Consider the following 104,462-nt stretch of genomic DNA (forward strand, 5'->3'; position numbering starts at 1 on the left):
TCGAAGCCTCGTGATGAAAATCACGAGGCTTTTTTGTGTTTCTAACATACTGAATTTTATCGATAATAGCCTATTGTAGGTTAAACAATATTAATATCAAAAATACGCTTTAAAGCTTTTTTACCGTTGGAAGTAAAAGTAATTTCTCTATAGCCTTTTGCTTTATCTATCCATCTATTTTCCTCAAAGAATTGTAGTAGCAAGGCTCCTGCAAGTCCTCCTAGGTGCATGCGCCTTTCACTCCAATCCAAGCAAGCGCATGCTATTTTTCGTTTTGTATGAGGAATAATATCTATCCCAAATTTTTTAAATTGCGCCATACCAATATCTGATAACTTGTTTTCTTTAGCGGTAAACCAACCATTTTTATCCATAAATTCGTAGATCTGAACAGCAACTTCCCCTGCTAAGTGATCATAGCAAGTACGTGCTTTTCGCAGATGAATAGGTGTTGCTATTGGTGGGGTATACTCTAATTTCATGGATACCCCCATTAATGTTTCTAATAATTCGGCAATATCTGAGCCTGCAAGTCGATAATAACGATGCCTTCCTTGAGATAGACAGCTAATTAAGTGGCTATTTAATAGCTTAGTGAGGTGTGCACTTGTTGTTGATGGTGCTATATCTGCAACTGCACTTAATTCTGTTGCTGTCCATGCTCTACCATCCATTAATGCACACAAAATGCTGACTCTTGAAGGGTCAGCAATCGCAAATGCAACTTTTGCGATAGATTTCTCTAATGGCTCTTTCTCTTCAATGAGAATACTATTTTTGCTTGGTATCATATGGTAGGCTTTCCCACTTCTTTGTGACTTCAGCAGTTAATATATTATTGTCTGTTATTAATATTAGCCTGTTATTATGGTCGCTATATTGGACTAAGATATTAATTTGGTGGCGTGAAAGCAGAGAAACGATTTCTCCAAGTTCGCCTGGGCGTTCTTGTTTTAATTTGCGGATCACAGGTTTTGAAATACTTTCAACCTTCAGCCCTACGGTAGCCAGAGCATTGCTTGCTTTTTCTGGCTGGGTGACGAGAAAATGAGCATGGCTTTTTCCTTCGATAGAAAAAACACCACCACCTTCAAGGCCAATACCATGTTTCCCTAATGTTGTCGCCAATAGTGCTAAAGCACCTACTTGGTTTTCAAGAATCACATGAATATCATACATTAAAATTATCTTCTTTATGGAATGAGTAATCCTTTAGGGTATGGGCAACTCGAATTCGATAATGAGAAAAAATGGTTTGTTGTCCTTCAACTTGCGCTTCAATATGCATGAAATGTTTTTTCCAATTTTTCACTGCTTCCTCTGTTTCCCACCACGAAAGAGAGAGAATTTTTCCTTCAGTGGTTATACTTTGAAAACGTTCAACCGAAATAAATCCCTCTATGCGCATAAGTTCAGATTTTAGTTGACCGGCTAGTTCAAAATAACGATTTTTTTGTTCTGGTACTGGGATGGCTTCGAAAATCACTGCGATCATAAGTCTCTCCTTAATATTGAGAGCTCAACTATAGAGTATTAATTAAGAGATACTTCGATAGTGAACGAAATATTGAAAATAACAGGGGGGATTTAAATGAATGGGAAGTAAGGAGAGGGTTACTTTAAGGACTGATATAAACTATAACCCGCGATAGAACCCGCAATATCATAAGCAAAATCATGCCAGCTCCAACCGGTGCCTTCAGGCCGGCTATCATATAATTCTTTTGCGGCACCTAATGAAACTGAAAACAAGACCCCGAACTGCGCCGCTTCTCTGTGCCCCATATTTTGTCTATCTGCATAAGCGTTACCCGCTGCAGCCATAGCGGCTGAGAATGCAAAATGTTGTGCTTTATCTTTACCTTTCCAATTGTCATTGGACCAATGAAAACCACTGCATCCTGAGATGGAAAATATAAGTAAGCTAAAAATTAATGGCTTAAACATATTAGGTATCATTATCCAGATGATGAATGTAAAAAGCGCCACTTAAGTGACGCTAAATTGAGATGTATTATAAAATCCGACTAATTAACCGATCCACTCGTATTCGACGTAGCCTACGAATAAGTTTTTTCACTTTCACTGGATAAGTTTGGATGCTATCTAGTTCACGAAAATGGCTAACAACCTTAGTATGAGTTCGAATACACTCTAGTTCGTGATTTCGTTGCTCTTGCAATTGCTGTTTCGGGTCGTGAATTAGTACTGCGTTTTCAAGATCTAGCCCCCAAGCGCGTGGGTTTAAGTTGTTGCCTGTGATCAATTGCCAGTGATTATCAACCCACATCCCCTTTAGATGATAGGTATTGTCTGCGTCTTTCCAGAGCCTAACTGTTAACTGCTGGCTATCAATAAAGCGTTGCAAGCGACTAACAAAACGGCGGAGGTTGATTTCATAAAGGTATGGTAATGCACCAATTATTTTAAAGGGTTCTTCTGGTGGAATGTAGAAGTCATTGGCAGTTTTGTCACCAATGATAATTTCTACTTGTTTGCCATCACGGAGTAACCGGCTAATAACCCTGACTAATACCGCAGGTAAATTAAAATAAGGCGTGCAGATTGTTAGCTTATTATTTGTTGAACCCATTAAATGAGTGATAACACGGTTTAAATCGTTTTTCTTGCCGAGGCCAACAAAGGGAGTAACAGACAGTTCATCATTTGATGCATTCCCTGAAAACTGATAGGACGTATCTCGTAAGCTCAGACGGAATTGTTTAATTAGGTGCTTAAATTCAGCTGTTTTTGGCCGAGTCGGTGTATTTAATAGATGAATGGCGTCAGACTGTAACAATGCGTCATCAATAAATTTTTTCATTGATGCGGTAAGTTGGCTGTTTTTGATAAGGTGATAACGGTCATAACGGTATTTATTATGACGCTGTAAATAGACGTCATTAATACTTGCACCGCTATAGAGCAGAGTATCATCAAATAAAAAGCCTTTTAGGTGCAGAACACCCAGTGCTTCCCGTGTATTTACAGGAATACCGTAGATAGGGATTTCAATTTCAGGGTAATGTTTTGCAACATCATAATACCAATCGGCATTTGTGGCATTTGCAGCAGCCCCTATCCGGCCTCGTTGAGCACGGTGCCAGTCTACGAGAATTTTGATATCCAATGATGTATTAGCTTGTTTTGCAGAATATAGAGCATGAAGTACGTCTTTACCTGCATCGTCTTTCTCTAAATACAATGCCGTTATGTAGATAGTATTTTGAGCTTGAGAGATTTGTTTAAGCAGTTCATCACGAAAATCTTCTGTCTTATATAGCGTTTTTACATCAGCAATTTCTTGAGATAGTTTTGGCAAACTGACCAAATATTGTTGATGTTTTGCTTGTTTTAATTTTGACAACATCACAGTGTGAATTTTCTCTTATTAGTCTAATAGCAACTCGCTTTGCGCACATTTTTAAGCGAATGATCTATGGATGATAGCATATTTAGCCAAACCATTTAGTATAAATTGATGACTTGTTTAATTACTATACAAGTTGAGTCGTGTTCTTGGATATTTCTATAAGTGCAGTGTCAGATTAACTACTCCATCTTCAAACTGAACGTCAATTTCAAAGCCGAGTTTTTTCGCTAGGCTAATCATATTACGGTTTTCAGGCATAGTTATTGCCGTCAGTTTTTTAATGCCGTGGCTCCGAGTATAGTTAAGTAACTTTTGCATCAGTTGATAACCGAGCGTTTGCCCTTTCATGTCGGAACGAACCAGTACTGCAAATTCAGCCTCTTGGTTATCAGGATCAGCCATCGCCCGTGTGACACCAATAATTTCAGGAGCTGTATTAGGGTTTTTTACTGCAACAAAAGCCATTTCCCGGTCATAATCAATCTGAGTCATATTGGCGAGGTCATCATGGGTAAACTCACTAATTTCGCTAAAGTAGCGATAATAAAGATCTTCCTTAGTGACTTGTTCTATAAAGGATTTTAGCAAAGGCTCATCTTCAGGGAGGATCGGACGTAGTAAGCAAGTAAGGTCTTCTTTTAAATGAATCGTTTCTTCAAGTTCACTAGGGTAAGGGCGAATTGCCAACCTTGATGTTGTTGCATCATCTGTTGGGCTTAGAGTCATGGAGACATCAAGTAACGTAAATTCATCCCCTGAGGCAAGCAATGGGTGAATGTCTAACCTTGTAATATTCGGGCAATCAATAATTAAATTTGAAACACGTACTAATAGAGCTGACAACCCTATGATATTTAAGGGTTCTAAAGCACTTCGAGATTTAATTTTGTAACTTTTGATGGCATTAATAACTTGGTAGCGAGCTAAAGCCATATTTAGCGGGGGAAGAGCGACAGCAGCTTGGCTTTCTTGTTGCCACTCAATACCGCCTTCTCCTAACATGATGAGAGGGCCAAAAACAGGGTCTAGCTCAACAGCGATTCTGAGTTCTTGAGCGCCAGCTCGATTGGCCATGCTTTGTACCAATAGTCCCTCAATTCGTGCGTTAGGGAAATTTGTTGAAACACGCTCCATAATTGCTTTGGCGGCATCTTCTACCTCTTTAGCATTACGCAAGTAGAGCATGACCCCTTGTACTTCTGACTTATGAACAATATCAGGAGAACGCAATTTCAAGGCAACGGGATACCCAATTTTTTCTGCAATTTCAATGGCTTCATTACTAGAGTGCGCTATCCATGTGGGTAAGCTATTTAACCCGTAGGCTTTTAAAATAGGTTGAACTTCATGTGTATCCAAGTGTAGCTGATTATTTTCCAGTGCTTGTTGAATATATTCATGAGCTTGTTGAGTATTTGCTGTAATACCAACAGGTAGAGCCGGAGTTTCTTTGAGTTGTTTTTGGTTACGGCGATATTCCACCATATGCATGTATGCTGTGATTGCCCCTTCTGGCGTACGGTAGGTTGGGATCCCAGCTTCACTAAATAGCCGACGAGATTCTTGAGATGAATATTCTCCACACCAGTTGGTTAAGATGGTTAGCCATTTCCCTCGTGGGTGCTGCTTAATCGTTTTAATCATTTTTTCTGCCATGGTTTTACTTTCCGTTATCGCACTGGGGGTGTGGATAAGCAATAAAGCGTCATGGTCGTGGCTGTCGAGCATTTTGTTCAGTACATTGATATAGCGTTCAACGGTGGAATCATCCCCCAAGTCAATCGGGTTTTGCGTCGATAAATCAAGAGGTAACAGTGAGCTTAATTCATTTTCTGTTTCAACACTTAGCTTTGCAAGTTTGCCACTACGTAAGAGAAGCTCGTCTAGTGCCATCGCGGCAGGGGCTGAGCCATTGCTCATGATTGACAGACGCTCACCGCGTAATGGTGTCATATAGCTTAATGTCTCAACCGCAGAAAACATTTCGTGAGTATCTTGCACGCGAAGGAGCCCAGCACGCTGGATTGCGGCGTCATAAGCGGCATCTAGGCTAGGTTTATCACCTAGAAGTTCTTGTGCTTTGCGGGTTCGACCGCTTTTTATCACTAATATAGGTTTATTACGTGAAGCACTGCGAGATGAAGATAAGAAACGTCGCGCATCACTAATGCTTTCGAGATACAGCAAAATAGCACTGGTTTTACTATCACGGGCTAAATAATCGAGTAAATCGTCAATATCAATATCGATGCTATCACCAAGGGCAATAAAATAAGAAAAACCGATGTCTCGGTGTCTTGCCCAATCCAGAACGGTATTTGATACAGCGGCAGATTGTGAGATAAAAGCGAGTTTTCCTTTTAAGATTGGAATCGGGGAAAAACTGGCATTCAGACCTTGCCATGGGGCGAGAAAACCGAGGCTATTCGGGCCTAATAAGCGAATTTGATATTGCTGGGCGACTTTTTTTAATTCATTAAACTGAATGGAAGGGGATGATAAAATAATAACTACTTTACAGCCAGCTTCCCCTAATTGCTGTAAACAGGCGACATTACGTGAGTAATGAGTGCAGATAACGGCAAGGTCGGGTTTGAGTGGTAATTTATCTATGGAAGGATAAGCAAGTACGCCAAGGACAGAGTTTCGGTTTGGGTTAACAGGTAAAATAGGGCCTTTAAAGCCGCTGGTAAGTAGGTTCTTCATCATCACCGAACCTGCACGGCTCGGGTTTTCAGATGCTCCAACGACAACAATAGACTTTGGCCGGAATAAAGATTCTAACTGACTGACTAAACCCATGGTTGATAACCCTTTGCTTTGCTGAACGAGATAAATGTTCAATAGATAAAAAGTGGCTGAGTGATACTTATGAATACTATGCCTTATCTTTGCGATTGCGCTAGTTTATCTGGTGAGTTTAATTAATTTATACAAGCACGTTCACGTTTTATCAGTACGATGATCTAAAAATTGTCATTTAATGGTACTGGCCTCGAAAAGAAAGAGAAAAACAGTACCAATAAATAGTTAGAGGTGGGGGGCGGTAAGTAGCATCTGTGCAATAGGGTGATGCGGCTTTCCTTGAAGGTATTTTTGACGGAAAAGATTGAAGTGGCTAAATAGTTGTTGTGAAGCGTTTAAATCTCCCGCTAATTCTAAAACGGTAGCTGCAACTTCAGCGGTACAATGTTGTTCTTCCTTTGATGGTGTACGTAGTAAATAGTCAGTCCTTGCTTTGGTATTAATGGAAAGCATTGGAATATTATTAAGATAAGGACTTTTACGAAACATTTTACGTGCTTCTGGCCAGGTTCCATCGAGTAAAATAAATAAAGCGGGTTTATCCGACAAAGTAGGCTCATTGACCACAACGCGTTCATTTTGAGCGTAGCTTTCTGGAAAGATGAGATAAGGTTGCCTTGAGGTGTCTTGTAATGCCGCCAGTAGCTGGGCATCAGGCTCTGTCCTTGACCACTGAAAGGCCAAAGTGTTGGGTAAAATATCCGCAATCAATTTACCCGTATTACTTGGCTTAAATACTTCACCATCAAACATAATCAAGCAGAATTGACTTTTTGCTTGTGACGATACAGTGTCTTGGCACAGGCATTGTGGGATAGGTAATAAGCAATATTGACAACGTTTTACTCGGCAGCCTCGCGCTTTAAACGGTTTAGTCGATAATGCGAGGCGCTGTTGACGCAGGTGATAAACGGCATTCGAAGTCATGTTGAGTGATATTTTTTAGGTCTAAAAGGAAGGCGCATATTGTACGCAAAACGATTTCTATGCGATAGAAGTATATTCAATAACTTTTAGATGAGATAATAGTGTGAATCGGTAGCGTAGCCATGCAACATCATGTAATCTTCGCGCCATAGCTTAGTAGGGGATAGTGATGAACGACTCAAATGATTTTAGTGGTAAAAACGGCAAAGTAAAAGTGATGTATGTCCGCAGTGAAGAGCAGGACAGTAATAAAGGCAATGATAAACGCCGAGGCGGTGGCCGTGACGATAGGCGTGGTAATGACAAGCGTGGTGGCGATAGACGAGATGGTGCCCGTCAAGATCGTGGTGGCCGCTCAAATCGCCCTGAAGGTAGTCGTGAAGGGCGTCGCTCCGATAACCGTAATGAGGAACCTCGTGAACGTTCACCATGGCGTACTGTTTCTAAGCCAGATAGCGAAGAATTAGCGAATGACCACGGTGGAATCGTTGGCAAGAGTCAAATTGATCCTGAACAACTGCGTAAGCAGCGCCAGGAAGAAACTCGTATCTATGGTGAGAATGCCTGCCAAGCCATGTTTAAAAACCGCCCTGATGCGATTGTTCGTGCATGGTTCTTGCAATCCGTCACACCGCGTTTTCGAGATGCGCTAAAATGGATGGCGGCAAATCGCAAGGCTTACCACGTGGTAGATGATGAGGAATTATCGAAAGCATCAGGAACTGAACATCATGGTGGTGTCTGTTTTATCATCAAAAAACGTGGTGGAATGAGTGCAGATGCATATTTGCAGCAAGCGACAGGTAATGACTGCGTATTAGCACTGGAAGATGTGGGGAATCCACATAATCTGGGCGGTATTATGCGTAGCTGTGCGCATTTCGGTATCAAGGGTGTGATTTTGCAGGATGCAGGTATGCTGGAGTCTGGTGCAGCAATTCGTACTGCAGAAGGCGGTGCTGAGCACATTAAAGCGATTGATGCAGATGGATTAACAGATACTTTGGATAAATTCCGCAAAGCGGGTTATACCATTGTGACGACTTCCAGCCATAAAGGCAGTCAAGATCTCGCAAAAGCGAAGTTACCTGCCAAAATGGTATTAGTTTTAGGCCAAGAGAGTGATGGTTTAAGTGATAGTACGTGGGATCAAGGCGATATGAGTCTGTATATTGGTGGAACAGGTAAAGTGGAAAGCTTGAATGTATCTGTTGCAACGGGAATTATGTTGGCCCAGTGGTGGCAACAAAACCAAGTTAAATAACCCTCACGTTTTATAAAAAAATAAGGCCATACATAAAGGATGCATATCCCACTCTGTATGGCTTTTTTATTTCTGCCACAAAGGCAACTTACTGAATCAGTATGAAAATTTTGCCAAGAGCCTCAGAGAACCCCATAAAATTATATGGGGTTGGGCTGATTAATGAGCACCGCCGCCGTCTTTCGAACCTGCCCCAAATGGTGGCTTAGCGAACCAGACAATGACCATTAGTAGAATGAAAATTCCAGCTGAAAGCCAAAATATCTCATTTGCTGACATAATCAAGCCTTGGTCAGTAATCGTTTTAGCGAGGTATGCCGCACTTTGTTGCTCGTTCATACCAATTTTTGCCAGCTCACTGTACATCTGTTGAGCATTTGGGTTGTATGGGTTTACAAATTCAGCGAGATTTTCATGATGCATTGACTCTCTTTGGGTCCACATCGTTGTGGTAATTGATGTCCCGATGGCTCCAGCTAAGGTACGAGTGAAGTTGGATAAACTGGATGCAGAGGCCATTTTCTCTGGTGGTAGACCAGATAATGTAATGGTTGTCAAAGGCATAAAGAAACAAGCGATAGCTAAACCTTGTACAAATTGCGGCCAAGCGGCTTCAGCGAAACTCATTCCGGGTTCGAATGTATAAGCACGCCAATAGTAACAAACTGCATAGATAATAAAGCTGAATGTCACTAAATAACGCATATCAATTCGGTTACCAAAACGCCCTATAATTGGCGTAATCAGTAGCGGTAATAACCCGACAGGAGCAGAGGCTAGCCCAGCCCAGGTCGCAGTATAGCCATAAACCTCTTGTAGCAATTGCGGCAGTAGTACAATCGTCCCGAAATAGAGCATGTAAGCCAAACTTAGGGATAAACAGCCGATCGTAAAATTGCGTTCTTTAAATAGGGATAAGTCGATGACAGGATGGTCATCGGTGAGTTCCCAGACAATTAAGAAGGCGATAGCGACAACGGCAATAACGGTTAGGACGATAATTTCAGTCGAATTAAACCAATCCAGCTCTTTGCCTTGGTCAAGCATGATTTGTAAAGCACCAATACCGACAACTAATAGTACCAAACCAATAGTATCAATACGCTGAATAGATATTTTAGTTTCACGACCTTTTAAGGTACGCATGATGGCAAAAATGATTGCAATACTAAATGGCACATTGATAAAGAATATCCAGCCCCAATGGTAGTTATCACTAATATAACCACCAAGAATCGGTCCGCAAATAGGAGCAATAACGATAGTCATTGACCAAAGGGCGAGGGCCATGTTGCGCTTGGCTGGAGGATAATTATTAAGCAGCAGGCTTTGAGACAAAGGAATGAGCGGTCCTGCAACTAACCCTTGTAAAACACGAAATAAGATCAACATCTCTAAGCTGCCAGAAATACCGCACAGCCATGAAGTTAAAGCGAATAAGCCTGTGGACCATAAAAATAGCCTGACTTCACCGATTCTACGCGCTAACCAACCAGTAATAGGGATGGAAATTGCATTGGCAACACCAAAAGAGGTTATTACCCATGTTCCTTGTGAGTTGGATGCCCCTAAATTTCCAGCAATGGTCGGAATAGCTACATTAGCAATGGTGGAATCAAGAACTTGCATAAATGTTGCCAACGAAAGGGCAATCGTCATCCATGCGAGTTTTGATCCCGTTAAAGGTGCTGTCGCCACGATTGCACCTCCACCTATTGATTTCCTAGGTTATTATTAATTATCTCAGTAACTATTTTATCTGCAGGAGACATATCGACAGCTAATGCAGCAGTATGGTAAGCAGGGGTATCGCGCATCCCTTTCGAAAGTACTTTGCCGTTTTTATCCAATGTATCAACCGTAACTTCAGTGGATAAACCGATACGTAGTGGATGTTCTTCAAGCTGGGTTGCATCTAAGGCAATACGCACGGGGAGGCGTTGGACTACCTTGATCCAGTTACCACTGGCATTTTGTGCAGGTAATAAAGAGAATGCGCTACCTGTTCCCATATCAAGCCCAACTACAGTACCGTTAAACACGATATCTTTACCGTAAAAATCAGTCGTGACCTTCGCAGGTTGACCGATACGCATGTCCGCAAGTTGTGTTTCTTTAAAGTTCGCATCAATCCACATACCATTGGACGGAATAATAGCCATCAATGGTGTTGAAGGGGTAATTTGTGAACCCACTTGCACACTTCGACGTGAAACATAGCCATCAACAGGGCTGACGATCTTCGTCCGTTGTAGGGTGAGCCAAGCGTTTCTAACTTGTGTCGCGGCCTGTTCTACTGCGGGTTGTTTTTCAATTGCGGTATTCAAAACAATGGCTTGATTAGCATTATATTGTTCTATTGCCATGTCTAATGCAGCTTTTGCACTGACAACGGCTTCTCTCGCGTGTTGTAGTTCTTCTTTACCAATGACATGGCTACTGCCTAAAACTTCGCGACGTTTTAAATCATTCTGTAAGCGGTTTAATTCAGACCGTTTTACGTCAATGTTGGCTTGTAGCTGGCGGCTATTAACCATGTGCTGGCGAGTCTGGCGTACACTGTTCGCTAATTCTGTTTTTGCTTTATCGAGTGTTAATTCTGCATCACGTGGGTCTAGTTCAACCAAAACAGTTCCACTTGTCACGAAGTCGGTATTATCCACATTGACTGTCATAACGCTCCCAGAAACTTGGGATTGTATTTGTACTTGGTTACCCGCGACATAAGCGTTGTCAGTTGATTCATAGTGGCGAAGAACGAGATACCAGTAGACCGCCCAGCCAACGCCTATAATAATAAATAATAGAGTCAAAAAGATAAGCGCATTTTTGCGTTGTCTTTTTTTATTTCGTTGGGGAGTTTGCGTTTGTTGCATTTCCTCAGGGGAACTCATACTCGTATTTCTCCACTTCTATGGATAAGGGTCACGGTTGTTTCCAGTAGTTAGGTATTAACCACTACTGGAAACTGAGACTACAAATGATTTTGCTGCTTGATGGGATATCGTAAAGCACAATGGTGAAAGGATAATGAAATATTATTGGCTGAAAAGTATTTTTTCAGCTTTGAGCTAAAGAATGGCTCAAATACATTAACCTTACAATTTATGTGGTCAATCTTTTATAGTATCTAGTTTTGTCAGTAATTTACGCATCAGCGTGTCAAGCTGTTGTTTTTCATCAGCATCTAAAACAGACCAAATATCAATTAATGCGCTGTGTTGAGGTGGCAATAGACCATTTAAAAATTCAGTCCCTTTTTCTGTGAGGTGTAGATGAAGGCAACGTCTATCGTTGTGACTTTCTTTGCGTTCAATCCAACCATTTTTTTCCAGTTCATCTGCAATTCGTGTCGCGTTGGTTCTTGACGAACCAAGAGCTGCACTGAGCTCAGATGGCTGAATACTGCGGGAGTCTTTTGTATCAAGGATCATGAGCGCCATAAACAGTGTTTCATTAATACCTTGAGACCTTAACATATTATTCCGAGTTTCAAGTAATTTCCCATGAACATGCATACATAGGCGTGTTAGCAGAATTTCTTGATATGGAATAGGACTTTCATGTGAATCTTGTTGTTCTACACGAGCATTGAGTAGCTCTTCAGTCGGTGTAAATGAACTTTCCATTATTGGGATACCTTATTAGTTTCAGTTGGTAAGATTACAACTGTCATCAACCATCTAAATGGTATATTAAAAGATAGAATTAGCAATTATACTTAATTAATATCGCCGATTTTATTTTGATAATGATACATGATTCATAAATTTTATGAATGTAATTTGCCAGTTTTAGTATAGCCCATTGACTATTTCACTCAGAGTGCGTCAGTTTTGGCTATAAAACAACCAACCTAATGCTAAATTAAAGGCTAATTCCAATCATACAAAACAATATATAATCACATGACATTAACTCAATACCATTTTTTTTGTTACCCAATAATTACAAGTTAGATAGATATTTTTAATTTGTAGGTGTAATTACTTATTTTTGTATAATTAAAACATTATTTGATGAAACAGTAATTTGATTTATTAACAGGGATACTACCTTTTTATCGAGTCATTGTATTTGTTTAACTGTGTCATTCACTAATATTTACTTTGTTTACTATTACACCTGATAACTATCAGTTCTGTGATGGTTTGTTTATTTGTTCAATATTCAACATATTGGGTGGATAAAATTGAACCGTATAATTTTTAATACATTATAACTTTTTATATGTTGATGTGTGGACTCGTCAATTTTTATCTAAAAACGTATTGATATCGGTATGAGTCATATTTAGTCATCAGTTGTGGTGATAACGGGATCAAAGCGAATCCCTATAGCCCAAATAATTAAACTTATGGTGGTTAAGATTGCACCTGCAACGGCAATGCCCTCCCAACCTGCATGTTCATAGGCATAACCTGAAAGTAGAGATCCTAGTGCGCCTCCAATAAAATAACTGGTCATATAGCCAGCAGTTAGGCGGTTACGAGCTTCTGGTAATATACGATATAACGTACTCTGACTAGTGACATGAACGGCTTGCACTGCAAGGTCTAACACTAATACACCAATGATAAATGCGACGAGGGAATATTTAGCTAAGCCGATAGGTATCCAGGACAATAGTAACAATACCAATCCGATAGTTGTAATGCGCTTTCCTTTTCCTTTATCGACCAGATGCCCTGCTTGGGAAGCCATAAGTGCACCTGCGGCACCGACTAAGCCAAATAAACCAATAGTCCCTTCGGAATAATTGAATGGCGGGCTGGCTAACAAGAAAGCCATTGCGGTCCACAGTAAACCAAAATTAGCAAATGATAGTGCACCGAGAGAAGCGCGTACCGCGAGCACTGGAGTGCCGAAAAATAGCCGGCCAATAGAGCAAATGAGCTGAAAGTAGTTTAAGTTAGTTTTTTGATGATAACGTGGAAGTTTAATGGCTAGAACAATCATTAAGAGCATCAATAGCGCAAAGGCCAACCAATAGATAGCACGCCAGCCACCGACCATAGCAACAGCACCTGAAACCGTTCTCGCAAGTAAAATACCCAGCAATAAGCCACTCATAATCATTCCCACTGCTTTACCTCGTTTGTGTGGCTTAGCAATAGATGCCGCGAGAGGGATCAGAACTTGTGCAACAACAGAAAATAGCCCTGTAAGGGCGGTACCTAAAAGGATTTGCCAAATATTATTTGAAAGCGCTGTAATTAATAACCCTAATGCGGAAAGAAAGGTCATGGTTAAAATTAAGCGTTTACGCTCAAATAAGTCTCCCAAAGGAACTAAAAACAGTAAACCTGCGGCATAACCGAGTTGCGCGGCGGTGACAATAAACCCAGCCATATTGGTTGTTAAATTAAACTGCCCCGCAATGGTCTCTAAAAGCGGTTGAGCATAGTAATTACTGGCAACGACAAGGCCTGTGGCAATGGCCATTAAAATAGTGAGGCCCGTTGTCAACTCTGCAGTTTGGGTCTGTTTCATGAGGATTACCTATTATTAGCTAGGTGACTACTATAAACAAAATTTATTACCTTGGTTTATTTCTTTTTGTCATTGATGTAAAAAAGCCACCGACTAGGGTGGCTGAGGTTATTAATCGGGTTGTTTATTTTTACTTAGCGGCTGCTTGTGCTTCCTTTACCCAGCCATCAAAAGTGGATTGATGGGCTTTGATCCAAGCATTTGTGTGGCGTTGAATATCCGATTGTGATGCTTCACCGTTATGCATTCTTAAGTTCTGTGCATTGATATCGGCAATAGGTAGCTTCATCACTTCAAATAATTTTGCCGCTGCTGGGTTATCCGCAGCCCATTTTTTATTGGCGACGATATGCATGGTATTTGGTGGGAAACCATAGTTTTTTCCGTTAGGTAGAGCTGTATCTGTTTTTTCACCATTTGGCATTGAAGAGAATGGCACTTCTAACCAAACCACATCACGACCGGGCTTGAGAACATCACTTATCCAATAAGGTGTCCATGTATAATATAAAATAGGCTTACCTTCTTTATATCGGGTAATGGTATCTGCCATCATTGCCGCATAGTTACCTTGGTTATGGTCGACCGTTTTTTCTAGGTCATAGGCTTTTAAATGGTTATTGATGGCCGCTTCACAGCCCCAACCTGGGTTACATCCCGTTAAATCCGCTTTACCATTACCATTTGAATCAAAGAGCTTGGCAATTTTAGGATCTTTGAGTTGTTCAACATTGGTAATATTGTATTTTTCTGCTGTTTTTTTGTCGATGAGGTAGCCTTGGGCTGCATTAACAACATAATTGCCTTGACGATAGAACACATTATCGCCACCCGCAGCGTCATATTGTGCGTTATGTAAAGGAACCCAGCTGGTGGCTAAGTAAGTCGCATCGCCGTTCGCAATGGATGCGTAAGCCACGTTATAGTCGACTTCTTTGATGGGTTGAACATCATAGCCAAGTTCTTCAAGGGCTTTCGCCACAATCAGTGTTTGGAATGTTTCCTCACTGATCGTGCTTTGCACTGGGTTAATTTTGATTCCTTTACCTGGCAGGTCGTTAGCACCGGCAAATGGGACGGCAAACATGGCTGTTAGTGCAGATGCAAGAATGATTTTATGTTTCATTATATTGTTCCCTCTGTTTTTTCGCAGCGAGCTTGGCTTTCATGCTAAGTGCCAAGTTAGGTGCCATATGAATGGCACTCAGGTGAATGGAGGATGTTTTGATTAATGGTTTTTTTTACAAAATGGGCGCATAACCAACCCAATAGGCCCTTTTTGGTACCAACGGCATGATGTTTTGCCACGAGTATCTTGTCCTAAAGATTGGGTAAAGCGGTCTAAGATGATAGCTAGAATAACAATACCGACCCCCCCGACAGATGCGAGACCCATATCAAGCCGACCAATACCCCGTAAGACCATTTGACCTAAGCCCCCAACAGCAATCATTGAGGCGATAACGACCATTGACAGCGCTAACATCAAGGTTTGGTTGACCCCAGCCATAATGGTTGGCATCGCCAATGGCAATTGTACTTTAAACAGCATTTGGCGAGGACTTGCACCGAATGATTCAGCGGCTTCAATTAAATCAGCTGGGACTTGTTTGATCCCTAAAATGGTCAAACGAATGATTGGTGGTAAAGCAAATATAATAGTGACGACAACACCGGGCACATTACCGATACCAAATAACATAACAATCGGGACTAAATAGACGAATGCCGGTGTGGTTTGCATCGCATCAAGTAATGGGCGAATAACTTTAGCGGCTTTATCACTACGTGCCAGCCAAATCCCCAGTGGCAGTCCTATGACAATACAAAACAGTAAAGAGGTGAGGACCAGAGACAGTGTCACCATGGCTTCTGACCAAGCACCAATTGCTCCGATGGCTATCATCGAAACAAATGTGGCCACCCCCATCGCGCGTCCTGCTAATTGCCAAGCGAGTAATGCGAAAATGATAATGGCAACAGGGGGCGGTAGTGAGGTGAGAAATTGTTCAAACCCACTCAAAATAAAATCAATGGGGGCACGAATCCCTTGGAATACAGGACGAAAGTTGAGGACTACCCAATCGATAGCATGCGCAACCCATGAATCAAGAGGGATCAGTGTGTGCTGGAAGGGATCCATAATATTAAACTGATCGGGTATGATGCTATCTGTTGGGGCGGCATCAAGCCAATCACTCGAACTGGTGTCAGCAGGTGTGGTTGTGTCTGATGCATTTCCCCAAGGATCATCCGCAGAGGTGTTTGTTTCGCTAGAGCTTGTCGCTGCCCATGGGTCGTCCGCCGGTATATTCTCAGTACCTTGTGTTGGCGTATTCGTGGCTTCAGTATCCACCCATGGGTCTTGTTGGCTATTCGTTGCTTCTTGATTCTGCTTACTCATTTGGTGTCTCCTTATCCAGCGCCTGTAACAGCATTCCTTTTGAAATTACGCCCAAATAGCGGTTTTTTTCGTTAATAACCGGAACAGCGCAAGGGGCTTGTGCCACGGTAGAAATAACTTCATTTAAGGATGTATCACCTTGAATTGGCTCGATATCAGTTAATATTGCAGCTTCAATACCTGCTTTTTCATGGAGTGCTTTTTCTAAGGATTCAACAGAAACCACACCGGCAAAGGTATGCCCCCGAGAAATTAAATAACCGTGATAGCGGTCTTCATCGTTGAGGACTTTTAGCGCTGAACGAGGGCCAAAACCCGGTGCGATATGCAATAGTGCATTAGGCCGTCTGCGTGCAATGTCCTTAGCACTGAATACTTGGCTGATATCTACACCACGGAAGAAGGTCTTAACATAGTCATTTGCTGGATTATTGAGAATTTCATCAGGTGTGCCAACTTGAACGACAACGCCTCCTTGCATAATGGCAATACGGTCGCCAATTCTCATAGCTTCATCAAGGTCATGAGAAATAAAGACAATCGTGCGTTGCTTATCCCCTTGTAAGGAGAGCAGTTCATCTTGCATTTCAGTACGAATTAGTGGGTCAAGGGCTGAGAACGCTTCGTCCATTAGCAGAATATCAGGGTCATTGGCTAGCGCTCTGGCTAACCCGATACGTTGACGCATCCCACCAGAGAGCTCATCAGGGTATGAATTAGCCCATTTTTCAAGATTAACTTGTTCAAGCGCACTCATGGCTTTCTTATGGCGTTCTTCTTTTGGAATGCCAGAAAGTTCCATACCAAAAGCGGTGTTATCGATGACATTCATATGTGGCATCAGCGCAAAGGATTGAAACACCATACTAATTTTTGTTCGCCTAACTTCGCGCAGCGCTTTGTCAGAAATATTGGAAATATCCTCTCCATCTATCATGACTTGCCCGCTGGTCGGTTCGATCAGGCGATTGAGGAGGCGCACCAAGGTTGATTTTCCTGAGCCAGAAAGCCCCATGACAACAAAGATTTCGCCTTCTTCAATCGTCAGATTAACATCTTGAACACCTACAGTAAGGCCTGTTTTTTCAAAGATATCATCTTTATTCATACCTGATTCTAATAGCTTAAATGCTTGGTCAGGATTGTCCCCAAATATTTTATATAAATTTTTAACTTGTAATTTTATTGCCATATATTATTTACCCAATTTTCAATCAACAAGGAAGACAAATTACCTATATTGAAAGTGATGAATTCTATCGTGATAGTTAACATTATGTTTCCTATCTATGATTATCCTTTGAAAATTATTAGGGCAGAAATTCCTATATTCGTTTTAATGGGTTAGTTAATTATGGATTAAATTCAAATTTCTCCGTTTGAGTTATTAGTAAAATTTGCAAGCAATAAACCCTAGCATAATAAAATCAGCTGACAACCCTAGGTTAAGTATAATTAATCAAAAAAATAGGGATGAAATTTGATGCTATTAATGTAAATAAAAACGATATTAAGTTATATAATGATGAATTTTATGGTTTCTATATTAAAGTTAACTTACTGGTGAGATTGAATTTAATTGAAAATAATTCACACTAATCTAATCAATATGCGAGTTGCCGATTTTATTCGATTTTTATGTGGAATAAATGCTTAATTGATAGATAAAAAAATAGAAATTAATATCAAACTCATTAAATAAATTTATGTAAAATGGAGTGGAAATTGATTGGATTAAAAATAATTGCCAGATTGACTCATTAAAAATGAGTAATTAAACAGATATACATATAAAAAACGAATTAATTTGACTACTTTTTGAGCTAAAAAATACCATGACAAATAAACTCATTATAATTCATCATGGTATGGATTTGGTTGTGAGTGATTCTTATTGATAAGTTAAATTAACAGTTTAATTAGAAGTTCCAGTCATCATCTTCGGTACTGACTGCTTTACCAATAATATAAGATGAACCGGAGCCCGAAAAGAAATCATGATTTTCATTTGCATCAGGAGATAAAGCCGATAATATCGCTGCACTTACATCAGTGACGGTATCAGGAAATAAGGCTTCATAACCTAAATTCATTAATGCTTTATTGGCATTGTAATGAAGGAATTTTTTGACATCTTCCGACCAACCTACTGTGTCATAAAGTTCTTGTGTATATTTCACTTCATTTTCATATAAATCGAATAATAATGAAAAAGCAAAATCCTTAATTTCTTTCTGAGTATTATCATCATATTGTGATAATGATTTTTGAAACTTATAGCCAATATAATAGCCATGTATGGCTTCATCTCGAATAATTAAACGTATAAGATCTGCGGTATTTGTTAACTTTCCTCTGCTTGACCAATACATTGGTAAATAGAAACCAGAATAAAATAGAAATGATTCTAAAAAGACACTTGCGATCTTTTTCTTTAAAGGGTGTGAATCACAATAGTAAGATAGGATGATCTTAGCTTTATTCTGTAATGCAATATTTTCTTCACTCCAGCGGTATGCATCATCAACATCAATTGTTGAACAAAGAGTTGAAAATATTGAGCTATAAGAGCGCGCATGTACTGCTTCCATAAAGCTAATGTTCGATAAAACGGCTTCTTCGTGAGGTGTTTGTGCATCTGGCATTAAACAAGGTGCACCCACTGTATTTTGAATCGTATCTAGCAGGGTGAGGCCAGTGAATACACGTATTGTTAGCTGTTTTTCTGCAGCAGTTAAAGTATTCCAAGAAGGAATATCATTAGATAATGGTACTTTTTCGGGAAGCCAAAAATTACTCGTTAATCGGTTCCATACTTCTAAGTCTTTATCATCCTGAAGACGGTTCCAGTTAATGGCTTTTACTGGTGCGCTAGATATGCTGGTGGTCATAATATTTTCCTATTACAAAGTGCAAGATACGCAGCCTTCGACTTCAGTTCCTTCGAGGGCAGTTTGGCGTAATCGGATGTAATACAATGTCTTGATTCCTTTTCGCCAAGCATATATTTGCGCTCGGTTAATATCTCGCGTGGTGGCATCATCTTTAAAAAATAGAGTCAAAGATAAACCTTGGTCAACGTGCTGAGTTGCCATGGCATAAGTATCAATAATTTTTTCTGGACCGATTTGGTAAGCATCTTGGTAATATTCTAAGTTCTCATTCGTCATGAAAGGAGCGGGGTAGTAGACACGACCAATCTTACCTTCTTTACGAATTTCAATTCGTGAAACAATGGGGTGAATGCTTGATGTTGAATTATTGATATAAGAGATAGACCCTGTCGGAGGTATCGCTTGCAAGTTTTGGTTATAAATTCCATAGGTAATAACAGACTGTTTTAAGCCTTGCCAGTCTTCACGAGTTGGAATTTCGATACCCGAACGTCGGAATAATTCCTGAACGATTTGTGTTTTTGGTAGCCAAATATTGTTGATATATTTATCAAAATAATCACCAGAGGCATAAGTTGAATGTTCAAAACCAACAAATGCAGTTTTCCTTTCAATAGCTAATTGATTGGACGTTTTTAATGCGTAATAGGTGACGGCATAAAAATAGATATTGGTGAAATCGAGTGCTTCTTCTGAGCCATAATAGATATGCTCCCTTGCCAAGTAGCCGTGTAAATTCATTTGTCCTAACCCAATCGCATGTGATTGTCGGTTACCTTCGGCAATGGAAGGGACAGAACGAATGTTACTCATATCTGAAACCGCACTCAGTGCTCTAACGGCAGCCGCTATTGATTGAGCGAAATTTGGTGAATCCATCGTTTTAGCGATATTCATGGAGCCTAAATTACAGCTAATATCTTTACCGATTTGTTGATAGCTTAAATCGTCTTCATAAACACTAGGGCGATTAACTTGCAGTATTTCTGAGCACAGATTGCTCATATTAATGCGTCCTGCAATAGGATTGGCTCGATTGGCGGTATCTTCAAATAAAATATACGGATATCCAGACTCAAACTGGATTTCAGCTAAAGTTTGGAAAAATTCCCGAGCATTGATTTTGTATTTTTTTATCGCTTTGTTATTGACCATTTCATGGTATTTGTCTGTCACACTGATTTCAGACATAGGGACACCATAGGTGCGTTCAACATCATATGGTGAAAACAAATACATGTCCTGGTTATCTTTCGCTAGCTGGAAAGTGATATCAGGAATAACTACCCCTAAAGACAGCGTTTTAATCCGTATTTTTTCATCTGCATTTTCACGCTTCGTATCAAGAAAACGCATGATATCAGGGTGGTGAGCGTGCAAATAAACGGCACCGGCACCTTGCCTTGCGCCTAATTGGTTGGCATAAGAAAAAGCATCTTCTAACATTTTCATGACAGGAACAACGCCAGAAGATTGATTTTCAATTAGTTTTATTGGGGCGCCTTGCTCCCGTAAATTGGTCATTAGAAAGGCAACGCCGCCACCGCGTTTGGATAACTGCAAAGCAGAATTGACTGAGCGGCCAATGGACTCCATGTTGTCTTCAATTCTTAAAAGAAAACAAGAGATTAGCTCGCCACGTTGTTTTTTACCGCAGTTAAGGAAGGTGGGAGTTGCAGGTTGAAAACGACCTGTAATAATTTCATCGACATACAACTTAGCAAGGGATTCATCCCCTTGAGCAAGGGTTAAAGCAACCATACAGACGCGGTCTTCATAGCGTTCGAGGTAGCGTTTGCCATCAAAGGTTTTCAGTGTATAGCTAGTATAATATTTAAAGGCACCGAGAAACGTTTGAAAACGAAATTTGTGTGCGTATGCCTGTTTAAACAGTGCTTTAATAAATTCAAAGTTATATTGTTCTAATACACTGTTTTCGTAATAGTTTTCTTGTACTAAAAAGTCTAACTTTTCTTTTAAATCATGGAAAAATACGGTGTTTTGGTTCACATGCTGTCGAAAATAGTGATGAGCCGCTTCTTTGTCTTTATCAAATTGAATACGGCCTTCGTTATCATATAAATTCAACATCGCATTGAGCGCATGATAATCCACATCTGATATATTTTGCATTTTATCCATTTGGAATAACTCTAGTTGTTTGTACGTTGCCAAAACGTTTTTAGGCCTCGTTGAACGGATTGAACATCTTTATCAGTACCAAGAAGTTCAAACCGGTATAGGTAGGGAATATGGCATTTTTGCGCGATGATATTTCCAGCTATCGCATAGGCATCACCAAAATTGGTATTACCCGCAGCAATAACACCACGGATAAATGCGCGATTGGCTTCAATATTAAGAAATTGAATCACTTCTTTTGGAACAGCCCCTTTTGTACCGCCACCACCATAGGTTGGTAGTAATAAAACATAAGGTTTTGTCGCAATTAGGCTATTTTCGTGGTTGCCAATAGGTAACCGTGTTGCAGGAATACCGAGCTTTTCAATAAAGCGATGGCAATTTTCAGAGCGACTTGAAAAATAGATGAGTGATTCCGTTTCCATGACATCACCTAAGCGGCTAATAGACTAATCATGTCAGGTCGAAAACCGGCCCAATGTTTGTCACCTGCAATAACAACAGGGACTTGTTGATAACCCAATTTTTTTACGAGTTCAAGGGCTTGGCTATCTTCAGTAAGGTCAATAATTTGGTAGGAAATAGATTTGCGATCTAAGGCTTGATAAGTAGCATTACACTGAACGCAGTTAGGTTTACTATAAATGGTAATCTCAGTCATGTTATTTACCTTTTGAATGTTTATTCGCATTAAAAATAAGGCATGTGGCATATAAATACTATATATGGATTTTAAATTTATCAACCATACAATATGTAGTGAATATGAAATGTTGAATGATAATTATTCTAATTGTTAGCTAGGTGGTTATTAACATTGAAAATAAAAAAATATCGTATTAGATGATTCAGATAGAGACTCTAAGAAAAAAGATCATTGCAAAGTGGAAATAATTTACACTATAACTGTATATACAATCAGGTAATTGAGTCCTTTTGAGGAGATACTATGTACCATCAATATTTAGCAACACCGGATAAATTTCCTAAACCGTGGGTCCATATTACGGCTGATGACAACGGGATAACGAGCCTTTATTTTGTTGATGAAAAAACAGAAAAAGAAACGAAGAATGAGCATTCAAAGCTTTGTGTGAAAGAACTAAAGGAATATTTTAATCACAAAAGAACCGTTTTTACGGTGGCATTAAATCCACAAGGCACAGAATTTCAGAAAAAAGTCTGGCAACATCTTTGTGGGATACCTTATGGGGAACGCTGGAGCTATAAAGATTTGGCTTTAAAGTTAGGCTCAGCTAATTATTGTCGTGCTGTCGGCATGGCAAACTCACGTAACCCAATCTCATTAATTGTTCCTTGTCATCGTGTACTTGGGCATGATGGGAAATTAGTGGGGTATACTGGGGGCTTGGATATCAAAGACTGGCTACTTTTACATGAGAAGTAAAATCTAAATAATTAGCTATAGATAATACTATTGGTTGTGATAATTGCTATTGGTAAGAATTATTGTCGAAATCAGAACCTATTCTATCGATAAATAATATTTTTTTATCTTTTTAGTCCATTTTCGTGATCTAGGTTGTAGACAAGTAACTGAGAAATCTGATGTACTGAGCTTGATACAGATGGTGTGTCTATTTTATTTTAAAGGTAATATTTGATGTCTAAAGTTAAAGGTAACGTTAAGTGGTTCAACGAATCTAAAGGTTTTGGTTTTATCACTCCAGAAGATGGTAGCAAAGATGTATTTGTTCACTTTTCTGCGATTATGGGCGATGGTTTCAAAACCTTAGCTGAAGGCCAAAAAGTGGAATTTGAAATTACTGAAGGTGCTAAAGGCCCATCTGCTGCTAACGTTATTCCTCTGTAATTTTTATAATTAAGATTAAAACGAACAGCTGAAAACTCGCGCTAGTTATCTAGGGCGAGTTTTTTTATTGCAATAGATAAAAAAATGCCTGATGTAAATCAGGCATTTTTTGTTTATACGTTAAATAATGGAGGCTATTTAACTTCCTCACCTTTAGCTTGTAAATCAGCATGGTAAGAAGAGCGAACGAATGGGCCGCAAGCAGCGTGAGTGAAGCCCATTGCCATGGCTTCTTCTTTCATCTCATCGAACTCAGCAGGACTAACATAGCGTTTAACCGGTAAGTGATGGCGGCTTGGTTGTAGGTATTGGCCTAGTGTAAGCATCGTTACGCCATGGCGACGTAAGTCGTGCATAACCTCGATAATTTCTTTATTGGTTTCACCAAGACCAACCATTAACCCTGATTTAGTTGGGATATCGGGATGGGCTTCTTTAAATTTTTCGAGTAATTTTAAAGACCATTCATAATTAGCACCAGGGCGAACTTGACGGTAAACACGTGGTACGTTTTCAAGGTTATGGTTAAACACATCAGGTGGTGTCGCGGTTAAAATTTCTAATGCGCGATCCATACGGCCACGGAAATCAGGAACAAGCGTTTCAATTTTAATCGATGGGCTTTTTTCACGAATAGCGCTAATGCAATCAGCAAAGTGCTGTGCTCCGCCATCACGTAGATCATCTCGGTCAACTGACGTAATGACGACATAGCGTAATGCCATATCTTTAATAGTCTGTGCTAATTTCTCAGGCTCATTGGCATCTGGTGCATTTGGACGGCCATGAGCAACATCACAGAATGGGCAGCGGCGGGTACAGATAGCCCCTAAAATCATAAAGGTCGCAGTACCATGGTTAAAGCACTCCGAGAGATTAGGGCATGACGCTTCTTCACAAACAGAATGCAGCCCATTTTTGCGCATGGCTGCTTTAATGCCTTGAATACGAGTGGAGTCAGCAGGAAGCCTAATTTTCATCCAGTCAGGTTTACGTAGAATTTCTTCTCGTTCAGTCACAACGTTTTTGACAGGGATCAGCGCCATTTTGTCGGCGTCACGATATTTAATTCCGCGTTCTATCTGAATTGGTTTACTCATAATATGACGGTTCCAGTTATCTTTTATGCTGATGGATAAGTGATAATTCTAAATAAAACCAAATGAAGGCTGTTATCCATTCATTAAAATATTTTTTAAAAATGTTAAAAAATTATAGCATTATTATTGAACAATATGAAATCCCAGTGTGTCACAGAATTGACGAATTAGCACAGGCTGAACATCAGATAATGATACTTTGGGAGCAAGATCACTAACCTGAGTCATCTTTAATTCACTGTAACCACAAGGGTTTATGCGATTAAAGGGTTCAAGATCCATATCAATATTCAAAGCGAGACCATGAAAAGAACAACCTTGCCTTATGCGTAATCCAAGAGAACAAATTTTGTCGCCATTCACATAGACACCAGGGGCATCAGGGCGAGGATACGCTGCAATATTAAAGTGGGCAAGGGTATTCACGACGGTATTTTCCAGTGCGGTGACGAGTTCTCTAACACCAATTTTATTGCGCTTTAAGTCGAGCATCACGTACATCACTTGCTGGCCTGGCCCATGGTAGGTGACTTGGCCACCACGATCGCTTTGAATAACAGGGATATCACCGGGGGCCAGTACATGCTCAGCTTTTCCGGCTTGGCCTTGAGTAAACACGCGAGGGTGTTCAACCAACCAAATTTCATCACAGGTTTCGGGGGTACGACACCCTGTAAATTGGTGCATCGCATCAGATACCTGTTGATACGGCGTTATCCCTAATTGACGTATGATTATCGTTCTTTCTGACAATGTTTTAACATCCACCTGAAAAATTGAGTACTTAGTATAACGCTGGTAGGAGGTGAGTGCTAGTTTTGTCATGTTATAGATATGTTAGCGCGACTCTTTTGAGTGGAGTATGAAAAAGGTAAGAATTTGGATAAGTTTGTATTTTTAGGTTTGGGAATTGATATGAAAAGTTATTTCTCATTAGGCATTTTGATGAAAAACTTATTTTATTTGTACTATCAGCAAGAAAAAATAATTATAAGGCTCTGTAGTGCAGAATAAATAAAAAACTACACCTTAATCGGTTATGGTTAACCTTTGGGATGTAGTTTATTTTTACAGAAATTAAAGTACAACTTTAACTAATTCTAATGCACCTAATTCACTATACAAAGTTTCCACTTGTTCTATATGGGTGGCATTGATAGTAATAGAAACGGAGTGATAATTCCCCTTGCTGCTCGGTTTTACGTCTGGAGAGTAATCCCCCGGAGCATGACGTTGTATCACTTCAATCACTTGATCAACCAGTTCAGGCTGTGCCAAGCCCATCACTTTGTAGGTTAATGGGCATGGGAACTCAAGCAGTTCACCTAATTTCGTTTTCATGGGCACTCCTAATTTTTAAATTGGGCTGCTGGCTGAAAAAGATTGGCTGGTATTAAACCAGCCAATGAGAGGTATTCATCCAACAAACATTTCGATACTTACTATATGGGGATGACTTATTTTAGTTTCAAGTCTTAACCAAACCAACGGTGGAAGAGTAATTTAATATAGTCAATTAACCGACTGAAAAAGCCACCTTCTTCAACATCTTTTAATACTGCTAAAGGGTGCTGCTCGATAATTTTACCATCAAGTTGGAAGCTAATGGTACCGACTTGCTGACCTTTGGTTAAGGGAGCTTCTAGCTCAGTTGTAGATAGCTCATAACTGGCTTTTAAATCTTTTAAGCGACCTCGTGGGATGGTGAGGTATAAATCTTCAGTGACACCTAATTTTACTTCATTTTCATCACCAAACCAGACTGGCACACTGGCAAAATCCACATTGGCTTGTAATGGTTTAACAGTTTCATAAAAGCGGAAACCGTAAGTGAGTAACTTTTTACTTTCGGCATCACGGCCTTTGCTGCTTTTACCTCCCATAACAACAGAGATCAGGCGCATATCACCTTCGGTTGCTGAGGCAACAAGGTTATAGCCCGCGGCATTAGTATGACCGGTTTTTATGCCATCAACAGCAAGGCTCTTATCCCACAATAGGCCATTACGGTTTGTTTGGCGGATATTGTTAAAGGTAAACTCTTTTTCTTTATAGATTGCGTACTCTTCAGGCACATCACGTACGAGTGCTTGCCCAATAAGCGCCATATCACGGGCTGAGCTATATTGGCCTTCGGCATCTAAACCATGAACGGTTTGAAAATAGGTATTTTTCAGCCCTAATTTGTTTACATAGCCATTCATTAATTGAACAAAGTTGGCTTGGTCACCCGCAATATAGTCGGCCATAGCAACACAAGCGTCGTTACCTGATTGCAAGTTAATACCACGAGTTAATTGAGACACGCTAACACGGTCGCCAGGTTTTAAGAACATCAATGATGAGCCTTTAAACACTGGATTACCGGTAGCCCACGCATCATTTCCGACCGTGACGATATCATTTTCACCAATTTTACCTGACTTAATTGCTTGACCAATAACATAGCTGGTCATCATTTTTGTCAAACTCGCAGGATCGCGGCGTTGGTCGGCATTACTTTCAGCGAGAACTTTCCCTGAATTATAATCAATTAAGATATAAGCTTCTGCATCAATAGCGGGTGCCGCAGGAATTGATGTATTCGGGAAGGTTTCATTAGCATTCGCAATATTCGCAGTCATAAGAAGGAGTGCGGAGCCCAGCACTGTATGACGCACGATGCGTGATGGAGCGACATTATTCATGGTTTTACCATTACATCCGAAATTCGGTTAACACAAGGAGGCGCAGTTTAGCAAAAGAATAGGATAAGAAAAAAGCCACTTTTGCACTGTACCAATGATTTTTTTGTCAGTTTAACATTGCCTAACTTTAGGTTGCATCAAATGTAACGGAGCAACCTAAAGTTACGTTGTACTAAGGCGCAACGACCATTGACGATTGATTTTTTTCAGACTGTAAACGGCCTTGAACCTCAACGGCTTGTTGCCTTGTACTAAATGGTCCTAACTGTACTCGGTAAATACCATTATAAGGTTGTAGCCGCCCAGGAACATTAAACTGTGTTTTCAATTCATTCAGCATATTTTGTGCATTGGTTTGGCTACTAATGGCGCCTGCTTGAACGAGAAAACCACGCTCAGGAACCACTTCTTTCGTTGTTGTTGGTGGTGGCGTTGGTGTTTGTAAGCTCATATCAGGCATCGTAGGCTGCATCGGCTCTTTTGGCTGCTGAACGGGCAATGTATTTTCTGGCGTTGGCAAGTTCTCCATCACAGGGGTACCCATTGGGCCAGAACCTAATTGTGGGCGCCCCGGCAATGCATAGCTTTGTTTCACAAAATTAGAGCCAACGGTTCCAGTTCCTGACAAAGTGCCATCTTGAGCGACTTGAATGGCATCAATTTTAATTTTTGTCGTCGGCATTAAATTCAGGCGGTCAGCGGTTGCGCGTGACACGGCAATACTTTTTCCTGGCGTATAAGGCCCACGGTCATTAACACGCACGACCATCATCCGGCCATTCATCATGTTGGTGATACGGACATAGCTAGGGATCGGTAACGTTGGGTGAGCAGCAGTTAATTCCACTGGATTAACTCGTTCACCAATCGCAGTCATATTTCCTGCAGACTCGGCACCATAAATAGACGCATAACCCACTTGGCTAAATTGTGATGGGTCGCGTACGATTTGGTACTGTTGACCATTGCGTGAGTAATCATTATTTGCAGTTGGATGATACGGCTCATAATGAGGCTCTGCACCTAATACATCTTGAGTGGGTACATTGGTTGGCACTTGGGCTGGTTGTTTAACATCTTCTGTCACACAGCCACTAAGTAGCGCGGCAGTGACGCCAAGCATTATCCATTGTAAACGCATACTAAGCCTCATTTTATAAACTTTTGGAAAGGAATTTTCGGTGTGTATGTATCGACATGATAATACCGAATCCAGCCATTAAAACAATCAAAGCGGAGCCCCCGTAGCTCACTAAAGGAAGGGGAACACCAACCACCGGTAATATACCACTGACCATACCGATATTCACAAATACATAGACAAAAAGGATTAAAATCAAACCACCAACCATAACCCGACCAAAAGTATTTTGTGCACTAGCAGCAATATAAAGCCCACGAATAATCAATAAAAGGTATAGGCCAAGTAAAATAAGCACGCCGACTAAGCCAAGTTCTTCTGCTAACACAGCAAAAATAAAGTCAGTATGCCTTTCTGGTAAAAATTCAAGCTGTGATTGCGTGCCATGCAACCAACCTTTGCCCATTAATCCACCAGAACCAATCGCAATTTTTGATTGGATAATATGGTAACCGGCTCCTAGTGGATCAGTTTCTGGGTCTAATAACATCATGACACGGGCTCTTTGATAGCCATGCATTAAAAAGAACCACAGTAGTGGAATAAAGGCGGCGAGCGCAATGGCGGCAACTGCAATAAGCCGCCAACTCATTCCAGCAAGGAACAAAACGAATAAGCCAGAAGCTGCAACTAAAATCGAGGTACCAAGGTCTGGTTGTGCAGCCACTAGTAATGTTGGTACAAAAATCAATACGAGCGCAATTAATGTATTTTTGAATGAAGGAGGGCAGAGGTCTCGGTTCATGAAACGAGCGACCATTAAAGGGACGGCAATTTTTGCAATTTCAGAGGGTTGGAATCGAATAAAACCCAAGTCTAACCAGCGCTGAGCTCCTTTACTTATTTGCCCAAAGACATCAACAAAAACCAGTAAAATAACGCAGAAGATAAACAGGTGGGGCGCCCAACTTTCATACATTCTAGGGGGGATCTGCGCCATCACTATCATGACGATGAAACCTGTCGCTATCTGCCCTAATTTACGCTCCATCATTTCAGGATCTTGGCCACTCGCACTCCACATAATAAATGCGCTGTATGCAAGTAATGCGACAATAATTAGCAGCATAGGCACATCTATATGCAGACGTGAGGATAACGAAATTTTTTTCTTATCGTCTGTCATATTCTTTATAGCTCATTGTTATTCTTAGGATTATGCATCAGCGATCTTCTCCTGCATTGGTTGCTGACACCGCAACTTCAGTACGGTTATCACCAAGAAGAACGTGGTCAAATATTTGCCGCACAATATCACCAACTGCTGGGCCCGCGCCCCCGTTTTCCAGAATAATTGCAACGGCAATCGTGGGTTTATCATACGGAGCATAAGCAATCATCAATTTGTGGTCACGGAGGTGTTCAGCAAGTTTACTGGCATTATAGGTTTCATAGCTGAAGACCTGCGCAGTACCCGATTTTGCTGCCGCTTTATAAGGGGTACCAATGAAACTACGGCGCCCAGTACCATTCGGTGCATTGGCGACACCGTACATTCCATGCTTCGCTAGCTCCCAAAAACCGGAATTAATATCACCAATTTGTTTGGTTTCTTTGTCTTCATAAGGCACCATGGCATTACCCAATTTTGTGCCGTAAAGCAAATGTGGGGTTTTAACTTGGCCATCATTGATTAATGTCATTAATGCTTTTGACATTTGAATTGGCGTTGCTGTCCAATAGCCTTGCCCGATCCCAACTGGAATAGTATCACCTTGATACCAAGGCTTTTTATAGCGTTTTTGTTTCCATTCACGGGTTGGCATGATACCAGAACGCTCTTCTGCAAGGTCAATTCCAGTATAATCACCAAAACCAAAACGGCTCATCCATTCAGAAATACGGTCAATCCCCATATCATAAGCGACTTGGTAGAAGAAGGTATCCGCAGATTCAATAATGGATTTTGATACATTGAGTTTGCCGTGTCCCCAACGTTTCCAGTCACGGTAACGCTTTTCCGAACCGGGTAATTGCCACCAACCAGGGTCAAAAATGGTTGTATTGGGGGTAATTACTTTTTCACTTAATGCCGCAACAGAAATAAAGGGTTTTACTGTCGATGCAGGGGGATATAGCCCTTGAGTTGTTCGGTTAATCAGCGGTCTGTCAGGGTTATTTAATAATGCTTGATAATCTTTATTTGAGATACCGTTTACAAACAAGTTAGAGTCATAACTTGGATTAGACACCAGAGCCAAAATTTCGCCATTACGTGGGTCAGTGACCACAACGGCTGCACGGCTAGTGGTTAACAGTTTTTCGATATAAATTTGTAATTCGAGGTCAATAGTGAGGTAGATATCTCGACCTGCTTGCGGTGGTTGCTCATGAAGTTGGCGGATCACGCGACCGCGGCTATTCACTTCAACTTCTTCATAACCAGTTTTACCGTGTAAGATATCTTCATAATAACGCTCAATACCTAATTTACCGATATCATGGCTAGCAGCATAATTAGGTAATAAACCTTCTTTATCAAGACGTTCAACATCTTTGTCATTGATTTTCGCCACATAACCAATCACATGAGTTAATGCAGAACCATATGGGTAAGAGCGTCGTTGGTAACTTTTGACTTCTAAGCCGGGAAAACGGTACTGATTAACGGCAAAACGAGCAACTTGAACTTCGTTGAGCTGAGTTTTCAATGCAATAGAGGTAAACCGACGTGAGCGCTTACGCTCTTTTTCAAAATTAGTAATGTCTTCGTCAGTTAAATCTACCACATTACGAAGGTTATCTAAGGTTTCTTGCAGATTACTGACTTTTTCGGGCACGATTTCTAGCTGGTAAAACGTGCTATTAAGGGCGAGTTGAGTCCCTCGGCGGTCATAAATAATCCCACGGCTTGGTGCGATAGGCACCAATTTGATTCGGTTATCATTTGACCGTGTTTGATAATCTTCATGACGAACAATTTGCAAGTGATACAAATTGGTCACAAGAATAGATGTTAAAATGACAATCACACCGAAGGCGATAAGCGCTCGGCGGATAAATAAAACTGATTCAGCGGTATGGTCGCGAAAAGGGGTGCGTTGTGTTTTCATCCCATTGCCATTTTGAACATATTTAAACCTGACTATTCCCTGTGATAAGGGTGGTTAGTCGTAATACTCCATGCGCGATAAAGACTCTCGGCAACAAGGACACGAACCAGTGGATGAGGTAGCGTAAGTGGTGATAGTGACCAACTTTGCTCTGCCGCTGCCTTACAAGCGGGTGAAAGACCCTCGGGACCACCGATTAATAAGCTGACATTACGGCCATCTTGTTTCCATTTATCGAGTTGTACGGCAAGTTTTGGGGTGTCCCAACGATCGCCTGGAATATCCAAGGTGACGATGCGATTTCCTTTACCTACGGCTGCGAGCATTAATTCGCCTTCTTTTTCTAGAATGCGTTTTATATCTGCATTTTTCCCACGTTTTCCTGCAGGAATTTCCGTTAATTCAAATGGCATATCTTTAGGAAAACGATGGAGGTAATCCATAAAGCCGGTCTGGACCCAGTCCGGCATTTTTGTTCCAACGGCAATGAGCTGTAATTTCAAACTCAGCTCCAGAGCTTTTCTAATTCATACATACGACGACTTTCATCTTGCATAATATGAACAATGGCATCGCCAAGGTCGACGACTATCCAATCAGAAATACCTTGTCCTTCAACACCTAATGGCATTAAACCATTTTTACGGCAAGCTTCGATTAACCTGTCAGCGACTGACATCAAATGGCGACTTGATGTCCCTGTACAGATGATCATCTGATCGGTAATACTTGATTTCCCTTGAACATCGATAGTAATGATATCTTCTGCTTTAGCATCATCAAGCTGATCGATAATAAATTGTTGGAGTTCAGTTCCTTGCAAAAGGTTCACCTTTTATTCAAATAAACAGAATATCACGTTAAACACTGTTTGTAGTTTGTAGATAAAATAATCGCTGATAACAAAGTAAACATATTAACAGCCCTGCTATTTTACCCTAGATTTTAAGAAAAATCGGCTAAATTATTTTTTATTCATCGTGGAGTGAAATTTATAGGGATATCCGTACATTTGAGCAAGAAGTTTGTGCTAACTTTACAAAATAACGCTAAAAACTGTACTCCTGACAAATATTTTATAATGAGATGTGTATTGTGCAAATAACTAAACCAAAAGTTTTTATATTTGAAGGAATTAATCATCTACCCGCTAATATTCATCGACAGGTGAATTCTATGGTTGAATTTGTAACGAGCCTCACCCATGAGGGGATGCAAAATAAAGTTAATGGTATTATTTGCTCTAGACAGCAACTAGCTAAATTACAAGGGTTATTCCCAGCGAATATTCCGACATTAACGGATGATAAGCTACAAGATATAGCGTCTTGGGATTGCTTTCTGACGAAATTGTATACGATACAAAGATTAGACGGTTTATATAACGAGCTAACACATCACAATATGATTCAATTTCATAGTTGTCATAAATATCTCATCATGGCGTATTCCCCTATTGGCTATCAGTATACGGGACGCTTAGTGGCGAATATTAGTAGTACTACTGACCTTATGTGCTTTTTAAATCAATATAAAGCCTGTTTAATGGAAATATTGGCGGCAGTGCCAGCAAAAAATATTGAAGTTAATGCGCTGAACCATATGCAAGGCTATTTCAAACATAAAGCCACGAAAGATGAGAAAAAACGCTTATCATGGCTGATTAATGACTATTTAGCGGGTAATTTACCACTAAACAGGCCATTAGAGATGATGAAGCAATTGCTTGTTCAATACCCAGACAACTATTTAATGCAGCAAGTTATTTTTGAGCCATATCCTAATAGTTGTTCAATAAGAGAGATCCCTTATTGTTGGTAAAGGTGCTGTTGATGAATATATTGCAAAACCGCATCTGGAATTAATTCGTGACAAGAGTCGCCTGAGCTTAATTTTTCGCGGATCTCTGTTGCAGAGATATTTACCAATGGGGTATCCCCAATAAAAATGTACCCATTGGCCGCTTGGTTTAAAGCAATTGGGTCTGTTGTTTGATGTTCTAATAACCAGTTTTGCATTATAGGGTCGGAAAATTGAGTGGCATATCCTGGACGCGAACAGACTAATAGATGGCAGTTATCTAGAATTCGATCCCACCCGTACCATTTATTAATCGACAATAAAGAATCTTGACCAATAATAAACGCAAGCGGCTTTTCCGCCCCCATTTCTTGGCGTAATTCGGCCAGTGTTTCGATTGTATAAGAAGGGCTATTTTTCGCTAATTCACGCGTATCGATAGCAAATAAAGGGGTATCTTGTGTTGCTAACTTCACCATTTCTAAACGTTGTGCTGGTGTTGCTTCTGGCTGTGGGCGATGGGGAGGAACGTGGTTAGGTAGCAAGATCACTTTTTCGAGGCCAACTTGTTGGGCAAGGGCTTGTACAGGGCGTAAATGGCCAAAGTGAATGGGGTCGAATGTCCCGCCGAATAATGCTAGCAAGTTATGTTGTTTTGAAAATGAATTACTCATGAATAAAATTCTCTGCAAATGCTTTACCGCATAATAGCATAGACAGTGTTTGCAGGTCAGGCCATGGCGAATGGCTAAAATCTTGTTTAATATTGATTTCTGCTTGCGTTAATAACATTAATGCAGATTGCAATTGATGCAATGTTAAGCGTTGTAAGGCTTCCGTGAGCACACCTCGGCGGTTTTGCCATACTTTGTGTTGATCAAATAATGTTTTTAATGGGGTTGTTGCAGATTGGCGTTTCAATGTAATTAGCAGCATCAGATCGCGTTGGATTGAGCGCAATAAAATAACGGGCTCAACATCCTCTTGTTGCAGTTGCTCTAAAATATGCCAAGAACGGCGCGACTTACCAGCCAATAGGGCATCAACCCAATGATAGGGCGTAAAATGCGCTGAATCATTCACGGCACTTTCGACGCGAGGGTAGGTAAGTTTACCATCTGGATAAAGCAGGGATAGCCGTTCAAGCGCTTGCGCTAAACCAAGTAAATTCCCTTCATAACAGTAGCAAAGTAGTTGGTTAGCTTCGGCTTCTAAAGAAAGCCGCATACTGTAGGCGCGTTTAGAAACCCATTGTGGTAACCGTTGATATTCAGGGGTCAGGCAACTGATATAAATGGCATCTTGGCTAATTGCTTTAAACCAAGCACTGTTTTCTTGTGCTTTCGTGAGTTTATGGCCGCGTAACACAAGAAGCAGGTCTGAATGGAGTAGCTGCGCCAGTTGATTCAACTTTTCTGCCATGGCGGCGTTAGGGCCATTTTCAGGTAACAGCAGAGTGAGTGTTTGGCGGCTAGCAAACAGGCTTAAAGCTTGACAGAGACTAAAAATTTCATCCCAGTCAGTATTTTGCTCAAGAGAAAACGAAAAATGCTCTTCAAAGCCTTGTTCTTGTGCAGCTTTGCGGACGGCATCTTGGCTTTCTTGAAGAAGAAGGGGCTCATTGCCCCAAATTAAATAGCGGCCTCTTAGAGACTCTTGTAACGAAGAGGCCAGCTGCTCAGGGTAGATACGCGTCATTATAGTTGAGTATTCGCATCAGCCGCTTGGTTTTTTGCCTTCTCAAGTTCTGCTGAATGAACAAGCAATAATTTACGCACAATATTACGTGCAGCTTGTTCTTGCATTTCTTGACTTACAATTTCTTTTTCAGCATCTTTCGCAAGCGCTTCTAAAGGGTTGTCGGAGAAAGTACGTTCAACACGGCTTTGTAAAGGATAGATAGCTCCATCAGGCATCAACACTTGCACATTCATTACCAGTGTTAATTGTTTCTCTGCCGCTTTACCATCTTGATAAACGGACACAGTTTCAGTATTTTCATTAGAGCTCAGAACTTTCAAAATGGGAACATCGGCTCTTCCCGTTTCAAGAATGGTCACGTTATTGAGCCGCAGTTGTTCCCTAAGCGCCCTTGTAAGGTAGCTATATGGGTCACTTGAACTTAGCTGCAATGTTCTCAGTTCTTCAGGAATTTGAGTTGTTCCTTGAAGACGAAAACCGCAACCTGCGGTGACCAGCACCGCTAGGCTCAAAAATAATGTTATCAGATAATGCACCTGGCCTCCTTATCAGCCAATAACCTAATATTAACCTACAACAAGGTTAAGCAATTTGCCTGGGACATAGATTACTTTGCGGATGCTAACACCTTCAAGGTATTTCGCTACGCTCGGTTCATTTTTTGCCATATCTAGGACAAACTCTTGGTTTGCATCAGCCGGAACGGTAATGCGACCACGAACCTTGCCATTAACTTGAACGACGACCAGTTTGGTATCGTCAATCATGGCTTTTTCATCAGCAACAGGCCATTGTGCGAAATCGATGTCTGTTTGGTGACCGAGCGCTTTCCACATTTCAAAGCAAGCGTGTGGAATGATTGGAGATAGCATCAGTGTGATTGCTTCGAGAGACTCTTGCACTAATGCACGGTCTTGCTCAGTTTCTTGTGGTGCACGAACTAATTTGTTCAAGAACTCCATGATAGCGGCAATCGCAGTGTTAAATGCATAACGACGACTGAAATCATCGGAGACTTTCGCGATTGTTTTGTGCAGGTCACGACGTAAGTCTTTTTGTTCAGGTGTTAATGCGCTGATATCTAAAGGCGAAGTTGCACCTTTTTGTGAATGCTCATGCACTAAACGCCAAACGCGACGCACGAAGCGGTTAGCACCTTCAACGCTGGATTCTTGCCACTCAAGGGTTAACTCTGGTGGAGCAGCGAACATCATAAACAGACGAACGGTATCCGCACCGTATTTTTCGACCATTAATTGAGGGTCAATACCGTTGTTTTTCGACTTAGACATTTTGCTCATACCGGTATACACCAGTTCATGGCCTTCATTGTCTACCGCTTTAGTTATACGGTTTTTGTCGTCACGTTCAACAATGGCATCGGCTGGGGAAACCCAAACACGTTGGCCATCGCTACCTGTGTAGTAGAATGCATCAGCCAGCACCATGCCTTGGCACAGTAAGCGTTTTGCTGGTTCATCAGAGTTGACCAGCCCTGCATCACGCATCAACTTATGGAAAAAGCGGAAATACATTAAGTGCATGATGGCGTGTTCGATACCACCAATATATTGGTCAACCGGTAACCAGTAGTTTGCTGCCTCAGGGTCTAACATGCCGTCGTCATATTGCGGGCAGGTATAACGTGCATAGTACCAAGAAGATTCCATAAAGGTATCGAAGGTATCGGTTTCACGTAACGCAGGTTGACCATTAATAGTCATTTTGGCCCATTCAGGATCTGCTTTAATCGGGCTTGTAATACCGTTCATTACGACATCTTCTGGCAAAATGACAGGTAACTGATCTTCAGGAACCGGAACCACAGTGCCATCTTCCAATGTTGCCATTGGGATTGGGGCACCCCAGTAACGTTGACGTGAAACACCCCAGTCACGTAAGCGGTAGTTTACCTTGCGTTGACCAGCACCCAGAGCAACGAGTTTATCTGAAATAGCATTGAACCCCGCTTGGTGGCCTAATCCACTGAATTCACCTGAGTTAATCAGTGCATTTTTCTCAGTCATCGCTTCTTGGGATAAATCAGGCTCGTTGCCATCAGCATCGGCAATAACCGCTTTGATGGGTAAGTTGTATTTGTGGGCGAATTCCCAGTCACGTTGGTCGTGAGCAGGAACGGCCATAACTGCGCCAGTACCGTATTCCATTAAAACAAAGTTAGCGACCCAAATTGGCAGTTTTTCTTGGGTTAATGGATGAATAACGAATAAGCCGGTTGCCATGCCTTTTTTATCCATGGTGGCCATATCCGCTTCCGCAGTTTTGGTGTTACGGCACTCATCGATAAATTGGGCTAATTCAGGGTTATTTGTCGCGGCTTCTTTAGCCAGAGGGTGACCTGCTGCAACAGCCACATAAGTTGCCCCCATAAAGGTATCAGGGCGAGTGGTATAGACTGTTAAGGTTTCATCACGGTCTGCAACATTGAATGTGATCTCAGTCCCTTCGGAGCGGCCGATCCAGTTGCGCTGCATGGTTTTGACTTGCTCTGGCCAGTCATCTAATTTGTCGAGGTCGTTGAGCAGCTCTTCTGCGTAGTCGGTAATTTTAATAAACCACTGAGGGATTTCTTTGCGCTCAACAGGGGTATCACAACGCCAGCAGCAACCATCAACCACTTGTTCATTCGCCAAAACAGTTAAGTCGTGAGGGCACCAGTTTACCGCAGAAGTTTTTTTGTACACTAAACCTTTTTCATACAGTTTAGTAAAGAACCATTGTTCCCAACGGTAATATTCAGGAGTACAAGTGGTAACTTCACGATCCCAATCGTAACCGAAGCCGAGCATTTTCAGCTGGTTTTTCATGTAATCGATATTAGCGTAAGTCCATGGCGCAGGCGCAGTATTATTTTTAACCGCAGCACCTTCAGCTGGCAGGCCAAACGCATCCCAACCAATTGGTTGAAGAACGTTTTTCCCCAACAAACGTTGGTAACGAGAGATAACGTCACCCATGGTGTAGTTACGTACGTGGCCCATGTGTAGTCGACCAGAAGGGTAAGGTAGCATGGACAGGCAATAGTATTTTTCTTTGCTGTTGTCTTCTGTCACTTTGAAAGTTGCTTTTTCATCCCAGTGACGCTGTACTTTAGGCTCTATATCTTCTGGACGATATTGTTCTTGCATGGCACCGATAATCCTATGGTGAATAAAGGCTACATCTGTAGCGTGAATGTCTTTCTTAATTGAGATCCGCATAGCATAGCGGATCTAGACCGAAAACAACAATAGTTGATTAGCTGAACCTAATAGGGGGAAGCTGGATATTGTTTTTCGGGGAACGGATCAGGATATTTAACGCTGATAGCCAAACAACTTAACTAAAAAACCAGTGAAATGGTAGTGGTTTCGTGAACTATTTCAAATTCAGCAAGTTGTTGTTGATTTATTCGCTTAGGCAATACTTATAGTGCAACAATATTGACCTGCATGAATGTGTGTTAAGGCTAGGGAGCCTAGTGGCTCCCTGAGAAAGATTAATGGAGAATTTTTGCGAGGAAATCTTTTGCACGATCAGATTGCGGGTTAGCAAAAAAGTCTTCTTTTTTACTGTCTTCAACAATCTTGCCTTCATCCATAAAAATAACGCGATTAGCCACTTTTTTGGCGAAGCCCATTTCATGGGTCACCACCATCATGGTCATGCCTTCATTGGCTAATTCAACCATAACATCAAGGACTTCATTGATCATTTCTGGGTCTAGTGCTGAAGTGGGTTCATCAAATAACATTGCTATTGGGTCCATACACAGCGCTCGAGCGATAGCGACACGTTGCTGCTGCCCCCCTGAAAGCTGAGCTGGGAATTTATTGGCATGGCTGGATAAACCCACGCGTTCCAATAATTTCAAACCTTTTGCTTCAGCTTCTTTTTTATCGCGGTTTAATACTTTAACTTGCGCCAATGTCAGATTTTCAATAATCGACAAATGAGGAAATAGCTCGAAGTGTTGGAATACCATCCCAACTTTAGAGCGAAGTTTTGCAAGGTCAGTTTTTTTGTTATTAACTTGAATATCATTCACAAAAATCTCACCCTGTTGAATTGGTTCTAAACCATTCACTGTTTTTATTAATGTGGATTTACCAGAACCAGATGGCCCGCACACAACCACAACTTCACCTTTTTTAACTTCAGTTGTGCAGTCTGTAAGCACCTGAAATTGGCCATACCATTTGGATACATTTTTCAGGGTTATCATGAAACAGTCCTTTTCTTAAGATAATTCACTAACATAGAAGCGCCAAAACTGACAATAAAGTACACCAGACCCGCAAACAGTACCATCTCTACTTGTGTCCCATCACGCTCACCAATATTGGTGGCAGTACGGAAAAAGTCTGTCAAACTGAGTACATACACGAGGGATGAGTCCTGGAACAGAACAATTCCTTGAGTTAACAACAGTGGCACCATGGCTTTAAAGGCTTGCGGTAATACTACGAGCCGCATGGTTTGCATATTTGTCATTCCCAAAGCTAACGCTGCAGAGGCTTGCCCTCGTGAAATACTTTGAATACCAGCACGAATAATTTCAGAATAATAAGCGGCTTCAAAAAGAGAGAAGGCTATCATTGCAGAAATTAAACGAATATCATTTTTTGGTGATAAGCCTAGAACATTTTGTAATAAGCTAGGAACGATTAAGTAGAACCACAGCAAAACCATAACCAACGGAATAGAACGGAATGTATTCACATACAAAGCCGCAAACCAGCTGATTGGCTTGAATGTGGATAACCGCATCACGGCCAAAACCGTTCCCCACAAAATTCCTACCACTATCGCGGTCAGTGTAATTTTCGCAGTGACAATGAAGCCATCGATTAAAAAGGGCATACTCGGAGCAATTGAGCTCCAATCAAATTCATACATCATTTTATCGCCCTCCAATGGTGCCTGGTAAGCGAACTTTGCGCTCTAATAACGTCATCAGAATCATGATAATGACGTTAATACCGACATAAGCTAATGTAATTGCGGTAAAGGATTCCCATGCGTGAGCAGAATAGTCCAATAGCTTTCCTGCTTGTGCCGCCATATCGACTAAGCCAATGGTTGACGCAATGGCTGAGTTTTTAACCAAGTTCAACATTTCTGAGGTCATTGGTGGCAAAATGACCCGATAGGCATTGGGTAATAGAACGTAGCGATAGGTTTGTGGCAAAGTGAGCCCCATTGCGAGTGCGGCACTTTTTTGCCCTCTAGGCAGTGACTGAATGGCTGCACGTACTTGCTCAGTCATTCGTGCTGCGGTAAATAACCCAAGGCAAAGCATTGAGGAAATAAAGAATTGGTAGTTAGGATCCAATTCCATTTTAAACCAATCCCCGATTGAACGAGGAAGAAGTTCTGGAATAACTAAATACCAAGTAAAAAATTGTACGATAAGCGGTACGTTACGGAATAACTCTACGTAAGCGGTGCCTAAAAAAGCTAAAAAACGGTTAGGTACAGTACGTAAAATACCGAAAAATGAACCAACTAGGAATGCGATGATCCAGGCGCAAATAGAAAGTGTTACGGTGACTTCGAGGCCAGATATTAACCACCCTAAGTAGGTGGTATTCCCAAATGGGGCTTCCTGAAGGAAAATCCCCCAATTCCAATTAATAGACATAATATTGACTTCCTGTGGGCAATGAAATTCCCGAATACTGTCGTAAAAGAGGATGCAAGGCGGGGAACGACCGCCTTGCAATTCTTACTTCAGTAATACCCTGTTTGTCTTTTTATTAGTTTAATGCTTTATCATTTGGTTCTTTAAATAAGGCTTTCATTTCATCGGACAACGTAAATTTCAGGTTCAGATTTTTCGGAGGAATAGGTTGGTTGAACCAGCGATCAAAGGATTTTTCAGCGACACCTGATGTTTGTGCATTCGCAATGGTTTCATCGATAAGCGCTTTAAATTGAGGGTCATCTTTACGTAACATACAGCCATAAGCTTCTTCGGTTTGCGGCTTGCCAACGATTTCCCAGATATCCGGTTTCTTCGCTTTTGCACGCTCACCTGCTAGCAACGCATCGTCCATCATAAAGGCAACAGCACGACCTGATTCTAAGGTACGGAACGAATCACCATGGTCTTTCGCGCTGATAATGCGCATTTTCATATTTTTTTCATCATTTAACTGATTCAATAGAATTTCAGACGTTGTACCTGAGGTCACGACGACATTTTTACCGGCTAAGTCAGCAAAGTCTTTCACACCAGAGTCACCTTTGGTGAGTAAGCGCGTCCCAACCACAAAGATTGTGTTAGAGAAAGCGGCTTGTTTTTGTCTTTCTACGTTATTAGTTGTTGAACCACATTCAAAATCAAATGTGCCATTTTGCAGGAGTGGAATACGGTTTTGTGATGTGATTGGAATGAGTTTGACTTGCAGATCAGGCATGTTTAATTTTTTCTTCACTGCATCAACAATGGCATTTGAATAATCCTGTGAGTAACCAACCACTTTCTGGCTATTATCATAGTAAGAGAAAGGTACGGAAGATTCACGATGACCAACAACTATTACACCGTTGTCTTTGATTTTTTTCAGAGTGCCGTTTAACTCTTCTGCTTGAACTGCGCAGGTTGCACCTAAAATCATCATCGATAATACAAGTTTACTTATACGCATAGTTACAACTCCTTTAGAACATCGGTGTAAACCCGTTGTAATTTTAAGGTGCTATCGCCAGATAACGCCTGAATTACTGTGGTTTCGTAGTGTTGTGTTTGCAAATATTTCGCAGATTTAGACAATCCCGCGATTATCCGCTATATGTTTTATTGTTGTTAAAAAGTAATTAAATTTGTTAATTAATGAAAACGAATTGTTTCAATTTCGGGAGCTGTCTCGCATATTATTTGGGTAATTTTTGAATTACCGCACTAACATGGTGATTTGCCATCTAAAATTGTCTTAAACTGATAATCACGCACTATTAAGGTGCAAGCTATCTTCGTTTCATGCCATATATTAGATAAAGCAATTTGCGTGCCTAGTTTTGGTAGAACTGCATTTTTGTTTACTGAAAAAGAGAGTGATATTTGTAAAGTTAGCTGATGGCACTTGTACGGAATGTTTTGCTGTGTAAGATGTAACCTCTATTTAACTTATAGATGGGGTAACGGTATTAGTCAAAGATTGGTTTTTATCGTTATGGTTATCAAAGTCGCATAATTAGTGTTATTTCAGGAAGTTATACCAAGATGCGCATGAACAGGCATTTAAAATTAGGTAAAGGATTAGTGATATTCGCCTGTCTGATGGTATTGGTTTGTATGAATCAACGTGCCGTCGGAGAGCGTCTGTTCGCCAATTTTTTTGTGCCAGATGTATTAGCGCAAGCACAAATTAATACAGGTACTCACGTTTCTTATATCGATCAATCACAGGTAAAACAAAGTGATAGCAGCGGTACACATCTTTCCAGCTGTGAACTGAGTGCTAAGTCATTAATGACTTTGCTACCTGCTGTTCTTGAACCATTCTTCTTCATGTTTCTTTCTTTGGCTGCGCTAACTTTATTTTGTACTAATCTATTTATATCTAGAGCAAATAATGAAGAGAAGCATGCCCCTCCAAGAGTCAGACGACACTTACAATTTTGTAATCTTCGGAATTAGCACACAACGGATAGGGACTCGTTTGTGTAATTTATTCTGGAGGAAACAATGCGTTTTTTAATTAATTCATTTTTTATATTTTTTGCACTATTTTCGAGCAGTTTACACGCTGCGGATACGGGGTGGTTGCAACCTGCGAATACGGGGTGGATGAACGATAACACTCCACGGCATGCGCAGGTCAGGTTATTAAGTTCGGCACAGGAAAATGGCAAAATTGACATTTTGCTCGACGTAAAACTTGATGACGGGTGGAAAACCTATTGGCGTTCGCCGGGTGAAGGCGGAGTCGCACCTGAAATTGTATGGTCATCTCCTGTTGAATCAACCGATTGGCAATGGCCAACACCTGGTCGCTTTGATGTCGCGGGTGTTTCAACTCAAGGCTATATGGGAGATATTGTTTTCCCCATTACAGTCACAAGTAATGAAAAGCTCGATCAACTAGCAGGAATACTCACGTTATCAACCTGCAGTAATGTTTGTATTTTAACCGATTACCCGTTTGAGCTCGATTTAACAGAACCCGCTCCCGCCGACTTTACTTGGGCATTTAACCAAGCCAAAGGGGCGGTTCCTCCATCAAGTGGTTTAGTGGAGCAAACCAAAGTTGGCTTTGCCAATGATAAGCTAATCATTGAGTTACAAAAAAGCACAGGAAGCTCTTGGGAACAACCGAACATTTTCACTGATGTGGTTGAAGGCGCTGCATTAGGCGTACCTGTAATAGAGATAACGGGCAATCATTTAACAGCAACAATAGATGTTGGTGATGATTGGGGAGGCGAGTCTCCTGATTTAACTGGTAAAACAGTTTCTTTTGTGGTTGCAGATGGCGACATTTCCCAGCAAATTAGCCATCAAGTGAGTACATTTACTGGCACAATAGCATCAAAGGTGAGTGGTGCTTCGTTATGGCAGGTGATGCTATTTGCCCTTTTGGGAGGCTTGATCCTTAATCTAATGCCATGCGTTTTACCTGTGTTAGCGATGAAACTTGGCTCTGTATTGATGGTGCCTCATGGTGAGCAAAATACTATTCGTCGTCAGTTTTTATTGTCATCTCTCGGTATTTTAGTTTCCTTTTGGTTACTGGCGCTATTGATGACGTTATTACGAGTCGGTCAACAAGCTGTCGGTTGGGGTATTCAGTTCCAAAACCCGTGGTTTATCGGTTTTATGGTATTGGTAACAGCGCTATTTACTGCAAATTTATTTGGCTTATTTGAAATTAACTTAGGTAGCAAGGCCAATACACGCTTGGCAACAGCTGGGGGGCATGGTAGCAGCGGTCATTTTTGGCAAGGGGTATTCGCGACATTATTGGCAACACCTTGCTCTGCACCATTTTTGGGCACAGCCGTAGCATTTGCACTGGCTGCACCAATGGAAGAGTTGTGGTTGATCTTCACCGCATTAGGTATCGGTATGAGTTTACCGTGGTTACTGATCGCTGCTTTTCCGGCTATCTCTCGCTTACTACCAAAACCAGGTATGTGGATGCTGAAATTACGCGCCATACTAGGGTTAATGATGCTGGTATCTAGCTTATGGTTAATTAGCTTATTAATACCACATTTTGGTGTGCCTACTTCGACGGCGATTGCTGTCATTTTCTTAGTATTATTAGTTGTTTTTATCGCGATAAAACGAGGTGTAAGGGCGGCCATCTTACCATTCATATTATTTGCCGCTTTTGCTGGTGGGTTTGCTTGGATGACGCAAGAACAGCATTCCGGTAGTCGCTCTCTTGTTAAAGATACTGTGAATTGGCAACCATTAACTGAACAAGCTATTACGACTGCACTGGCGGATAACAAGCGCGTCTTCATTGATGTTACCGCGGAATGGTGCGTGACGTGTAAGGCAAATAAATACAATGTACTACTAAGAGATGATATCCAACAGCTACTTAGTGAACCTGATGTTGTTGCTTTACGTGGTGATTGGACCAAACCTTCACCTGAAATTACGGCATTTTTACAAAAACGTGGGCAGGTCGCTGTTCCATTTAATCAAATTTATGGCCCTAACTTGGCCGAAGGCGAAGTACTGTCAACAATACTTGACCGTGAATCGCTAATATCCGTTATGAATCAGGCCAAAGGAGCCACAAAATGAAAAAAACAATCTTAGCCGTTTTATTTTCGTCGCTAATGATGGGGTCAGTAGCACAAGCGGCACCTTTAAGTGCAGACCAAGAAGCGCAAGTGCGTAAATTAGTGCGTGATACTTTGATTGAAAACCCAGAAATTTTGGAAGAAGCGATTGTTGCCCTGCAAGCTAAGCAAGGGGAAAGACAACAAGCCCAAATGAAAGAAATGTTAAAAGCGGAGCACGATGCTTTGTTTAATGACCCAACCAGCCCGCGTATCGGTAAAAAAGATGCCAAGTTAGTTTTGGTTAATTTTACTGATTTTAACTGCCCATTCTGTAAGCGTTTCGACCCACAACTGATGGATCTTGTGAAAAAATACCCTGATGATGTGGCTGTGGTAATTAAATACTTACCATTTAAAGGCCAGACTTCAATGGATTCAGCTCAGTTAACCATGACGCTGTGGCAAGAAGACCCGAAAGCATTTGAAGCTCTACACCACAAATTTATGCAAAAACAAGGCATGCTATCAGATGCCAATATCAAAGATGCGCTTAAAGCGACAGGAAACGATAAACTGAAAGCCAGTGATAAGAGCCGTGATGGCATTCGCACCAATATGATGTTGGCAGAGAAATTGGGTGTGAATGGTACGCCAGCAACATTGGTAGGTGATGAGTTGATCCCAGGTGCTATTGATGCACAGCAGTTTGAGGCAGTAGTGAAGGAGCAGTTGGCTAAGCTCAAATAATCCTCGTTATCCTCGTCATATTTCGCGCTGTGGCGTTGTTGGCTGCTCTCGACTACGTGAGTCACATACTTGTGTATGCTCCCCACGATAGTCTCGTTTGCCGCCTAGCCACAACGCGAATTATTTAGAGGATAAAGATTAAATAATCCAAACTCTAAAATTAGAGGATAAAGATTAAATAATCCAAACTCTAGAATTAGAGGATAAAGATTAAACAATCCAAACTCTAAAATTAGTGGATAGGAAAACAAATATTTAATTAAATGCTAAAGCATTCATTTTAAGTGGATGTTTTGGTTTCTTACATCTTTGATTTGTACTATTTGATAACAAATAGGTAAGTAACTATATGAATAAAATAAAAAAATGGTCTAAAGAAATCATTGTTTTGGTAATTATTTTATTTATTGCCTTTACAGTGATGGATTTATGGCGCAAGCCACAAACCCTTGCGCCTGTATTATTGGAACAACACACTCTAGCCAACGGTGAGACGGTTTCATTGGCAGAGTTAAGTAAAGATAAGCCGATATTGGTTTATTTCTGGGCGACGTGGTGTGGGGTCTGTAATTTGACTTCGCCAATGGTATCAGAATTAAGCCAATCAGGTATGCCAATTATTTCAGTAGCGATACGTTCAGGTGAAACATCTCGCTTAATCAAAGGGATGGAAAACAAAGAGCTAACCTTTCCTGTGATCAACGATATAAGTGGGCAACTTTCCAATTCGGTTGGAGTCAGTGCAACACCCACATTTATGGTGATTGATAACGGTGAATTAGTCAGCTTTACTTCAGGTTGGACTAGTTCTTACGGTCTAAAAATGCGGATGTGGTTGGCATCTTTTTAGTTTTTTATCATCCCCTTTAGGCTAAAAAAGGGGATTTTTCTGCCTATAAGTTTAATTTATCATTATGGTAAACTCATTCAGCTATATAAATAATAAAATAGGTGAATGGGATGGCTATGTTTAAAAAAGTGGTTGGATTATTTTTAGGTGCGGTATTAATCGCGGGATGTTCCCCTGAGGTGGAAGAGAAAACAGCACCGGAACAACCGTCAGGAACGATCGGAAATTCACAAATAGAACAGCGTTATGATGAAATAAAAGCTAATTCAACAGAAGACAAAATTAATGCCTTTAATGCAAAAGGCGATGATGACCCAACGATGTTACGGGGCATTTTTCTGTCTGACATGGCTAAATCACTACCTATGCTGATTGATGATGTGACGCTATTGACTGAAGTCACCGCGAAAAATGGCATGTTATTTTACCAATACACCATCAAAGGGATCCCTGATAACGTATTGGAAGGCGATAGCTGGCAGCAAAATATGCGTGAAATTTTGAATCGCAACTACTGCGGTAAAAATGCAGGTATGGATATTTTACATGAAATGTTCCCTGAAGGGATTACGCATAATTACCATAAGTCTAACAAACTCATTTTTACTTATATTGTAACCCCTGCGATTTGCCAATAGCATTCATTGCAATGCCTGATAATACTGATTTATCAGGCAGTTCAACAATTAAAATTCCAAATTACGAATAAAACGGTAATCCGCTGATTGTGGTTTTAAACGATATAAATTAGCCGGGCGACCGCGCTCATGGCGTTTTTCTCCAGTATCAACCAACAAATCCGCTTGTTCAAGTCGGCGCCTAAACGATTTATTTTGCAGGGGCTTACCAATCAGAACTTCATGGACATGTTGAAGTTCAGCTAAGGTAAAAACTTCAGGTAATGCAAAGCCTGGAACTATCGAATAAAGTGATTTTTGCTTGAGACGTTCTCTCGCTTGTTGATAGAGTTTGAAATGGTCGAATGCAAGAGAAAGCTGATCTATCTCATCAATAGAGACCCACCTGACAGAATCTACTGTATCAATATGGGCTTCACAGGCTTGGTAAGCAATGAGAGCCGTATAACAAACAGTGACAGACCAACCGCGTGGATCGCGTTGGTGGTTTCCAACTGTACAAAGTTGCTCAATATAAGGGGGGATCACGCCTGTTTTTTCTTTTAGTTTACGTAAAATAGCTTCTTCTAAGGTTTGATTATGTTGTTCATCAATAAATCCCCCCGGTAAGCCCCATTTCCCTTTTTCGGGGAAACTTGCTCGTTCAACCAGTAATACCTTTAACGTGTTTTCATGGTAAGCAAACAGAACGGCGTCGACAGTCAGTAAAGGCGATAAATAATCTTTTCTGTCATAACTAGCAAGAAATTCTTTTTCATTCATATTGTTACCATTCAAATCAAAGATGAAGTTTAGGAGTAAATCATACAGATAAAAGCAGTTATTGTCATTAGGACATTTAACTCTTGACTTATTTATGTCTATAAGACAATAATTATTTAAAGTCTAAAAGACATTAATAAGGAATGCGCTATGTTTAACTTTAAATATTTCAAAGCAGACTCATCAACTTTTGTTATTCAATCAGTGAATGGAAAAGTGCGTAAACAAGGCAAGGGGCTCAGTTTTTGGTATAACTCGGACAAAACCTCTATTGCGGCGCTTCCATTGAATGCACAAGAAGCTCCCTTTATTTTTAATTTACAAACTTCTGATTTCCAAAGTTTACGTATTCAGGGACAAATTTCTTTTCAGGTAGTCGCTGCCGAAAAAACGGCGGATGTTTTAAACTTTAACTTAACTAAAGATGGAAAAAGCTATGCATCTGAAGATCCACTTAAACTGAGCGACAGAGTAGTGCGTGCGGCTCAAACAATTATCCAAGCTAAGATACAAACTACTTCATTACGAGATGCATTATTGATTAGCCAATCATTGGTAACGTTAGTCAGCAAGCAACTTGCAGAACAAGCCGCAATAGAGTCATTAGGCATCGCTATTTTAGATGTTTCCATTGCAGCAATTGCACCTTCACCTGAAACCCTCAAAGCATTAGAAGCACAAGCGAGAGAATCCATTTTGAAAGAAGCGGATGACGCCATTTATGCAAGACGAAAATTTTCAGTCGAACAAGAAAGGACGATTAAAGAAGCTGAGCTAGAAACGGACTTATCTGTGCAGGCCAAAGAGCAACAAATTGAAGAAGCTCGTCTTGATAATGAACGTAAGTTATTACGTGAACGTGCAGAGATTAAGCAAGAAGAATTAACAGCACAGGTGAGTGCGGAAGCAAAACGTAATGAGCTGGTGGCACTTAGCGTGGAAAACCAACGGATCCAATCTGATGCAGATGCCTATGCGATTGAATCTAAAATGAAAGCTTATAGCCAATTACCAGTGGAGAACTTAAAAGCGCTTGCGTTAGCGAAAATGGGACCAGAGCAATTGATGGCAATGGCATTTGAATCATTAGCACAAAATGCAGGAAAAATTGGCGAGTTAAATATTTCCCCTGACTTATTTGGCCAGTTAATGAAAAAAGGGGTGAAATAATGAATAAGATTGATGATGCTCGATTCATTCTCGTGATACGTAAAACTCGCTTACAGGAGCTCATTGAACGCTTCAATACATGGCCTCAGGCAAAATTTTATTTGGAACATAATCATGTGGAAGTCGATGATTACCTGAATGAACATGATTTATATCAGCGGCAATTAGTCCAAGCTGAATCAATTTTGAAGTCTTTAGGCCGATTTCAATTATTGGAAAGAAAATTATTACCAAGCTACCAATTTTCTAAGCAGGACATTATCGTTGTGATTGGGCAGGATGGCTTAGTGGCTAATACGTTAAAGTATTTAAAAGGTCAGCCCGTTATTGCGATTAACCCCGATCCTGCAAGGTGGGATGGAAAATTACTGCCATTTGAAATTAGTCAATTACAGGAGGTGGTAACGAAAACATTGAAAGGTCAGGTTGAGCAAAAATCAGTGACCTTTGCACATGCAACAACCAATGACGGCCAGTCACTACTGGCGGTGAACGATTTATTTATTGGCCCGAAAAGCCACACATCGGCACGTTATTTACTGAACTGGAATGGAGAACAAGAGTTTCAATTATCCTCTGGAATTATTATATCGACCGGACTTGGGTCAACGGGATGGTTTCAATCTATTTTAGCGGGGGCACAGGCAATTATGGGAGGGAATAATCATCCGTTAGCACAAGGATTTAGCTGGGAGGAAAGTAAATTACAGTTTAGTGTTAGGGAGCCATTTTTGAGTAAAACGACAGGAACCAGATGGGTATTTGGCACGATAGAGCCGAGTAGCCCGTTAGCGGTTGAGTCATTAATGCCTGATAACGGAGTTATTTTTTCCGATGGTATTGAAGATGATTTCTTACAATTCAATGCAGGTTGTATTGTGACAGTGAAAATTGCAGATGTACGAGGGTTATTAGTTGCTTAGTCAATTTCCCCACCTCATTTATAGCTCTCGAGGTGGGGTTAACATCGTTACTTTTGACGTCTATTCATAGCAAAACCGAGAATACCAAATATCACAACCATTCCCCACATCGGATAATTACTCCAACGTGCGTAAGGAGTAAGTCCTGTTGTTGGGGTGACTTCAGTGGCAAGCGTCGCTGTTTTAAATTGTGGCAGCATATCTTGAATAGAGCCATCTGCACTGATCACTGCGGTGATACCATTATTGGTTGAGCGCAACAGTGGGCGACCTAACTCCAAGGAACGCATCCGTGCCATTTGGAAGTGTTGCCAAGGGCCTATAGATTTTCCAAACCACGCATCATTTGAAACAGTAAGTAAGTAGTCGCTATCAGGTTTAAAGTTATCTCTGACCTGTGTACCTAAAATAATTTCATAGCAAATAGCGGCAGTGAGATGAATATTACCAACGGCTAATTGCGCTTGCTCATAATCGCCACGGCTAAAACCTGACATCGGCAAATTAAAGAACGGTGCAATAGGGCGCAGTAAATTTTCTAAAGGTACATATTCACCAAATGGCACTAAATGGTGTTTGTTATAGCGGTTTTTAGATGGATATAAATACGGTTTTTTATCGCCTAATACAATGATTGTATTATAAAAAGTATATTCACCATCCATCGGGCGCGCATCCACAATACCCGTAATTAACTGAGTGTTCGACTCTGCCAGTAATTGGTCGAGAGATTTAAGCCATGTTTGGTTGTCGAGCTCAACGGAAGGTACTGCCGATTCAGGCCAAATAATCAAAGACGCTTTACCGATATAAGGGCGAGAGAGCTCCATATAGGTGTCTTTAGTTTGTTGTAAAAAGCTGGCCTCCCACTTCATTGATTGGGGAATGTTGCCTTGAACCAGTGCGACTTCCATTTTCTTGCCTTCAAGGGAGGTAAACCATTGTACATTTTTGGCGAGTAATGGCGCAAAAATTAAGGCAGCCGCAACAGCGAGCGCGATAAAGCTGCGGCGTAGGATAGCGAGTACTAGCAGACCACTGATGCTAAATAATAGCAACGTAATCATTTCCACTCCAAATATAGGAGCGAATGCTTTCATCGGCCCATCAATTTGGCTATAACCAAATTGCAGCCATGGGAAACCAGTGAGAACCCAACCACGTAAAAACTCAGTAACCTGCCACAGCGCTGGGGCAAAAAAGACTAAACGCCAAATATTGGCATATGGAGCAAATTTAGCCATCAATGCGCCAAAAAGCCCGGTATAAAGAGAAAGGTATGCCGCTAAAAGAATAACAATAAATACGTTAACAGGGCCTGGCATGCCGCCAAAATCTGCAATGCTGACGTAAACCCAGTTAACGCCACTACCGAATAAGCCAAATCCCCAAGCAAAGCCGATAGCAAAAGATTGCTTGACCGTGCGCTGCAAGGTCAGTAATTGGAGGAAAAGGATAGAAAGTAGTGCGGCAGGCCAGATGTCAAAAGGCGAAAAAGCCAGCGTTCCACTGGCTCCGAAAATTAAAGCCAGCAGTAACCGCAACCGCTGACTTTGATAAATAGACGTTGAGTTCATTAAGTCTTTTCTTCTTCCAAAGTTGGAACTGGCGCGTCGTCTGGGATTTTTACGTGAAGCAGAAGGATCCGACGACTATCTGCCATCGCAACTTTAAACTGATAGTTGTCTATGGTTATAGTTTCACCACGAGAAGGCAGATGACCAAAGGCTTGCATAACGAGGCCACCGACCGTATCAACTTCTTCGTCACTAAAATGAGTCCCAAAGGCTTCATTGAAATCTTCAATCTGCGTAAGGGCGCGGACAGAATAAGAATGGCGGCTAAGCTGGCGAACATCAACATCGTCTTGGTCGTCATACTCGTCTTCGATTTCGCCTACGATGAGCTCTAAAATATCTTCAATGGTCACTAGACCAGAAACACCACCAAACTCATCAATAACGATAGCCATATGATAGCGTTGAGAGCGGAATTCTTTGAGTAGTCTGTCTACTCGCTTACTTTCAGGCACAACAACCGCTTGGCGTAATACCTTATCGATACTAAAAGGCTCTGCGTCGGTACGCATAAATGGCAGTAAATCTTTTGCCATCAATAACCCTTCGATATGGTCTTTGTCTTCACTAATAACAGGGAAGCGTGAGTGAGCAGAGTCAATAATGACATCAAGGCACTCATCAAGCGTTTGATTACGTTTTAAGGTAACAATTTGGGAGCGCGGGATCATAATGTCGCGCACGCGTTGATCCGCGATATCCATTACCCCTTCAAGCATTTCGCGAGTATCAGGGTCGATCAAATCGTTTTGTTCAGAGTCGCGGATTAATTCGACCAAATCATCACGATTTTTAGGTTCACCATGGAATAGGTGATTTAACAGTGCAAAGAACCCTTTCTTAGGACCAGGGTTATCGCTACTCGAAGAGTTATCGTCGCTCATGGCGGTTAATTTTTTTTTCCTCAAAAAATACTCGTCATACTTCGAACCGCAGCGTTGTTGGCTGCGCTTACTTAACCTAGTCACATACTTATGTATGCTCTTTGGGATAAGCTGCGCTGACTGCCTAGCTGCACTTGGTACCAAAAGTAGCCCAAGTCAAAGTATTTGGAGATTAGGTTAGTTAATAAAAACAGTTTACTACATTCTTTTTTAGCACAAAACTGACGGTTTATCTGCAAAATAACCGTCAGTTTTTTGTAAAATAATGCTTTCTTTGAGAAAGATATCTCAAAAAATTATAGTAAGGTCACTCTTTTTCTGCAAGATATGGGTCTTCGTAGCCTAATTCAGCCAGAATTTCGGTTTCTAAACTTTCCATTTCTTCTGCTTCATCATCTTCAATATGGTCATAGCCTAAAAGATGAAGGCAACCATGAACAACCATATGAGCCCAGTGTTCTTCTGCTGTTTTTTGTTGCTCGATAGCTTCTTGTTCAACGACTTGGCGACAGATAATTAAATCACCAAGCAAAGGCAGCTCAATTTCTGGTGGAGCCTCAAAGGGGAATGACAACACGTTAGTCGGTTTGTCTTTGCCACGATAGGTTAAGTTTAAGTGATGGCTTTCTGGCTCATCAACCACTCGAATAGTGACTTCACTTTGCGCTTGAAATTTAGGTAAAACAGCGGTTAACCAACGCTGAAATTCGGCTTCAGAAGGTAAGCCTTCAGGGTTTTCGCACGCAATTTGTAAGTCGAGAATAATGTCACTCATTTATAGATTTTCCTGCTTTTCAAATTGCTTTTGCTGTTCTTTTTCTTCACGTAACTGTTGGCGACGTTTATTATCTTGTTCTTCCCATGCTTCATAAGCCATGACGACTTTTGCAACAACAGGATGGCGAACCACATCTTCACTGTGGAAGAAATTGAAGCTTAAATCATCGACTTCGGAAAGCACTTCAATGGCATGACGTAGGCCTGATTTACTACCGCGAGGCAAGTCAACCTGAGTAATATCTCCCGTCACAACCGCTTTAGAGTTAAAGCCAATACGTGTTAAAAACATCTTCATCTGTTCGATGGTGGTGTTTTGGCTCTCATCTAAAATAATAAAAGCATCATTCAACGTACGACCTCGCATATAGGCCAGCGGTGCGACTTCGATAACATTACGCTCAATCAGTTTTTCAACTTTTTCAAAGCCTAACATTTCGAATAGCGCATCATAAAGTGGGCGCAGGTAAGGGTCGACTTTTTGGCTGAGATCTCCTGGTAAAAAACCAAGTTTCTCACCGGCTTCAACAGCAGGGCGTGTAAGCAGAATGCGGCGAACTTCTTGGCGTTCTAAGGCATCAACTGCCGCGGCTACCGCTAAATAGGTTTTCCCAGTTCCTGCTGGGCCAATGCCAAACGTAATATCATGGTCTAAAATATTGGCGATATATTGCGCTTGGTTTGGGGTACGTGGTTTGATCACACCACGTTTAGTCTTAATATTCACCGCTTTACCGTAGTCAGGAACGCTATCGGCAGATTGCTCTAAAACACGGCTATCCAGAATGGCTAAGTGAATATTTTCAGGGTCGATATCAGGGATAACACCGCGCACAGGTGCGGTATCAACATACAGTTGACGCAAAATTTTGCTGGCCGCTTGAACATTCAGCGGCTTACCCGATAACTTAAAACGGTTATCACGGCGATTAATTTCGATAGCAAGGCGGCGTTCTAGCTGCTTGATATTATCGTCAAATGGCCCGCAGAGGCTCATTAAACGTTGGTTATCTGCGGGTTCTAGAAAGATTTCTTGTGTTGCGATTTGCAAATTTTTTGTCTCGGTCACTGAATATCCTATGGTTGTGGCTTAGGGCTGAAAACTACCAACACCTAGCTCATCTTCTTTACGGGTGCGTGCAATAACAGACTCTGGTGATTCATGAACGCGAAGACCCATTTGGTCTTCTGTACGAATGACTTTACCGCGTAATGAGTTGGTATAGACATCTACAATTTCGACATCCACAAATTTACCAATCATATCCGGTGTGCCTTCAAAGTTCACGACACGGTTATTTTCAGTACGTCCAGACAGCTCCATAACGTTTTTACGTGATGTTCCTTCAACTAAGATACGTTGAATGGTTCCCACCATTTGGCGGCTGAAGCTTAATGCCTGCTGATTAATACGCTGTTGCAGTAAGTATAGACGCTGTTTTTTTTCATCTTCCGTTACGTCGTCAGGTAAATCTGCAGCTGGCGTACCAGGACGCGCGGAATAAACAAAGCTGTAGCTCATGTCAAAATTCACGTCAGCAATCAGTTTCATGGTTTTTTCGAAGTCTTCGGTTGTTTCACCGGGGAAGCCCACGATAAAGTCTGAACTAATAAGAATACCAGGGCGTGCTTCGCGTAGTTTACGAATAATGGCTTTGTATTCAAGTGCCGTATGAGCACGTTTCATCATCGTTAGAACGCGGTCTGAGCCACTTTGCACAGGTAGATGCAAGAAGCTGACTAATTCTGGAGTATCGCGGTAAACTTCGATGATATCGTCAGTAAATTCAATTGGGTGGCTAGTGGTAAAGCGAACACGGTCTATACCATCAATAGCGGCGACTAAACGCAGTAATTCTGCAAATGAGCAAATTTCACCATCAAAAGTTGCGCCACGGTAGGCATTCACATTTTGACCCAGTAAGTTAACTTCACGTACACCTTGTGCAGCTAACTGTGCGATTTCAAATAGAATATCATCACAAGGGCGGCTAACTTCTTCACCACGGGTATAAGGCACTACGCAGAAGGTGCAATACTTGTTACAGCCTTCCATAATCGAAACGAAAGCCGTTGGCCCTTCGGCACGAGGTTCAGGTAAACGGTCAAACTTTTCAATTTCAGGGAAGCTGATATCAATAACTGGGCTGCGGGTACCTTGAACTTGGTTAATCATCTCAGGCAAACGGTGCAAAGTTTGCGGGCCGAAAACGATGTCAACGCTTGGCGCACGTTGGCGAATAAAATCCCCTTCTTGTGAAGCGACACAGCCGCCTACACCAATAATAATGTCAGGGTTTTTGTCTTTAAAAAACTTCCAACGACCAAGTTGATGGAAGACTTTTTCTTGTGCTTTTTCACGAATTGAACAGGTATTAAGCAGTAATAAATCGGCTTCTTCTGCAATTTCAGTGAGTTGATAACCATGGGTATTTTCTAATAAAGAAACCATTTTGGATGAGTCATACTCATTCATCTGGCAACCCCAAGTTTTAATGTATAGCTTTTTATTCGTCGACATGTCGTATATCCGGTGTTTTCGAAGCGGCTAGTGTAATGGACTCCGAAACGCGTTGTAAATCCAAAGTCCTACCCCTTATATTTGGGAACTCGCATGCATTTTGATTAAGGACATCATTGTATGATGGGATAAATGCAAAGATATTTAAAATAATATCACCACACGAAATCTAAGGGCAGGCAATTTGCCTATTGTTTTAAAATTAGCACGTATTGTATTCATTTGCGGCATCAGTGACCAGAGGATGTTGCAAAATTGTGGTTATTTTTTGTGCGAATTAAAGTATTTTCAGCAAAATACACTGTTTGTAAGGTTATAAAGATGAAGGACGCGAATAACCTCTAAGTCTTCAATGCTTATATTTCCTGTGAGGAATATCATTTTTCGGTACAATACCTTTATCAACGTGGGCACTGTTATCAAACAACAGCCTTTATTAAACAATAAATAGTAGCGAACGTATGAATAAATTAATCGAATCTTATGATGTTGTCGTCGTTGGCGCAGGTATGACTGGCGCGGCAGCAGCATTGGGCTTTGCTCAAGAAGGCATGAGAGTCGCTTTGCTTGAAAAAGCACAACCTGCGGCCTTTGACCCACAAAGTGCTCCAGATGTTCGTATTTCTGCGATTAGCCGTGCTTCTGTTGAATTGTTGGAGCAATTAGGGGCTTGGCAACATGTTAAGGCAATGCGAAGTGCTCCATATCGCCAGTTAGAAACATGGGAAGAGCCAGAGAGCAATGTAGTTTTTGATGCTCAGAGTCTTGGGTTGCCTGAACTTGGGTTTATGGTAGAAAACCGTGTGTTACAACTTGCAGTATGGCAGGAATGTGAAAAATACAGCAATCTAGACCTTGTCTGCCCTGTGAGACTTATCAATTTATACCAACCTAAGTCGCAAGAAGAGTGGATATTAGCATTAGATGATGGCCGAACTCTGCAAGCTAAGCTTGTTATTGGAGCTGATGGCGCGAATTCGCAGGTCCGCAAAATGGCAGGAATTGGTAGCCGTGGCTGGCAGTATCGCCAATCATGTATGTTGATTAGCATTCAAACACAGCAGTCTCAGCAAGATAAAACATGGCAGCAGTTTTTTCCATCAGGGCCTAGGGCATTTTTACCGTTGTATGATAATTGGGCTTCATTAGTCTGGTATGACAGCCCTGCAAAGATTAGGCGTTTACAAGGCATGTCAATGGAACAGTTGATGGGAGCGATTTCTGAAGCTTTTCCTGAACGTTTAGGGCCTGTTACCGCAATTGCAGCAGGGGCATTTCCACTGACTCGTCATCATGCACGTCGCTATGTGATAGATGGATTAGCATTGATTGGTGATGCTGCTCATACCATTAACCCATTAGCGGGGCAGGGAGTGAATTTAGGCTACCGAGATGTTGATGCATTGTTGAAAGAAGTGATTTACGCTCGTGAATATATACAGCCTTGGCATTCTCTTGATGTATTGAAACGTTATCAACGCCGTCGTTTGCCTGATAATTTAATTATGCAAGCTGGAATGGACGTATTTTATATGGCATTTAGTGAAAAGTTACCGGGATTGAAAATAGTTAGGAATCTCGGGTTGATGGCGGCACAACGCGCCGGAGAAGCGAAAAAACTGGCGTTGAAGTATGCTTTAGGGTTATAGAACTTATCTTAGATATATAAATAGGCCGCTAATTAGCGGCCTATTTATTATTAAGTGAAGAAGTTATTGTTATTTATTATTGGCTAAATCAATCGGTTGAATGTGATTTGTATCCGTATTGCTGTTGTCATCTTCAGTAATCACTGAATCTAATGTTTCATTTTTTGCTGAAAATGCATGAGCCAGTTTTTCTGTGTCGAGTTCTTTTTCCCAACGCGCAACAACGATACACGCACATGCGTTACCAACTAAGTTAGTTAATGCACGGCACTCAGACATAAAACGGTCGATACCTAAAATAAGCGCCATACCTGCTACAGGAACGCTTGGCACCACCATCAGTGTGGCTGCTAAGGTAATAAACCCTGCACCCGTCACACCCGCTGCACCTTTTGAGCTTATCATCGCAACCAACAGCAACGAAATTTGTTGCCAAATAGTGAGCTCAATATTAGTGGCTTGGGCAATAAATAATGCGGCCATCGTCATATAGATGTTAGTACCGTCAAGGTTGAAAGAATAGCCTGTAGGGATCACTAACCCGACAACCGATTTTTCACACCCAGCATGCTCCATTTTGCGCATTAAGCTTGGCAGTGCCGCTTCGGAAGAAGAGGTACCTAAAACTAACCATAGCTCGTCTTTGATATATTTAATTAGCGCAATGATTGAGAAGCCGTTGTATTTAGCAACTGCACCCAGAACAAGTAAGACGAACAACAGTGAGGTAATATAGAACGTCATTATCAGCATCATTAAGTTGCCAATAGATGAAATTCCATATTTACCAATGGTAAATGCCATTGCCCCAAATGCCCCAATAGGTGCGAGTTTCATGAGCATCGCAACCATTTTGAACACAGGTTCAGAAAAATTTTGCAGTAGCTTAACAATAGGCTCGCCGTGTTTACCTGTTGCCGCCAATGCTAATCCGAAAATGACAGCAATAAATAGAACTTGCAGAATGTTGCCGTTTACTAATGGACTAATGACGGTATCAGGGATGATATTCATCAAGAAGCCAACTATCGAAGATTCATGTGCTTTTTCAACGTAGGTGGCAACTTTAGTGCTATCAAGGGTTGCCGGATCAATGTTAAGGCCTGATCCTGGGCGAATGATATTTGCGACGATAAGACCGATGATGAGAGCGATGGTCGAGAAAGTGATGAAGTAGAGCATCGCTTTACCTGCGACGCTACCAACGGCCTTCATGTTTGACATGCCTGATATACCAGTGACTACAGTTAAGAAGATAACTGGCGCGATAATCATTTTAACGATTTTGATGAATGCATCACCAAGCGGTTTTAATGACTCTCCAATGTCTGGAAAAAAGTGGCCAAGTGCGATACCCAGAACGATGGCTACGATTACCTGAACATATAAGATCTTATATATTGGTTGCTTTATCATGTTTCGCATAAATTTTCTCTGTAAAAATGTTGCGTTTGGCAATTTATAATTATTAGGTTTAAAACTTTTATTAGAGTTTCTGAGAACTAATTTAGTTGGAATGGAAGAAGGGGCTGAATTTATTAGTACCAGAGGTTGATAATAATTTAACTGGTAATAATCATACCTAACTACAATTCGAGCGCAGGTTAACACTTTCAGCGGTTATAGAGAAATGATTGAAGTCACATATTTGATAGAAAAGTTATGCAAACGTAAATTTTATGAGCTAAATGTTGCTTTAACATCACTTTAAACGATTAAGCTATTGGTTAATCGGTAATATTGGGGTTAAATAAATAAGTAAATCACTAAAAAGTCATCATTTAAGCTAAAAATAGGGATGGAAATATAGAAAACAGTAGAGATGAAGCCTCAACTTATTAAAAAATAGAGTTATCTGCTATTTTTTTATTTTTCATTTAATTTATCAATAAAATCGATAAGCAAAATTAAGATAGTTTAGGCAGAGAAAGAGAGAATAGGAGTTAATTTAAGTGATATTGAAAAGAGAATGGCTGGGGTACCAGGATTCGAACCTGGGGATGCCAGGATCAAAACCTGGTGCCTTACCGCTTGGCGATACCCCAACAAAAGAAATGGTAGCTACGACGGGATTCGAACCTGTGACCCCAACATTATGAGTGTTGTGCTCTAACCAACTGAGCTACATAGCCATATATAATTTCTTTGAAATGAATTGTGCAACTCTAGGTAGGATAGTAGATGGCTGGGGTACCAGGATTCGAACCTGGGAATGCCAGGATCAAAACCTGGTGCCTTACCGCTTGGCGATACCCCATCCGGGAATTCTACTATTGATTGTTTTAAGATGGCTGGGGTACCAGGATTCGAACCTGGGAATGCCAGGATCAAAACCTGGTGCCTTACCGCTTGGCGATACCCCAATCTTAAATTCAATGCTACCGAGAAGGAAAATGGTGCGGGAGACAAGACTTGAACTTGCACACCTTGCGGCGCCAGAACCTAAATCTGGTGCGTCTACCAATTTCGCCACTCCCGCAAAATAATGGTGGCTATGACGGGATTCGAACCTGTGACCCCAACATTATGAGTGTTGTGCTCTAACCAGCTGAGCTACATAGCCATCTTTTTTTGCATAACCTTCGTCGGCGTTGCGGGGCGCATTATGCTAATTACAGACCCGACAGTCAACAGCTTTTTGCACTATTTTTCAGAAAACGTGACTGTTTGTTTGTTGAATAATCATTTTGTCGATAAAGCCAGCAAAAAACAAGCCCGTATTTGAAAAAAATCACTTTTTGTCTTAGACGCTAGATAAATGTAATTTGTTAAGGGGAGGAAATAATACAGCGAAAGAGCTCAAAAATTTGTGCGGGGAACAACGTGGAGGAATGGGGAGTATGCTAAAAATGATATATGAAATGAAAATATTCAGTTTATAGACAATAAAAAAGCAGGTGTCTCAACCTGCTTTTAAAAAAAACACGCCAAAAATTAGCTTTCAAACAGTTTTTGCAATAATTCACCATTGAGCATCGCGCGTTTAGTGAGTGCGAAAGCGCCTATTGCCGAGTTATGAACCAACTGCGATGTGACGATGGGGAGATTCTCCCTAAATCCTTTTAAGGCTTGTGTGTCAATGCAGCTTTGAATCGCGGGTAACAGAATGTGTTCTGCTTCCGTGATATCGCCTGCAATAACGACTTTTTCAGGGTTAAATAAGTTTATAGAGATAGCTATCGCTTTACCGATTTGCCGGCCAACGTGCTGGATAACTTCCGTAGCAAGTGGATCTCCCTTATTAGCGGCTTGGCAAATATGGGAAATAGTACAAGTTTCCAATGTAAGGGAGCTCGAATAGCCTTGTTCTAAACGTTGTTTTACACGGGCTTCAATCGCTTGGTTTGAGGCAATGGTTTCTAAACAACCAAAATTACCACAATGGCAAAGTTCGCCAAGAGGGTCAACTTGGATATGGCCGATTTCCCCGAGGTTACCTCGATGGTTGAGCAATATCTCTTTATTGATGACTAAACCCGCCCCTGCGCCTCTGTGGATGCGTACTAGCAGAGAGTCTTCGCAATCACGAGTAGCACCAAAATAGCTCTCAGCAAGGGCTAGGCTGCGAATATCATGCCCTGCATAACAGGTAATTTTAAAGTGTGCTTGTAAATTATCGATGAGATGCCAATTGTCGACCTTGATATGTGGCATGTAGTAAACAATCCCACTATTTGGGTTAACTAACCCAGGGAGAATAATAGAAATCGCAATCAGCTCTTTTAAGCGCTTATGATTATGCTCAATAAAATCATCTATAGCGGCAATCAACTTTTGTTCTACGGCTTGCTGAGAAGGCTCTGTGATAGGGTAATGAGCATCAACAATCATTTTGCCACCTAAGTCGTATAAGGCGATGGTGGCATCATAGCGCCCTAAGCGGACGCCAATCGTGTGAAAATTTTTGTGTTCAGAAACAATAGATATGGCACGACGGCCTCCAGTAGAGGCCTGTTGGTCAACTTCTTTAATTAAACCACGTTCGAGTAACTGGCGAGTGATTTTAGTCACACTGGCTGGGGCAAGTTGGCTTTGCTCCGCGATTTGAATTCTTGATATCGGGCCATGTTGGTCAATTAAACTATAGACGACAGCGCTATTTAGTTGTTTGACGAGATCAATATTACCAATTTGCTTCAGCGAGTGGCTTTGATTCATTAGCTAGTTACTCATTTTTTGTAGACTTCTGCTCCGTTCACATAGGTTGCAAGGACGTCGAAGTCGTGGTTAAACGCGGTTAAATTCGCAATTTTACCCGGAGCAATAGACCCTAAAGTCTCATCAACTCCAATGGCTCTTGCGGGGTAGAGCGTTGCCATTCTCAGTGTTTCATCTAATGGAATACCCACGTACTCTACACTGTTTCTCACGGCTTCTATCATGGTGAGTGACGAGCCGCTGAGTGTGCCATTTTCATCTACACATAATCCATCGCGGTAGTATATGGTTTTACCAGCGAAGATAAAATGATCCATTTCACCAGTTTGAGGATCTATTCCTGCCGGCGCTGTGGCATCAGTCACTAAAATTAATTTATCACCTTTTAAGTGCTTACTATTACGGATATTTGCCCACTGAACATGTAAGCCATCAGCGATAATTCCCGCATACACTTCAGGAGTGTCATAAATAGCACCAACTAAACCAGGGCCACGGCCTGAAATATATGGCATGGCGTTGAAAAGATGCGTTGAAAAGCGAATTCCGGCTTTAAAGCCCAGTTTGGCCTCTTCATACGTTGCATTTGAATGCCCTGCAGAAATAACAATGCCGGAATCTTTCAGTTGGTGAATGTAATCTAGTTCAACCATTTCAGGCGCTAAAGTGATTTTAGTGATGGAGTCTGCATGAGCAGCTAAATAATCAATCATCTGCGCGGATGGTTGGCGGATAAATTCAGGGTTATGTGTGCCTTTTTTAATAACATTAATATATGGGCCTTCTAAATGAAGCCCGAGAGCTTGGTTCTTGTGGTCTTTTAAGTACTCAGTCATGACCTCAATACCATGCTTCATTAATTCGTCAGAGCAGGTAATCAGCGTTGGCAGGTAACTGGTACATCCTGTACGCTCATTGGCTTTTTGCATGATATCCAAATTCTTTAATGTGACATTTTCTTTATTATCATTGAATTGGACACCACCACAGCCGTTAACTTGAAGGTCAATAAACCCTGCAGATAACGTTGCACCTTGTAGGTCATGCTGTGGAATATCGGAAGGTAATTCAGAGACAGGACAAACATCTTTGATGATTTCACCATCAATGACGACCGCATGGTTATCCAGTCTTTCATGACCTGTATAAATAATGCAATTTGTTAATGCATACATGGCTTAAAACTCCTGACCTCTGGAAGGTGGGTCACCGATCAGCCTTCGCTGATCGGGTGATTGATAAATATAATCTTAGTTAAACTTTTCAATAATTTCAGATTCTAGCTGTTTGAAATATTTAAGCGTTTTAACTTTTAATTCGAGTGTTGCTGGTTCATCACAGACGACCAGTGCTTTTGGGTGCATTTGCACGCAGCTCACTGTCCACATATGGTTAATTGAACCTTCAACTGCGGCATGAACTGCATTTGCTTTATTCGCACCTGTTGCAAGTACCATTAACTCTTCAGCATCCATTAATGTGGCGACACCGACAGTTAAAGCAAATTTTGGTACTTGATTGATATCGTTATCAAAGAAACGTGAGTTAGCTTGGCGCGTTTCTGGTGTTAATGTTTTAATGCGGGTCCGCGAGTTCAGTGAAGAACCGGGTTCATTAAAAGCAATGTGACCGTCGTTACCAACGCCGCCCATAAATAAATTAATTTTGCCGTAAGATTTAATTTTATCTTCATAACGTTGGCATTCCGCATCAACATCTGGGGCATTACCATTCAGTAAATTAATATTTTGCGCTTGAATGTCGATGTAGTTAAAGAAATTTTCATGCATAAATGTGTGATAGCTTTGAGGATGATTAGCTGGAATACCAATATATTCATCCATATTAAATGTTACCACATGCTTAAAACTGACTTTTCCTGCGTTATATAAAGCAATCAGTGCTTTATAAGTCGCAAGAGGGGTACCTCCTGTTGGTAACCCAAGAACGAAAGGGCGATCAGCAGTAGGGTTGAATGCGTTGATTTTGTCAGCGATATACTGTGCGGACCAAATGCCGACATCATGCGCATTGTTAAGTGGAATTAGCCTCATGTCTCAATTACCTCTAATAAGTCTGTGAAATCTTTCATGTATATATGTATCCCCGATGTTATTTATTAGATATAGGAATACTCGTTATACTTCAAATTTATTGTGCATTATCACTTGGTTGACATGCTGTTTTTTTTCAGGACATGCACTCAAGTGTGCTGAGAATATACAGGTTAATAGTATAAATAAGTTATTTTTAATCATAAAATAAGTTTTCATTAATAGCTAGTAATTTAGTCATATCAGTAACTCTTTCGTTGACATTTATCACAAATCGAACCTATTTATTTTGCATCGCGAAACAATTAATTTAGACTATGAAATTGATACTCTCAATAACCTAAATTATGATTTAGGTGTGTGAACAATAAGATCCCGTAAATGGGGCAAAAATAGGGCGATAAAGGGGGAGTTTGTGAATATTCTTAGCTACTTACAGCGGATTGGTAGGGCACTTATGGTGCCAGTTGCTGTACTACCAGCCGCAGCAATCCTGATGGGGATTGGCTATTGGATTGATCCAGATGGTTGGGGAGCCAATAGCGCAATCGCAGCGTTACTGATTAAATCGGGTGCGGCTATTATTGATAATATGTCCGTGCTGTTTGCTATTGGTGTTGCTTATGGAATGTCAAAAGATAAGGACGGTGCGGCTGCACTGACCGGTTTTGTCGGCTTTTTAGTGGTGACAACACTGTGTTCTCCAGCATCTTATTCCATGATCATGAATGTTCCGTTGGAAAGCGTTCCTGCGGCATTCGGTAAAATAAATAACCAGTTTGTGGGTATCTTAGTTGGGGTATTGTCTGCTGAATTGTACAACCGCTACAGTGGCGTAGAGCTACCAAAAGCGTTGTCTTTCTTTAGCGGTCGTCGCCTCGTGCCGATTTTGACATCGTTCTTAATGATCATTTTAGCCTTCATTCTGATGTATGTTTGGCCGGTGGTTTACAACGGTTTAGTCTCTTTCGGTGAAAGTATTAAAGATTTAGGCTCTGTGGGAGCGGGTATCTACGCATTCTTCAACCGTTTATTAATTCCAGTTGGTTTGCACCACGCGCTCAACTCGGTATTCTGGTTTGACGTTGCGGGTATCAATGATATTCCAAACTTCTTAGGCGGTGCTAAGTCTATTGAAGCAGGTCTGGCGACAGTGGGTATCACTGGTCGTTACCAAGCTGGTTTCTTCCCAATCATGATGTTTGGTTTGCCAGGTGCGGCATTAGCAATTTACCACTGCGCTCGCCCGGAAAATAAAGCCAAAGTGGCTGGTATTATGATTGCTGGTGCGTTTGCGGCATTCTTCACCGGTATCACTGAACCACTTGAGTTCTCATTCATGTTCGTGGCGCCAATTCTGTACGTAGTCCACGCATTGTTAACGGGTATTTCGGTTTATATCGCAGCAACAATGGAATGGATTTCAGGGTTCGGTTTCAGCGCAGGTTTAGTCGATATGTTATTGCAATCACGTAACCCATTAGCCGTTCAGTGGTATATGTTGATTGTTCAAGGCTTAGTCTTCTTCTGCATTTACTATGTCATTTTCCGTTTCATGATCCGTAAATTCAACCTGTTAACACCAGGCCGTGAAGAGAGCGCAGGTGATGAAACGATTGATGGTTATGACGAAAGCATTAGCCCTGCCGATAACAGTGACAGCGATATTCAAAAAGAAGCTCGCCAATATGTTGCAGCGGTTGGTGGTAGTGACAACATCGTCAGTATTGATGCCTGTATTACACGTTTACGTTTAGGCGTTAAAGATTCAGCTGTAGTTAATGATGCGATGACTAAGCGTTTAGGTGCTTCAGGTGTTATTCGCTTAAGCAAACAAAATGTTCAAGTGATTGTCGGTACACGTGCTGAATTAGTGGCAAAAGCAATGACTGAAGTGATTGCAAAAGGCCCTATTGCCGGTTCTGCGCCAGTTGCAGTGGCTGAAGAGAAAAAAGCCGCAGAGCCTGCGAAAGCAAAAGGTAATGTGATTTTATCTCTGGTTGCACCAGTAAGTGGCCAAGTGTTCTCCCTTGACGATGTTCCAGATGAAGCGTTCTCTAGCCGCATTGTGGGCGATGGTATTGCTATCAAACCAACAAGTAACGAAGTGCTAGCGCCTGCGTCAGGAACGGTAGTGAAGATCTTTGAAACTAACCATGCATTCTGCCTTGAAACAGAAAACGGTGTCGAACTCATTGTTCATATGGGGATAGATACGGTTGCACTGAAAGGGGAAGGTTGTGCACGTTTAGTGGAAGAAGGGGCGGAAGTGACAGCGGGCACACCTATCCTGAAATTAGATTTACCGTTCCTTGAAGCCAATGCTAAATCGATGATTAGCCCTGTTATCATCAGCAATATTGATGATTTTGCAGGCGTCGAGATTTTAGTTGAAGGCGACGTGAAAGCCGGTGAAACAGTTATTTATAATGTTCTGAAATAATTCAGTTTAATATTATAAGTGAGTAAGAGGGTGGCTTAGGCCACCCTCTTTTTTTATGCAGCTTAAATAAGAAAAAGATAATCATATAGGGTATAACAAATAATGATAATCAGTATCAATTGAGTCTAGTGCATAAAGAAAACATAATTAATTGTTAGCTTTGTGGGCAGTGTTTGGGATAACACACTCTTTTGATAAGGAACATCCATGCAGCAAAATGATGACATCATGAACATATTGAAGTGTAACCTTTGCCCTAGGTGTGGGGAACAAGATTGCCCTTTTCTGACATATGATAAGCGTGCTAAACAGATGATGGATGCATTTAGGCGAGGTGATTTTTTAGAAGCACAAAAAATATATATAAAAACATTTGCACAAACACTATCTATGCTCAGGGAGGATTTTAAAAGTAAAATCAAAATATATGAGTCAGTAACAGACAGCCTAAGATATAAAATTTTTGATAATCAAGCAGTAACAATTCCTCCTGCACTTACTTCAGCATTAAATGCTTCTTTATCAACCTTAAAACCGTCCCCTCTAATAATCAGCCATGCTGCACCAGTCAGTACTTTCAAACTCGGTGTCACCCCTCTTTCTAACAGTGACCCTCTAGGTACTGTTATTGGGCGGTCGGTGGGATTAGGTATTGGATTACTAACATATTCGCCACCAGCGGGTGCACCCGGAATAGATACATTACATGGCTTTTCAAAACATGATTTTGATTATTTAACAAGGAATACAAATACAGCAAGGACACCCGTTGGGGAACAATTAAGAGTACCAGAGGAACGAATATTAAGAGAGGTGAGTCGTAACAAGGGCATTGTTGAAACTTATGCCGTTCCTACAGAGCATATAAGTAATGGACAAAAAATTATTGAATTAACACCAACAAATTCACCAGTCGAGACTCGAGTTATACCAGCAATCCCCACTGAACAAAAAGGGCTTTTTAGTTATTCACTGCCAAATGAACAAAAAGATAGATATATACAGATAGGAAAACCTGAGGTTTTCACAGGTACTCCCTTACCTAACCCGAAGAGATTGAAATCGTTACCTGGTGAAATATATGATATTCAACGGCCTTCAGGCATCCCGATTAGTTCACCTTCTTTTCCAACTTCCGTTATAAATTCAAGTTCTAACCCGCAATCTCCTTTTATTATTGTTTTTTCTGAGAACATCGGTGTCAAGCCAATTTATATTGCGGCAAGCAAAGGCGGTAAGAAAAATAAAGGGAAGGGAAAAGACGATGAAAGAAAAGGTGTTAAAGAAAAAGGTCATTCTTATCATCCTGCACCTAAAGTTGATGAAATAAAAGGCTTAGGTGAATTAAAGCCAGTGCAAGGAAAAACGCCAAAACAAGGTGGTGGGGGACGGCGTAATCGGTGGGTTGGTGACAAAGGGCGTAAAATCTATGAGTGGGATTCTCAACATGGAGAATTGGAGGGATATAGAGGTAGTGATGGGCAGCATATAGGTGCATTCGATCCAAAAAGTGGTAAACAATTGAAACCAGCAGATCCTAAACGTAATATAAAAAAATATCTATGAAGAGGAATAAACAATGGGATTAAAACTACATACTCAATGGTTTGATAAGCAAACTGGTGAATTTATGGGTGAAGAATATTCAGAAGATTTTGGAGATGATGATTTTCTGATAGATAAAACAATTGATCCTAAAGATGAAAATATTATTAACAACGGAGTATTTGATTTGCAAAAAGAATGGGTAATTGAAATTCAAAGTCATGTCATTCATCAAATTGATTTAGATAAATTTGTGTATCAAGTATCATTTGATTATCGGGACGAATGGTAATTATTATTCATGTTTGAATGATGTTAAATAAAGGGAGTTGAGCTCCCTTTATTTGTATTCATCAAGTTGTGTTAATAATATTGGCGAAATCTCAAACAAGGTTGTCAAATCTGCATAAGCAAGGGGCTTTTTTCATCGATAAGATATTTTCTCAATGACTGATGAGGAATTTTCTGTGGAACTGCTTCTGTGCTTATTTGGCTTTATTTCGGGGATCACCACCGCACTATTTGGTTTTGGTGGCGGCTTTATCACCGTTCCACTGTTATACGCATTGATTACCTTAGTATGGGGGCCTCAAAGCGATGCCGGAGCCGTGGCGATGCAAATTGCGGTGGCAACATCCACATGTGTGATGATTTTTTCATCAACATTATCAAGTCGAGCTCATTATTTAAAAGGAAATCTCAGCTGGCCAATTATAAAGCCATTTATTATCCCCATTTCATTGGGGGGGATATTTGGGGCGATTGTGGCGTTATCAGTAGATAGTGCATTAATTCGTTGGATATTTATTGGTTATCTCATCATCACTATTTTAGATTGCTTTATTCGCCCCGGTTTTATGAAGATAGAATCTACGGGGATACAACTCTCTCGTGGTGGTATTTTTGCAGATACTCCGATTGGTGTGGTGATTGGCGCGGTAGCTGCATTTTTAGGGGTTGGCGGCAGTGTGATGACGGTTCCACTAATGCGACGCCGTGGTGCCAGTATGATCCAAGCCGCTGCCTTTGCGAACCCATTGACATTACCAATGGCGATCACGGGTACATTAACCTATTTTTATTTCGCTATTGATAAACACATTGACCTCGGATCGGGCTTTCTGGGGATGATCTATATCAAAGGGGCATTAATTTTAATTGTGACATCGTGGCTAGGGATCCGTTTTGCTTCTTTATTAATGCCTTACCTTAGCGATAAACGTCATGCCCAAAGTTATCCACTACTGTTACTCGTGGTTTTAGCTGTTATGTTGCTGGTTTAAAATCGCGTATTTCGGTGGGCAAAAATGAGGTTTTTGCCCTAAATTCCTTCTGATCATCGCTTTTGCCGCACTTGGCGCAATCAAACGGTTGTTTCCTGATTGATTATGGTAGAATATATTTAGTTACTACACGCTTTTAGCGCGCTTTTGGCATTGAGGAATGATGACAATGAATGAGGCAGATGCTCGCCCAACAAATTTTATCCGTCAGATCATAGATGAAGATCTGGCGACCGGGAAACACACGTCAGTGCATACGCGTTTTCCACCTGAACCGAATGGCTATTTACATATTGGTCATGCGAAATCAATCTGCTTGAATTTTGGCATTGCCAAGGATTATCAAGGCCAATGTAATTTGCGTTTTGATGATACAAACCCGGTAAAAGAAGATGTCGAATACGTTAACTCGATTCAAGAAGATGTTAAATGGCTTGGTTTTGAGTGGAGCGGCAATGTTCGTTATTCCTCTGACTACTTTGATACCTTGTATCAATATGCTATTGAGCTGATCAAAAAAGGCTTAGCTTATGTTGACGAGCTCAGTCCAGACGAAATTCGCGAATATCGTGGAACATTGAAAGAGCCGGGTAAAAATAGCCCATACCGTGAGCGCCTTATTGAAGATAACTTAGCATTATTCGAAAAAATGCGAGCGGGTGGCTTCGAAGAAGGAAAAGCGTGTTTACGTGCGAAAATCGATATGGCATCCCCATTTATGGTGATGCGCGATCCGGTTTTATATCGCATTAAATTTGCGGAACATCACCAATCCGGCAATAAATGGTGCATTTACCCAATGTATGACTTCACGCATTGTATTTCTGATGCATTAGAAGGTATTACACACTCTTTATGTACCTTAGAATTCCAAGACAACCGTCGTTTATATGATTGGGTATTAGATAATATCACCATTGATTGCCATCCACGTCAGTACGAGTTCTCTCGTCTGAATTTGGAATACACGGTGATGTCTAAGCGTAAACTGAACCAATTAGTCACCGAAAAACACGTCAATGGTTGGGATGATCCACGTATGTTAACCATTTCAGGTTTACGTCGTCGTGGTTATACCGCAGCCTCTATTCGTGAATTTTGCCAACGTATTGGTGTGACAAAACAAGACAACAATGTTGAAATGGCCTCTTTAGAGTCCTGTATTCGTGATGATCTGAATGAGTCGGCACCACGTGCTATGGCGGTTATCGACCCAGTTCGTGTTGTCATTGAAAATATGCCAGCGGGTGAAGAGATTTTAACAGCGCCAAACCATCCAAATAAACCGGAGATGGGAACGCGCCAAGTGCCATTTAGCAATGAAATTTATATTGACCGTGCTGACTTCCGCGAAGAAGCGAATCGCCAATATAAACGTTTAGTGTTAGGCAAAGAAGTGCGTTTGCGTAATGCTTACATCATTAAAGCAGAGCGTGTTGAAAAAGACGCAGAGGGTAACATCACAACCATCTACTGCACTTATGATGCAGGCACATTAAATAAAGACCCAGCAGATGGCCGTAAAGTGAAAGGCGTTATTCATTGGGTAAGTGTCGCTCACGCATTACCTGCAGAAATTCGTCTGTATGACCGTTTATTCACTGTGCCAAACCCAGGTGCAGAAGACGATTTCTTATCGGTTATCAATCCAGATTCACTGGTTATTCGTCAAGGTTTTGTTGAGCCGAGCCTGAAAAATGCCGTGGCAGAAAAAGCGTATCAGTTTGAACGCGAAGGCTATTTCTGTGCGGATAACAAGTTAAGTAGTGCAGAACATTTAGTCTTTAATCGGACGGTGGGGTTGCGTGATACTTGGGCGAAACTCGAGTTTAACTAAAATCCTCGTTATCCTTCGCGCTGTAGGTGTGTTAGCTTCACCCACTAGCCCTAGTCACATACTTATGTATGCTCCTAGGGTCTAGCGGTCTTGCTGCCTTCCTACAACACGAATGATTTAGAGGATTACCCCTGATAAATGAATTATTTAGGGGGCCTGATCGAGTATTAGAACAAAAAACGCTGACATTTATTATGTCAGCGTTTTTTTATAGTAGCCTACAAAATCAACAGAACCTATTCGGATTTGTTATCCACTTTTTCTTTTAATAATTCATGCAGATATTCATTCGCGGAAGTCACATTACCTTGCGCATCTTTAACTTGATACTCTTCGCCAGTAATGGACGATTTTGAAGCTACGTTATCAATAAATTGTTCTACAGTTTTGAGGCGTTTTTCTGTTTTACGCAGTTTTAATCGCAAATGAGATTCTGCGTCAGCGGCAGAATATTCAGTGCCATTACGTGTAAAAGTAAGATTTTGTTGTTTACCAAGCTCTGCTAATAATGATTCAGTACGCATTTTTTCTTCAGGGCTTAGCGCAAGGGCTTGAGTAGTCACAAAAACGCTTAAAAAAAGGACTAAAGCAGATGAAAAACGGTTTGATAGTTGGGCTGTGAGTGATTGCACGAATTTCTCTCCATAGAAAAAAGGTGAGTAAATTATAAGCAGTCTTTTAATTTAAACTATCGGTAAGATTCCTAGAATTCAATAAATGGTCATCTGTTAAGGCATAAACCGATAACCAATTCCTGTTTCGGTTAATAAGTGAATAGGGCGTGCTGGGTCATTTTCTAATTTTTGCCGTAGATGGCCCATGTAGATGCGTAAGTAATGATTATGTTCCACATAATTAGGCCCCCAGACTTGCAGTAATAAGTGCCTCTGAGTTAATACTTTACCGCTGTTAGCCACGAGTTCACTGAGTAAACGAAATTCAATCGGGGTTAGATGAAGTTCTTCATTTTGTTTGGTCACGACACGATTAATAAAGTCGATGGTAATATCCCCAAACTGGCATTTTGAGTTTTCTTGAGTGGCTTTGCCGAAGCGCCGTAAAGCCACTCTAACTCGAGCCAGTAACTCACTAATTCCGAAGGGTTTTGTGAGGTAATCATCAGCACCTGCATCCAATGCTGCCACTTTTTGTGATTCTTCTTCACGAGCGGATAAAACAATAATCGGAATACTACTCCACTGACGTAGATCACGAATTAAATCAAGCCCATCACCATCGGGTAAGCCAAGGTCTAAAATTAACAAATCAGGTTGTCGCGTACCGGATTCAATGAGGCCGCGTTGGTAATTTTCCGCCTCAAATACCTTCCAGCCTTCGCCTTCCAGCGCTAAGCGAACAAAGCGGCGGATTTCTTTTTCATCTTCAACAACCAGAATTTGATGGCTAGTACTCACAATATTGCTAATCCTTTTATGTTTCTACTTCGATATCAGGGTGTTGCTTTAAAGGTAAGACAAAATGGAAACTCGCTCCACCTTTATTATTGTTCTGCGCCCAAATTTCGCCTTCATGTAACTGAATAATAGCACGACAAATGGCGAGCCCTAAGCCAACACCTGGAATTGCGGACTCTTTTTGTGCTCGAGAAAATTTATCAAAAATGGTTTTTTCTTGCCCGTTTGGAATCGCATTGCTGGCATCCCATATTTCAATATGAATTTTTTGCCCTTCAACTGTAGCTCGAATACCAATCGGGGTATCGTCATGACTGTATTTTACGGCATTTTCTAATAGGTTGATTAACACCCGTTCAATCAAGTTAGCATCACAATAAAGTAATAAGTCTGCTGGAATATCAATTTCTAAAGGATGGCTGTGTAAGGTGTAATCTAAGGTTCTAACAGCACTACTGGTAATTTCTTGCAGTGATTCCCAGGCTAAATTGGGCTGAATACTGCCAGATTGTAAGCGAGCCATATCCAGTAAATTATTCACCAAGCGCGAAGTGCTAAGTACTTGCTGGCGCATTTGGTTCACTTGCTCTGTTAATGGTGAGTTTTCCGCAGACAAATTCAACATTAAGATTTCGGTTTGGCCGAATAAAACGGTGAGCGGTGTTTTTAGGTCATGAGACAATGCGGCAAGTAAGGAGTTTCTTAGTTGTTCACGTTCAATATCTAATTTGGCTGATTCAGCTTGTTTGGTCAGTTGCAGACGCGCAAGAGCGCTCGCTATCAGCCCCGTAAAGGTTTGCAGCATGCGTTGTTGTTCTGGGATCAATAACTGGCGCATGTTTCTTGGTTCAATGGCAAGAACAGCAAGGGTTTGATCGGCAGTGGTGATAGGTTGCAATTGATAGGGAACGCTTGGTAGTGTATCCGTGCCAGCACCGGCGGGTTGACGCTTATCAAAACACCATTTAGCAATGGCTTTATCAATCAGCATTTCACTGTGACCTTCACATTTTAATGGTGATAACTGGCTGTTTTCATCGGGGAGTAGCAAGCAGCTTTTGGCTTGAAATGCATTATTCAGGAAATGGTACCCAGTTCTCCCGATATCATCTGTCGTGATAGCTTGTCCTAATTCTTTTGTCATTTCATATAGGTGACGTGTTCGCTGCTCTCGATACCGAGCGATACGAGCTTGGTAGCGCATACCTGCAGTTAAATTCCCCACAACAACCCCCACAATTAGCATCACTGTAAACGTGACTAAATATTGCATATCCATGATAGCAAGGGAGAAATGGGGCTGAACAAAGAACAGATCAAAACTGATCACGTTGACCAGAGCGGCGAAAACAGAGGGGCGTCGGCCATAAAATAATGCGATTAACACGACACCTAATAGATAGAGTGTCACGAGGTTGGCTTTATCGAGAGCCAGTAAAAAGGTGCGTGAAAATAAGGTGATAGCGGCACACATCACGATAGCCATTAAATAGCCATTCATATCCGATCGCCATTTTTCAGAGAACGGCTTTCTTTCTGGTTCTTTGTCCCACTCGCTTTTCTCTTCAAGCGCGACAATCACTAAATCCAGATCAGGGCCGAGCTTACCAAGACGATCGGCAAAACCGGGACGTAAATTGAGCTTAAACCATTTGTTTGCTTTATTACGCCGACCAATCAATATCTTCCCTAAATTATGTTCTCGGGCATAACGTAATATCGCTTTTTCTTCCGAAGGATCAGATAAAGTTGCCGTTTCAGCACCTAAGTCTTGAGCAAGACGTAACGCTTTTAAGATAGCTCTACGCTGGGGTTCAGGTAGCTGATGAAGCGAGGGAGTTTCAACATAAACAGCATGCCAGACACTACCGAATTTTGCAGCAAGTCGTGCGGCTGTACGGACTAATTTTTCATTTCCGGTATTATGGCCAATGCATAGCAAGAGCCCATCGCGAGTGTGCCATACGGGGGCTTGGCCTTTACCATCACGAAATTCACGCATCTGGTCATCAACCCGGTCAGCAGTACGCCGAAGAGCCAGCTCACGTAGGGCAATTAAATTTCCTTTGCGGAAAAAATGCTCAATAGCGCGTTCGGCTTGCCCCGGTATATATACTTTGCCTTCTTTAAGGCGTTGTCGTAGGTCGTCAGGAGGAAGATCAACTAATACCACCTCATCAGCTGCATCAAAAATATGATCTGGAACTGTTTCTCGTACGCGAATACCTGTAATACTTCCCACGATGTCATTCAGGCTTTCAATGTGTTGAACGTTGATGGTTGTCAGTACGTCAATTCCGGCATCAAGGAGTTCTTCGACATCTTGCCAACGTTTAGGGTGGCGGCTGCCATGGGGGTTACTAAATGCTAATTCATCCATTAAAATTATGGCTGGATGCCTAGCAATTGCTGCGTCAATATCGAAACCATTTAGGCGGCGACCGTGATGAGTTATGCGCCTAGGTGGCAACAGAGAAAGGCCGTCAAGTAGCGCGGCCGTTTCTTCTCTTTCATGGGTTTCTACTACGCCAATCAGCACATCTAGCCCTTGAGCTCTGAGTCTCTGTGCTTCTTGCAGCATGGCATACGTTTTTCCAACACCAGCACAGGCACCGAAAAAAATCTTTAATTTGCCACGCCCAATTTCATTGGCTTTGACCAAGAGTTCATCAGGGTTAGGGCGAATAGGTTCTTGATTGTCCATCACAGCCCCTAGTGAGTTTGACTGTTTATTTGTTGTTGATATTCATCAAGTGCTAAGTTCAGTTTTAGCACATTAATGACGGGTTCACCTAAAAAGGGCAACAATGCCTGTTCAGTATGCGTTTCTATCAATGATTTTACTGTATCTAATGGAATTTGCCTGCTTTTTGCAATACGTGGAGCTTGGTATAACGCTGCATCAATAGAAATATTGGGGTCTAAGCCACTGGCGGAAGACGTGAGTAAATCTACTGGGATGGCATTACCTGCATCGGGGTTCTCTGCGCGCAGTTGTTCGCTACGCTCTGCCATCGTTTGTTGTAATAATGGGTTACTGACAGCCAAATTACTTCCACCAGAAGCTAAGGTATTGTAGGGGATATCGACAGTTGCTGAGGGGCGACCGTGAAAATAGCGAATATTACCCACATTTTGCCCGATTAAGGCAGAACCAACAATGCGCTCATCTTGTATGAGTAAAGAACCGTGAGCCTGCCATGGAAAAAAAATATTAGCGAGGCCAGTCACCATTAATGGGTAAGCAATACCTGTAAAAATGGTGAGTATAAATAACATAATCATCGACGAACGGATCATATTCATAATCAATTCCTTATATCCCAAAGAGGCTAATAAATAGATCAATCAGTTTGATCCCAATAAATGGCACGAGCAGCCCACCTAAACCATAAATGCCTAAGTTACGTTGCAATAATGATTGAGAGCTCATTGGCCGATAATTAACCCCTTTAATCGCGAGTGGGATCAAGAAGATAATGATCAATGCGTTAAAGATAACCGCAGAGAGGATAGCGGATGCAGGTGAGTGTAATTGCATAATATTTAACGCATTTAACTGTGGCCAAGTCACTGCAAAAGCTGCAGGGATAATGGCAAAATATTTAGCAATATCGTTAGCAATACTGAATGTGGTTAATGAGCCACGGGTCATCAGCATTTGTTTACCAATATGCACTACTTCAATCAACTTGGTTGGGTTGGAGTCTAAATCCACCATGTTACCGGCTTCTTTTGCAGCTTGAGTGCCAGAGTTCATTGCCACTGCGACATCCGCTTGTGCGAGTGCTGGCGCATCGTTGGTGCCGTCACCCGTCATGGCAACCAAGCGACCCTCGGATTGATATTGGCGGATCAGTGCCAGTTTGGCTTCAGGTGTCGCCTCAGCAAGAAAATCATCGACGCCTGCTTCGGCTGCAATTGCGGCTGCTGTTAAATGGTTATCTCCGGTGATCATCACGGTTTTGATGCCCATACTACGCATTTGAGAGAAGCGTTCTTTCATGCCCCCTTTGACGATATCTTTTAATGCTACGACACCTAAAACCGTTTTATTATCAACCACCACAAGTGGCGTTCCACCTAAATGGGCGACTTTTTCGACCAGTTGATCCGCTTCGACAGGAAATTTACTGTGGTTGGCTTCGATATAACGGCGGATGGCATCCGCAGAGCCCTTGCGGATCATTCGTTCGCCAATATTGACACCACTCATACGTGTCATTGCGGAGAAAGGAACAAAAGTTGCATTCAGGGCATGAATGTCTCTTTCACGTAAATTGAATTTTTGTTTTGCCAGTACCACAATACTGCGGCCTTCTGGCGTTTCATCCGCTAAAGATGATAATTGTGCGGCATCCGCCAGTTGCTGCTCTGTAATATCCGTTAGTGGTAAAAATTCAGAGGCTTGGCGGTTTCCCAGTGTAATGGTCCCCGTTTTATCGAGTAATAGGACGTCAACATCTCCTGCTGCTTCCACGGCACGGCCGCTGGTGGCAATCACATTCGCACCTAGCATGCGACTCATTCCTGCCACACCGATGGATGACAGCAATCCACCAATGGTTGTTGGAATCAAGCAGACTAATAACGCTATCAACACTAAAATAGAAACGGCACTGCCTGCACCTGCATGCTCTGCGGCAAAAACGGTGAATGGGTATAAGGTGGCACAAACTAAAACAAAGATAATAGTCAGCGCGGTTAACAAAATAGTTAAGGCAATTTCATTTGGCGTTTTACGGCGTTGTGCGCCTTCAACCATGGAAATCATTCTATCTAAGAAGGTTTCACCGGGATTGACGGTACACTCGACTATCAGCCAATCGGAAAGTACGCGAGTTCCGCCTGTCACTGAAGAGAAATCACCACCAGATTCGCGGATCACGGGAGCGGATTCCCCCGTGATGGCACTTTCATCCACGGAAGCACCACCTTCGATGACTTCGCCATCACAAGGAATGGTTTCTCCGGCACGGATCAACACAATATCGCCTTTGCGTAACTGATCTGAACTCACGATATCTTGGTTCGCCTCCAATGAGGCCGAAGCTAACCGTGTGGCGCTACTTTGTTGTTTAACACCTTTTAAGCTCTGTGCTTGGGCTTTGCTTCGCCCTTCGGCAAGCGCTTCTGCAAAGTTGGCAAAAATCACTGTGAACCACAGCCAAAGGGTGATCATTCCACTGAACCAAGCACTGCCTTGTGTGTAATCCATTACCATAGCTAGCCAGAGTAACGTGGTGATCATACTGCCAATATAGACCACAAACATGACTGGATTACGCCATTGCGCTTGTGGTGTACATTTTTTGATAGATTCAATAATGGATTGTTTAATTAATTGATTATTGAATAATTTAGTTTGTTTATTTTTCATTTTTCTTTCCTCATTATCCGGCAAAACCAATGTGTAATTGCTCAGCGATAGGGCCTAATGCAAGAGCGGGTACAAAGGTCAGTGCGCCAATGAGAAGTACGGTGAAAACCAGTAAGCCAATAAATAATGGGCCAGTTGTCGGTAATGTGGCATGGCTTTGCGCTTGGGGTTTCTTATTGGCCATGGAACCTGCGATAGCCAAGACAGGAAGAATGACACCAAAGCGGCCTATAAACATCGCAATGGCAAGTAGCACATTGTAAAACGGAGTGTTAGCGCTGAGCCCAGCAAAAGCGCTACCGTTATTATTAGCCGCAGAAGAAAAGGCGTATAACACTTCACTAAACCCATGCGCTCCGGGGTTTAAAATTCCTGCACGGCCCGCTTCGGTCATTAATGAAATAGTGGTACCAAGTAGCACTAAGGTTGGGGTGACTAAAATCGCCAGTGCCACCATTTTCATTTCCCGAACTTCGATTTTTTTACCGAGGTATTCAGGTGTACGGCCAATCATCAAGCCAGCAAGGAAAACGGCGAGTAACACAAACAGCAACATGCCGTATAAACCGGAACCGACACCACCAAAAACCACTTCTCCTATTTGCATTAACCACATCGGTACCATTCCGCCCATCGCGGTAAAGGAGTCATGCATGGCGTTGACAGCCCCACAAGATGCTGCAGTTGTCACAACCGCAAATAAAGCGGAACCGACAATCCCAAAGCGGCTCTCTTTTCCTTCCATATTGGCGGTACTTGTCGCGTGTAAGTCTGCTAAAAATGGGTTCCCCACATACTCTGCTTTAACTACGACAATGGCAGTAACCACAAAAATGATCCCCATAACCCAGAGCAAGGTATGGCCTTGTTTGTTGTTACCAACCACACGGCCAAAAGCAAAGCAAAGTGCGGTAGGGATCAGGAAAATAGCAAACATTTGCACAAAATTACTCAGTGCGGTTGGGTTTTCAAAAGGATGTGATGAGTTAGCACCAAAGAAGCCGCCCCCATTGGTGCCGAGTAATTTTATCGCTTCTTGGGAAGCTACTGGCCCCATAGGTAATAATTGCTCACTGCTATCTAAAGGGTGAATAATTAAATAGCCGGAGAAATTTTGAATAACCCCTTGGCTAACAAAAAAGAGAGCGAAAACTAGGGCTAAAGGGAAGAGTAAATACACGGTGATGCGGTATATATCTAACCACGCATTACCGACAGTTTTACTGCCATGGCGTGAAAAAGCGCGGATCAATGCGAAAACAACCGCAATACCGGTGGTAGCAGAAAGGAAGTTTTGTACCGTCAACCCGGCCATTTGGCTCAAATAACTTAATGTATTTTCGCCACTATAAGCTTGCCAGTTGGTATTGGAAATAAAACTAATGGCGGTATTAAAGGCTAAATCCCAGCTCATCCCTTCAAAGTGTTGAGGGTTAAGGGGTAAACGGCCTTGGCAGACTAAAATAACGAATAATAAAATAAAACCTAAAAGATTAAATAATACAATCGCTAAGGCATATTGCCGCCAATTCATCTCAGCCATGTCTCTTCCTGGCTGTTTGACTCCGGTTAAACGCCAAAGTAGGGACTCACTGCTTGCTAACCGACGAGGTATATCATTGTCGATTAACTGGGCAATACCATTGCCTAAAGGCTTTGCTAAGATGAATAAGATCAGTAAAAAACTACCTAAAAATAGCAATGTGGTGGTAGTCATATCAGAAATCCTCCGCGTTAAGCAGGGCATAAATCAGATACGTCAGCAGCAAAACAACGAGAACTGCCCCAATAATGGAAAGTAATGACACAGTATTTTCTCCTTATTATTTCCATGTGATAAGGCTAAAGAGTTCGTTGTAAAGAAGCTGATAAAAAGCACGGGTAGGGTGTAAAAAAAGTATAAAAATGGCTGTTTACTTAGCAAAAAGAGAGTGCTTAATAGAAAAAGTGGCGTGGGATTTTATTAATTCATTTGTTATTTAATTGTAATTAAAATGTATGAATAAAACGTTAATTGGTTAAGGAATGTAATAAAAATACGAAATAAGCAGATTTTTTAGAAAAATTTACATATTAAGTGGTCAGATGAGTAGTTTTATTACACAATTTGCGATATCCTATCTACAGTCAATATATTTCATATTATCTGTCCGGTTTTAGTCGCTCTTTACTACTGTGTTAATGGGAAATGTGTGTTAATGGGGAATGATAGAGCAAGGCTGGAATCGACAAATAAAGTGGCAACTGAAGGAGGATACCGATGTCCACATATCGCGAATATTCCCGTAATCAGGTACTTGCACGCCGCACTGCTGCTGTAACAGCTGGCATTATTGCGTTTCCGGTTATGGTTTTTTATCCAAAAAGAGCAAGGTTTTATAGTCATTTACATAAGGTTTGGGCAAAAACCAGTGATAAACCTGTTTGGCTAGAACGTTCAGAAACAACCTTAGAAAGCCATCGCTAATTTAGTGCTTAATGGTGAGTAGTAACCCCTGCAATATTGAATTGTGGGGGTTTTGTTTTTAATCCCGCCTATTTTTATTCTATATACTTCAAATAACACAGAAAAAAATCATGTTTCCGTTTATGCTTATTGATTATCAGTCAATTACGTTCAAACTGGTGGATAAACCGTTTAGCTGTGCAGTAAAAAGGACAACATAATGCATAACTTAAGATTAGAAGAAATCATTAATGACGAATTGAAAGTTAGTGAGTTCCAAGATTTTGCACCGAATGGATTGCAAGTTGAAGGGCGACCACATGTACATAAAATCATCACTGGTGTGACAGCTTGCCAAGCATTATTGGATGTTGCCGTTGAAAAGAAAGCCGATGCCATTATTGTTCATCATGGCTATTTTTGGAAAAATGAGCCCGCCATTATCAAAGGGATGAAGAAAAATCGCTTAAAAACATTATTAGCGAATGATATCAACTTGTATGGTTATCATCTCCCATTAGATGCACACCATCAATTAGGCAATAATACACAACTTGCTTATATTATGGGGGTGCAGGTAAATGGCCAAATCGACCCATTAATGCCATTTGGTTTTTTTGATCAACCGATTACTCCTTCAGAGTTAACGTCTCGTTTAGAAACTCGCCTTGGTCGTAAAGTCCTACATTGTGGTGATAATGCAAAAGAAGAAATTCGTCAAATCGCATGGTGTACAGGGGGAGGGCAAGGCTTTATCCTACAAGCGGCTGAATTTGGTGTAGATGCCTTTGTAACGGGGGAAGTTTCGGAACAAACCATTCATATAGCAAGGGAAATGGGGATCCATTTCTACAGTGCAGGGCATCATGCAACGGAACGTTATGGGATTAAAGCGCTGACTAAGTGGCTTGTAGATGAACATGGGTTAGATGCGGAGTTTATCGATATCGATAACCCTGCCTAAATTCTCGTCATATTTCGAACTGTGGCTGTGTTGGCTTCACTCGGCTACTTGGGTCACATACTTTTGTATGCTCCCCAAGATACCCTTATTCGCCGCCTAGCCACAACTCGAACTATTTAGAGAATTAAATTTTTGCCGCCTTTTACATCAAAGCGTTGTTGGCTGCATTCACGAACCCTAGTCACATACTTATATATGCTCCTAGGGCTTCACTCTTTTGCCGCCTAGCGGTGATTCGAAATAATTAGAATATTGATAATCTATTGAAAATAAAAATAAAAATAGCTATTTGGTTCGGTATTTTAACGATGCGAAAACCAATACTGCACTTGAAATAGTTAACACTAAACCTAAGTGCTGGCTCCAACCTGCAACCATCAAACCAATGGCGAGCCCGATGTAGTAAAATAACCCTAAAATGGCGCCGGCGGTGCCTTTTTGCTCACCATAACGGTTTAATGCATGGGCAAGTATGTTCGGGATCGCAATTCCATAACCAATAACAATGCCAATAACGGGTAAAACAAACCAAATTGAATCCATTAGCACAAAAACTAAACAACCACTCACCAATGAAATGAGGCTGGCAAGCTTAACAAGTTGTTCAGATGTGTGTTTTTTAGCCAATAAATAGCGATTTGATATCGAACCTAAACCGACTCCAAGTGCTAATAAAATCCCAGTTAATCCAAACTGTTGTTGAGTGAGCATTAATTGTTCAAAACTGAATGGTGCCAGCTGATAATAGCTAAATAAATTAATGTTGAAAAATGCTATCAAGATCACATTTCTAACAATTTCTTTATCTGCGATCATCCGTAAAAATGTCTTAATAAATGAGATATGAGTCACGGTTTTAGGCTTGGTCTCGGGTAAACGACAGATTGACCAGAGAAAAAGCACCACAGCTAAAATCGCTAAGCCGATAAAAACGGTTTGATAACCACCAAAATTAACGAGTCCAGCACCAAATAACATCCCTAAAGCGGGGCTGACAGCCAAAGCAACGCCCATAATAGAAAAAACTTTGGCTAATTCATGGCCTTGGTAGCTATCGCGCATGGCGGTTTGTGTACCAATTGAACCTACGGCAGCGCCAAAGGCTGACAATATTCTCATTAGTAATAATAAATAAAAATGTGTGACAAATAACGCGCCAATAGACGCAATGCCATATATCAATAAACCCGCCAGAATCGTCGGGCGACGCCCTAAGGTGTCACACATGCGCCCCCAAAGCACCACGCCTAATGCAAAAGCAAAGAAATAAAGCGACAGCGTTTGTGAAGCTTTCTCCGCATTTACTGAGAAGGCACTGGCGATATCAGTGAGTGCGGGGCTGTATATGGTTTCCACAATTTGTGGAAACATCATCAAGGCAACAGCAAGCCATAATGAAAGAGGGTGTTTCATACTTATTTTCCTGCCAATCTACTAATAATAAAGGGGCTAATTAGATACAACGATTCAATGGCAGGCAGTTTAGTGTTATTTTTATTGTCTTATTACAATAATAAAGACTATAAATATCAAAAAAGAGACATTATGGCTTGGCTAAATCAAACAGATGAATTTCAAACTCACTGGTATCCTGCGCCAGTATTGGGAATTGCAGCAAAAATGGGGCAGCATGACTCTGGCTTTCATAAACATGAAATGGGACAGCTTTTGTTTACACAACAAGGATGTATACGAATTTCACTGAAAAATCGTCTGTCTTTACTTCCTCCGGGGAGAGTGGCTTGGATCCCACCATTTGTTCTTCATCGAGCTCAAATGCGAGCATCAGTGGGCTACCGTTCGGTTTATTTAGCGCAAGAATACGCTGACAGAATAGGGAATGAGGTGGTGATATTAAGTATTTCATCGTTATTGAGAGAAGTGCTTGAACGCATTGCGATTGCACCATTTGATAGTGATTGGCAACAAGGGCATTTGGCTAATTTATTGCCCGTATTTATCGATGAGTTACAAAGTGCAACTTTAGAGCCAACACTGCTACCATTACCGCAAGATAGGCGTTTTAAAGGGGTTGATATCGAACAATTACCTCCAAATTTAAACCAATTAGCACAAACGGTTGGTGCGAGTGAGAAGACGATTACCCGGATTTTTTTTAAAGAAACAGGAATGAATTATCAAGCATGGCGCCAACAATGGCGTTTTATTAAAGCGATTGAATTACTCGCACAAGAAAAGCCCTATCACTATATAACTCAAGAACTTGGCCTAACCAGCGATAGCGCATTTATTAGTTTTTTCCGTAAAATGAGCGGGGTCACACCGAGGGAATACCAACAGTAATACGGCGTGAAAGAACGAAAAAAGCCTCGATTTTTCGAGGCTTTAAGACTTGTAGGGTTTTAGATTTAACTAAATATTATTTTTTTGCTAATTCTGAGTTGAATTCACGTTTGTCATAACCCGTGTACAGCTGACGAGGACGGGCAATTTTCAGGCCGTCATCGTGCATTTCATTCCAGTGAGCAATCCAACCGATAGTACGTGCAATGGCAAAAATAACAGTAAACATTGAAGAAGGAATACCCATTGCTTTCAAGATGATACCTGAATAGAAGTCAACGTTCGGGTACAGTTTTTTCTCAATGAAGTACGGGTCGTTCAATGCGATACGTTCCAGCTCCATTGCGACTTCCAGCAAACTGTCATTCAGGCCAAGTTCGTTTAGAACTTCATGGCAAGTTTCACGCATTACTGTTGCACGTGGGTCATGGTTTTTATAAACACGGTGACCGAAGCCCATTAAGCGGAAAGAGTCATTTTTGTCTTTAGCACGCTCAATAAACGCAGGGATGTGCTCAACGGTTTGGATTTCTTCCAACATACGCAAGCAAGCTTCGTTAGCACCACCATGAGCAGGCCCCCACAGTGAAGCAATACCCGCTGCGATACAAGCAAATGGGTTTGCACCAGATGAACCCGCAGTACGAACTGTAGATGTTGAGGCGTTTTGCTCGTGGTCAGCGTGCAGAATCAAAATACGATCCATTGCGCGCTCTAAAACAGGATTAACCGTGTATTCTTCACAAGGTGTAGAGAACATCATGTGCAAGAAATTACCCGCGTATGACAGGTCATTACGTGGATAAACAAAAGGTTGGCCAATTGAATATTTGTAACACATCGCTGCAACTGTTGGCATTTTTGACAGCAGGCGATAAGCCGTAATTTCACGGTGACGTGGGTTGTTAACATCCAGCGCATCGTGATAGAACGCGGCTAATGCCCCCGTAACACCACATAAAACGGCCATTGGGTGTGAGTCACGGCGGAAACCATTAAGCATGCGTGTAATTTGCTCATGGATCATGGTATGGCGAGTCACCGTATTTTTAAATACGTCATATTGTTCTTGAGTCGGTGCTTCACCGTATAGCAGGATATAACAAACTTCGAGATAAGAGGCTTCGGTGGCGAGTTGATCGATAGGGAAACCACGGTGCAACAGAATGCCTTGATCACCATCGATATAGGTGATTTTTGATTCACAGGATGCAGTAGAAGTAAAACCAGGGTCGTAGGTAAAGAACCCTTTAGAACCTAAAGTTCGGACATCGATAACGTCTTGACCAATCGTTGGGCTTAAAATATCTAGGTCAATATCACCCTTACTACCAGTCGTTAGCTTAGCTTTGTTATCAGCCATTACGGTCTCCTTAGCGCTTGATAATCGACACCCAACAACCCAGAAGCTCAGCGTTATACTGTGTCTTCGTGCATTGTTCTACCGGTATGCTTTGGAAATCAGCTCGCTATCACATAAAACCTGAAATCTGAGACCGACGACAATGTAATTAGGTTGTTTATGAGTGTGTAGATGTTATGTTCTTTTTGTTGTTTTCCCTACAATATCATTATTTGTGGTAAGAGGAACAACTTTCATAACTTTTGTTATTAATACCCATCATAGTTCAAATTGAAGAGTATTTAACATTGCAACATTCACGTTTTTTCTTTTCCGATGAAGGGTAAACAGCACCGTTAAGATAATTCTGCCAGACCTATATGTAAGATAAATGTTGAATCATTGTCAAATAAGATAAGCACATTTATACAAAATGTTTAAATCGTGATCCTTCTCACTGTTCGGGCTAAATGTCTCCAAACATTTTGTGTGGGAATTGTAATGGCATTGTGAAGACTTTATACTAGCGGCAGGTCTCCGGATTACCCTGTAGTAGGAGTTCCCAGCGTGATCAGTATGCAACTTTATTTAAACATGATGGATTAGAGTTTGTGTTAAGTTGCATTTTGTACCCCTGTCGCTGTCTGATTTCCACCCCAGGTCCGGAGGATGGAAAATAATAAAGAGCTGTGTGGGCAAAATTGTGAAAAAACAAAGACCTGTCAACCTTGATTTGCAGACGATTCACTTCCCGATCACTGCAATATCTTCGATCTTGCACCGTGTCTCTGGCGTCATTACTCTCATCGCAGTTGGTATTCTGCTTTGGTTGTTAGGGACATCTCTCTCCTCTCCAGAAGGTTTTCAATACGCGTCTGAAATAATGACTGGCTTTTTTGCTAAGTTCATTCTTTGGGGCATCTTGACTGCTTTGGCTTACCACATCTGTGGTGGTATTCGTCATATGCTAATGGATTTCGGTTGTGTTGATGAAACGCTTGCTGCTGGTAACTCATCTGCAAAAATTACATTTGTCATTACCGTGATTTTAGCAATTCTGGCGGGGATTTTAGTATGGTAAGTAATGCTTCAGCTTTAGGCCGTACTGGTATCCAGGACTGGCTATTAATCCGTGGTTCTGCGATTGTTATCGCACTCTACGTACTCTACATTGTTGGTTTTGTTGCTATTAACGACATTACCTATGAAGTCTGGCGTGGCTTTTTCGCCTCTTCTGTGACGAAAGTATTCACAATCCTCACCTTGTTCTCGATTCTTGTCCATGCGTGGATTGGCATGTGGCAAGTGCTGACTGACTACGTTAAACCTTTAGCAATTCGTTTAGTATTGCAGCTGGCTATCGTTGTAGGTCTGTTGGCTTATTTAATTTACGGAACAATTGTTGTGTGGGGTGCATAAATGAATCTGCCAATCAGAGAGTTTGACGCTATCGTTATCGGTGCGGGTGGCGCAGGTATGCGTGCCGCATTACAAATTTCACAGATGGGCCTATCTTGCGCGCTTCTGTCAAAAGTCTTCCCAACCCGTTCTCATACTGTATCAGCACAAGGCGGTATTACTGTTGCTTTAGGTAATACTCACCCTGATAACTGGGAATGGCACATGTACGATACCGTGAAAGGTTCCGACTACATCGGTGACCAAGATGCTATTGAATATATGTGTAAAACAGGGCCAGAAGCTATCCTCGAATTAGAGCATATGGGGTTGCCATTCTCTCGCCTTGATGACGGAAGTATTTATCAACGTCCATTTGGTGGCCAGTCTAAAAACTTCGGTGGTGAGCAAGCTGCACGTACTGCTGCTGCGGCTGACCGTACTGGCCACGCACTGTTGCATACGTTGTATCAGCAGAACTTAAAAAACCACACAACCATTTTTTCTGAATGGTATGCCCTTGATTTAGTTAAAAACCAAGATGGCGATGTTGTAGGTTGTACTGCGATTTGTATGGAAACAGGTGAACTGGTTTATTTCAAAGCGAAAGCCACTATTTTAGCAACAGGTGGTGCGGGTCGTATTTACCAATCAACCACTAACGCACACATCAATACGGGTGATGGTGTAGGGATGGCTGCTCGTGCAGGTGTTCCACTACAAGATATGGAAATGTGGCAATTCCACCCAACAGGTATCGCAGGTGCGGGTGTTCTCGTCACTGAAGGTTGCCGTGGTGAAGGCGGTTACTTGCTGAATAAAGATGGCGAGCGCTTTATGGAACGTTATGCGCCGAATGCGAAAGACCTTGCAGGTCGTGATGTTGTCGCGCGTTCTATCATGATTGAAATTCGTGAAGGTCGTGGTTGCGATGGTCCATGGGGCCCACATGCCAAACTGAAACTGGATCACTTAGGAAAAGAAGTTCTGGAATCACGTTTACCAGGTATTCTTGAATTATCTCGCACTTTTGCTCACGTTGACCCAATCAAAGAGCCAATTCCAGTTATTCCTACTTGTCACTACATGATGGGCGGTATTCCGACTAAAGTCACTGGTCAAGCTATTCGTTATAACGAAAAAGGCGAAGATGAAGTTATTCCGGGTCTGTTTGCTGTGGGTGAGATTGCCTGTGTATCTGTACACGGCGCTAACCGTTTAGGCGGTAACTCACTCCTCGACTTAGTCGTATTTGGTCGTTCAGCGGGTCTGCATTTGAAAGAGTCCATCATGGAACAAGGTTCAATGCGTGATGCCTCTGAATCTGATATCGATGCAGCGATGACTCGCTTTAACCGTTGGGAAGGGGCGCGTACTGGCGAAGACCCAACTGAAATCCGTAAGGCACTGCAAACCTGTATGCAGCACAACTTCTCGGTATTCCGTGAAGGTGATGCGATGGCGAAAGGTTTAGAAGAGCTGAAAGTGATTCGTGAACGCTTGCAAAATGCGCGTCTTGATGATACCTCGACTGAGTTTAATACTCAGCGTATCGAATGTTTAGAACTGGATAACCTGATGGAAACGGCTTATGCAACTGCACAAGCTGCAAACTTCCGTACAGAAAGTCGTGGTGCGCATAGCCGCTTTGACTACCCAGAGCGAGATGATGCGAATTGGTTATGTCACTCATTATATTTACCGCAATCTGAAACGATGACGCGTCGTGAAGTCAACATGCAGCCAAAACTGCGTGAAGCCTTCCCACCGAAAATTCGTACCTACTAATGCGTGGTGTTAATCCAGTTGCGGAGAAATAAACTATGAAATTACAATTTTCGATTTATCGCTACAATCCTGATGTGGACAACGCACCTCGTATGCAAGATTACACGCTAGAAGTTCCTGAAGGGCGTGACATGATGTTGCTGGATGCGTTAATCCAAATCAAAGAGCAAGATCCAACATTATCCTTCCGTCGTTCTTGTCGTGAAGGGGTGTGCGGTTCTGATGGTCTGAACATGAACGGTAAAAACGGGTTGGCATGTATTACGCCATTATCTGCTTTAATCCGTGGTGGGAAGAAAATTGTCATTCGTCCATTGCCGGGTCTGCCTGTTGTGCGTGACCTGATTATCGACATGACACAATTCTATACCCAATACGAAAAAATTCGTCCATATCTCATTAATGATAACAAGAATCCACCGGCGCGTGAGAATTTACAAACTCCTGCACAACGTGAAAAACTCGATGGTTTATATGAGTGTATTTTGTGTGCTTGTTGTTCGACTTCTTGCCCATCTTTCTGGTGGAATCCGGACAAGTTTATCGGGCCTGCAGGCTTGTTGGCAGCGTATCGCTTCTTAATTGATAGCCGTGATACTGAAACCGATTCACGATTAGATGATCTGAACGACGCTTTTAGTGTCTTCCGCTGTCATAGCATCATGAATTGTGTCAATGTATGCCCTAAAGGACTAAATCCAACGAAAGCTATCGGTCATATTAAATCTATGTTACTAAAACATAGCGCTTAATGATGAATATTTAACCCGCAGTGCTCAGGTGCTGTGGGTTAAAATGGAAATAGCACAAAATAAAAACATAAGTTAAAAGAAACGCGTAAAGTAAAAACAATGACATGATTTTAATGCGCGGAAGCTCACAAAAGCGCGAAAACGAAATACCAACAATGAGCATCAGAAAGTAACATTGTCACCCATAAAAAGTAGTATTTATTAAAACGTTGTCATTACAAAAGCGTAAAAAAGTGAAAGCAAAGAAAGTAACAGTAAAAAGTAGAAAAAATAGCCAACTGCAAAAGATGAAGACGACAGCCCAAGCATAGGGGCCTTTAAAAACCGCAGCCAGTTTTTAAAGGTTCCTTAAAAGGGAAACCCTTACTGATAAAGGGCCTCCCAAAGAGAGAACATGCATAAAGCACGTCCAAGAGAACCTTTATCGAGGTCGCTTAAATGCGGCGATTAGTTAACCACGGCGAAAACTAAAGCTTTAATAGCTTAAGGGATCACAATGCAGAACGGCGTAATGAAGGACTGGCTGGATTCAAGCTTTCTGGCAGGCGCGAACCAGACTTATATAGAACAGCTCTATGAAGATTATCTGACTGACCCTAACTCTGTCGATGCCGAGTGGAAAGCAATTTTTGAGCAACTCCCTGGTGCAGCATTAGGCACTAGCGGTGAACAATTCCACTCCCAAGCGCGCGATTACTTCCGTCGCTTAGCAAAAGACTCTACACGTTATCACACCTCTGTTAGCGATCCAGCTATCGACGCAAAACAAGTTAAAGTTTTGCAATTAATCAATGCGTTCCGCTTCCGCGGGCACCAAAATGCGAATCTTGACCCGTTAGGTCTTTGGAAACGTGAATCTGTTCCAGATTTAGACCCAGCATTCCACAACCTGACGAAAGAAGACTTCAACGAAACCTTCAACGTGGGTTCATTTGCTATTGGCAAAGAAACCATGAAGCTTAGTGAGCTATATGAGCACTTGAAACGTATTTATTGCGGTTCTATCGGTGCTGAATATATGCATATCACGAATACAGAAGAAAAACGTTGGATCCAACAACGTCTTGAGTCTGTTGACGTTTCTAAGGTTTTCTCTGTAGAAGAGAAAAAACGCTTCTTAGCTGAATTAACCGCGGCTGAAGGGCTTGAGCGTTACATTGGGGCTAAATTCCCAGGCGCTAAACGTTTCTCATTGGAAGGTGGTGATTCACTGATCCCAATGCTGAAAGATTTAATCCACCACGCAGGCAAGCAAGATACCCGTGAAGTTGTTTTGGGTATGGCTCACCGTGGGCGTTTAAACGTTTTAGTTAATATCTTAGGTAAAAAACCGGGCGAATTATTTGATGAATTCGCGGGTAAACATAAAGACCACTCTAGTGCGGGTGACGTTAAATATCACCAAGGTTTCTCTTCTGACTTTGAAACCGCAGGTTCTCGTGTTCACTTAGCATTAGCATTTAACCCATCTCACCTTGAGATTGTTAGCCCTGTGGTTATTGGTTCAGTGCGCGCGCGTCGTGATCGTCTGGATGAAGGCCGCAGCAACATGGTTCTGCCAATCACCATCCACGGTGACTCCGCAGTCACAGGTCAAGGTGTTGTACAAGAAACACTGAACATGTCTCAAGCTCGTGGTTACGAAGTTGGCGGTACAATGCGTATCGTGATTAATAACCAAATTGGTTTTACCACTTCAAACCCGAAAGATACACGTTCAACCGAATACTGTACTGACATCGTTAAAATGGTACAGGCGCCAATTTTCCACGTGAATGCCGATGACCCTGAAGCGGTTTCTTTTGTGACACGTTTGGCACTGGATTTCCGTAACACGTTCAAACGCGATGTGATGATTGATTTAGTATGTTATCGCCGTCATGGTCATAACGAAGCGGATGAGCCAAGTGCAACTCAGCCAGTGATGTATCAAAAAATCAAGCAGCACCCAACACCACGTAAAATTTATGCAGACCGTTTAATTGCAGAAAATGTGTTAAGTGCCAATGATGTCACTGAAATGGTCAATCTGTATCGCGATGCGCTAGATGCAGGTAACTGTGTGGTTGAAGAGTACCGTGAAATGGGGCTGAACTCATACACATGGGCTCCATATTTAAACCATGAATGGGATGCATCATATAAATCAACCGTTGATATTAAACGCTTAACTGAACTGGCAACTAAAGTTAGTACTATTCCAGAGGGCGTGGTTGCGCAATCTCGTGTTGAGAAAATTTATGCAGACCGTGCCGAAATGGCGAAAGGTGAAAAACTTCTCGACTGGGGTGCAGCTGAAACTTTAGCGTACGCAACATTGGTTGATGAAGGTATTCCTGTTCGTTTATCGGGTGAAGATGCGGGCCGTGGTACATTCTTCCACCGTCATGCAGTGGTCCACAACCAAACGAATGGTTCAGTTTATGTTCCACTGCAAAATATTCATAACGGCCAAGGCGTGTTTAATGTTTGGGACTCTGTTCTGACTGAAAATGCCGTATTAGCATTTGAATATGGTTATGCAACCACAGAACCTCGTGCATTGACTATCTGGGAAGCGCAATTTGGTGACTTCGCTAACTGTGCTCAAGTGGTTATCGACCAATTCATTAGCTCTGGTGAGCAAAAATGGGGTCGTATGTGCGGTCTGGTCATGTTACTGCCTCATGGTTATGAAGGTCAGGGTCCAGAGCACTCATCTGCACGTTTAGAGCGTTACTTGCAACTGTGTGCTGACCAAAACATGCAAGTGTGTGTTCCGTCAACACCTGCTCAGGTTTACCACATGTTACGTCGCCAAGCCTTACGTGGCATGCGTCGTCCTCTGATTGTGATGTCACCAAAATCTCTGCTACGTCACCCATTAGCGGTCTCTAGCATGGAAGAATTGGCAAATGGTACATTTGAGCCAGTTATCGGTGAAATCGATGAAATCAATCCGAAAAATGTGAAACGCGTCGTTATGTGTTCAGGGAAAGTCTATTACGATCTGTTAGAACAACGTCGTAAAAATGAACAAACTGACGTTGCTATCGTGCGTATCGAACAGCTATATCCGTTCCCACACGAAGACATTCAAAAAGCGTTGGCGCAATTTACTGATGTAAAAGACTTTGTATGGTGTCAAGAAGAGCCATTAAACCAAGGTGCTTGGTATTGCAGTCAACATAACTTCCGTGAAGCTATCCCAGCAGGGGCAACTTTACGTTATGCAGGTCGAGCTGCTTCTTCATCTCCAGCAGTTGGCTATACGTCCGTACACCAGGAACAACAAAAAGCCCTGGTTAATGACGCTTTGAACATTGAATAATTAAAGGATAGAAAATGAGTAGCGTAGAAATTCTTGTTCCCGATCTTCCTGAGTCCGTTGCAGATGCTACGGTTGCCACATGGCATAAAAAACCAGGTGACAGTGTTCAGCGTGATGAAGTACTGGTTGAGATCGAAACAGATAAAGTCGTATTAGAAGTTCCTGCAAGCGAAGCGGGTGTATTAGAAGCTATCGTTGAAGATGAAGGTGCAACGGTATTATCTAAGCAATTACTGGGGCGCATTCGTTTAGGCGACAGCACTGGTATCCCTGCTGAAGTGAAAGAAGCACAAGAATCAACACCTGCACAACGTCAAACTGCAAGTCTAGAAACAGAAAGCAACGATGCGCTGACCCCAGCTATTCGCCGTTTAATTGCAGAGCACGATTTAAACCCTGCGGATATCAAAGGGACTGGCGTTGGTGGACGTTTAACTCGCGAAGATGTTGAAAAACATTTAGCGGCAAATAAATCTGCGGCACCTGCGGCGAAAGCACCAGAAGCGCCACAAGCGCCTTTAGCGCATCGTAGCGAAAAACGTGTTCCAATGACGCGTTTACGTAAACGTATCGCAGAGCGTCTGTTAGAAGCGAAAAACACTACTGCAATGTTGACGACGTTTAACGAAGTCAATATGCAACCAATCAAAGACTTACGTAAACAATATGGCGAAGTATTCGAAAAACGTCATGGTGTTCGTTTAGGCTTTATGTCTTTCTATGTGAAAGCTGCTGTTGAAGCACTGAAACGCTACCCAGAAGTGAATGCTTCTATCGATGGCGATGATGTGGTTTACCATAACTATTTCGATATTAGTATTGCAGTTTCAACACCACGTGGTCTGGTAACACCTGTTCTACGTGATGTCGATGCAATGAGCATGGCTGATATCGAGAAGAAAATTAAAGAACTGGCTGTCAAAGGTCGTGATGGTAAATTAACTGTTGAAGACTTAAGTGGCGGTAACTTCACTATCACTAATGGTGGCGTATTCGGTTCTCTGATGTCTACACCTATCATTAACCCACCACAGAGCGCGATTTTAGGCATGCATGCGATTAAAGACCGCCCTATGGCTGTAAATGGTAAGGTAGAGATTCTTCCTATGATGTATTTAGCACTGTCTTACGACCACCGTTTAATCGATGGTAGTGAGTCAGTTGGCTTCTTAGTCGCTATCAAAGATATGCTGGAAGATCCAACTCGTTTACTGCTGGACGTATAGCAACATAACAGGGCAGGGTACAACTTGTCCGGTCTGAAGTAACCGATGCAGCCCGTTCGCGGGTTGCTAAATCAGTAACAATTGCAGGAGGCGAATAAACGCCTCTTCAGACTCAATTATGGATAGAACATCATGAATTTACACGAGTACCAGGCAAAACAGTTGTTTGCACGTTATGGGATGCCTGCACCGACAGGTTATGCCTGTTCATCAGTCGCTGAAACCGTCGATGCTGCTAAAAAAATTGGTGACGGCCCATGGGTAATTAAATGCCAAGTTCACGCAGGTGGACGTGGTAAAGCTGGCGGCGTAAAAGTCACTAGTGATATCAATGAAGTGAAAGCATTTGCAGAACACTGGTTAGGTAAAAACTTAGTTACCTATCAAACTGATGCAAACGGCCAGCCTGTTAACCAAATTCTGGTTGAAACGGCAACTGATATTGCTAAAGAACTCTATTTAGGTGCGGTTGTAGACCGTAGCACTCGTCGCGTTGTATTCATGGCATCTACCGAAGGTGGCGTGGAAATCGAGAAAGTAGCAGAAGAGACTCCAGAGTTAATTCATAAAGCGATTATCGACCCACTGACTGGCCCAATGCCTTTCCAAGGCCGTGAATTAGCATTCAAATTAGGCTTAACCGGTAAACAAGTTAGCCAATTCGCGAAAATTTTCATGGGTCTGGCAACGTTATTCCTAGAACGCGATTTAGCATTAGCTGAAATCAATCCACTGGTTATTAGTACTGCGGGTGATTTAGTTTGTTTAGATGGTAAATTAGGTATCGATAGCAACGCGTTATATCGCCAACCAGAAATTCGTGAACTGCGTGATGAATCACAAGAAGATGCACGTGAAGCACAAGCCGCTCAGTGGGAACTGAACTACGTTGCGTTAGATGGCAATATCGGCTGTATGGTTAACGGTGCGGGCCTTGCAATGGGTACCATGGATATCGTTAAGCTGCACGGTGGTGCACCAGCTAACTTCTTAGATGTTGGCGGCGGCGCGACAAAAGAGCGTGTAACTGAAGCATTTAAAATCATTCTTTCTGATGAAAACGTGAAAGCAGTTTTTGTTAACATCTTTGGTGGTATCGTTCGCTGCGACCTGATTGCAGACGGCATCATTGGTGCAGTTGAAGAAGTTGGCGTAAATGTACCAGTAGTTGTGCGTTTAGAAGGTAACAATGCAGAGTTAGGTGCTAAAAAACTGGCAGACAGCGGCTTGAATATTATCGCTGCGAACAGCCTGACAGATGCAGCTAAGAAAGCAGTAGCAGCAGCGGAGGCTAAATAATGTCTATTTTAATCGATAAAAACACCAAAGTAATTTGCCAAGGTTTCACAGGTGGCCAAGGTACATTCCACTCAGAACAAGCGATTGCTTATGGCACGCAAATGGTGGGAGGTGTGACTCCAGGTAAAGGTGGCACTGTTCACTTAGGTTTACCTGTATTTAACACCGTTCGTGAAGCCGTAGAAGCAACGGGCGCAACCGCTTCTGTTATCTATGTTCCAGCACCATTTTGTAAAGATTCTATCTTAGAAGCTATCGATGCAGGCATTAAACTGATCATCACCATCACTGAAGGTATCCCAACGTTGGATATGCTGACAGTGAAAGTGAAATTAGACGAAGCAGGCGTTCGTATGATTGGCCCTAACTGCCCTGGTGTTATCACTCCGGGTGAATGTAAGATTGGTATCCAACCTGGTCATATCCATATGCCGGGTAAAGTGGGTATCGTTTCACGTTCAGGTACGTTGACTTATGAAGCGGTTAAACAAACCACTGATGCAGGTTTAGGCCAATCAACGTGTGTTGGTATCGGTGGTGACCCAATCCCCGGTTCAAACTTTATTGATATCCTAAAATTATTCCAAGCGGATCCACAAACTGAAGCTATCGTCATGATCGGTGAAATCGGTGGTAACGCAGAGGAAGAAGCAGCGGCTTATATTAAAGAGCACGTCACTAAACCTGTTGTCGGTTACATCGCAGGTGTAACTGCACCAAAAGGCAAACGTATGGGCCACGCAGGTGCAATCATCGCAGGCGGTAAAGGAACTGCTGATGAGAAATTTGCTGCATTAGAAGCGGCTGGCGTGAAAACCGTTCGTAGCCTTGCAGACATCGGTGATGCAGTAAAATCACTGTTGAACAAATAAGTAATTCGCTAGGCAACTAGCAAGAGTAAGAGACGAAAGCCCGTGCTCATGTGAGCGCGGGTTTTTTTATGCCTTGTAAAAATATTCCAAACAATTTTTGTATGGTTATGCGGTTTTCTGAAAAGTATGTCTATACTTAAAACTGCGCACTATCAGCTTATATGAAAGAAAATTGATAATGAAATGGCAATTGGGTGAATAGAAGAGAGGGGATGTAGCATTTTATGCAAAAAATAGCGAAATTGCGGCATATCAATTTTATAATATTGACGGTAATTCAATTAAGCCAATATAACCGTTTAGTAGAGAAATATGGTCATATTAATAAAATTCATAATAAGTTTAAAATAAGATACTATTACAAATTAAATATTCTTTTTTCGAGGCTTTAATTCAATGATTATATTTTTTGTTAATCTTTGGAAAAATTAGGAACATTTATATCATTATCAATAACAGCATTTTAACAAGTAAATAACCATTAATTGACTGACAGGTATAGCAATTAACAACAGGAAAAAAATTGACGTAAATCAATTCATTGCCTCTGGCTTTATTTGTTTAAATTGCTTAAATTGGTGCTCGATCAAATACTCGATTTTCTATTAAAGGGTATAATTATTGATGTAAATTCAGAATTCAAATCTGAGTCACGTAAAAGAAGTTTATTGTGTGTGAAGATAGGCGTACTATTATTATAGTAACGTTCGTTCTTTTAATTTTGTTAATTATTTGTTGTTTTGAGGCATTTTTTGCTGGTAGTTAAGAGGCTTTCTAAGTATTAAAAACTGGAAGCTGGGTTGCCGCAAGTCGGTGTCTTCCTGCTAGGAGCAAGGAGTCAAGATGTTTGATATTGTCGAACTGTCACGATTACAGTTTGCCTTAACTGCGATGTATCACTTCCTGTTCGTACCATTAACGCTAGGTATGGCGTTTTTGCTTGCGATCATGGAAACGGTATATGTGCTGTCAGGCAAGCAAATTTATAAAGATATGACTAAGTTCTGGGGTAAGTTATTCGGTATTAACTTTGCTCTGGGTGTTGCAACGGGTTTGACCATGGAGTTCCAATTCGGTACTAACTGGTCTTACTACGCTCATTACGTTGGAGATATCTTCGGTGCACCTCTTGCAATCGAAGGTTTGATGGCGTTCTTCTTAGAGTCTACCTTTGTTGGTTTATTCTTCTTTGGTTGGGATCGTTTAAGCAAAAAACAACACCTTGCTGTAACATGGTTAGTTGCTTTAGGTTCTAACTTCTCTGCTCTGTGGATTTTAGTCGCGAACGGTTGGATGCAAAACCCAATCGCTGCTGATTTCAACTTTGAAACTATGCGTATGGAAATGGTTAGCTTCTCTGAGCTAGTCTTGAACCCAGTTGCACAAGTTAAGTTCGTCCACACAGTTGCTGCGGGTTATTGTACCGGTGCAATGTTTATCTTAGGTATTAGTTCTTACTACCTGCTTAAAGGTCGTGATGTTGCTTTTGCTAAGCGTTCTTTTGCAATTGCAGCAAGTTTTGGTATTGCAGCGGTTCTATCTGTTATCGTTCTTGGTGATGAATCAGGTTACGAAATGGGTGACGTGCAAAAAACTAAACTTGCAGCGGTTGAAGCTGAGTGGGAAACTCATGCTCCTCCTGCCGCGTTTAACTTAATCGCTTGGCCAGATACCGAGAAACAAGAAAATAAATTTGCGATCTCGATTCCTTGGGCGATGGGTATCATTGCAACCCGCTCTGTTGACACACCTGTTTTAGGCCTGAAAGACCTAATGAAACAACACGAAGTTCGCATTCGTAACGGTATGATTGCGTACGGTCAGTTACAAGAACTTCTTGCTGGTAACAAAGATCCTGAATTGCGTGCAGCATTTGAAGCAAGCAAAAAAGATCTTGGGTATGGTCTTCTGTTAAAACAATATGCACCAAATGTTGTTGATGCAACTGAAGCTCAAATCCAAAAAGCAGTGAAAGATAGTATTCCTAACGTTGGGCCTCTGTTCTGGGCATTCCGTATCATGGTTGGTGTTGGCTTCCTGTTACTGTTAATTATCGGCTGGGCATTCCTGTCAGTAGTTCGTAACCGTATTGGTCAAAATAAACTGTTGCTGCGTATTGCACTGCTCGGTATTCCACTACCATGGATTGCAATTGAGTCAGGTTGGTTCGTTGCAGAGTATGGTCGCCAGCCATGGGCAATTGGTGAAGTGTTACCTGTTTCGGTCGCACACTCCAACTTGACGACCCATGACCTGATCTTCTCTATGGTATTGATCTGTGGTCTGTACACACTGTTCTTAATTGCTGAAATGTTCTTAATGTTCAAATTCGCTCGTAAAGGGCCAAGTAGCCTGAAAACCGGTCGTTATCATTTTGAACAGAAAAACACTTCTGCACACGACGTTCAGTAAATAGGAGTCCACTTATGTTTGATTATGAAGTTCTTCGGTTTGTGTGGTGGATCCTTATCGGTGTATTACTGATTGGGTTTGCTGTCACAGATGGCTTTGACATGGGCGTTGGCTTCTTATTACCTATTTTAGGTAAAACAGATACTGAACGCCGTATCATGATTAATGCAGTTGCACCGCACTGGGATGGTAACCAAGTTTGGTTAATCACTGCGGGTGGTGCAATGTTCGCTGCATGGCCACAAGTTTATGCTGCGGCATTCTCTGGTTTCTATGTCGCTATGATTTTGGTATTAGCTGCATTGTTCTTCCGTCCGGTTGGTTTCGACTACCGTTCAAAACTGGAGAACCCAAAATGGCGTAACATGTGGGACTGGGGCCTGTTTATCGGTGGTTTCGTTCCACCATTAGTTATCGGTGTTGCGTTTGGTAACCTGTTATTAGGTGTTCCACTGCAAATCGATAACCAGCAGTACCTGACGTATACTGGTAACCTGTTTGGTCTACTGAACCCATATGGTCTGTTAGCGGGTGTTGTCAGCTTAATGATGATTGTGACGCAAGGTGCAACTTATTTGCAAATGCGTACCACCGGTGAACTGTACTTACGTGTTCGTAAAGCAACATATATCTGTGCATTAGTCACTTTAGTTGCTTTCGCAGGCGCAGGTGTTTGGTTAGTGATGGGTATTGATGGTTATGTTGTTACTTCAACTATCGATACATTGAGCGTATCTAACCCACTAAACAAAACAGTTGCTGTTGAATCAGGTGCTTGGTTAACTAACTTCAACACTTACCCAATCCTGTGGGCGTTGCCTGCTCTGGGTGTAGTACTGCCGTTAGTGACAATGCTGTTTAGTAAAGCAGACAAAAATGGTTTGGCGTTTGTGAGTTCTTCATTAACCATCGCTTGTATCATTTTAACCTGTGGTGTAGCAATGTTCCCATTCATCATGCCTTCAAGCATCATGCCAAACGCAAGTTTGACCATGTGGGATGCAACATCTAGCTTGTTTACACTGCAAGTAATGACTGTTGTTGCTATTATCTTTGTACCAATCGTACTGGCATACACCGCATGGTGTTACTACAAAATGTTCGGTCGTTTGGACAAAAACTTCATCGAAGGCAACAAGCATTCACTGTATTAAGGAGCATAACTATGTGGTATTTCGCCTGGATCCTCGGCACGCTGTTAGCTTGTAGTTTTGCAGTGATTGCAGCATTAGCGTTAGAGCACTCTGAAGACTCTAAAGCCGCTAAAGATGGTGAGTAATAAAAATGCTGGTGGATAAAACCTATCAGCTATTGGATAAGGGGCCGATAAGGGCCCTTATCCTTATTTTAGCTTTAGTTACTGCAGGTGCAGTCATGTGGGATCCAACCCTATTTGCTGCAAAAACCAGTTCATTTCAAATATGGCAAGGGCTGTTATTAATATGGGCAACGTGTACCGCGATGATTTTTGGTGTGGGTTTTAAACCTAAAAAAGTTATCTTTCGTGCAATTTTTCATCCATTGCCTGCTGCCATCATTCTTATTTGGGGACTTTTTCAGGTCTTTAGATAATTCTAATTGCTAATTATGGGTCAATGGACCCATAATTATTTTTGATATCTTTACTTTCAAAGTGATTCCAAACTGGCACTGTCTTGCGTATAGTGGCACCGTTAATTAATTTAACCTAAGACGGAGTGATTGTTATGTTATTTCGCTGGCCTGTTCGCGTGTATTATGAAGATACAGATGCGGGCGGTGTTGTTTATCATGCACGCTATTTAGCCTTTTTTGAGCGAGCAAGAACCGAAATGTTGCGAAATAAAGGTATCAATCAACAAAGTATGCTTGCTGAGAACCTTGGTTTCGTTGTGCGAAGCATGACAATTGATTTTGTCAAAGGGGCGAAGCTGGATGACCTGCTGGAAGTTGAAACACAAATTATTGAAATGAAACGTGCTTCATTAACTTTTCAGCAAAGGTTAGTTGATTCGCAAGGTAACCTGCTTTGTGGGGCAAATGCCCTTATTGCTTGTGTGGACACATCAAAAATGAAGCCAATTGCGCTTCCTAAGTCTATTGTCGCGGAGTTTAAACAGTGACTGACATGAATATCCTGGATTTATTCCTTAAAGCGAGCCTTTTGGTTCAGCTCATTATGTTCGTTTTGATCGGTTTTTCTATCGCATCATGGGCGATCATTATTCAAAGAACGAAAATTTTAAATGCGGCAACTCGTGAGGCTGAAGCATTTGAAGATAAGTTCTGGTCAGGTATTGAGCTATCGCGCTTATATAAAGAAAGCCAAGCTCGCCGTGATGAATTGAGTGGTGCCGAACAAATTTTCCATTCTGGTTTTAAAGAGTTCGTTCGTTTACACCAAGCGAATATTCATGCGCCAGATGCAGTAGTGACGGGAGCTTCCCGTGCAATGCGCATTTCAATGAATCGTGAACTCGAATCAGTTGAAGCACATATCCCATTTTTAGGAACTGTTGGTTCAATTAGCCCATATATTGGTTTATTTGGTACTGTTTGGGGGATTATGCATGCGTTTATTGCCTTGGGAGCAGTAAAACAAGCAACATTACAAATGGTAGCACCGGGTATTGCTGAAGCGCTGATTGCAACCGCAATTGGTTTGTTTGCAGCGATCCCTGCAGTTATGGCATTTAACCGTTTGAACTTACGTGTCAGCAAATTAGAGCAAAACTACGATAACTTTATGGAAGAGTTTTTAGCCATCTTGCATCGTCAAGCCTTCTCTGCTGATAAGAAATAAGACGGGGAGATAAGCGAATGGCGCGCACAAGTCGCAGACGTGAGCTGAAATCCGAAATCAACATTGTTCCATTACTGGACGTATTGTTGGTACTGTTGCTGATATTTATGGCAACAGCACCGATTATTTCTCAAAGTGTGGAAGTTGAATTGCCGGATGCAACAGATACACAAACCGTATCATCAAGTGATAACCCACCGATTATTTTAGAAGTGTCGGGGGTAGGCCAATATAACATGCGCCTTGATGGTGAGGTTTTAGAATTGCTGCCACCAGAGCAAATTGCTGCAGAGGCAAAATCTCAACTAGAGAAAAATCCAAAAGCAGTTTTCTTGATTGGTGGTGCAAAAGAAGTCCCTTATGAAGAAGTGATTAAGGCGCTGAATATATTACACAGCGCAGGGATAAAATCGGTTGGCTTGATGACTCAGCCTATATAGGCTGGGTTATTGTCGTTTGAATAAGTCACAATTCTTTTTTTGGATACCAGAGTGGGAAAGACAAAAGAGAAAAAAGATAACTTAAATCGCTCGTTAGTGATGTCAATCGTATTGCACGTCCTATTGATTGGTTTGATTGTTATAGGCTCTTTAGTTTCCGTCGTCAAACTTGGTGGTGGCGGGGAAGAGGGAACTGTCATCGATGCGGTGATGGTTGACCCTGGCGTGGTTGTTGAGCAGTATGAAGAAATGCAAAGACAGCAAAATAACGTCAGACAAGCGGCAAAAGAGCGCAAAGAGCAAGAACAAAAGCAAGAGGCTGAGCTTAGAGAACAGCAAGAAAAGGAACAAAAGCGTCTTCAGCAGCTTGAAGAAGAGCGTATTAAAACTGAACGCGATACAGCTGAGCAACAAAAGCAAGCTGAGGAACAACAGAAAAAAGCATTAGACGCTGCTAAAAAAGCGAAGGAAGAGCAAAAAATAGCGGAAGAAGCTGCTGCAAAAGCGAAAGCTGAAAAAGAAAAGCTAATTAAAGAGCAAGCGGCTGAGAAGGCGAAGGCCGAGGCACAAGCGCAGAAAGAAGCGGAAGCGGCTAAAGCCAAAGCGGAAAAAGAAGCTAAAGAAAAAGCAGAAAAAGAAGCCAAGGAAAAAGCCGATAAAGAAGCTAAGGTAAAAGCCGAAAAAGAAGCGAAAGCTAAAGCGGATAAAGAAGCTAAAGAGAAAGCCGATAAAGAAGCGAAAGCAAAAGCGGCGAAAGCCAAAGCTGAAGCGGCTAAAAATGCGGCTTCCGTGGATGATTTGCTTGGTGATTTAACGGCATCAGGCCCAAGCAAACAAGGTGGTGAAGCCGCAGCTGGAAAAGGTGGTGGTAAAAAATCGGGCGCTTCCAATGCGGATGTGGACAGCTATGCTGGTAAAGTCAAAGCGGCTATCCAAAGTAAATTTTATGATTCAGATACTTTCCGTGGGCGTACTTGTGAACTTCAATTAAAGCTGGCGCCTGATGGGTTATTGGTGAGTATTACACCAAAAAATAGCCCAGCTAATGACGCGGCACTCTGTGATGCAGCAATCCGAGCAGCAAAACTTGCAACGATGCCTAAACCACCGAGCAGAGAAGTCTATGATACGTTTAATAAAGCGGGTAGCACAGTTGTGTTTAAGCCTTGATTTTCAATAACTCAGAGCAGTCTGTATTGATATTATTAAGGCAATAGCATAAATAGTTTGTGTGGTATCTAGTTTTGTTATTATACCTTTGTTAAAATTCAGCGAATTATTGCGGTAGTAAATAATCCGCAGTAAGGGAGATAAGAATGAAGCAGGCTTTTAAAGTAGTTTTAGGGTTCCTAATGCTATGGGCGACAGTGGCTCAGGCTGAAATACGTATTGAGATCACTGAAGGGGTTAATTCAGCTCAACCTATTGGTGTTGTGCCGTTTAAATGGTCAGGTGCTGGTGCACCACCACAAGAGGTCGGCCAAATAGTCGGCGCTGATTTACGCAATAGCGGGAAATTTAATCCTATCGAGCCAAGCCGCATGCCTCAGCAACCTGGTACAGCTTCTGAAGTGATTCCTGAAGCGTGGACAGCGTTAGGTATTAACGCCGTGGTTGTGGGTCAGGTGCAGCCTGCTGCTGATGGTAGTTTTGTTGTTAGCTATCAGTTAGTTGATGTCGCGGCTAACCCAGGTGCTGTTTTATCTCAAAACCAATATAAAGTAACCAAAGAATGGTTACGTTATGCAGCGCATACTGCAAGTGACGAAGTCTTTGAAAAATTGACGGGTATTCGTGGCGCATTCCGTACGCGTATTGCTTATATTGTTGTTAACAAAGGCGGTCAGTATCCATATGAATTACGAGTTTCTGATTATGACGGTTTTAACCAATTTACGGTTCACCGTTCACCAGAACCTCTGATGTCGCCAGCTTGGTCACCAGATGGTGAAAAACTGGCATACGTGACTTTTGAAAGCGGTAGTTCAGCACTTGTCATTCAAACGTTATCAACAGGAGCAGTTCGTCAGGTCGCATCTTTCCCACGTCATAATGGGGCACCTGCATTCTCTCCAGATGGCACAAAATTGGCATTTGCACTGTCTAAAACAGGCAGCCTGAATTTATATGTTATGGACTTAGCGAGTGGGCAAATTCGCCAGGTGACCGATGGCCGTAGTAACAATACGGAACCAAGCTGGATGCCTGATAGCCAAACTTTAGTCTATACTTCAGATCAGGCGGGACGTCCGCAGATTTATAAAATGAATATTAATGGTGGCAGCCCTGAACGTGTGTCTTGGGAAGGAACACAAAATCAGGACGCTGATGTTAGCCCGGATGGTACTTTCTTAGTGATGGTCAGCTCCGGCGGCGGTCAGCAACATGTCGCCAAACAAGATCTGGCAACGAACAACGTTGAGTTTTTAACGAAAACGTTCCTAGATGAAACGCCGAGTATCGCACCTAACGGCACTATGGTAATTTATAGCTCCTCTCAAGGCTTGGGGACTATATTGCAGCTAGTTTCGACCGACGGGCGTTTCAAAGCGCGTCTTCCGGCTACCGATGGACAGGTTAAATTCCCTGCCTGGTCGCCGTATCTGTGATGCATAATAATAATGTGTGGCAAAAAATATTAAGGATCAAAACGATGCAACTGAATAAAGTGCTTAAAGGGCTGATGATCGCGTTACCAATCATGGCAGTCGCAGCTTGTAGCTCTAACAAAAACAATGACCAAGATGGCGTAGATACTTCTACTAACCAAACTAACACTGGTCTGTCTGCGGAAGAGCTGGCACGTCAGCAAATGGAACAGCTGCAACAAAACAACACTGTTTACTTTGGCTTTGACAAATACAACGTATCTCCAGAATACGCTGAAATGTTAGATGCACACGCAGCATTCCTGCGTAGCAACCCATCTGTACGTGTTGTTGTTGAAGGTCATGCGGATGAGCGTGGTACTCCAGAATACAACATCGCGCTGGGCGAGCGTCGTGCTAATGCAGTTAAAATGTACCTGCAAAGCAAAGGTGTTTCTGGTGACCAAGTTTCACTGGTTTCTTACGGTAAAGAAAAACCAGCTGTGTTAGGTCACACTGAAGCAGACTACGCGAAAAACCGTCGTGCAGTCATTGCATACTAATAGATAAGCGAAATTATCTATTATGAACAGTAACTTCAGACACTTACTAGTCGGTCTGTCGTTATTGGTTGGCGTAGCGGCCCCTTGGGCCGCTATTGCCCAAGCGCCAATCAACAATGTCGGATCTGGTTCAACAACAGACCGCCTTACTCAACTTGAGACAGCAGTTAGCTCTCAAGGTCAAATCATGTATCAAATCCAGCAACAACTCGCTGACAACCAACGCGACATCGACATGTTACGTGGTCAGATTCAAGAAAGTGAATACAAATTGAATCAAGTTATTGAGCGCCAGAAAGATTTATACATGCAATTAGACAATGCAGGCGGTGGAAACTCAGCAACTTCAGGTGATACAACAACACCTGACACTAGTGCATCAAACACATCATCTTCCTCAACGGCACCTACGGCAGCTGCTAATACAGGTGGAAATGAGAAAGATGATTACAATGCTGCAGTTAAATTAGCGATGGAAAGCAAATCCAAAGCTCAAATTGATCAGGCAATAGGGGCATTACAAGGCTTTGTTAAAGCCTACCCTAAGTCTGGGTATCAATCTAACGCCAATTATTGGTTGGGGCAGTTAAACTACAATAAAGGTAGCAAAGACGATGCTGCTTTTTATTTCGCGACTGTAGTTAAGCAATATCCTAAATCCCAAAAAAGCAGCGAAGCCTTATATAAAGTTGGGCTGATCATGCAAGATAAGGGACAAAAAGATAAAGCAAAAGCTGTTTACCAACAGGTGCTGAAACAATATCCAAACAGTGCTGGTTCAAAATTAGCCGAAAAAAAGCTGAGTACACTTTAATTTATAACCCCGAAGCCATATTACCGAATATTTCGGGGTTATCAGTATGATAAGTGTGCATTTAATCTTTTTTTGCAAAAAAATCATTGCACCCTCGTCAGAAATCAGTAATATAAGCCGCCGTTGATGCGAGAATACGGTTAGCCAAAAATCTCGAAAGACAAAAAGAAATTTAGTTTTAGAT

Annotated in this window: 93 protein-coding genes and 6 tRNA genes; 39 read left to right on the forward strand and 60 right to left on the reverse strand. The window is 41.7% G+C overall.

Annotated elements, in window-relative coordinates:
* Window positions 1-80: 80 nt before the first annotated feature.
* The 7 genes from PSF28_RS18855 to PSF28_RS18885 form a co-directional block, all read right to left on the reverse strand.
* A complete protein-coding gene (locus PSF28_RS18855; protein WP_210839857.1) occupies window positions 81-791 on the reverse strand; it encodes an ArsR/SmtB family transcription factor in 711 nt (236 codons plus the stop codon).
* A complete protein-coding gene (locus PSF28_RS18860; RefSeq protein ID WP_272685477.1) occupies window positions 772-1,179 on the reverse strand; it encodes an amino acid-binding protein in 408 nt (135 codons plus the stop codon). Before PSF28_RS18860 ends, PSF28_RS18855 begins: the two co-directional genes overlap by 20 nt.
* Window positions 1,172-1,495, reverse strand: coding sequence for an antibiotic biosynthesis monooxygenase family protein (locus PSF28_RS18865; RefSeq protein WP_115167768.1), 324 nt, complete (start codon window positions 1,493-1,495; stop codon window positions 1,172-1,174). Before PSF28_RS18865 ends, PSF28_RS18860 begins: the two co-directional genes overlap by 8 nt.
* Window positions 1,496-1,614: 119 nt before the next feature.
* On the reverse strand, window positions 1,615-1,947 hold the full coding sequence (locus PSF28_RS18870; RefSeq protein WP_210839864.1) for a YfiM family lipoprotein: 333 nt from the start codon (window positions 1,945-1,947) through the stop codon (window positions 1,615-1,617).
* A 67-nt stretch (window positions 1,948-2,014) separates the two neighbouring features.
* Window positions 2,015-3,370 (reverse strand): CDP-diacylglycerol--serine O-phosphatidyltransferase, encoded by a 1,356-nt coding sequence (gene pssA, locus PSF28_RS18875; RefSeq protein WP_272685496.1) that lies wholly within the window; start codon window positions 3,368-3,370, stop codon window positions 2,015-2,017.
* Between the two features lie 159 nt (window positions 3,371-3,529).
* Complete coding sequence (locus PSF28_RS18880; RefSeq protein WP_272685478.1) at window positions 3,530-6,175, reverse strand: bifunctional acetate--CoA ligase family protein/GNAT family N-acetyltransferase; 2,646 nt, start codon at window positions 6,173-6,175, stop codon at window positions 3,530-3,532.
* Window positions 6,176-6,403: 228 nt separating this feature from the next.
* Window positions 6,404-7,105 carry a tRNA-uridine aminocarboxypropyltransferase gene (locus PSF28_RS18885; protein WP_210839868.1) on the reverse strand — a complete coding sequence of 234 codons (702 nt, stop codon included), beginning with the start codon at window positions 7,103-7,105 and terminating at the stop codon, window positions 6,404-6,406.
* A gap of 169 nt (window positions 7,106-7,274) precedes the next feature.
* Here PSF28_RS18885 and PSF28_RS18890 point away from each other — a divergent pair, with 169 nt between their 5' ends.
* Complete coding sequence (locus PSF28_RS18890; protein WP_210839880.1) at window positions 7,275-8,369, forward strand: tRNA/rRNA methyltransferase; 1,095 nt, start codon at window positions 7,275-7,277, stop codon at window positions 8,367-8,369.
* A gap of 159 nt (window positions 8,370-8,528) precedes the next feature.
* On the opposite strand, the gene emrB is transcribed toward PSF28_RS18890, so the two are convergent.
* The 11 genes from emrB to nrdH form a co-directional block, all read right to left on the reverse strand.
* Window positions 8,529-10,067 (reverse strand): multidrug efflux MFS transporter permease subunit EmrB, encoded by a 1,539-nt coding sequence (gene emrB, locus PSF28_RS18895; protein WP_210839882.1) that lies wholly within the window; start codon window positions 10,065-10,067, stop codon window positions 8,529-8,531.
* Window positions 10,068-10,081: 14 nt separating this feature from the next.
* The gene (emrA, locus tag PSF28_RS18900) at window positions 10,082-11,263 is read right to left on the reverse strand and encodes a multidrug efflux MFS transporter periplasmic adaptor subunit EmrA (RefSeq protein ID WP_210839885.1); all 1,182 of its coding nucleotides are present in this window, start codon (window positions 11,261-11,263) and stop codon (window positions 10,082-10,084) included.
* A gap of 219 nt (window positions 11,264-11,482) precedes the next feature.
* Window positions 11,483-11,998 (reverse strand): transcriptional repressor MprA, encoded by a 516-nt coding sequence (gene mprA / locus PSF28_RS18905; protein ID WP_210839886.1) that lies wholly within the window; start codon window positions 11,996-11,998, stop codon window positions 11,483-11,485.
* 664 nt (window positions 11,999-12,662) lie between these two features.
* Complete coding sequence (locus PSF28_RS18910) at window positions 12,663-13,862, reverse strand: MFS transporter (protein ID WP_272666423.1); 1,200 nt, start codon at window positions 13,860-13,862, stop codon at window positions 12,663-12,665.
* A gap of 130 nt (window positions 13,863-13,992) precedes the next feature.
* Window positions 13,993-14,988 carry a glycine betaine/L-proline ABC transporter substrate-binding protein ProX gene (gene proX / locus PSF28_RS18915; RefSeq protein WP_210840350.1) on the reverse strand — a complete coding sequence of 332 codons (996 nt, stop codon included), beginning with the start codon at window positions 14,986-14,988 and terminating at the stop codon, window positions 13,993-13,995.
* Window positions 14,989-15,090: 102 nt separating this feature from the next.
* Window positions 15,091-16,266: a glycine betaine/L-proline ABC transporter permease ProW gene (gene proW / locus PSF28_RS18920; RefSeq protein WP_272685479.1), complete on the reverse strand. Its 1,176-nt coding sequence runs from the start codon at window positions 16,264-16,266 to the stop codon at window positions 15,091-15,093.
* Entirely contained in the window at window positions 16,259-17,458 is a 1,200-nt protein-coding gene (gene proV, locus PSF28_RS18925) for a glycine betaine/L-proline ABC transporter ATP-binding protein ProV (RefSeq protein ID WP_004908883.1), read from the reverse strand. The genes proW and proV overlap by 8 nt, the downstream gene beginning before the upstream one ends.
* 727 nt (window positions 17,459-18,185) lie before the next feature.
* Window positions 18,186-19,157 carry a class 1b ribonucleoside-diphosphate reductase subunit beta gene (gene nrdF, locus PSF28_RS18930; protein ID WP_210840375.1) on the reverse strand — a complete coding sequence of 324 codons (972 nt, stop codon included), beginning with the start codon at window positions 19,155-19,157 and terminating at the stop codon, window positions 18,186-18,188.
* Between the two features lie 12 nt (window positions 19,158-19,169).
* Entirely contained in the window at window positions 19,170-21,302 is a 2,133-nt protein-coding gene (gene nrdE, locus PSF28_RS18935; protein ID WP_210840374.1) for a class 1b ribonucleoside-diphosphate reductase subunit alpha, read from the reverse strand.
* An 11-nt stretch (window positions 21,303-21,313) separates the two neighbouring features.
* The gene (gene nrdI, locus PSF28_RS18940; RefSeq protein WP_210840373.1) at window positions 21,314-21,727 is read right to left on the reverse strand and encodes a class Ib ribonucleoside-diphosphate reductase assembly flavoprotein NrdI; all 414 of its coding nucleotides are present in this window, start codon (window positions 21,725-21,727) and stop codon (window positions 21,314-21,316) included.
* An 8-nt stretch (window positions 21,728-21,735) separates the two neighbouring features.
* Window positions 21,736-21,963 carry a glutaredoxin-like protein NrdH gene (gene nrdH, locus PSF28_RS18945; protein WP_210840372.1) on the reverse strand — a complete coding sequence of 76 codons (228 nt, stop codon included), beginning with the start codon at window positions 21,961-21,963 and terminating at the stop codon, window positions 21,736-21,738.
* Between the two features lie 288 nt (window positions 21,964-22,251).
* Between nrdH and PSF28_RS18950 the strand changes: the two genes are divergently transcribed.
* Together PSF28_RS18950 and cspE are read left to right on the forward strand one after the other, a co-directional pair.
* Window positions 22,252-22,710, forward strand: coding sequence for a methylated-DNA--[protein]-cysteine S-methyltransferase (locus PSF28_RS18950; protein ID WP_210840371.1), 459 nt, complete (start codon window positions 22,252-22,254; stop codon window positions 22,708-22,710).
* A gap of 216 nt (window positions 22,711-22,926) precedes the next feature.
* Entirely contained in the window at window positions 22,927-23,136 is a 210-nt protein-coding gene (gene cspE / locus PSF28_RS18955) for a transcription antiterminator/RNA stability regulator CspE (RefSeq protein ID WP_004257099.1), read from the forward strand.
* A gap of 134 nt (window positions 23,137-23,270) precedes the next feature.
* Here cspE and lipA read toward each other — a convergent pair whose 3' ends face one another.
* The 9 genes from lipA to rsfS all read right to left on the reverse strand — a co-directional run bounded on the left by lipA (window position 23,271) and on the right by rsfS (window position 31,949).
* Window positions 23,271-24,236, reverse strand: coding sequence for a lipoyl synthase (gene lipA / locus PSF28_RS18960; RefSeq protein WP_210837093.1), 966 nt, complete (start codon window positions 24,234-24,236; stop codon window positions 23,271-23,273).
* A gap of 123 nt (window positions 24,237-24,359) precedes the next feature.
* Window positions 24,360-25,004 carry a lipoyl(octanoyl) transferase LipB gene (gene lipB, locus PSF28_RS18965; RefSeq protein ID WP_272685497.1) on the reverse strand — a complete coding sequence of 215 codons (645 nt, stop codon included), beginning with the start codon at window positions 25,002-25,004 and terminating at the stop codon, window positions 24,360-24,362.
* A 309-nt stretch (window positions 25,005-25,313) separates the two neighbouring features.
* The gene (gene ybeD / locus PSF28_RS18970; protein ID WP_004908910.1) at window positions 25,314-25,577 is read right to left on the reverse strand and encodes a DUF493 family protein YbeD; all 264 of its coding nucleotides are present in this window, start codon (window positions 25,575-25,577) and stop codon (window positions 25,314-25,316) included.
* Between the two features lie 134 nt (window positions 25,578-25,711).
* Window positions 25,712-26,923 (reverse strand): D-alanyl-D-alanine carboxypeptidase DacA, encoded by a 1,212-nt coding sequence (gene dacA, locus PSF28_RS18975; RefSeq protein WP_210837091.1) that lies wholly within the window; start codon window positions 26,921-26,923, stop codon window positions 25,712-25,714.
* Between the two features lie 172 nt (window positions 26,924-27,095).
* Complete coding sequence (rlpA, locus tag PSF28_RS18980; protein ID WP_272685480.1) at window positions 27,096-28,064, reverse strand: endolytic peptidoglycan transglycosylase RlpA; 969 nt, start codon at window positions 28,062-28,064, stop codon at window positions 27,096-27,098.
* 13 nt (window positions 28,065-28,077) lie between these two features.
* Window positions 28,078-29,190 (reverse strand): peptidoglycan glycosyltransferase MrdB, encoded by a 1,113-nt coding sequence (gene mrdB, locus PSF28_RS18985; RefSeq protein WP_272685481.1) that lies wholly within the window; start codon window positions 29,188-29,190, stop codon window positions 28,078-28,080.
* A gap of 37 nt (window positions 29,191-29,227) precedes the next feature.
* Complete coding sequence (gene mrdA, locus PSF28_RS18990; RefSeq protein WP_210837087.1) at window positions 29,228-31,117, reverse strand: peptidoglycan DD-transpeptidase MrdA; 1,890 nt, start codon at window positions 31,115-31,117, stop codon at window positions 29,228-29,230.
* A gap of 32 nt (window positions 31,118-31,149) precedes the next feature.
* Window positions 31,150-31,620: a 23S rRNA (pseudouridine(1915)-N(3))-methyltransferase RlmH gene (rlmH, locus tag PSF28_RS18995; protein WP_036957956.1), complete on the reverse strand. Its 471-nt coding sequence runs from the start codon at window positions 31,618-31,620 to the stop codon at window positions 31,150-31,152.
* Window positions 31,621-31,622: 2 nt separating this feature from the next.
* Window positions 31,623-31,949 carry a ribosome silencing factor gene (gene rsfS, locus PSF28_RS19000; protein WP_080641496.1) on the reverse strand — a complete coding sequence of 109 codons (327 nt, stop codon included), beginning with the start codon at window positions 31,947-31,949 and terminating at the stop codon, window positions 31,623-31,625.
* A gap of 344 nt (window positions 31,950-32,293) precedes the next feature.
* Here rsfS and PSF28_RS19005 point away from each other — a divergent pair, with 344 nt between their 5' ends.
* Window positions 32,294-32,938 carry a DUF1722 domain-containing protein gene (locus PSF28_RS19005; protein ID WP_247605322.1) on the forward strand — a complete coding sequence of 215 codons (645 nt, stop codon included), beginning with the start codon at window positions 32,294-32,296 and terminating at the stop codon, window positions 32,936-32,938.
* Here PSF28_RS19005 and nadD read toward each other — a convergent pair.
* The 8 genes from nadD to PSF28_RS19045 all read right to left on the reverse strand — a co-directional run bounded on the left by nadD (window position 32,926) and on the right by PSF28_RS19045 (window position 41,271).
* Complete coding sequence (gene nadD / locus PSF28_RS19010; protein WP_210837084.1) at window positions 32,926-33,591, reverse strand: nicotinate-nucleotide adenylyltransferase; 666 nt, start codon at window positions 33,589-33,591, stop codon at window positions 32,926-32,928. The genes PSF28_RS19005 and nadD overlap by 13 nt on opposite strands.
* Entirely contained in the window at window positions 33,584-34,615 is a 1,032-nt protein-coding gene (holA, locus tag PSF28_RS19015; protein WP_210837082.1) for a DNA polymerase III subunit delta, read from the reverse strand. Before holA ends, nadD begins: the two co-directional genes overlap by 8 nt.
* Window positions 34,615-35,154, reverse strand: a complete 540-nt coding sequence (gene lptE / locus PSF28_RS19020) for an LPS assembly lipoprotein LptE (RefSeq protein WP_272685482.1) — start codon at window positions 35,152-35,154, stop codon at window positions 34,615-34,617. The genes holA and lptE overlap by 1 nt, the downstream gene beginning before the upstream one ends.
* 30 nt (window positions 35,155-35,184) lie before the next feature.
* Window positions 35,185-37,767 (reverse strand): leucine--tRNA ligase, encoded by a 2,583-nt coding sequence (leuS, locus tag PSF28_RS19025; protein WP_210837080.1) that lies wholly within the window; start codon window positions 37,765-37,767, stop codon window positions 35,185-35,187.
* 350 nt (window positions 37,768-38,117) lie between these two features.
* Window positions 38,118-38,843: an amino acid ABC transporter ATP-binding protein gene (locus PSF28_RS19030; protein ID WP_004257041.1), complete on the reverse strand. Its 726-nt coding sequence runs from the start codon at window positions 38,841-38,843 to the stop codon at window positions 38,118-38,120.
* On the reverse strand, window positions 38,840-39,517 hold the full coding sequence (gene gltK / locus PSF28_RS19035) for a glutamate/aspartate ABC transporter permease GltK (protein WP_036958176.1): 678 nt from the start codon (window positions 39,515-39,517) through the stop codon (window positions 38,840-38,842). Before gltK ends, PSF28_RS19030 begins: the two co-directional genes overlap by 4 nt.
* 4 nt (window positions 39,518-39,521) lie before the next feature.
* Window positions 39,522-40,262, reverse strand: coding sequence for an amino acid ABC transporter permease (locus PSF28_RS19040; protein ID WP_109913204.1), 741 nt, complete (start codon window positions 40,260-40,262; stop codon window positions 39,522-39,524).
* Between the two features lie 115 nt (window positions 40,263-40,377).
* Window positions 40,378-41,271 carry an amino acid ABC transporter substrate-binding protein gene (locus tag PSF28_RS19045; RefSeq protein ID WP_004908948.1) on the reverse strand — a complete coding sequence of 298 codons (894 nt, stop codon included), beginning with the start codon at window positions 41,269-41,271 and terminating at the stop codon, window positions 40,378-40,380.
* Between the two features lie 581 nt (window positions 41,272-41,852).
* On the opposite strand from PSF28_RS19045, the gene PSF28_RS19050 reads away from it, so the two are divergent.
* The 5 genes from PSF28_RS19050 (at window position 41,853) to PSF28_RS19070 (ending at window position 46,600) form a co-directional block, all read left to right on the forward strand.
* Window positions 41,853-42,263: a metal resistance protein gene (locus PSF28_RS19050; RefSeq protein WP_272666459.1), complete on the forward strand. Its 411-nt coding sequence runs from the start codon at window positions 41,853-41,855 to the stop codon at window positions 42,261-42,263.
* Window positions 42,264-42,311: 48 nt separating this feature from the next.
* A complete protein-coding gene (locus tag PSF28_RS19055) occupies window positions 42,312-44,384 on the forward strand; it encodes a protein-disulfide reductase DsbD family protein (RefSeq protein ID WP_210837079.1) in 2,073 nt (690 codons plus the stop codon).
* Window positions 44,381-45,112 carry a DsbA family protein gene (locus PSF28_RS19060; protein ID WP_210837078.1) on the forward strand — a complete coding sequence of 244 codons (732 nt, stop codon included), beginning with the start codon at window positions 44,381-44,383 and terminating at the stop codon, window positions 45,110-45,112. The genes PSF28_RS19055 and PSF28_RS19060 overlap by 4 nt, the downstream gene beginning before the upstream one ends.
* Before the next feature lie 349 nt (window positions 45,113-45,461).
* A complete protein-coding gene (locus PSF28_RS19065; protein WP_210837077.1) occupies window positions 45,462-45,962 on the forward strand; it encodes a protein disulfide oxidoreductase in 501 nt (166 codons plus the stop codon).
* 110 nt (window positions 45,963-46,072) lie between these two features.
* Complete coding sequence (locus tag PSF28_RS19070) at window positions 46,073-46,600, forward strand: protein K (protein WP_210837076.1); 528 nt, start codon at window positions 46,073-46,075, stop codon at window positions 46,598-46,600.
* A 48-nt stretch (window positions 46,601-46,648) separates the two neighbouring features.
* Here the strand turns inward: PSF28_RS19070 and PSF28_RS19075 are convergent, their stop codons facing one another.
* Window positions 46,649-47,362, reverse strand: a complete 714-nt coding sequence (locus PSF28_RS19075) for an NUDIX hydrolase (protein ID WP_272685483.1) — start codon at window positions 47,360-47,362, stop codon at window positions 46,649-46,651.
* Between the two features lie 150 nt (window positions 47,363-47,512).
* Here PSF28_RS19075 and PSF28_RS19080 point away from each other — a divergent pair, with 150 nt between their 5' ends.
* Both PSF28_RS19080 and PSF28_RS19085 read left to right on the forward strand, forming a co-directional pair.
* Window positions 47,513-48,532, forward strand: coding sequence for an SPFH domain-containing protein (locus tag PSF28_RS19080; protein ID WP_210837072.1), 1,020 nt, complete (start codon window positions 47,513-47,515; stop codon window positions 48,530-48,532).
* Window positions 48,532-49,455, forward strand: a complete 924-nt coding sequence (locus PSF28_RS19085; RefSeq protein WP_210837071.1) for a sugar kinase — start codon at window positions 48,532-48,534, stop codon at window positions 49,453-49,455. The genes PSF28_RS19080 and PSF28_RS19085 overlap by 1 nt, the downstream gene beginning before the upstream one ends.
* Window positions 49,456-49,502: 47 nt before the next feature.
* On the opposite strand, the gene lnt is transcribed toward PSF28_RS19085, so the two are convergent.
* The 5 genes from lnt to miaB all read right to left on the reverse strand — a co-directional run bounded on the left by lnt (window position 49,503) and on the right by miaB (window position 55,214).
* A complete protein-coding gene (gene lnt / locus PSF28_RS19090) occupies window positions 49,503-51,032 on the reverse strand; it encodes an apolipoprotein N-acyltransferase (protein WP_210837070.1) in 1,530 nt (509 codons plus the stop codon).
* Window positions 51,032-51,916: a CNNM family magnesium/cobalt transport protein CorC gene (gene corC, locus PSF28_RS19095; protein ID WP_004908986.1), complete on the reverse strand. Its 885-nt coding sequence runs from the start codon at window positions 51,914-51,916 to the stop codon at window positions 51,032-51,034. The genes lnt and corC overlap by 1 nt, the downstream gene beginning before the upstream one ends.
* A gap of 307 nt (window positions 51,917-52,223) precedes the next feature.
* Complete coding sequence (gene ybeY, locus PSF28_RS19100; RefSeq protein ID WP_210837069.1) at window positions 52,224-52,691, reverse strand: rRNA maturation RNase YbeY; 468 nt, start codon at window positions 52,689-52,691, stop codon at window positions 52,224-52,226.
* Window positions 52,692-53,744, reverse strand: a complete 1,053-nt coding sequence (locus PSF28_RS19105) for a PhoH family protein (RefSeq protein WP_004908988.1) — start codon at window positions 53,742-53,744, stop codon at window positions 52,692-52,694.
* Between the two features lie 39 nt (window positions 53,745-53,783).
* The gene (miaB, locus tag PSF28_RS19110) at window positions 53,784-55,214 is read right to left on the reverse strand and encodes a tRNA (N6-isopentenyl adenosine(37)-C2)-methylthiotransferase MiaB (protein ID WP_210837068.1); all 1,431 of its coding nucleotides are present in this window, start codon (window positions 55,212-55,214) and stop codon (window positions 53,784-53,786) included.
* Window positions 55,215-55,675: 461 nt separating this feature from the next.
* Between miaB and ubiF the strand changes: the two genes are divergently transcribed.
* The gene (gene ubiF / locus PSF28_RS19115; RefSeq protein ID WP_272685484.1) at window positions 55,676-56,863 is read left to right on the forward strand and encodes a 3-demethoxyubiquinol 3-hydroxylase; all 1,188 of its coding nucleotides are present in this window, start codon (window positions 55,676-55,678) and stop codon (window positions 56,861-56,863) included.
* Between the two features lie 69 nt (window positions 56,864-56,932).
* Here ubiF and PSF28_RS19120 read toward each other — a convergent pair whose 3' ends face one another.
* The 10 genes from PSF28_RS19120 to nagB form a co-directional block, all read right to left on the reverse strand.
* Window positions 56,933-58,276, reverse strand: a complete 1,344-nt coding sequence (locus PSF28_RS19120) for a dicarboxylate/amino acid:cation symporter (protein WP_210837094.1) — start codon at window positions 58,274-58,276, stop codon at window positions 56,933-56,935.
* Window positions 58,277-58,833: 557 nt separating this feature from the next.
* Window positions 58,834-58,908, reverse strand: a tRNA-Gln gene (locus tag PSF28_RS19125).
* Window positions 58,909-58,918: 10 nt separating this feature from the next.
* Window positions 58,919-58,995: transfer RNA gene (locus PSF28_RS19130), tRNA-Met, on the reverse strand.
* 50 nt (window positions 58,996-59,045) lie between these two features.
* Window positions 59,046-59,120: transfer RNA gene (locus PSF28_RS19135), tRNA-Gln, on the reverse strand.
* Window positions 59,121-59,151: 31 nt separating this feature from the next.
* Window positions 59,152-59,226 (reverse strand) — tRNA-Gln (locus PSF28_RS19140).
* 31 nt (window positions 59,227-59,257) lie between these two features.
* Window positions 59,258-59,342, reverse strand: a tRNA-Leu gene (locus tag PSF28_RS19145).
* A gap of 7 nt (window positions 59,343-59,349) precedes the next feature.
* Window positions 59,350-59,426, reverse strand: a tRNA-Met gene (locus tag PSF28_RS19150).
* A gap of 371 nt (window positions 59,427-59,797) precedes the next feature.
* On the reverse strand, window positions 59,798-61,021 hold the full coding sequence (nagC, locus tag PSF28_RS19155; protein WP_272685485.1) for a DNA-binding transcriptional regulator NagC: 1,224 nt from the start codon (window positions 61,019-61,021) through the stop codon (window positions 59,798-59,800).
* Between the two features lie 11 nt (window positions 61,022-61,032).
* Entirely contained in the window at window positions 61,033-62,196 is a 1,164-nt protein-coding gene (gene nagA, locus PSF28_RS19160) for an N-acetylglucosamine-6-phosphate deacetylase (protein ID WP_210840382.1), read from the reverse strand.
* 75 nt (window positions 62,197-62,271) lie between these two features.
* Window positions 62,272-63,075, reverse strand: coding sequence for a glucosamine-6-phosphate deaminase (gene nagB, locus PSF28_RS19165; protein ID WP_272666445.1), 804 nt, complete (start codon window positions 63,073-63,075; stop codon window positions 62,272-62,274).
* Between the two features lie 457 nt (window positions 63,076-63,532).
* Between nagB and nagE the strand changes: the two genes are divergently transcribed.
* From nagE to glnS, 5 genes are all read left to right on the forward strand, one after another.
* On the forward strand, window positions 63,533-65,518 hold the full coding sequence (gene nagE / locus PSF28_RS19170; protein WP_442958821.1) for an N-acetylglucosamine-specific PTS transporter subunit IIBC: 1,986 nt from the start codon (window positions 63,533-63,535) through the stop codon (window positions 65,516-65,518).
* 207 nt (window positions 65,519-65,725) lie between these two features.
* On the forward strand, window positions 65,726-67,084 hold the full coding sequence (locus PSF28_RS19175; RefSeq protein WP_272685487.1) for a colicin E3/pyocin S6 family cytotoxin: 1,359 nt from the start codon (window positions 65,726-65,728) through the stop codon (window positions 67,082-67,084).
* A gap of 13 nt (window positions 67,085-67,097) precedes the next feature.
* Window positions 67,098-67,355, forward strand: coding sequence for a colicin E3-like toxin immunity protein (locus PSF28_RS19180; RefSeq protein ID WP_115167737.1), 258 nt, complete (start codon window positions 67,098-67,100; stop codon window positions 67,353-67,355).
* Between the two features lie 175 nt (window positions 67,356-67,530).
* Window positions 67,531-68,346 carry a sulfite exporter TauE/SafE family protein gene (locus PSF28_RS19185; RefSeq protein ID WP_272685488.1) on the forward strand — a complete coding sequence of 272 codons (816 nt, stop codon included), beginning with the start codon at window positions 67,531-67,533 and terminating at the stop codon, window positions 68,344-68,346.
* Window positions 68,347-68,515: 169 nt separating this feature from the next.
* Window positions 68,516-70,183 carry a glutamine--tRNA ligase gene (glnS, locus tag PSF28_RS19190; protein WP_272685489.1) on the forward strand — a complete coding sequence of 556 codons (1,668 nt, stop codon included), beginning with the start codon at window positions 68,516-68,518 and terminating at the stop codon, window positions 70,181-70,183.
* Window positions 70,184-70,419: 236 nt separating this feature from the next.
* On the opposite strand, the gene PSF28_RS19195 is transcribed toward glnS, so the two are convergent.
* From PSF28_RS19195 to kdpF, 7 genes are all read right to left on the reverse strand, one after another.
* On the reverse strand, window positions 70,420-70,815 hold the full coding sequence (locus tag PSF28_RS19195) for a DUF5329 family protein (protein WP_272685490.1): 396 nt from the start codon (window positions 70,813-70,815) through the stop codon (window positions 70,420-70,422).
* Window positions 70,816-70,911: 96 nt separating this feature from the next.
* Window positions 70,912-71,598, reverse strand: a complete 687-nt coding sequence (gene kdpE / locus PSF28_RS19200) for a two-component system response regulator KdpE (RefSeq protein WP_004909034.1) — start codon at window positions 71,596-71,598, stop codon at window positions 70,912-70,914.
* 16 nt (window positions 71,599-71,614) lie between these two features.
* Window positions 71,615-74,302: a two-component system sensor histidine kinase KdpD gene (gene kdpD / locus PSF28_RS19205; protein ID WP_210839357.1), complete on the reverse strand. Its 2,688-nt coding sequence runs from the start codon at window positions 74,300-74,302 to the stop codon at window positions 71,615-71,617.
* Between the two features lie 8 nt (window positions 74,303-74,310).
* The gene (gene kdpC / locus PSF28_RS19210) at window positions 74,311-74,904 is read right to left on the reverse strand and encodes a potassium-transporting ATPase subunit KdpC (protein ID WP_210839359.1); all 594 of its coding nucleotides are present in this window, start codon (window positions 74,902-74,904) and stop codon (window positions 74,311-74,313) included.
* A gap of 10 nt (window positions 74,905-74,914) precedes the next feature.
* Window positions 74,915-76,978 carry a potassium-transporting ATPase subunit KdpB gene (gene kdpB / locus PSF28_RS19215; RefSeq protein WP_272685491.1) on the reverse strand — a complete coding sequence of 688 codons (2,064 nt, stop codon included), beginning with the start codon at window positions 76,976-76,978 and terminating at the stop codon, window positions 74,915-74,917.
* A 13-nt stretch (window positions 76,979-76,991) separates the two neighbouring features.
* Window positions 76,992-78,695, reverse strand: coding sequence for a potassium-transporting ATPase subunit KdpA (gene kdpA / locus PSF28_RS19220; protein WP_272685492.1), 1,704 nt, complete (start codon window positions 78,693-78,695; stop codon window positions 76,992-76,994).
* 1 nt (window position 78,696) lies between these two features.
* Window positions 78,697-78,786: a K(+)-transporting ATPase subunit F gene (gene kdpF / locus PSF28_RS23665; protein WP_071524535.1), complete on the reverse strand. Its 90-nt coding sequence runs from the start codon at window positions 78,784-78,786 to the stop codon at window positions 78,697-78,699.
* A 452-nt stretch (window positions 78,787-79,238) separates the two neighbouring features.
* On the opposite strand from kdpF, the gene PSF28_RS19225 reads away from it, so the two are divergent.
* Both PSF28_RS19225 and PSF28_RS19230 read left to right on the forward strand, forming a co-directional pair.
* Complete coding sequence (locus PSF28_RS19225; RefSeq protein WP_210837838.1) at window positions 79,239-79,445, forward strand: YbfA family protein; 207 nt, start codon at window positions 79,239-79,241, stop codon at window positions 79,443-79,445.
* Between the two features lie 199 nt (window positions 79,446-79,644).
* Window positions 79,645-80,388, forward strand: coding sequence for a type 2 GTP cyclohydrolase I (locus PSF28_RS19230; RefSeq protein ID WP_210837835.1), 744 nt, complete (start codon window positions 79,645-79,647; stop codon window positions 80,386-80,388).
* Between the two features lie 285 nt (window positions 80,389-80,673).
* Here PSF28_RS19230 and PSF28_RS19235 read toward each other — a convergent pair whose 3' ends face one another.
* Window positions 80,674-81,801: a multidrug effflux MFS transporter gene (locus PSF28_RS19235; RefSeq protein WP_272685493.1), complete on the reverse strand. Its 1,128-nt coding sequence runs from the start codon at window positions 81,799-81,801 to the stop codon at window positions 80,674-80,676.
* A 132-nt stretch (window positions 81,802-81,933) separates the two neighbouring features.
* On the opposite strand from PSF28_RS19235, the gene PSF28_RS19240 reads away from it, so the two are divergent.
* Window positions 81,934-82,692 carry an AraC family transcriptional regulator gene (locus tag PSF28_RS19240; RefSeq protein WP_272685494.1) on the forward strand — a complete coding sequence of 253 codons (759 nt, stop codon included), beginning with the start codon at window positions 81,934-81,936 and terminating at the stop codon, window positions 82,690-82,692.
* 76 nt (window positions 82,693-82,768) lie between these two features.
* On the opposite strand, the gene PSF28_RS19245 is transcribed toward PSF28_RS19240, so the two are convergent.
* Window positions 82,769-84,055 (reverse strand): citrate synthase, encoded by a 1,287-nt coding sequence (locus PSF28_RS19245; protein WP_004909058.1) that lies wholly within the window; start codon window positions 84,053-84,055, stop codon window positions 82,769-82,771.
* A 670-nt stretch (window positions 84,056-84,725) separates the two neighbouring features.
* On the opposite strand from PSF28_RS19245, the gene sdhC reads away from it, so the two are divergent.
* The 19 genes from sdhC to cpoB all read left to right on the forward strand — a co-directional run bounded on the left by sdhC (window position 84,726) and on the right by cpoB (window position 104,278).
* A complete protein-coding gene (gene sdhC / locus PSF28_RS19250) occupies window positions 84,726-85,115 on the forward strand; it encodes a succinate dehydrogenase cytochrome b556 subunit (protein ID WP_004909059.1) in 390 nt (129 codons plus the stop codon).
* Entirely contained in the window at window positions 85,109-85,453 is a 345-nt protein-coding gene (gene sdhD, locus PSF28_RS19255; protein WP_004909064.1) for a succinate dehydrogenase membrane anchor subunit, read from the forward strand. Before sdhC ends, sdhD begins: the two co-directional genes overlap by 7 nt.
* Complete coding sequence (sdhA, locus tag PSF28_RS19260; protein WP_210837829.1) at window positions 85,454-87,220, forward strand: succinate dehydrogenase flavoprotein subunit; 1,767 nt, start codon at window positions 85,454-85,456, stop codon at window positions 87,218-87,220.
* A gap of 35 nt (window positions 87,221-87,255) precedes the next feature.
* Window positions 87,256-87,972, forward strand: a complete 717-nt coding sequence (locus PSF28_RS19265) for a succinate dehydrogenase iron-sulfur subunit (RefSeq protein WP_004256824.1) — start codon at window positions 87,256-87,258, stop codon at window positions 87,970-87,972.
* Window positions 87,973-88,468: 496 nt separating this feature from the next.
* On the forward strand, window positions 88,469-91,282 hold the full coding sequence (gene sucA, locus PSF28_RS19270; RefSeq protein WP_272685495.1) for a 2-oxoglutarate dehydrogenase E1 component: 2,814 nt from the start codon (window positions 88,469-88,471) through the stop codon (window positions 91,280-91,282).
* A 14-nt stretch (window positions 91,283-91,296) separates the two neighbouring features.
* On the forward strand, window positions 91,297-92,508 hold the full coding sequence (gene odhB / locus PSF28_RS19275; protein WP_004909074.1) for a 2-oxoglutarate dehydrogenase complex dihydrolipoyllysine-residue succinyltransferase: 1,212 nt from the start codon (window positions 91,297-91,299) through the stop codon (window positions 92,506-92,508).
* Between the two features lie 132 nt (window positions 92,509-92,640).
* Window positions 92,641-93,807 (forward strand): ADP-forming succinate--CoA ligase subunit beta, encoded by a 1,167-nt coding sequence (gene sucC, locus PSF28_RS19280; protein WP_004909077.1) that lies wholly within the window; start codon window positions 92,641-92,643, stop codon window positions 93,805-93,807.
* Window positions 93,807-94,679, forward strand: coding sequence for a succinate--CoA ligase subunit alpha (sucD, locus tag PSF28_RS19285; protein ID WP_004256808.1), 873 nt, complete (start codon window positions 93,807-93,809; stop codon window positions 94,677-94,679). Before sucC ends, sucD begins: the two co-directional genes overlap by 1 nt.
* Window positions 94,680-95,522: 843 nt before the next feature.
* Window positions 95,523-97,091, forward strand: coding sequence for a cytochrome ubiquinol oxidase subunit I (cydA, locus tag PSF28_RS19290; RefSeq protein ID WP_004256799.1), 1,569 nt, complete (start codon window positions 95,523-95,525; stop codon window positions 97,089-97,091).
* A 14-nt stretch (window positions 97,092-97,105) separates the two neighbouring features.
* A complete protein-coding gene (cydB, locus tag PSF28_RS19295; protein WP_210837825.1) occupies window positions 97,106-98,245 on the forward strand; it encodes a cytochrome d ubiquinol oxidase subunit II in 1,140 nt (379 codons plus the stop codon).
* Between the two features lie 11 nt (window positions 98,246-98,256).
* A complete protein-coding gene (cydX, locus tag PSF28_RS19300) occupies window positions 98,257-98,370 on the forward strand; it encodes a cytochrome bd-I oxidase subunit CydX (RefSeq protein ID WP_004909083.1) in 114 nt (37 codons plus the stop codon).
* Window positions 98,371-98,375: 5 nt separating this feature from the next.
* The gene (gene ybgE / locus PSF28_RS19305) at window positions 98,376-98,663 is read left to right on the forward strand and encodes a cyd operon protein YbgE (protein WP_004256791.1); all 288 of its coding nucleotides are present in this window, start codon (window positions 98,376-98,378) and stop codon (window positions 98,661-98,663) included.
* A 134-nt stretch (window positions 98,664-98,797) separates the two neighbouring features.
* Complete coding sequence (gene ybgC, locus PSF28_RS19310) at window positions 98,798-99,193, forward strand: tol-pal system-associated acyl-CoA thioesterase (protein WP_004256789.1); 396 nt, start codon at window positions 98,798-98,800, stop codon at window positions 99,191-99,193.
* Window positions 99,190-99,873 carry a Tol-Pal system protein TolQ gene (tolQ, locus tag PSF28_RS19315; RefSeq protein ID WP_004256787.1) on the forward strand — a complete coding sequence of 228 codons (684 nt, stop codon included), beginning with the start codon at window positions 99,190-99,192 and terminating at the stop codon, window positions 99,871-99,873. Before ybgC ends, tolQ begins: the two co-directional genes overlap by 4 nt.
* Window positions 99,874-99,890: 17 nt before the next feature.
* A complete protein-coding gene (tolR, locus tag PSF28_RS19320; RefSeq protein WP_102138335.1) occupies window positions 99,891-100,313 on the forward strand; it encodes a colicin uptake protein TolR in 423 nt (140 codons plus the stop codon).
* A 51-nt stretch (window positions 100,314-100,364) separates the two neighbouring features.
* On the forward strand, window positions 100,365-101,483 hold the full coding sequence (gene tolA / locus PSF28_RS19325; RefSeq protein ID WP_198641779.1) for a cell envelope integrity protein TolA: 1,119 nt from the start codon (window positions 100,365-100,367) through the stop codon (window positions 101,481-101,483).
* 146 nt (window positions 101,484-101,629) lie between these two features.
* A complete protein-coding gene (tolB, locus tag PSF28_RS19330; RefSeq protein WP_004256782.1) occupies window positions 101,630-102,922 on the forward strand; it encodes a Tol-Pal system beta propeller repeat protein TolB in 1,293 nt (430 codons plus the stop codon).
* Window positions 102,923-102,966: 44 nt separating this feature from the next.
* Window positions 102,967-103,464, forward strand: coding sequence for a peptidoglycan-associated lipoprotein Pal (pal, locus tag PSF28_RS19335; RefSeq protein ID WP_004909091.1), 498 nt, complete (start codon window positions 102,967-102,969; stop codon window positions 103,462-103,464).
* A 22-nt stretch (window positions 103,465-103,486) separates the two neighbouring features.
* Complete coding sequence (cpoB, locus tag PSF28_RS19340; RefSeq protein ID WP_210837823.1) at window positions 103,487-104,278, forward strand: cell division protein CpoB; 792 nt, start codon at window positions 103,487-103,489, stop codon at window positions 104,276-104,278.
* Window positions 104,279-104,462 lie beyond the last annotated feature (184 nt).

Source organism: Providencia sp. PROV130, from assembly GCF_028482225.1.
Taxonomy (GTDB): domain Bacteria; phylum Pseudomonadota; class Gammaproteobacteria; order Enterobacterales; family Enterobacteriaceae; genus Providencia; species Providencia rettgeri.

Coding starts and splice junctions, on each gene's coding strand:
- pssA (WP_272685496.1), bottom strand. CDS start 3,370: ATGTTGTCAAAATTAAAACAAGCAAAACATCAACAATATTTGGTCAGT.
- miaB (WP_210837068.1), bottom strand. CDS start 55,214: ATGTCGACGAATAAAAAGCTATACATTAAAACTTGGGGTTGCCAGATG.
- tolR (WP_102138335.1), top strand. CDS start 99,891: ATGGCGCGCACAAGTCGCAGACGTGAGCTGAAATCCGAAATCAACATT.
- PSF28_RS19050 (WP_272666459.1), top strand. CDS start 41,853: ATGAACAGGCATTTAAAATTAGGTAAAGGATTAGTGATATTCGCCTGT.
- ubiF (WP_272685484.1), top strand. CDS start 55,676: ATGAATAAATTAATCGAATCTTATGATGTTGTCGTCGTTGGCGCAGGT.
- PSF28_RS19245 (WP_004909058.1), bottom strand. CDS start 84,055: ATGGCTGATAACAAAGCTAAGCTAACGACTGGTAGTAAGGGTGATATT.
- holA (WP_210837082.1), bottom strand. CDS start 34,615: ATGACGCGTATCTACCCTGAGCAGCTGGCCTCTTCGTTACAAGAGTCT.
- dacA (WP_210837091.1), bottom strand. CDS start 26,923: ATGAATAATGTCGCTCCATCACGCATCGTGCGTCATACAGTGCTGGGC.
- PSF28_RS19265 (WP_004256824.1), top strand. CDS start 87,256: ATGAAATTACAATTTTCGATTTATCGCTACAATCCTGATGTGGACAAC.
- sucA (WP_272685495.1), top strand. CDS start 88,469: ATGCAGAACGGCGTAATGAAGGACTGGCTGGATTCAAGCTTTCTGGCA.
- nagA (WP_210840382.1), bottom strand. CDS start 62,196: ATGTATGCATTAACAAATTGCATTATTTATACAGGTCATGAAAGACTG.
- pal (WP_004909091.1), top strand. CDS start 102,967: ATGCAACTGAATAAAGTGCTTAAAGGGCTGATGATCGCGTTACCAATC.
- nagB (WP_272666445.1), bottom strand. CDS start 63,075: ATGAGGCTAATTCCACTTAACAATGCGCATGATGTCGGCATTTGGTCC.
- rlpA (WP_272685480.1), bottom strand. CDS start 28,064: ATGCGTTTACAATGGATAATGCTTGGCGTCACTGCCGCGCTACTTAGT.
- proV (WP_004908883.1), bottom strand. CDS start 17,458: ATGGCAATAAAATTACAAGTTAAAAATTTATATAAAATATTTGGGGAC.
- PSF28_RS19055 (WP_210837079.1), top strand. CDS start 42,312: ATGCGTTTTTTAATTAATTCATTTTTTATATTTTTTGCACTATTTTCG.
- kdpA (WP_272685492.1), bottom strand. CDS start 78,695: ATGACTACCACCACATTGCTATTTTTAGGTAGTTTTTTACTGATCTTA.
- ybeD (WP_004908910.1), bottom strand. CDS start 25,577: ATGAAAACGAAATTAGGTGAACTGCTTGAGTTCCCATGCCCATTAACC.
- nagC (WP_272685485.1), bottom strand. CDS start 61,021: ATGAATCAAAGCCACTCGCTGAAGCAAATTGGTAATATTGATCTCGTC.
- PSF28_RS18865 (WP_115167768.1), bottom strand. CDS start 1,495: ATGATCGCAGTGATTTTCGAAGCCATCCCAGTACCAGAACAAAAAAAT.
- PSF28_RS19085 (WP_210837071.1), top strand. CDS start 48,532: ATGAATAAGATTGATGATGCTCGATTCATTCTCGTGATACGTAAAACT.
- lipA (WP_210837093.1), bottom strand. CDS start 24,236: ATGAGTAAACCAATTCAGATAGAACGCGGAATTAAATATCGTGACGCC.
- ybeY (WP_210837069.1), bottom strand. CDS start 52,691: ATGAGTGACATTATTCTCGACTTACAAATTGCGTGCGAAAACCCTGAA.
- PSF28_RS19230 (WP_210837835.1), top strand. CDS start 79,645: ATGCATAACTTAAGATTAGAAGAAATCATTAATGACGAATTGAAAGTT.
- PSF28_RS18855 (WP_210839857.1), bottom strand. CDS start 791: ATGATACCAAGCAAAAATAGTATTCTCATTGAAGAGAAAGAGCCATTA.
- odhB (WP_004909074.1), top strand. CDS start 91,297: ATGAGTAGCGTAGAAATTCTTGTTCCCGATCTTCCTGAGTCCGTTGCA.
- PSF28_RS18860 (WP_272685477.1), bottom strand. CDS start 1,179: ATGTATGATATTCATGTGATTCTTGAAAACCAAGTAGGTGCTTTAGCA.
- PSF28_RS19030 (WP_004257041.1), bottom strand. CDS start 38,843: ATGATAACCCTGAAAAATGTATCCAAATGGTATGGCCAATTTCAGGTG.
- PSF28_RS18910 (WP_272666423.1), bottom strand. CDS start 13,862: ATGAAACAGACCCAAACTGCAGAGTTGACAACGGGCCTCACTATTTTA.
- PSF28_RS19070 (WP_210837076.1), top strand. CDS start 46,073: ATGGCTATGTTTAAAAAAGTGGTTGGATTATTTTTAGGTGCGGTATTA.
- cydB (WP_210837825.1), top strand. CDS start 97,106: ATGTTTGATTATGAAGTTCTTCGGTTTGTGTGGTGGATCCTTATCGGT.
- cspE (WP_004257099.1), top strand. CDS start 22,927: ATGTCTAAAGTTAAAGGTAACGTTAAGTGGTTCAACGAATCTAAAGGT.
- PSF28_RS18885 (WP_210839868.1), bottom strand. CDS start 7,105: ATGACTTCGAATGCCGTTTATCACCTGCGTCAACAGCGCCTCGCATTA.
- tolB (WP_004256782.1), top strand. CDS start 101,630: ATGAAGCAGGCTTTTAAAGTAGTTTTAGGGTTCCTAATGCTATGGGCG.
- PSF28_RS19060 (WP_210837078.1), top strand. CDS start 44,381: ATGAAAAAAACAATCTTAGCCGTTTTATTTTCGTCGCTAATGATGGGG.
- nrdH (WP_210840372.1), bottom strand. CDS start 21,963: ATGACTGAGATTACCATTTATAGTAAACCTAACTGCGTTCAGTGTAAT.
- mrdB (WP_272685481.1), bottom strand. CDS start 29,190: ATGACAGACGATAAGAAAAAAATTTCGTTATCCTCACGTCTGCATATA.
- nrdE (WP_210840374.1), bottom strand. CDS start 21,302: ATGGATAAAATGCAAAATATATCAGATGTGGATTATCATGCGCTCAAT.
- cpoB (WP_210837823.1), top strand. CDS start 103,487: ATGAACAGTAACTTCAGACACTTACTAGTCGGTCTGTCGTTATTGGTT.
- PSF28_RS19040 (WP_109913204.1), bottom strand. CDS start 40,262: ATGTCTATTAATTGGAATTGGGGGATTTTCCTTCAGGAAGCCCCATTT.
- PSF28_RS18950 (WP_210840371.1), top strand. CDS start 22,252: ATGTACCATCAATATTTAGCAACACCGGATAAATTTCCTAAACCGTGG.
- PSF28_RS19075 (WP_272685483.1), bottom strand. CDS start 47,362: ATGAATGAAAAAGAATTTCTTGCTAGTTATGACAGAAAAGATTATTTA.
- PSF28_RS19225 (WP_210837838.1), top strand. CDS start 79,239: ATGTCCACATATCGCGAATATTCCCGTAATCAGGTACTTGCACGCCGC.
- emrA (WP_210839885.1), bottom strand. CDS start 11,263: ATGAGTTCCCCTGAGGAAATGCAACAAACGCAAACTCCCCAACGAAAT.
- leuS (WP_210837080.1), bottom strand. CDS start 37,767: ATGCAAGAACAATATCGTCCAGAAGATATAGAGCCTAAAGTACAGCGT.
- nrdI (WP_210840373.1), bottom strand. CDS start 21,727: ATGGAAACGGAATCACTCATCTATTTTTCAAGTCGCTCTGAAAATTGC.
- PSF28_RS19045 (WP_004908948.1), bottom strand. CDS start 41,271: ATGCGTATAAGTAAACTTGTATTATCGATGATGATTTTAGGTGCAACC.
- sucD (WP_004256808.1), top strand. CDS start 93,807: ATGTCTATTTTAATCGATAAAAACACCAAAGTAATTTGCCAAGGTTTC.
- ybgC (WP_004256789.1), top strand. CDS start 98,798: ATGTTATTTCGCTGGCCTGTTCGCGTGTATTATGAAGATACAGATGCG.
- kdpC (WP_210839359.1), bottom strand. CDS start 74,904: ATGAATATGATCCGTTCGTCGATGATTATGTTATTTATACTCACCATT.
- cydX (WP_004909083.1), top strand. CDS start 98,257: ATGTGGTATTTCGCCTGGATCCTCGGCACGCTGTTAGCTTGTAGTTTT.
- nrdF (WP_210840375.1), bottom strand. CDS start 19,157: ATGACCACCAGCATATCTAGCGCACCAGTAAAAGCCATTAACTGGAAC.
- mprA (WP_210839886.1), bottom strand. CDS start 11,998: ATGGAAAGTTCATTTACACCGACTGAAGAGCTACTCAATGCTCGTGTA.
- proX (WP_210840350.1), bottom strand. CDS start 14,988: ATGAAACATAAAATCATTCTTGCATCTGCACTAACAGCCATGTTTGCC.
- proW (WP_272685479.1), bottom strand. CDS start 16,266: ATGAGTAAGCAGAATCAAGAAGCAACGAATAGCCAACAAGACCCATGG.
- PSF28_RS19005 (WP_247605322.1), top strand. CDS start 32,294: ATGGTTGAATTTGTAACGAGCCTCACCCATGAGGGGATGCAAAATAAA.
- PSF28_RS18870 (WP_210839864.1), bottom strand. CDS start 1,947: ATGTTTAAGCCATTAATTTTTAGCTTACTTATATTTTCCATCTCAGGA.
- gltK (WP_036958176.1), bottom strand. CDS start 39,517: ATGTATGAATTTGATTGGAGCTCAATTGCTCCGAGTATGCCCTTTTTA.
- nagE (WP_442958821.1), top strand. CDS start 63,533: ATGGTGCCAGTTGCTGTACTACCAGCCGCAGCAATCCTGATGGGGATT.
- ybgE (WP_004256791.1), top strand. CDS start 98,376: ATGCTGGTGGATAAAACCTATCAGCTATTGGATAAGGGGCCGATAAGG.
- sdhD (WP_004909064.1), top strand. CDS start 85,109: ATGGTAAGTAATGCTTCAGCTTTAGGCCGTACTGGTATCCAGGACTGG.
- PSF28_RS18880 (WP_272685478.1), bottom strand. CDS start 6,175: ATGGGTTTAGTCAGTCAGTTAGAATCTTTATTCCGGCCAAAGTCTATT.
- glnS (WP_272685489.1), top strand. CDS start 68,516: ATGAATGAGGCAGATGCTCGCCCAACAAATTTTATCCGTCAGATCATA.
- cydA (WP_004256799.1), top strand. CDS start 95,523: ATGTTTGATATTGTCGAACTGTCACGATTACAGTTTGCCTTAACTGCG.
- nadD (WP_210837084.1), bottom strand. CDS start 33,591: ATGAGTAATTCATTTTCAAAACAACATAACTTGCTAGCATTATTCGGC.
- PSF28_RS18890 (WP_210839880.1), top strand. CDS start 7,275: ATGAACGACTCAAATGATTTTAGTGGTAAAAACGGCAAAGTAAAAGTG.
- kdpD (WP_210839357.1), bottom strand. CDS start 74,302: ATGGACAATCAAGAACCTATTCGCCCTAACCCTGATGAACTCTTGGTC.
- PSF28_RS19080 (WP_210837072.1), top strand. CDS start 47,513: ATGTTTAACTTTAAATATTTCAAAGCAGACTCATCAACTTTTGTTATT.
- sdhA (WP_210837829.1), top strand. CDS start 85,454: ATGAATCTGCCAATCAGAGAGTTTGACGCTATCGTTATCGGTGCGGGT.
- PSF28_RS19175 (WP_272685487.1), top strand. CDS start 65,726: ATGCAGCAAAATGATGACATCATGAACATATTGAAGTGTAACCTTTGC.
- PSF28_RS19180 (WP_115167737.1), top strand. CDS start 67,098: ATGGGATTAAAACTACATACTCAATGGTTTGATAAGCAAACTGGTGAA.
- kdpB (WP_272685491.1), bottom strand. CDS start 76,978: ATGAAAAATAAACAAACTAAATTATTCAATAATCAATTAATTAAACAA.
- corC (WP_004908986.1), bottom strand. CDS start 51,916: ATGAGCGACGATAACTCTTCGAGTAGCGATAACCCTGGTCCTAAGAAA.
- PSF28_RS19235 (WP_272685493.1), bottom strand. CDS start 81,801: ATGAAACACCCTCTTTCATTATGGCTTGCTGTTGCCTTGATGATGTTT.
- lnt (WP_210837070.1), bottom strand. CDS start 51,032: ATGAACTCAACGTCTATTTATCAAAGTCAGCGGTTGCGGTTACTGCTG.
- PSF28_RS19240 (WP_272685494.1), top strand. CDS start 81,934: ATGGCTTGGCTAAATCAAACAGATGAATTTCAAACTCACTGGTATCCT.
- mrdA (WP_210837087.1), bottom strand. CDS start 31,117: ATGAAAACACAACGCACCCCTTTTCGCGACCATACCGCTGAATCAGTT.
- sucC (WP_004909077.1), top strand. CDS start 92,641: ATGAATTTACACGAGTACCAGGCAAAACAGTTGTTTGCACGTTATGGG.
- PSF28_RS19065 (WP_210837077.1), top strand. CDS start 45,462: ATGAATAAAATAAAAAAATGGTCTAAAGAAATCATTGTTTTGGTAATT.